115 protein-coding genes and 4 tRNA genes (2 of these 119 running past the window's edge) are annotated in these 110,915 nt (G+C 66.2%); 77 read left to right on the plus strand and 42 right to left on the minus strand.

The window, feature by feature from the left end:
• The 8 genes from ACKN61_RS07580 to ACKN61_RS07615 all read left to right on the plus strand — a co-directional run.
• Positions 1-790, plus strand: partial view of a TonB-dependent receptor domain-containing protein gene (locus tag ACKN61_RS07580; protein ID WP_408953775.1) — the 3' end only. 2,162 nt of this gene lie to the left of the window's left edge; 790 of the gene's 2,952 nt are visible here — the last part of the coding sequence; its start codon lies off the left edge, out of view; the stop codon is at positions 788-790.
• A 215-nt stretch (positions 791-1,005) separates the two neighbouring features.
• The gene (locus tag ACKN61_RS07585) at positions 1,006-1,605 is read left to right on the plus strand and encodes a TetR/AcrR family transcriptional regulator (RefSeq protein WP_408952968.1); all 600 of its coding nucleotides are present in this window, start codon (positions 1,006-1,008) and stop codon (positions 1,603-1,605) included.
• Positions 1,606-1,663: 58 nt separating this feature from the next.
• The gene (locus ACKN61_RS07590) at positions 1,664-2,503 is read left to right on the plus strand and encodes an N-acyl homoserine lactonase family protein (RefSeq protein ID WP_408952969.1); all 840 of its coding nucleotides are present in this window, start codon (positions 1,664-1,666) and stop codon (positions 2,501-2,503) included.
• Between the two features lie 668 nt (positions 2,504-3,171).
• Positions 3,172-4,224 (plus strand): dTDP-glucose 4,6-dehydratase, encoded by a 1,053-nt coding sequence (rfbB, locus tag ACKN61_RS07595; protein ID WP_408952970.1) that lies wholly within the window; start codon positions 3,172-3,174, stop codon positions 4,222-4,224.
• A 25-nt stretch (positions 4,225-4,249) separates the two neighbouring features.
• Positions 4,250-5,134, plus strand: a complete 885-nt coding sequence (rfbA, locus tag ACKN61_RS07600; RefSeq protein ID WP_408952971.1) for a glucose-1-phosphate thymidylyltransferase RfbA — start codon at positions 4,250-4,252, stop codon at positions 5,132-5,134.
• Between the two features lie 8 nt (positions 5,135-5,142).
• On the plus strand, positions 5,143-5,700 hold the full coding sequence (gene rfbC / locus ACKN61_RS07605; protein WP_408952972.1) for a dTDP-4-dehydrorhamnose 3,5-epimerase: 558 nt from the start codon (positions 5,143-5,145) through the stop codon (positions 5,698-5,700).
• Positions 5,697-6,590 (plus strand): dTDP-4-dehydrorhamnose reductase, encoded by an 894-nt coding sequence (gene rfbD / locus ACKN61_RS07610; protein WP_408952973.1) that lies wholly within the window; start codon positions 5,697-5,699, stop codon positions 6,588-6,590. Before rfbC ends, rfbD begins: the two co-directional genes overlap by 4 nt.
• A 365-nt stretch (positions 6,591-6,955) precedes the next feature.
• Complete coding sequence (locus tag ACKN61_RS07615) at positions 6,956-9,004, plus strand: alpha/beta hydrolase family protein (protein ID WP_408952974.1); 2,049 nt, start codon at positions 6,956-6,958, stop codon at positions 9,002-9,004.
• A 91-nt stretch (positions 9,005-9,095) separates the two neighbouring features.
• On the opposite strand, the gene ACKN61_RS07620 is transcribed toward ACKN61_RS07615, so the two are convergent.
• Positions 9,096-10,871, minus strand: coding sequence for a peptide MFS transporter (locus ACKN61_RS07620; protein ID WP_408952975.1), 1,776 nt, complete (start codon positions 10,869-10,871; stop codon positions 9,096-9,098).
• A gap of 500 nt (positions 10,872-11,371) precedes the next feature.
• On the opposite strand from ACKN61_RS07620, the gene ACKN61_RS07625 reads away from it, so the two are divergent.
• The 3 genes from ACKN61_RS07625 (at position 11,372) to ACKN61_RS07635 (ending at position 17,402) form a co-directional block, all read left to right on the plus strand.
• The gene (locus ACKN61_RS07625; protein ID WP_031374008.1) at positions 11,372-13,312 is read left to right on the plus strand and encodes an OPT family oligopeptide transporter; all 1,941 of its coding nucleotides are present in this window, start codon (positions 11,372-11,374) and stop codon (positions 13,310-13,312) included.
• A 106-nt stretch (positions 13,313-13,418) separates the two neighbouring features.
• Positions 13,419-15,506 (plus strand): prolyl oligopeptidase family serine peptidase, encoded by a 2,088-nt coding sequence (locus ACKN61_RS07630; protein ID WP_408952976.1) that lies wholly within the window; start codon positions 13,419-13,421, stop codon positions 15,504-15,506.
• A 636-nt stretch (positions 15,507-16,142) separates the two neighbouring features.
• Entirely contained in the window at positions 16,143-17,402 is a 1,260-nt protein-coding gene (locus tag ACKN61_RS07635) for a DUF819 domain-containing protein (protein ID WP_408952977.1), read from the plus strand.
• 797 nt (positions 17,403-18,199) lie between these two features.
• Here ACKN61_RS07635 and ACKN61_RS07640 read toward each other — a convergent pair.
• From ACKN61_RS07640 to ACKN61_RS07685, 10 genes are all read right to left on the minus strand, one after another.
• Positions 18,200-18,421 carry a YbdD/YjiX family protein gene (locus tag ACKN61_RS07640; RefSeq protein ID WP_031374011.1) on the minus strand — a complete coding sequence of 74 codons (222 nt, stop codon included), beginning with the start codon at positions 18,419-18,421 and terminating at the stop codon, positions 18,200-18,202.
• Positions 18,421-20,493 (minus strand): carbon starvation CstA family protein, encoded by a 2,073-nt coding sequence (locus tag ACKN61_RS07645; RefSeq protein WP_408952978.1) that lies wholly within the window; start codon positions 20,491-20,493, stop codon positions 18,421-18,423. The genes ACKN61_RS07640 and ACKN61_RS07645 overlap by 1 nt, the downstream gene beginning before the upstream one ends.
• A gap of 700 nt (positions 20,494-21,193) precedes the next feature.
• Positions 21,194-22,186: a magnesium/cobalt transporter CorA gene (gene corA / locus ACKN61_RS07650; protein ID WP_408952979.1), complete on the minus strand. Its 993-nt coding sequence runs from the start codon at positions 22,184-22,186 to the stop codon at positions 21,194-21,196.
• Between the two features lie 40 nt (positions 22,187-22,226).
• Positions 22,227-23,480 (minus strand): DUF4105 domain-containing protein, encoded by a 1,254-nt coding sequence (locus ACKN61_RS07655; protein ID WP_408952980.1) that lies wholly within the window; start codon positions 23,478-23,480, stop codon positions 22,227-22,229.
• Between the two features lie 285 nt (positions 23,481-23,765).
• Positions 23,766-24,635, minus strand: coding sequence for an HlyC/CorC family transporter (locus ACKN61_RS07660; protein WP_031374015.1), 870 nt, complete (start codon positions 24,633-24,635; stop codon positions 23,766-23,768).
• 219 nt (positions 24,636-24,854) lie between these two features.
• Entirely contained in the window at positions 24,855-25,388 is a 534-nt protein-coding gene (locus ACKN61_RS07665) for a GspH/FimT family pseudopilin (RefSeq protein ID WP_408952981.1), read from the minus strand.
• A gap of 302 nt (positions 25,389-25,690) precedes the next feature.
• Positions 25,691-26,173: an rRNA maturation RNase YbeY gene (gene ybeY / locus ACKN61_RS07670; RefSeq protein ID WP_408952982.1), complete on the minus strand. Its 483-nt coding sequence runs from the start codon at positions 26,171-26,173 to the stop codon at positions 25,691-25,693.
• A 136-nt stretch (positions 26,174-26,309) separates the two neighbouring features.
• A complete protein-coding gene (locus ACKN61_RS07675; RefSeq protein ID WP_031374018.1) occupies positions 26,310-27,296 on the minus strand; it encodes a PhoH family protein in 987 nt (328 codons plus the stop codon).
• A gap of 299 nt (positions 27,297-27,595) precedes the next feature.
• The gene (locus ACKN61_RS07680) at positions 27,596-27,829 is read right to left on the minus strand and encodes a hypothetical protein (RefSeq protein WP_408952983.1); all 234 of its coding nucleotides are present in this window, start codon (positions 27,827-27,829) and stop codon (positions 27,596-27,598) included.
• A 41-nt stretch (positions 27,830-27,870) separates the two neighbouring features.
• The gene (locus ACKN61_RS07685) at positions 27,871-28,539 is read right to left on the minus strand and encodes a phosphatase PAP2 family protein (RefSeq protein WP_408952984.1); all 669 of its coding nucleotides are present in this window, start codon (positions 28,537-28,539) and stop codon (positions 27,871-27,873) included.
• Between the two features lie 333 nt (positions 28,540-28,872).
• On the opposite strand from ACKN61_RS07685, the gene ACKN61_RS07690 reads away from it, so the two are divergent.
• Both ACKN61_RS07690 and ACKN61_RS07695 read left to right on the plus strand, forming a co-directional pair.
• The gene (locus tag ACKN61_RS07690) at positions 28,873-29,889 is read left to right on the plus strand and encodes an NAD-dependent epimerase/dehydratase family protein (protein ID WP_408952985.1); all 1,017 of its coding nucleotides are present in this window, start codon (positions 28,873-28,875) and stop codon (positions 29,887-29,889) included.
• On the plus strand, positions 29,886-30,776 hold the full coding sequence (locus tag ACKN61_RS07695; RefSeq protein WP_408952986.1) for an MBL fold metallo-hydrolase: 891 nt from the start codon (positions 29,886-29,888) through the stop codon (positions 30,774-30,776). Before ACKN61_RS07690 ends, ACKN61_RS07695 begins: the two co-directional genes overlap by 4 nt.
• Here ACKN61_RS07695 and ACKN61_RS07700 read toward each other — a convergent pair.
• Positions 30,728-31,093, minus strand: coding sequence for a hypothetical protein (locus tag ACKN61_RS07700; protein WP_408952987.1), 366 nt, complete (start codon positions 31,091-31,093; stop codon positions 30,728-30,730). The genes ACKN61_RS07695 and ACKN61_RS07700 overlap by 49 nt on opposite strands.
• A gap of 637 nt (positions 31,094-31,730) precedes the next feature.
• Between ACKN61_RS07700 and ACKN61_RS07705 the strand changes: the two genes are divergently transcribed.
• From ACKN61_RS07705 to ACKN61_RS07735, 7 genes are all read left to right on the plus strand, one after another.
• On the plus strand, positions 31,731-32,477 hold the full coding sequence (locus tag ACKN61_RS07705) for a TetR/AcrR family transcriptional regulator (protein ID WP_408952988.1): 747 nt from the start codon (positions 31,731-31,733) through the stop codon (positions 32,475-32,477).
• Positions 32,478-32,493: 16 nt separating this feature from the next.
• Positions 32,494-33,471 (plus strand): HlyD family secretion protein, encoded by a 978-nt coding sequence (locus tag ACKN61_RS07710; protein WP_408952989.1) that lies wholly within the window; start codon positions 32,494-32,496, stop codon positions 33,469-33,471.
• Between the two features lie 74 nt (positions 33,472-33,545).
• The gene (locus ACKN61_RS07715) at positions 33,546-34,469 is read left to right on the plus strand and encodes an ABC transporter ATP-binding protein (RefSeq protein ID WP_408953776.1); all 924 of its coding nucleotides are present in this window, start codon (positions 33,546-33,548) and stop codon (positions 34,467-34,469) included.
• Positions 34,466-35,554 carry an ABC transporter permease gene (locus tag ACKN61_RS07720; RefSeq protein WP_408952990.1) on the plus strand — a complete coding sequence of 363 codons (1,089 nt, stop codon included), beginning with the start codon at positions 34,466-34,468 and terminating at the stop codon, positions 35,552-35,554. The genes ACKN61_RS07715 and ACKN61_RS07720 overlap by 4 nt, the downstream gene beginning before the upstream one ends.
• A gap of 1,302 nt (positions 35,555-36,856) precedes the next feature.
• Positions 36,857-38,401, plus strand: coding sequence for an amidohydrolase (locus ACKN61_RS07725; protein WP_408952991.1), 1,545 nt, complete (start codon positions 36,857-36,859; stop codon positions 38,399-38,401).
• A 233-nt stretch (positions 38,402-38,634) separates the two neighbouring features.
• Positions 38,635-40,461 carry a DUF1800 family protein gene (locus ACKN61_RS07730; RefSeq protein ID WP_408952992.1) on the plus strand — a complete coding sequence of 609 codons (1,827 nt, stop codon included), beginning with the start codon at positions 38,635-38,637 and terminating at the stop codon, positions 40,459-40,461.
• 23 nt (positions 40,462-40,484) lie between these two features.
• Positions 40,485-41,879: a DUF1501 domain-containing protein gene (locus ACKN61_RS07735; protein WP_408952993.1), complete on the plus strand. Its 1,395-nt coding sequence runs from the start codon at positions 40,485-40,487 to the stop codon at positions 41,877-41,879.
• 413 nt (positions 41,880-42,292) lie between these two features.
• Here the strand turns inward: ACKN61_RS07735 and ACKN61_RS07740 are convergent, their stop codons facing one another.
• Positions 42,293-42,787: a GNAT family N-acetyltransferase gene (locus ACKN61_RS07740; RefSeq protein ID WP_036147865.1), complete on the minus strand. Its 495-nt coding sequence runs from the start codon at positions 42,785-42,787 to the stop codon at positions 42,293-42,295.
• A gap of 19 nt (positions 42,788-42,806) precedes the next feature.
• Positions 42,807-44,270 carry a tRNA (N6-isopentenyl adenosine(37)-C2)-methylthiotransferase MiaB gene (gene miaB / locus ACKN61_RS07745; protein ID WP_408952994.1) on the minus strand — a complete coding sequence of 488 codons (1,464 nt, stop codon included), beginning with the start codon at positions 44,268-44,270 and terminating at the stop codon, positions 42,807-42,809.
• Positions 44,271-44,426: 156 nt separating this feature from the next.
• Between miaB and ACKN61_RS07750 the strand changes: the two genes are divergently transcribed.
• The 6 genes from ACKN61_RS07750 (at position 44,427) to ACKN61_RS07775 (ending at position 49,935) form a co-directional block, all read left to right on the plus strand.
• Complete coding sequence (locus tag ACKN61_RS07750) at positions 44,427-45,467, plus strand: lytic transglycosylase domain-containing protein (RefSeq protein WP_408952995.1); 1,041 nt, start codon at positions 44,427-44,429, stop codon at positions 45,465-45,467.
• A gap of 385 nt (positions 45,468-45,852) precedes the next feature.
• The gene (petA, locus tag ACKN61_RS07755; protein WP_408952996.1) at positions 45,853-46,473 is read left to right on the plus strand and encodes a ubiquinol-cytochrome c reductase iron-sulfur subunit; all 621 of its coding nucleotides are present in this window, start codon (positions 45,853-45,855) and stop codon (positions 46,471-46,473) included.
• Positions 46,474-46,476: 3 nt separating this feature from the next.
• A complete protein-coding gene (locus ACKN61_RS07760) occupies positions 46,477-47,736 on the plus strand; it encodes a cytochrome bc complex cytochrome b subunit (protein WP_408952997.1) in 1,260 nt (419 codons plus the stop codon).
• A 37-nt stretch (positions 47,737-47,773) separates the two neighbouring features.
• The gene (locus ACKN61_RS07765; RefSeq protein ID WP_408952998.1) at positions 47,774-48,517 is read left to right on the plus strand and encodes a cytochrome c1; all 744 of its coding nucleotides are present in this window, start codon (positions 47,774-47,776) and stop codon (positions 48,515-48,517) included.
• A gap of 174 nt (positions 48,518-48,691) precedes the next feature.
• The gene (locus ACKN61_RS07770) at positions 48,692-49,327 is read left to right on the plus strand and encodes a glutathione S-transferase N-terminal domain-containing protein (protein WP_031370409.1); all 636 of its coding nucleotides are present in this window, start codon (positions 48,692-48,694) and stop codon (positions 49,325-49,327) included.
• Between the two features lie 116 nt (positions 49,328-49,443).
• Positions 49,444-49,935 carry a ClpXP protease specificity-enhancing factor gene (locus ACKN61_RS07775; protein WP_057917353.1) on the plus strand — a complete coding sequence of 164 codons (492 nt, stop codon included), beginning with the start codon at positions 49,444-49,446 and terminating at the stop codon, positions 49,933-49,935.
• A 284-nt stretch (positions 49,936-50,219) separates the two neighbouring features.
• On the opposite strand, the gene ACKN61_RS07780 is transcribed toward ACKN61_RS07775, so the two are convergent.
• The 3 genes from ACKN61_RS07780 to ACKN61_RS07790 are packed head-to-tail and all read right to left on the minus strand — an operon-like array spanning position 50,220 to position 51,728.
• Positions 50,220-50,543 carry a DUF3301 domain-containing protein gene (locus ACKN61_RS07780; protein WP_408952999.1) on the minus strand — a complete coding sequence of 108 codons (324 nt, stop codon included), beginning with the start codon at positions 50,541-50,543 and terminating at the stop codon, positions 50,220-50,222.
• 40 nt (positions 50,544-50,583) lie between these two features.
• Positions 50,584-51,462 (minus strand): carboxylating nicotinate-nucleotide diphosphorylase, encoded by an 879-nt coding sequence (gene nadC, locus ACKN61_RS07785; RefSeq protein ID WP_408953000.1) that lies wholly within the window; start codon positions 51,460-51,462, stop codon positions 50,584-50,586.
• Positions 51,459-51,728, minus strand: coding sequence for a Trm112 family protein (locus ACKN61_RS07790; RefSeq protein WP_223621228.1), 270 nt, complete (start codon positions 51,726-51,728; stop codon positions 51,459-51,461). The genes nadC and ACKN61_RS07790 overlap by 4 nt, the downstream gene beginning before the upstream one ends.
• Positions 51,729-51,792: 64 nt before the next feature.
• Here ACKN61_RS07790 and purE point away from each other — a divergent pair, with 64 nt between their 5' ends.
• Together purE and ACKN61_RS07800 are read left to right on the plus strand one after the other, a co-directional pair.
• Complete coding sequence (gene purE / locus ACKN61_RS07795) at positions 51,793-52,311, plus strand: 5-(carboxyamino)imidazole ribonucleotide mutase (protein ID WP_223621227.1); 519 nt, start codon at positions 51,793-51,795, stop codon at positions 52,309-52,311.
• Complete coding sequence (locus tag ACKN61_RS07800) at positions 52,308-53,447, plus strand: 5-(carboxyamino)imidazole ribonucleotide synthase (protein WP_408953001.1); 1,140 nt, start codon at positions 52,308-52,310, stop codon at positions 53,445-53,447. Before purE ends, ACKN61_RS07800 begins: the two co-directional genes overlap by 4 nt.
• 126 nt (positions 53,448-53,573) lie before the next feature.
• Here the strand turns inward: ACKN61_RS07800 and ACKN61_RS07805 are convergent, their stop codons facing one another.
• A complete protein-coding gene (locus ACKN61_RS07805) occupies positions 53,574-54,152 on the minus strand; it encodes a superoxide dismutase (protein ID WP_057917359.1) in 579 nt (192 codons plus the stop codon).
• A 191-nt stretch (positions 54,153-54,343) separates the two neighbouring features.
• On the opposite strand from ACKN61_RS07805, the gene grxD reads away from it, so the two are divergent.
• The 6 genes from grxD (at position 54,344) to ACKN61_RS07835 (ending at position 61,372) form a co-directional block, all read left to right on the plus strand.
• The gene (gene grxD / locus ACKN61_RS07810) at positions 54,344-54,664 is read left to right on the plus strand and encodes a Grx4 family monothiol glutaredoxin (RefSeq protein ID WP_031370401.1); all 321 of its coding nucleotides are present in this window, start codon (positions 54,344-54,346) and stop codon (positions 54,662-54,664) included.
• Positions 54,661-55,410, plus strand: coding sequence for an SDR family NAD(P)-dependent oxidoreductase (locus tag ACKN61_RS07815; RefSeq protein WP_408953002.1), 750 nt, complete (start codon positions 54,661-54,663; stop codon positions 55,408-55,410). Before grxD ends, ACKN61_RS07815 begins: the two co-directional genes overlap by 4 nt.
• A 30-nt stretch (positions 55,411-55,440) precedes the next feature.
• On the plus strand, positions 55,441-56,037 hold the full coding sequence (locus tag ACKN61_RS07820) for a YhgN family NAAT transporter (protein ID WP_408953003.1): 597 nt from the start codon (positions 55,441-55,443) through the stop codon (positions 56,035-56,037).
• Positions 56,038-56,418: 381 nt separating this feature from the next.
• Positions 56,419-59,649 carry a TonB-dependent receptor domain-containing protein gene (locus ACKN61_RS07825; RefSeq protein WP_408953004.1) on the plus strand — a complete coding sequence of 1,077 codons (3,231 nt, stop codon included), beginning with the start codon at positions 56,419-56,421 and terminating at the stop codon, positions 59,647-59,649.
• A gap of 204 nt (positions 59,650-59,853) precedes the next feature.
• A complete protein-coding gene (gene ppnN, locus ACKN61_RS07830) occupies positions 59,854-61,236 on the plus strand; it encodes a nucleotide 5'-monophosphate nucleosidase PpnN (protein WP_031370397.1) in 1,383 nt (460 codons plus the stop codon).
• 59 nt (positions 61,237-61,295) lie between these two features.
• Positions 61,296-61,372: transfer RNA gene (locus ACKN61_RS07835), tRNA-Asn, on the plus strand.
• A 67-nt stretch (positions 61,373-61,439) separates the two neighbouring features.
• On the opposite strand, the gene ACKN61_RS07840 is transcribed toward ACKN61_RS07835, so the two are convergent.
• The 22 genes from ACKN61_RS07840 to ACKN61_RS07945 form a co-directional block, all read right to left on the minus strand.
• Positions 61,440-62,390 (minus strand): hypothetical protein, encoded by a 951-nt coding sequence (locus ACKN61_RS07840; protein WP_408953005.1) that lies wholly within the window; start codon positions 62,388-62,390, stop codon positions 61,440-61,442.
• A gap of 25 nt (positions 62,391-62,415) precedes the next feature.
• Positions 62,416-62,643: a DUF4224 domain-containing protein gene (locus tag ACKN61_RS07845; protein ID WP_408953006.1), complete on the minus strand. Its 228-nt coding sequence runs from the start codon at positions 62,641-62,643 to the stop codon at positions 62,416-62,418.
• Complete coding sequence (locus ACKN61_RS07850) at positions 62,615-62,926, minus strand: hypothetical protein (protein WP_408953007.1); 312 nt, start codon at positions 62,924-62,926, stop codon at positions 62,615-62,617. The genes ACKN61_RS07845 and ACKN61_RS07850 overlap by 29 nt, the downstream gene beginning before the upstream one ends.
• Positions 62,926-63,360 carry a hypothetical protein gene (locus ACKN61_RS07855; RefSeq protein ID WP_408953008.1) on the minus strand — a complete coding sequence of 145 codons (435 nt, stop codon included), beginning with the start codon at positions 63,358-63,360 and terminating at the stop codon, positions 62,926-62,928. Before ACKN61_RS07855 ends, ACKN61_RS07850 begins: the two co-directional genes overlap by 1 nt.
• A 3-nt stretch (positions 63,361-63,363) precedes the next feature.
• The gene (locus ACKN61_RS07860) at positions 63,364-64,323 is read right to left on the minus strand and encodes a hypothetical protein (RefSeq protein ID WP_408953009.1); all 960 of its coding nucleotides are present in this window, start codon (positions 64,321-64,323) and stop codon (positions 63,364-63,366) included.
• A gap of 27 nt (positions 64,324-64,350) precedes the next feature.
• On the minus strand, positions 64,351-64,668 hold the full coding sequence (locus ACKN61_RS07865) for a winged helix-turn-helix domain-containing protein (protein WP_408953010.1): 318 nt from the start codon (positions 64,666-64,668) through the stop codon (positions 64,351-64,353).
• 107 nt (positions 64,669-64,775) lie between these two features.
• A complete protein-coding gene (locus tag ACKN61_RS07870) occupies positions 64,776-65,192 on the minus strand; it encodes a Gp49 family protein (protein WP_408953011.1) in 417 nt (138 codons plus the stop codon).
• A gap of 58 nt (positions 65,193-65,250) precedes the next feature.
• On the minus strand, positions 65,251-66,108 hold the full coding sequence (locus ACKN61_RS07875) for an SPFH domain-containing protein (RefSeq protein WP_408953012.1): 858 nt from the start codon (positions 66,106-66,108) through the stop codon (positions 65,251-65,253).
• Positions 66,105-66,305, minus strand: a complete 201-nt coding sequence (locus ACKN61_RS07880; RefSeq protein WP_408953013.1) for a hypothetical protein — start codon at positions 66,303-66,305, stop codon at positions 66,105-66,107. Before ACKN61_RS07880 ends, ACKN61_RS07875 begins: the two co-directional genes overlap by 4 nt.
• Positions 66,306-66,308: 3 nt before the next feature.
• A complete protein-coding gene (locus ACKN61_RS07885) occupies positions 66,309-66,962 on the minus strand; it encodes a hypothetical protein (protein WP_408953014.1) in 654 nt (217 codons plus the stop codon).
• An 84-nt stretch (positions 66,963-67,046) separates the two neighbouring features.
• A complete protein-coding gene (locus ACKN61_RS07890) occupies positions 67,047-68,012 on the minus strand; it encodes a recombinase RecT (RefSeq protein WP_408953015.1) in 966 nt (321 codons plus the stop codon).
• A gap of 15 nt (positions 68,013-68,027) precedes the next feature.
• The gene (locus ACKN61_RS07895) at positions 68,028-68,996 is read right to left on the minus strand and encodes a YqaJ viral recombinase family protein (protein ID WP_408953016.1); all 969 of its coding nucleotides are present in this window, start codon (positions 68,994-68,996) and stop codon (positions 68,028-68,030) included.
• Positions 68,993-69,226, minus strand: a complete 234-nt coding sequence (locus ACKN61_RS07900; protein WP_408953017.1) for a hypothetical protein — start codon at positions 69,224-69,226, stop codon at positions 68,993-68,995. Before ACKN61_RS07900 ends, ACKN61_RS07895 begins: the two co-directional genes overlap by 4 nt.
• Positions 69,227-69,263: 37 nt before the next feature.
• On the minus strand, positions 69,264-69,947 hold the full coding sequence (locus tag ACKN61_RS07905; RefSeq protein ID WP_408953018.1) for a hypothetical protein: 684 nt from the start codon (positions 69,945-69,947) through the stop codon (positions 69,264-69,266).
• Positions 69,944-70,180: a hypothetical protein gene (locus ACKN61_RS07910; RefSeq protein WP_408953019.1), complete on the minus strand. Its 237-nt coding sequence runs from the start codon at positions 70,178-70,180 to the stop codon at positions 69,944-69,946. Before ACKN61_RS07910 ends, ACKN61_RS07905 begins: the two co-directional genes overlap by 4 nt.
• A complete protein-coding gene (locus ACKN61_RS07915; RefSeq protein ID WP_408953020.1) occupies positions 70,167-70,433 on the minus strand; it encodes a hypothetical protein in 267 nt (88 codons plus the stop codon). The genes ACKN61_RS07910 and ACKN61_RS07915 overlap by 14 nt, the downstream gene beginning before the upstream one ends.
• Complete coding sequence (locus ACKN61_RS07920; protein WP_408953021.1) at positions 70,430-70,882, minus strand: hypothetical protein; 453 nt, start codon at positions 70,880-70,882, stop codon at positions 70,430-70,432. Before ACKN61_RS07920 ends, ACKN61_RS07915 begins: the two co-directional genes overlap by 4 nt.
• Positions 70,879-71,196, minus strand: coding sequence for a hypothetical protein (locus ACKN61_RS07925; protein WP_408953022.1), 318 nt, complete (start codon positions 71,194-71,196; stop codon positions 70,879-70,881). The genes ACKN61_RS07920 and ACKN61_RS07925 overlap by 4 nt, the downstream gene beginning before the upstream one ends.
• Entirely contained in the window at positions 71,193-71,522 is a 330-nt protein-coding gene (locus ACKN61_RS07930) for a hypothetical protein (protein WP_408953023.1), read from the minus strand. The genes ACKN61_RS07925 and ACKN61_RS07930 overlap by 4 nt, the downstream gene beginning before the upstream one ends.
• A 70-nt stretch (positions 71,523-71,592) precedes the next feature.
• Positions 71,593-71,787: a hypothetical protein gene (locus ACKN61_RS07935; RefSeq protein WP_408953024.1), complete on the minus strand. Its 195-nt coding sequence runs from the start codon at positions 71,785-71,787 to the stop codon at positions 71,593-71,595.
• Positions 71,784-72,143 (minus strand): hypothetical protein, encoded by a 360-nt coding sequence (locus ACKN61_RS07940; RefSeq protein WP_408953025.1) that lies wholly within the window; start codon positions 72,141-72,143, stop codon positions 71,784-71,786. Before ACKN61_RS07940 ends, ACKN61_RS07935 begins: the two co-directional genes overlap by 4 nt.
• Before the next feature lie 192 nt (positions 72,144-72,335).
• A complete protein-coding gene (locus ACKN61_RS07945; protein ID WP_408953026.1) occupies positions 72,336-72,668 on the minus strand; it encodes a helix-turn-helix domain-containing protein in 333 nt (110 codons plus the stop codon).
• Positions 72,669-72,772: 104 nt separating this feature from the next.
• Here ACKN61_RS07945 and ACKN61_RS07950 point away from each other — a divergent pair, with 104 nt between their 5' ends.
• From ACKN61_RS07950 to ACKN61_RS08095, 30 genes are all read left to right on the plus strand, one after another.
• Positions 72,773-72,991 (plus strand): hypothetical protein, encoded by a 219-nt coding sequence (locus tag ACKN61_RS07950; protein WP_408953027.1) that lies wholly within the window; start codon positions 72,773-72,775, stop codon positions 72,989-72,991.
• Positions 72,992-73,311: 320 nt separating this feature from the next.
• Positions 73,312-73,728, plus strand: coding sequence for a hypothetical protein (locus ACKN61_RS07955; protein WP_408953028.1), 417 nt, complete (start codon positions 73,312-73,314; stop codon positions 73,726-73,728).
• Complete coding sequence (locus tag ACKN61_RS07960) at positions 73,725-74,393, plus strand: DNA methyltransferase (RefSeq protein ID WP_408953029.1); 669 nt, start codon at positions 73,725-73,727, stop codon at positions 74,391-74,393. The genes ACKN61_RS07955 and ACKN61_RS07960 overlap by 4 nt, the downstream gene beginning before the upstream one ends.
• Positions 74,390-75,253 carry a YdaU family protein gene (locus ACKN61_RS07965; protein WP_408953030.1) on the plus strand — a complete coding sequence of 288 codons (864 nt, stop codon included), beginning with the start codon at positions 74,390-74,392 and terminating at the stop codon, positions 75,251-75,253. The genes ACKN61_RS07960 and ACKN61_RS07965 overlap by 4 nt, the downstream gene beginning before the upstream one ends.
• Before the next feature lie 28 nt (positions 75,254-75,281).
• Entirely contained in the window at positions 75,282-75,812 is a 531-nt protein-coding gene (locus ACKN61_RS07970) for a hypothetical protein (protein ID WP_408953031.1), read from the plus strand.
• Positions 75,809-76,126, plus strand: coding sequence for a hypothetical protein (locus ACKN61_RS07975; protein ID WP_408953032.1), 318 nt, complete (start codon positions 75,809-75,811; stop codon positions 76,124-76,126). The genes ACKN61_RS07970 and ACKN61_RS07975 overlap by 4 nt, the downstream gene beginning before the upstream one ends.
• A complete protein-coding gene (locus ACKN61_RS07980) occupies positions 76,123-76,488 on the plus strand; it encodes a hypothetical protein (protein ID WP_408953033.1) in 366 nt (121 codons plus the stop codon). The genes ACKN61_RS07975 and ACKN61_RS07980 overlap by 4 nt, the downstream gene beginning before the upstream one ends.
• Positions 76,485-76,865 (plus strand): hypothetical protein, encoded by a 381-nt coding sequence (locus ACKN61_RS07985; protein WP_408953034.1) that lies wholly within the window; start codon positions 76,485-76,487, stop codon positions 76,863-76,865. The genes ACKN61_RS07980 and ACKN61_RS07985 overlap by 4 nt, the downstream gene beginning before the upstream one ends.
• A complete protein-coding gene (locus ACKN61_RS07990) occupies positions 76,862-77,383 on the plus strand; it encodes a hypothetical protein (RefSeq protein WP_408953035.1) in 522 nt (173 codons plus the stop codon). Before ACKN61_RS07985 ends, ACKN61_RS07990 begins: the two co-directional genes overlap by 4 nt.
• A gap of 82 nt (positions 77,384-77,465) precedes the next feature.
• Positions 77,466-77,540 (plus strand) — tRNA-Ile (locus ACKN61_RS07995).
• Positions 77,541-77,546: 6 nt separating this feature from the next.
• Positions 77,547-77,621: transfer RNA gene (locus ACKN61_RS08000), tRNA-Asp, on the plus strand.
• Between the two features lie 226 nt (positions 77,622-77,847).
• On the plus strand, positions 77,848-78,483 hold the full coding sequence (locus tag ACKN61_RS08005) for a glycoside hydrolase family 19 protein (protein WP_408953036.1): 636 nt from the start codon (positions 77,848-77,850) through the stop codon (positions 78,481-78,483).
• The gene (locus ACKN61_RS08010) at positions 78,480-78,854 is read left to right on the plus strand and encodes a hypothetical protein (protein ID WP_408953037.1); all 375 of its coding nucleotides are present in this window, start codon (positions 78,480-78,482) and stop codon (positions 78,852-78,854) included. The genes ACKN61_RS08005 and ACKN61_RS08010 overlap by 4 nt, the downstream gene beginning before the upstream one ends.
• Positions 78,851-79,216, plus strand: coding sequence for a hypothetical protein (locus ACKN61_RS08015; RefSeq protein ID WP_408953038.1), 366 nt, complete (start codon positions 78,851-78,853; stop codon positions 79,214-79,216). Before ACKN61_RS08010 ends, ACKN61_RS08015 begins: the two co-directional genes overlap by 4 nt.
• Positions 79,209-79,406 carry a hypothetical protein gene (locus tag ACKN61_RS08020; protein WP_408953039.1) on the plus strand — a complete coding sequence of 66 codons (198 nt, stop codon included), beginning with the start codon at positions 79,209-79,211 and terminating at the stop codon, positions 79,404-79,406. Before ACKN61_RS08015 ends, ACKN61_RS08020 begins: the two co-directional genes overlap by 8 nt.
• Entirely contained in the window at positions 79,406-79,807 is a 402-nt protein-coding gene (locus tag ACKN61_RS08025) for a hypothetical protein (protein WP_408953040.1), read from the plus strand. Before ACKN61_RS08020 ends, ACKN61_RS08025 begins: the two co-directional genes overlap by 1 nt.
• Positions 79,808-79,809: 2 nt before the next feature.
• Complete coding sequence (locus tag ACKN61_RS08030) at positions 79,810-80,166, plus strand: hypothetical protein (protein ID WP_408953041.1); 357 nt, start codon at positions 79,810-79,812, stop codon at positions 80,164-80,166.
• On the plus strand, positions 80,166-80,594 hold the full coding sequence (locus ACKN61_RS08035) for a hypothetical protein (RefSeq protein ID WP_408953042.1): 429 nt from the start codon (positions 80,166-80,168) through the stop codon (positions 80,592-80,594). Before ACKN61_RS08030 ends, ACKN61_RS08035 begins: the two co-directional genes overlap by 1 nt.
• Positions 80,569-82,014: a phage terminase large subunit gene (locus ACKN61_RS08040; RefSeq protein WP_408953043.1), complete on the plus strand. Its 1,446-nt coding sequence runs from the start codon at positions 80,569-80,571 to the stop codon at positions 82,012-82,014. Before ACKN61_RS08035 ends, ACKN61_RS08040 begins: the two co-directional genes overlap by 26 nt.
• Complete coding sequence (locus tag ACKN61_RS08045; RefSeq protein WP_408953044.1) at positions 82,011-83,951, plus strand: hypothetical protein; 1,941 nt, start codon at positions 82,011-82,013, stop codon at positions 83,949-83,951. Before ACKN61_RS08040 ends, ACKN61_RS08045 begins: the two co-directional genes overlap by 4 nt.
• A 67-nt stretch (positions 83,952-84,018) precedes the next feature.
• On the plus strand, positions 84,019-84,858 hold the full coding sequence (locus tag ACKN61_RS08050) for a hypothetical protein (protein ID WP_408953045.1): 840 nt from the start codon (positions 84,019-84,021) through the stop codon (positions 84,856-84,858).
• 12 nt (positions 84,859-84,870) lie between these two features.
• Positions 84,871-85,959: a DUF4043 family protein gene (locus ACKN61_RS08055; RefSeq protein WP_408953046.1), complete on the plus strand. Its 1,089-nt coding sequence runs from the start codon at positions 84,871-84,873 to the stop codon at positions 85,957-85,959.
• 62 nt (positions 85,960-86,021) lie between these two features.
• The gene (locus ACKN61_RS08060) at positions 86,022-86,402 is read left to right on the plus strand and encodes a hypothetical protein (protein WP_408953047.1); all 381 of its coding nucleotides are present in this window, start codon (positions 86,022-86,024) and stop codon (positions 86,400-86,402) included.
• Positions 86,389-86,748, plus strand: coding sequence for a hypothetical protein (locus ACKN61_RS08065; RefSeq protein ID WP_408953048.1), 360 nt, complete (start codon positions 86,389-86,391; stop codon positions 86,746-86,748). Before ACKN61_RS08060 ends, ACKN61_RS08065 begins: the two co-directional genes overlap by 14 nt.
• Complete coding sequence (locus tag ACKN61_RS08070; protein ID WP_408953049.1) at positions 86,748-88,151, plus strand: packaged DNA stabilization protein; 1,404 nt, start codon at positions 86,748-86,750, stop codon at positions 88,149-88,151. The genes ACKN61_RS08065 and ACKN61_RS08070 overlap by 1 nt, the downstream gene beginning before the upstream one ends.
• The gene (locus tag ACKN61_RS08075) at positions 88,148-88,696 is read left to right on the plus strand and encodes a DUF6445 family protein (protein ID WP_408953050.1); all 549 of its coding nucleotides are present in this window, start codon (positions 88,148-88,150) and stop codon (positions 88,694-88,696) included. The genes ACKN61_RS08070 and ACKN61_RS08075 overlap by 4 nt, the downstream gene beginning before the upstream one ends.
• Positions 88,696-89,139, plus strand: coding sequence for an N-acetyltransferase family protein (locus ACKN61_RS08080; protein WP_408953051.1), 444 nt, complete (start codon positions 88,696-88,698; stop codon positions 89,137-89,139). The genes ACKN61_RS08075 and ACKN61_RS08080 overlap by 1 nt, the downstream gene beginning before the upstream one ends.
• 1 nt (position 89,140) lies before the next feature.
• Complete coding sequence (locus tag ACKN61_RS08085; RefSeq protein ID WP_408953052.1) at positions 89,141-89,836, plus strand: hypothetical protein; 696 nt, start codon at positions 89,141-89,143, stop codon at positions 89,834-89,836.
• Positions 89,837-89,840: 4 nt separating this feature from the next.
• Positions 89,841-91,574, plus strand: a complete 1,734-nt coding sequence (locus ACKN61_RS08090; RefSeq protein WP_408953053.1) for a transglycosylase SLT domain-containing protein — start codon at positions 89,841-89,843, stop codon at positions 91,572-91,574.
• Entirely contained in the window at positions 91,574-93,979 is a 2,406-nt protein-coding gene (locus ACKN61_RS08095; RefSeq protein WP_408953054.1) for a hypothetical protein, read from the plus strand. Before ACKN61_RS08090 ends, ACKN61_RS08095 begins: the two co-directional genes overlap by 1 nt.
• Here the strand turns inward: ACKN61_RS08095 and ACKN61_RS08100 are convergent.
• On the minus strand, positions 93,920-94,111 hold the full coding sequence (locus tag ACKN61_RS08100; protein WP_408953055.1) for a hypothetical protein: 192 nt from the start codon (positions 94,109-94,111) through the stop codon (positions 93,920-93,922). The two genes, ACKN61_RS08095 and ACKN61_RS08100, sit on opposite strands and share 60 nt — an antisense overlap.
• Before the next feature lie 45 nt (positions 94,112-94,156).
• Between ACKN61_RS08100 and ACKN61_RS08105 the strand changes: the two genes are divergently transcribed.
• The 13 genes from ACKN61_RS08105 (at position 94,157) to ACKN61_RS08165 (ending at position 109,888) form a co-directional block, all read left to right on the plus strand.
• Complete coding sequence (locus ACKN61_RS08105; RefSeq protein ID WP_408953056.1) at positions 94,157-94,996, plus strand: hypothetical protein; 840 nt, start codon at positions 94,157-94,159, stop codon at positions 94,994-94,996.
• On the plus strand, positions 94,996-95,652 hold the full coding sequence (locus ACKN61_RS08110) for a hypothetical protein (RefSeq protein WP_408953057.1): 657 nt from the start codon (positions 94,996-94,998) through the stop codon (positions 95,650-95,652). Before ACKN61_RS08105 ends, ACKN61_RS08110 begins: the two co-directional genes overlap by 1 nt.
• Complete coding sequence (locus ACKN61_RS08115) at positions 95,649-97,187, plus strand: hypothetical protein (RefSeq protein ID WP_408953058.1); 1,539 nt, start codon at positions 95,649-95,651, stop codon at positions 97,185-97,187. Before ACKN61_RS08110 ends, ACKN61_RS08115 begins: the two co-directional genes overlap by 4 nt.
• A 43-nt stretch (positions 97,188-97,230) precedes the next feature.
• Positions 97,231-97,581, plus strand: a complete 351-nt coding sequence (locus ACKN61_RS08120; RefSeq protein WP_408953059.1) for a hypothetical protein — start codon at positions 97,231-97,233, stop codon at positions 97,579-97,581.
• Between the two features lie 741 nt (positions 97,582-98,322).
• Positions 98,323-98,856: a GspH/FimT family pseudopilin gene (locus tag ACKN61_RS08125; protein ID WP_408953060.1), complete on the plus strand. Its 534-nt coding sequence runs from the start codon at positions 98,323-98,325 to the stop codon at positions 98,854-98,856.
• A gap of 29 nt (positions 98,857-98,885) precedes the next feature.
• Entirely contained in the window at positions 98,886-99,335 is a 450-nt protein-coding gene (gene pilV / locus ACKN61_RS08130; RefSeq protein ID WP_408953061.1) for a type IV pilus modification protein PilV, read from the plus strand.
• The gene (locus tag ACKN61_RS08135; protein WP_408953062.1) at positions 99,332-100,561 is read left to right on the plus strand and encodes a PilW family protein; all 1,230 of its coding nucleotides are present in this window, start codon (positions 99,332-99,334) and stop codon (positions 100,559-100,561) included. The genes pilV and ACKN61_RS08135 overlap by 4 nt, the downstream gene beginning before the upstream one ends.
• Before the next feature lie 8 nt (positions 100,562-100,569).
• Positions 100,570-101,082, plus strand: a complete 513-nt coding sequence (locus ACKN61_RS08140) for a PilX N-terminal domain-containing pilus assembly protein (protein WP_408953063.1) — start codon at positions 100,570-100,572, stop codon at positions 101,080-101,082.
• A gap of 10 nt (positions 101,083-101,092) precedes the next feature.
• Entirely contained in the window at positions 101,093-104,905 is a 3,813-nt protein-coding gene (locus ACKN61_RS08145; protein ID WP_408953064.1) for a pilus assembly protein, read from the plus strand.
• A 12-nt stretch (positions 104,906-104,917) separates the two neighbouring features.
• Positions 104,918-105,367 carry a type IV pilin protein gene (locus ACKN61_RS08150; RefSeq protein WP_408953065.1) on the plus strand — a complete coding sequence of 150 codons (450 nt, stop codon included), beginning with the start codon at positions 104,918-104,920 and terminating at the stop codon, positions 105,365-105,367.
• A gap of 133 nt (positions 105,368-105,500) precedes the next feature.
• On the plus strand, positions 105,501-107,531 hold the full coding sequence (gene uvrB / locus ACKN61_RS08155) for an excinuclease ABC subunit UvrB (protein ID WP_408953066.1): 2,031 nt from the start codon (positions 105,501-105,503) through the stop codon (positions 107,529-107,531).
• A 110-nt stretch (positions 107,532-107,641) separates the two neighbouring features.
• Positions 107,642-107,716, plus strand: a tRNA-Val gene (locus tag ACKN61_RS08160).
• Between the two features lie 210 nt (positions 107,717-107,926).
• The gene (locus ACKN61_RS08165; RefSeq protein WP_408953067.1) at positions 107,927-109,888 is read left to right on the plus strand and encodes an acyltransferase family protein; all 1,962 of its coding nucleotides are present in this window, start codon (positions 107,927-107,929) and stop codon (positions 109,886-109,888) included.
• A 58-nt stretch (positions 109,889-109,946) separates the two neighbouring features.
• On the opposite strand, the gene ACKN61_RS08170 is transcribed toward ACKN61_RS08165, so the two are convergent.
• Positions 109,947-110,915, minus strand: the end of a protein-coding gene (locus ACKN61_RS08170; protein ID WP_408953068.1) for an FG-GAP repeat domain-containing protein. 1,305 nt of this gene lie beyond the right edge of the window; 969 of the gene's 2,274 nt are visible here — the last part of the coding sequence; its start codon lies beyond the right edge, outside the window; the stop codon is at positions 109,947-109,949.

Consider the following 110,915-nt stretch of genomic DNA (forward strand, 5'->3'; position numbering starts at 1 on the left):
CGACTGGTTGTCGGTGTCGGCCGATTACTGGTTCATCTATCGCCGCAACGAGATCGCCGCACCGGACTTCAGCAAGGAACAGGACATCGTGTCGATGGCCCGTTCGCCGATCACCGATTCCGACCGCGCCGCGCAGGCGGCGTTGGCGGCGATGTGCGCCGACCCGGCCAGCGGCGTGAGCTGTCCGGGCACCTTGCCGGGCTATAGCGCCGGCAATGTGGCCAGCGTCGTCGGCCAGTACAAGAACCGCGGCCGCACCCTGGTCGACGGCTTCGACATCGATGCCCGCAGCCGCTTCTCGCTGGGCGAGTGGGGCAGCCTGAACGTCGGCGTGGCCGCCACCATCGCGCGCCGCAAGGAGGCCTACCTCGACGACGAAAACGGCTGGTACTACGGCAACACCGTGGGCTATCACAGCAATCCGCGTTTGCGCGCCACCATCAACGCCGATTGGAACTACCGCCAGTTCACCACCAGCTTCTTCGTCAACTACGTCGGCCACACCAAGTGGGCCTGGGACCGCGTCGATGCCGAGGACAACAACCCGGAAACCTGCACCGCCGGGTTCCTGCCGGTGCCGGAAGCGCAATGCGACGGCGTGCCGTCCTGGTGGACGGCCAACCTGAGCCTGGCCTGGCGTCCGACCGAGAAGCTCAACGTCGGTTTCACCGTCAAGAACCTGTTCGACCGCCAGCCGTTCTACGACCCGAACAGTTTCCTCGGCGACTCCAGCGACTACGCCACCATCCTCGGCCGCAGCTACAGCGTCACCGTGGGCTACAAGTTCTGACCAATCGGATCGCGCCGGCAGTGCCGGCGCTATCTCGCCGCCCGCGGCGATGCGAAGGCAGGGGCTTCGGCCCCTGCCTTTTTGTTTCTCTGGGATTTCGGTTGCGAGCCATGCGCCCGATCGCTTTTCGGCGACGACGTCGCTGCGCCGTCGCCTGCAACGGCCGATCCGCTGGTCTCGCTTGACATAGACAGACCTGTCTGTATGCTTCGCCCATGGCCTCCGATGCACCCACACCTGCTCCTCCGCGCGAACGCATCCTGGCGGTCGCCTCGCAGCTGTTCTATGCGCAGGGCATCCGTGCGGTCGGCATCGATACGATCATCGACCGGTCGGGCGTCGCCAAGGCCAGTTTCTACAAGCACTTCCCATCCAAGAACGATCTGGTCGCCGAAGTCCTGACCCAGCTCGGCATCGCCTGGCGGCAATGGTTGGCCGATGCGGTCGACCGTTTGTCCGACGACCCCGGTATGCGCCCACTGGCAGTGTTCGACGCCCTGAGCGAGCGCTTGAACAGCAGCGGGTTTCGCGGTTGCATCTTCATCAACTCGATCGTCGAGCTGGCCGATCGCGACCACGCCGGCCATGCGGTCGCCAACGACCACAAGCAACAGGTCACCGCCTACCTCGAACGCCTGCTCGTAGACGCGCAGATACGCCCGGCCGGCGATCTGGCGAGCCAACTGATGATGCTTATCGACGGCGCGATCGTCACCGCGCTGCGTACCGGCTCCGCGGCGGCGTCCTCGTCCGCGAAAGAAATCGCGCGGATGCTGATCGAACGGCGTCCGGCCAAACGACGCCGAGACGCCTGACGCGTAAGCGCCGGTTTCACCGCATTACCCCACCTGTCGCCTCATTCGGATCAAGGTCATGACCTCGTTGTTGAAGCGCTTTGTGTTGCCGATCGTATTGTCCGGTGTGTTCTCGCAGGCCTCGGCGGCCGAGCCGGCCATCAAGCTTTACGCCATGGATTGCGGCCGCGCGCAGTTCGCCGACCTCGCGCCGTTCGCCGATACCGGAGAGTACGACGGCCACCCCGGTACCCTGATGACGCCGTGTTTTCTGATTCGCCACCCGCAAGGCGACCTGCTTTGGGAAGGGGGCCTGGGCGATCGTTACGCCGAACCCCAGGGCGGGACTCAGCTTCCGCTTTACCGCGCCATCGTCGATACCCCGGTTGCGGCTCAGCTCGCGCAGTTGGGGTTGAGTTTCGACGACCTCGACTACTTCGCTTTCTCGCACGGCCATGGCGACCATCTCGGCAACGCGAATGCGCTGAAGCGGGCGACCTGGATCGTGAACCGCAAAGAGCTGGAGTGGATCCAGTCCATTCCGGCGCCGCCGCGCACCAATTCCAAATTGATCGAAACCCAGGCGCAGGCCGCGACGGTGCTTATCGATGGCGATCACGACGTGTTCGGCGACGGCAGCGTGCGCATCCTCAACGCGCCCGGCCATACGCCCGGGCACCAGGTGCTGCTGCTTCGGCTGCCGCGTTCGGGCCAGGTCCTGCTGACCGGCGATCTGTATCACTCGCACGAGAATCGCGCCGAGAAACGCATGCCGGTGTTCAACGTGAGCCGGAGCGAGACCTTGGCCTCGATGGACCGCATCGAGCGCATCGTGAAAAACCAGCGGGCCCGCGTGGTGATCCAGCATTCGATGGACGATTTCAAGGCGCTGCCGGGGTTCCCGGCCTATCTGGACTAGGCCAGACGCGTCTCGAACGCCCAAGGCGGGAAGCGCGCTTCCTGCTTTTCTTACCGGACCTGCAGTGCGGCAAGACGGAGCGCTTGCCCTCGGATCCGACGCGGTCCCTGCCGGTGGCCGGTCGGACGATCGATGATCTGCCAACGATCTGGCGATTGCCGAACCCCTGCGCGATCAGGCCGATGTCGGGCGGACAGGCTCGAAACTGAATGCATGGCTTGTTTCGCATTGGGGCTCGTCGAAAAAATTGGGTGGCGTCGGGCAGGGGGGCTGCGATTCCTGGGCCGGCAGCCGTCCGGTTGGAGGCGGTGCGGCGAGCCAACCGGAGGCAGGCGGCCTGATTGGGCAAAGCGGTCGCCATTGGCGGCTGAAGATCTGCCGGAACAGGGCATGGCTGAGGGAGGCCCGGCTGAAGAGGCTGCTTCGGTGGGGTGCGCAAGCGGTCGGACATCACGCTCGGACCGTGCCGACGGCCGCGATAGGAACCTGTCACCTTACTTAAGCACGGTTGCGTCGAACGCTGGTCAACCCGTATAGCCTTTACAATCGCGTACTTGTCGATCTGGCTTCACTATTTCGCCCGTGCCGGCCCGCCGTTGCGGCGCGGCAAGGCGCAAACGGCATATGGCCGGTTCGATCCCGTCGATCTGTAGTAAGGAGTGTCCTGAGTGCCTACTTGGCTTGTGACCGGCGGCGCCGGATTCATTGGCGGCAACTTCGTTCTCGATGCGGTCCGCAAAGGGATCAAAGTCGTCAATCTGGACGCTCTCACCTATGCGGGCAATCTCGACACGCTGAGCAGCCTGGACGGCGACCCGAACCACGTGTTCGTCCAGGGCGATATCGGCGATGCGGCTTTGCTCAAGCGCCTGCTGACCGAGCATCGTCCGCAGGCGGTGGTCAATTTCGCCGCCGAAAGCCATGTCGACCGCTCGATCGAAGGTCCGGCAGCGTTCGTGCAGACCAACGTCGTCGGCACCCTGAGCCTGCTCGAGCAGGTGCGCGACTACTGGAAACAGCTCGATGCGCCGGCGCGCGACGCGTTCCGTTTCCTGCACGTGTCGACCGACGAGGTCTACGGCAGTCTCGGCGACACCGGCAAGTTCACCGAAACCACGCCGTATGCGCCGAACTCGCCGTACTCGGCCTCCAAGGCCGCTTCAGATCACCTGGTGCGAGCGTTCCACCACACCTACGGCCTGCCGGTGCTGACCACGAATTGCTCGAACAACTACGGGCCGTTCCAGTTCCCCGAGAAGCTTATCCCCTTGGTCATCGCCAAGGCGCTGGCCGGCGAGCCGCTGCCGGTTTACGGCGACGGCCTCAACGTCCGCGACTGGTTGTTCGTCGGCGATCACTGCGCGGCGATTGCGCGCGTGCTGGAAGCAGGGCGCATCGGTGAAACCTACAACGTCGGCGGCGACGCGGAACGCGCCAACATCGTCGTGGTCAAGACCATCTGTGCGCTGCTCGACGAGCGTCGCCCGCTCGCCGACGGCCGTGCCCGCGAGTCGTTGATCGCCTATGTCGCAGACCGCCCCGGCCACGATCGTCGTTATGCGATCGACGCCGACAAGCTCAAGCGAGAGCTCGGCTGGGCGCCCACGGTCACTTTTGAAGAGGGGATCGCCCGTACGGTCGACTGGTACCTCGACAATCAGGCCTGGGTGCGGCGCGTGCTCGACGGCAGCTATCGACTGGAACGCATCGGCCAGGCCTGAAGCCGCCGCTCAAGGGGAAATACGCATGAACCGTAAGGGCATCATCCTCGCCGGCGGCTCGGGTACGCGGCTGTATCCGATCACTCAGGCCATCAGCAAGCAACTGTTGCCGGTCTACGACAAGCCGATGATCTATTACCCGCTCAGCGTGCTGATGCTGGCGGGCATCCGCGAAGTGCTGGTGATCAACACCCCGCACGAGCAGATCCTGTTCAAGAACCTGCTCGGCGACGGCTCGCAATGGGGCATGCGCATCGAGTACGCCGAGCAGCCGAGTCCGGACGGACTGGCGCAGGCCTATCTGATCGGGCGCGACTTCGTCGCCGGCCAGCCGAGCTGCCTGGTGCTCGGCGACAACATCTTCCACGGCCCCGGCCTCACCGCGATTCTCAAGCGCGCTCATCAACGCCAAGAGGGCGCGACCGTGTTCGGTTATTGGGTCAGCGACCCGGAACGTTACGGCGTGGCCGAGTTCGACAGCGAAGGCAAGGTGATCGGCCTGGAAGAGAAGCCGCTCAAGCCGCGTTCGCGCTATGCGGTCACCGGCCTGTATTTCTACGATGGCCGCGCCAGCGATTTCGCTTCCGAGCTCAAGCCGTCGGCACGAGGCGAACTGGAAATCACCGATCTCAATCGACGTTACCTCGACGAAGGCAGTCTGCACCTGGAACAGCTCGGTCGCGGCTACGCCTGGCTCGATACCGGTACGCATCAGTCCTTGCTCGAAGCTTCGAACTTCATCGAAACCATCGAGGCCCGCCAGGGCTTGCGCATCTGTTGTCCGGAAGAAATCGCCTGGAGCAACGGCTGGATCGATGCCGCACAACTGATCGAACTGGCCAAGCCGCTGGTCAAGAACGGTTACGGCCAGTATCTGCTGAGCCTGTCCGAACGCGGTTTCGTGCCTTAAGGAACGCAATGAAAGTCATCGAAACCGATCTGCCCGGCTGCCTCGTCGTCGAACCGCGGGTGTTCGCCGATTCGCGCGGCTTCTTCTACGAATCGTTCAACCACGACAAGCTCGCCGAGCACGGCATGGCGCCGCAGTTCGTGCAAGGCAATGTTTCCTCCTCGTCGCGCGGGGTGCTGCGCGGCCTGCATTACCAATGGCCGAAGCCGCAAGGCAAGTACGTCTCGGTGATCGAAGGCGAGGTCTGGGACGTGGCAGTGGATATCCGCCGAGGCTCGCCGCACTACGGGCGTTGGACCGCGGTCGTGCTGAGCGCCGAGAACAAGCGCCATTTCTGGATCCCTGAAGGGTTCGCGCACGGTTTCGCCGTGCTCAGCGAGCGCGCGATCTTCAGCTATCTGTGCACCAATACGTATGACGCCAGCGCCGATGCGAGCCTGCGTTGGGACGATCCGGACCTGGCCATCGATTGGCCGGTCAGCGATCCGTCGCTGTCGCCCAAGGACGCTGCCGCGCCCTTGCTCAAGGACGTGGCCGAAGACCGCCTGCCGGTGTACGCACCATGAGGCTGCTCTTGCTCGGCGGCGATGGCCAGGTCGGCCATGAACTGCGTCGCAGTCTGGCCCCGCTCGGTGAGTTGACGGTCACCACCCTCAGCGGTCGGCTCATCGACGGCAGCGCCTGCGAGACCCTCGATCTGGCCCAGGCCGATGCGATCGAACCCCTGCTGCGCCGCGTGCGTCCCGACCGGGTCGTCAACGCCACCGCCTATACCGCGGTGGATCGCGCCGAAAGCGAGCGCGAGCTGGCGTTCGCGGTCAATGCGCAGGCCCCGGCGCGGCTGGCCGAGCTCTGCGCGGCCGACGGCATCGCTCTGATCCATTACTCCACCGACTACGTCTTCGACGGTAACGGCACGCGCCCCTATCTCGAAAGCGACCCGACCGGCCCGCTCAGCGTCTACGGCGAGAGCAAGCTGGCCGGCGAGGAAGCGATCCGCGCCAGCGGCGCGGCTCATCTGATCCTGCGCACGGCCTGGGTCTATGCGACTCACGGCCACAACTTCATGCGCACCATGCTGCGCCTGGGGGCCGAACGCGACGAGCTGCGCGTGGTCGCCGACCAGCACGGCTCGCCGACACCGGCGTGGCTGCTCGCCGATGCCGCAGCGGCGGCGTTGCGCCAGGGCATCGTCGAGCCGGGCGTGCGCCATATCGTGGCCGGCGGGCAGACCAGCTGGTACGGTTTCGCCGAAGCGATCTTCGAAGAAGCGCTGCTTCGTGGTTTGATCGAACGCCGCCCGCAGGTGCTGCCGATCACCACCGCCGATTACCCGACGCCCGCGCGGCGGCCGAACTATTCGGTGCTCGACACCAGCCGTCTGCAGGCCGAGTACGGCCTGTCGATTCCGCAGTGGCGCGACGCGCTCAGAACCACGCTCGACGCCACCGCCTGAGCCCGCGCGTCCGCGGCATCGCCACGCTTCCGTGGGCCGCGCGGCACACTGTGGCGGCCAATTGTGTGAGCGCCGTCGGCCTTCTATGATCGCTGCGTCGCGGACGCGACGGGCCGACGTTTCGCTGCGGGGATGGGCGAGGGCGGACCGGCAGGCCGGCTGAAGCCGGCCTGCGAAGACGTAGGGAGTGCGCGTTTTGCGAGCGTTCCTCCATGACGGCAGTCCGCGCCGACCGGCGGCGGATGCCTCCGGCTTTCGAGGGAGCCGTTCTCGAGGGAAACGTTTTCGAGGGAAACGTTCTCGACGGGACCGTTCTCGACGGGACCGTTCTCGACGGAACCATTCATGGACTACAGGGGATCGCAATGAAGCATTGGGGAAGCGCGCTGTTGCTGGCGGGGCTGCTGGCTGCGCCGATCGTGGGCGTCGGTGCCGCCGAAAGCGCGGCGAGCGCGGGTGCTGCCGCTCAAGGAGCGGCCGTTCAAGGCGTCGATGTAGAAGCGTTCGTCAAACCGGATACCTTCACCGACGTCAAACTGTCGCCGACCGGCGAGTTCTACGCCGCCTCGGTGCCGATGGAGGACGAGACCGCGCTGGTGATCTTCACCCGCGCCGATATGAAACGCACCGGTACCTTCCGGGTCGGCAAGAACAACCACGTCGACGATTTCTGGTGGGTCAGCCCGACCCGCGTGTTGATCGGCATGGCCCAGAAGTTGGGCTCGCGCGACGCGCCGATCCCCACCGGCGAACTGTTCGCGATCAATGCCAACGGCACCGGAGCCGACGTGCTGATCGGCTACCGCGTGCAGAGCCGCGGCGCCGGCACGCGCATCCAGCCGAAGAAGGTCGAGGACGTCGCCGGCTTCCTGGTCGACGATCTGCCGGCCGACGACAAGGGCGTGGTGATCTCGGTGCAGCAGTTCAGCGCCGACGCCTATACGCGCGCCGAACGCCTGGACACGATCACCGGCCAGCGCAACCGGCTTGCCATCGCGCCGGTACGCAATGCCCGCTACATGACCGACAACGCCGGCGTGGTCCGTTTCGCGCTCGGCTTCGGCACCGATCTGCGACGCAAGCTGTTCTACCGCGCAGATGAAAAAGCAGAGTGGGTTTTGCTGGGCTCGGATACCCAGGACGAGGTCATGGATCACCCGATCGGCTTCTCTGCCGACGACAGCGTGGCGTATTTCCAGAGCGAACAGACGCAAGGGCCGGACGCGATCGTTGCCTACGACCTCGCCACCCGCACCCGCAAGGAGGTCCTGCGCGACAAGACCGCCGATCCGGACCGCATCATCTACCGCAACAACACCCGCATCCCGGTCGGCGTGTTCTTCGCCGACGGCAAGCCGCGCACGGTGTTCTTCGACAACGCCTCGCCGGAAGCGCGCCAGTACCGCAGCCTGGAGGCGGCATTCCCCGGCGATGCGGTGCGCATCACCTCGCAGAGCGCCGACGGCCAACTGGCCCTGGTCCAGGTCTGGAACGATCGAAGCCCCGGCGATCTGTTCTTGTTCGATAAGGCCAACAAGCACGCCGCACACGTCCTGAGCCGCCGTTCCTGGTTCGACCCGGCCAAGCGCGCGCCGGTGCGCGCGATCAACCTGCGCGCACGCGACGGCCTGCCCTTGTCGGGCCTGTTGACCACGCCGAAGGACAGCAGCGGCAAGTCCCTGCCGCTGGTAGTGATGCCGCACGGTGGCCCGTTCGGCATCCAGGATGCCTGGCGTTTCGACGACGACTCGCAGTTGCTCGCCGATGCCGGCTATGCGGTGCTGCAGTTGAACTATCGCGGCTCCGGCGGCTACGGCCGCGCCTTCCTCGAAGCCGGCAAGCGCGAGTGGGGCGGCAAGATGCAGGACGACGTCACCGACGCGACGCGTTGGGCGATCGAGCAGGGCATCGCCGACCCCTCGCGTATCTGCCTGTACGGCGCGAGCTACGGTGCCTACGCCTCGCTGATGGGCGTGGCGAAGGAGCCGGCGTTGTATCGCTGCGCCGCCGGTTATGTCGGCGTGTACGACTTGCCGATGATGCACACCACCGGCGACATCCAGCGCCGCGGTTCCGGCGAGGCTTATCTGCGCAGCTGGCTGGGCTCGCCGGAAGCGCTCGACAAGGTGTCGCCGACGCGTTTGGCCGACCGCATCAAGGTGCCGGTGTTCCTCGCCGCCGGCGGCGAAGACGAGCGTGCGCCGATCGTGCACAGCGAAAAGATGGAGAAGGCCTTGCGCCAGGCCGGCGTGCCGGTCGAGACGCTGTACTACAAGACCGAAGGCCATGGTTTCTACCGCGAAGAACACCAGCGCGAGTACTACACGCGCCTGCTGGCGTTCCTGTCGAAGTCGCTGGGCGGCCGCCTCGCGGCGGCGCCGAAAGTCGACGCGGCGTCGACCGGCAAGAAGTAAGTCGAGCAACGCCTTGCCGCTGTACGGGTGAACGAAAACGGCGCCGGAAGGCGCCGTTTTCGTTGGCGAAGCCGGGTGAAACGCAGGGTGCTTACTTCACCCCGTGCATCCAGCGCCGCAACAGCGGCGACAGCAACAGGAACAGCACGCCCGAGCCGATGCCGAGCCACATCAGCATCGAGAACAGTTCGGCGTAGTTGGCCGAAGCCGAGGCCATGTCGATCGCGCCGCCTTCCGGGATCTCGACCGAGGCGATCTTGGCGAACTGTGCGGCCAGCACTTCCGAGAACGCGGTGGCCAACCAGAATGCGCCCATCATCAGCCCGACCACGCGCGCCACCGAGAGCTGGGTCACCGCCGACAGGCCGATCGGCGACAGGCACATCTCGCCGACTTCGAGGATGAAATACGCCGCGACCAAGTACCACACGCTGGCCATCTCGCCGCCGCCCGACACTTTCGCCGCGGCCATCAACGGCAGGAACGACAGGCCGGCGAAGATCAGGCCGAGGGCCATGGTCACCGGCTTGCTCGGGTGGTGGCCGCGCCGCGCCAGCCACGGCCACAGCCACGAGAACAGCGGCGCCAGCACCACGATGAAGAAGGCGCCCAGATAGGTCAGCGAGCCGGCGGTCTGCGGCACCAGCACCACGTCGTGCGCGGTCGCCAGCGCCAGGCCGAGCGCGAGCAGGCCGACCAGGAGCTTGGCCAGTCCGTCGCGGCCACGGTCGCTGGCGACCAGCGCGGCGACCATCAGCGGCGGGCTAAGTGCCATCGAGAATGCCGACCAGGGCAGGGTCGGCGCGTACCCGCCGACGGCGAGGCCGAACATGTCCTTGGTCATCAGGCGGTCGTTGAAGGTCACCCAGGAGCCGTAGGTCTGCTCGTACAGGGTGAAGAAGATCAGCACCGCGAAGATCAGCACCACCAGCGCCAGCATCTGTTGGCGCTCGATGGCGCTGCACTGGCGGGCGATGAAGCCGAAGAACCAGACCAGGAACACCAGCAGGGTCGCCAGCATGATCGTCAGCGCCGCGGTGAAGCTGAGGCTGCCGAGGGTCAGGGTGATCTTCGAGGCGACCTGGATCGTGCCCCACATCACCAACACGCCGAGGGCGGTGCCGAGATAAATCCACACTTCGCGCGAGAACGGGCCGACGCGCTCGCGCAGGCGCGAGGGATCGCCGGGTTCGGCGTGACCGCGCAGATAGCGCTGGCCCCACAGGAACATCAACAGCCCGGCGACCATGCCGACGCCAGCGGCGCCGAAGCCGTATTTCCAGCCATAGGTCTCGCCGAGGAAGGCGCAGATCAGCGCCGAGAACAGCGCGCCGACGTTGATGCCGGCATAGAACAGGGTGAACCCCGAATCGCGGCGCGGATCGTTGAGCTCGTAGAGTTTGCCGACGATGGTCGAGATGTTCGGTTTGAGAAAACCGACGCCGCTGATGATCAGCGCGAGCGACAAATAGAACACCTGCAAGGCGGTCTCGTCGCGCACCGCCACGCCGTTCACCATCTTGGCGGCGTGGCCCTCGTAGGCCATGCCCAGGTGGCCGAGCACCAGCAGCACGCCGCCGAGCACGACCGCCTTGCGCATGCCGAGATAGCGGTCGGCGAGCAGGCCGCCGATCACCGGCACCGCGTACACCAGGCCGCCGTAGGCGCCGATCAGGTCGTAGCCGGCGTCGTCGCCGAACAGGTGGTACTTCAGCAGATACAGCAACAGCAGCGCCTTCATTCCGTAAAACGAGAAGCGCTCCCACATTTCGGTGAAGAAGCAGACGTACAGGCCCTTGGGATGGCCGAGGAAGTCGTCGTTGCGCGGTGCGACCGGCGCCGGGTTCGAAATACTGCTTGCGGGCACGAGCGGATTCCCTACGGTCCAGGAGCGGGCCGGGAGGCGGGAGTATAGGGCGGGGCGGGCGGCCGAGGCCCCGGGCGGGGCGTGAAGGGGAGGCGGCGCGGGAAAGGGGCTCATTGGGGGCCGCTGCCCTCATCCGGCCCTGCCGGCCACCTTCTCCTGTGAACGGGAGGAGGGTCTTGCTTCGATGGAATCCGCTGGCTCTCGCTTGCGGCGACCGCGGGAGTGCAAGGCGGCGGGGGAGGGCCGCTCGCTCGTGTGCGTGGCCACCAGCGAGTCCTTGTCCCGACCATCCAACCCCTTTCCCCGCAGAAACCCGGGAAATTCTGCCCTCGTCGCGCTCGGTCGCCGCTTTTGCCCAATCCCGCTTTTTGCCGCACTGCACTTTTACAGGGGCCGGCGGCGGATGCGATCATCGGCGGATTGCGTGGCGCCCGGTCCTTGCCGGCCGGCTCCGCACATACGCTGCCGCACTTGAACGATCACCCGCGATGGAGACGCCGATGGCCTCGTCCGCTACGCCCCAATTAACCTTCCGAGCCGTCCTGCTATCCGTCTTCCTGGCGGTGATCCTGGCAGCAGCCAATGCCTACCTGGGCCTGTTCGCCGGCCTGACCATCGCCACCGCGATCCCCGCCGCCGTCATCTCGATGGGCGTGTTGCGCCTGCTCGGCGGCGGCACGATCCTGGAGAACAACATCGTCCAGACCGGCGCCTCGGCCGGTTCCTCGATCGCCGCCGGCGTGATCTTCACCATCCCGGCGCTGGTGATCCTGGGCTACTGGCAGGACTTCCGTTATTCCTGGGTGCTGGCGATCGCCGGCCTCGGCGGCCTGCTCGGCGTGCTGTTCTCGGTGCCGCTGCGCCGCTCGATGATCGTCGAAGACCCGCTGCCGTTCCCGGAAGGCAAGGCCGCGGCCGAAGTGCTCAAGGCCGGCGAAAACCCGGGCCCGGGCCTGAAGATCCTGGCCCTGGCCGGCGGCATCGGCGCGCTGGTCAAGGTCGCCGCCGAAAGCGGCATGCGCCTGATCCCGGACAACGCCATCGTCTCCGGCTGGATGGGCAAGTACCTGGGCTTCATGGGCACCAACCTGTCGCCGGCGCTGCTCGGCGTGGGCTACATCGTCGGCCTCAATGTCGGCATCGTGGTGGTGTCCGGCAGCATCCTGTCGTGGCAGTTCGCGATTCCGATTTACCACATGTTTTTCCTGGGCTCCGACCCGGAACTGGCCGCGCGCATCGCCGACGGCAGCGCCGAGCAGATCGGCCGCGCCATCTGGTCGGCCAAGGTGCGCTACCTCGGCGTCGGCACCATGCTGATCGGCGGCGTGTGGACCTTGTTCTCGCTGCGCAAGTCGCTGATGTCGGGCGTCAAGAGCGGCCTGGCCGCGGCGCGCAAGGGCAGCGGCGGCGTGGTCGCCGAGACCGACCGCGACCTGCCGATGAAGTGGATGCTGATCGCCCTGGTGGCGTTCGTGATGCCGCTGCTGCTGCTGTACCAGGCCATCGTCGGCAACTGGTTCGTCAGCGTGCCGATGACCATCATCATGATCGTCGCCGGCTTCCTGTTCGTATCGGTGTCGGCCTACCTGGCCGGCCTGATCGGCTCGTCCAACAACCCGGTCTCGGGCATCACCATCTCGACCATCCTGTTCGCCTCGGCGGTGCTGGTGCTGATGCTCGGCCGCGACTCGCCGATCGGCGCCGTCGCCGCGATCATGATCGGCGCGGTGGTGTGTTGCGCAGCGGCGGTCGGCGGCGACAACCTGCAGGACCTCAAGGCCGGCTACATCGTCGGCGCGACGCCGTGGAAACAGCAGTTGATGCTCGGCATCGGCACGTTCTCGTGCGCGCTGATCATGGCACCGGTGCTGAACCTGCTTGCCGCCGCTTACGGCATCGGTGCGCCGACCGCGGAGCATCCCAACTCGCTCGCCGCACCGCAGGCCACCTTGATGGCTTCGGTCGCCAAGGGCATGTTCGGCGGCGAACTGCCGTGGACGATGATCGGCATCGGCGCCGCCATCGGCGCGCTCATCATCGCCTTCGACGAATGGCTGAAGTCGCGCAAGGCCAAGTTCCGCGTGCCGGTGCTGGCCGCGGCGATCGGCATCTACCTGCCGCTGGAACTGATGGTGCCGATCTTCCTCGGCGGCCTGCTCTCGCACATCGTCGGCCGTCGCCGCGGTCTGACCGCGAACAGCGACGAAGCCGAGGTCGACCGCGTGCACCGTCCCGGCACCTTGTTCGCCGCCGGCCTGATCACCGGCGAGGCGCTGATGGGCATCGCCATCGCGTTCCCGATCGTGATCAGCAAGCGCGCCGACGTACTGGCCCTGCCGGAACGCTTCCACTTCGGCGCCGGCATCGGTCTGCTGGTGCTGGCGGTGGTGGTGTGGCTGTTCTACCGCAGCAGCCGCAACGCGCCGGTGCCGCAAGCCTGATCCGATTCGACGGCCCGGCGCTCCGCCGGGCCGTTCGTCTTCAATCCCTCGCCGATCGCTGCGCATCCGCTCGATCGGCCGATCCGTTAACGCAAGAGGTTTCGCCATGACGCCACGCCACGCACTCCTGCCGATGGCCCTGCTGCTGGCCTGCGCATCCGCGCCGGCTTTCTCGCTCACGCCGCCGCTGCCGCGCGGCCTGGAAGTCCGCGATCTGGCGACGATGGACCGCGTGTCCTCGCCGACCCTGTCGGCCAACGGCCGTCTGTTGGTGTTCGCCCAGCGCAGCGTCGACTTCGCCGCCAACAAGTCCTCGACCTCGCTGTGGATCGAAGACCTGTTCGCACGCGATGCGGCGCCGCCGAAGCGGCTGACCCCGGAAGGCTGGAACGTCAACTCGCCGTCGTTTTCGCCGGACGGCAAGCTGGTGTATTTCCTCAGCGCCAAGAGCGGCAGCAACCAGTTGTATTCGATCGACTGGGCCGGCCGCGGCGCGCCCAGGCAGCTGACCGCGTTCGACGGCGACGTCGGCGGTTACCAGATCTCGCCCGACGGCAAGCGCGTGGCGTTCAACGCCGAAACCTATGCCGAGTGCGCGGCCGACCTGGCCTGCACCAAGAAGAAGCTCGACGCGGCCGAGAAGAACAAGGCCAGCGGCATGGTCTTCGACCGCATGTTCATCCGCCACTGGGATGCCTGGAACGATGGCCGCCTCAATCGCTTGTTCGTGACCGAACTGCCGGCCGCCGGCAAGACCGTCGCCACCGCCAAGCTGGTTGGCGCCGACGTAATCGGCGACGTGCCCTCGCGTCCGTTCGGCGACAGCAGCGAATACACCTGGTCGCCCGACGGTCAGTCGCTGGTGTTCAGCGCGCGCAAGGCCGACGCCAAGGAACCGTGGTCGACCAATTTCGATCTTTACCTCGTCGCCGCCGACGGCAGCGGCGCGGCCAAGAACCTGACCGCGTCCAACCCCGCCTGGGACACCGGCGCGGTGTTCGCCGCCGACGGCAAGACGCTCTATTACCGTGCGATGAAGCGTCCGGGCTTCGAGGCCGACCGCTTCGGCCTGTTCGCGCTCGACCTGGCCAGCGGCAAGGCGCGCGAGATCGCGCCGGACTGGGACCGTTCGGCCGAGAACATCGTGCTGTCGGCTGATGGCAAGACTATCTATACCCTGGCCCAGGATGTCGGCCAGTTGCCCCTGTTCGGCGTCGACATCGCCAGCGGCAAGCCGACCCGCCTGATCGGCGACGGCAGCCTCGGCTCGCCGCAGCTCGCCGGCAAGACCTTCGCCTTCACCCGCAACAGCCTCAAGAGCGGCGACCAGATCTTCGTCGGCGGTCTCGACGGCGCACCCGAGCGCGCGATCACCCCGAGCGCGAGCCAACGTCTGCCGGGCGTGCGTTTCGGCGAGTACGAGCAGTTCGACTTCAAGGGCTGGAACGGCGACACCGTGCACGGCTATGTGGTCAAGCCGTGGAACTACCAGGAGGGCCAGAAGTATCCGGTAGCGTTCCTGATCCACGGCGGCCCGCAGGGCAGCTTCGGCGACGGCTGGAGCTATCGCTGGAACCCGCAGACCTATGCGGGCCAGGGCTATGCGGTGGTGATGATCGATTTCCACGGTTCCACCGGTTACGGCCAGGCCTTCACCGATGCGATCAGCGAGCATTGGGGCGACCGCCCGCTCGAAGACCTGCAGAAGGGTTGGGCGGCGGCGCAGAAGAAATACGGCTTCCTCAACGGCGACAAGGCTTGCGCGCTCGGCGCCTCGTACGGCGGCTTCATGGTCAACTGGATCGCCGGCAACTGGCAGCAGCCGTGGAAGTGCCTGGTCAGCCACGACGGCGTGTTCGATCAGCGCATGATGGGTTACGCGACCGAAGAGCTGTGGTTCACCGAGTGGGAGCAGGGCGGCACGCCGTACGACGTGCCGAAGAACTACGAGAAGTTCAATCCGGTCAACCACGTCAAGGACTGGAAGGTACCGATGCTGGTGATCCACGGCCAGCTCGACTATCGCATCCCGGTCGAGCAGGGCATCGGCGTGTTCACCGCGCTGCAGCGCCAGGGCATCGAGTCGAAGTTCCTGTACTTCCCGAACGAGAACCACTGGGTGCTCAAGCCGCAGAACAGCGTGCAGTGGCACGACACCGTCAACGGCTGGCTGAAGCAGCATATCGGCGAGTAAACGCCGCTCCGAATGCCTAGGCATCAGTGCCCCTTTGGGAAAAAGGGGCTGGGGGATTGGCTCCTCGCTCTCAGAGCGAAGCAAATCCCCCGCGCGCCGATCGCCGAATCGGCATCGAACAACGCAACGCGCAGCCCCCTTTGTCAAAGGGGGCGATGTTTTTCGTCGCCTGCAGGCCGGAGGCTCGGCGATGATGCGGTCGTGGTCGCAGCAATAGCAGTGACAGCCCGGCAGCCCCGGCAACGGCAACCCCAGCAGCGACGGCCCCAGCAGCAACAGCCTCAGCAGCAACAGCCCCAGCAACTCCAGCAGCAACAGCCCGAACAGCAACAGCAGCCCGAGCAGCAACAGCTACTTTGCCTTAGCTGTTCCCCCCTTTGGAAAAGGGGGGCAGGGGGGATTTGCCGTTCCGACACCCAAGGCGAATCCCGCCCGCCGACTCGCGCCCGGGCTTCTTTATCGCAGCGCTGAGCGGCTCTCCTGGATGGCGTTTCTTCCAGGCGAGCGGTGACAACCGCGGCCCCTCTCCACGCGCAAGCCCGCTGTCATCCCGCACCGGCGGCCCTTGCTCCGATCCCGCATCCGAAGTAAAAGCGAGGACGCTTTACCGCTCGCTCATCCCTGGGGAACACCGGCATGCCAGAAACCGCCCGCACGGCGCTCATCAGCAACGACATCGTCGTCCTCGGCCTGATTGCGGCGACGCTCGGGCTGGTGTTCTGGACGTCCTCGCGCGAGACCGGGTTGTGGAAGAAGTTCTACACCTACGTGCCGGCCCTGCTGTTGTGCTACTTCATTCCTGGCATCTACAACACCATCGGCCTGGTCGACGGCGCGAATACCAAGCTCTACAACCCGGTCGCCAGCCGCGTGCTGCTGCCGGCGGCGTTGGTGCTGCTGACCCTCACCATCGACCTCAAAGGCGTGTTGAAGCTCGGGCCGAAGTTGCTGGTGATGTATGCGGTCTCGTCGCTCAGCGTGATGATCGGCGCGATCGCGGCCTTCCTGCTGATGCGCGCGGCCCATCCGGAAACCGTGGCCGGCGATACCTGGGGCGGCATGGCCGCGCTGGCGGGCAGTTGGATCGGCGGCGGCGCCAACATGCTGGCGATGAAGGAGATCTTCCAGGTCGACGCGACCACCTTCGGCCAGTTCGCGGTGGTCGACGTCGGCGTCGGCTATGTCTGGATGGCGGTGCTGATCTTCCTGGCCAGCCGTGCCCAGGCCATCGATGCGCGCAGCGGCGCCGATACCCGCGGGATCGAGGAGCTCAAGCAGCGCATCGAACAGTTCCAGGCCCAGCATCAACGCGTCGCCAGCCTCAGCGACCTGGCGATGATCATCGGCATCGCCTTCGGCGTGGTCGGGCTCGCGCACGCCATCGCGACGCCGCTGTCGGGCTGGTTCGCGGCCAACGTGTCCTGGGCCAAGACGGTCAGCCTGCACGAGCCCTTCTTCTGGGTCGTCGCGATTTCCACCTTCGCCGGGCTGGCGCTGAGCTTCACCCGCGCGCGCACGCTGGAAGGCGCGGGCGCCTCGAAGGTCGGCAGCCTGCTGTTGTATTTCCTGATCGCCTGCATCGGCCTGCAGATGGACATCCTGGCGCTGCTCGACCGGCCCTGGCTGTTCGCGCTGGGCCTGATCTGGATCTCGATCCACATCGTGCTGCTGTGGACGGTCGGGCGCCTGTTGCGCGTGCCGTTCTTCTATTTCGCGATCGGCTCGCAAAGCAACATCGGCGGCCCGGCTTCGGCACCGGTCGTCGCCTCGGCCTTCCATCCCTCGCTGGCACCGGTCGGCGCCCTGCTGGGCACCCTGGGCTACGCGACCGGCACCGGCCTGGGCTACATCGTCGGCATCACCCTGCGTTCGCTGGCGGGTGCAGCGCCGGCTTGAGGCGAGGGTGGCCGCAACGCCGGCAACCGCCACCGTTGCCGTTGCCGTGAAGATTTTGCTGTGGCCGTGGCCGTGGCCGTGGCCGTGGCTGTTGCTGTGCGTAGCCGCGCACTAGCGAAGGCAATAGAAGACCCGGAGGGCGGCGCGCAGGGATGCGCGCCGTTTTTCATCGGGACAGGGATGTCCCGTATGAAAAAGCCCCGCGTATGCACCGCTCGCGCGGGCTTGTGATTCAAAGCAAAAGCATTTTTCTTTGGTGACTTTCTTTTGTTGCTTTAGACAAAAGAAAGTTACCCGCCGCTTTAGTGGCGGAAGCTTTTAGCGTTTGATCTTGCTGGTATGAAAGCCATAAGCAAGTGCAAAGCTTCCGTCCGCTACGCGGCCGGGTTACTTTCTTTTGCTAAGCCCAAAAGTCCGTCTGGATTCCCTTCGGTCAAAGGTAACCAAAGAAAAGGGCTCTCCTTGCAAGGGCACAGGCCACGAGTGCGATGCTGTCGCCGGGATTTTTCGATAGGACATCCTTGTCCTATCGAAAAACGGCGCACGTCCTGTGCGCCGCCCTCTGGGTCTACTGTTGACGGGAAAAGCAAGAGCCGCAGCCGCAGCCGCAGCCAAAGCCCATGAATACAGGCGGAGACAGCGAAAGATCTGTACCGGCCAGATAAGGGGTTGCAGTTTGCGATCGCAGAAAGTCCCTGTGACGAGGCGCCTGCTCTGCCTGCGAAGCGCCAGCTGCCATGCAGTGCCCCCCAAAGAAAAGGCCGCCCGAAGGCGGCCTTTCGTCTAGCGGAACCCCATCAACAACACCCGAACCGCCCACCCCCGTAACGCGCCTGCTGGCGCTCGCGGAAGAAGGTCGCGTAGTCCGGGATCGGCCGCTCGGGATGCTTCTCCATCAGGTGGCGGACATAGTTGTCGTAGTCCGGCACCCCGCAGCACAGCCGCGCGGTCTGCACCAGGCGATGCCAGGTGCGCTTGTAGAGCTGGTACTGGCTGGCGGGAACGAGCGCGGTGCCCATCACACGTTCGCCATTTCGTGCGGCTTCAAGGCCAGGTACGGGGATTCGCGGTCGCTGCGCTCGGGGTTCGCGCGCGCCTTGGCGATCGCGCGTACCGAATACACCAGTACGCTGAACACCACGAACAGGAACAAGCCGGTCAACACCGTGTTGACGTAGCTGTTGAGCATGATCTGCTGCATCTGCTCGATGCTCTTCGCCGGAGCGACCACTTCGCCCTTGGCGATCGCGGCCTGGTACTTGTGCGCCTGGGCGAGGAAACCGACCGCGGGGTTGTCGTCGAAGATCTTGATCAGGCCGGCCGCACTGGTGCAGATCAGCAGCCAGACCGTCGGCACGATCGTCACCCAGGCATAGCGATCGCGCTTCATCTTGAACAGGACCACCGTGCACAGCATCAGCGCGATGCCGGCGAGCATCTGGTTGGCGATGCCGAACAGCGGCCACAAGGTGTTGATGCCGCCGAGCGGATCGACCACGCCCTGATAGAGGAAATACCCCCACAAGGCGACGCAGCCGCCGGTCGCGAGCAGGTTCGGGCCCCAGGCTTCGGTGCGGCGCAACGCCGGTACGAAGCTGCCGAGCAGATCCTGCAGCATGAAGCGTCCGGCGCGGGTGCCGGCATCGACCGCGGTGAGGATAAACAAGGCCTCGAACAGGATCGCGAAGTGATACCAGAACGCCATCGTGTTCTCGCCCGGCAACACGTTGTGGAGGATCTGGGCGATGCCGACCGCGAGTGTGGGCGCGCCGCCGGCGCGGGCGAGGATCGTGTTCTCGCCGATGTCCTTGGCGGTGGTCTGCAGCATCTCCGGGGTGACCGAGAAGCCCCAGCTCGAGATCGTCGCCGACACCGCGTGCACGTCGCTGCCGACCAGGGCCGCGGGGCTGTTCATGGCGAAGTACACGCCCGGTTCGATCACCGAAGCCGCGACCAGGGCCATGATCGCGACGAAGGATTCCATCAGCATGCCGCCGTAGCCGATGTAGCGCATATGCGATTCATTGGCGAGCAGCTTGGGCGTGGTGCCCGAGGAGATCAGCGCATGGAAGCCCGACACCGCGCCGCAGGCGATGGTGATGAACAGGAACGGGAACAGGCCGCCTTTCCAGACCGGGCCGGTGCCGTCGGTGAACTGTGTCAGCGCCGGCATGCGCAGGTCGGGCATCACGATGACGATGCCGATCGCCAGCGCGATGATGGTGCCGATCTTGAGGAAGGTGGAGAGGTAGTCGCGCGGCGCCAGCACCAACCACACCGGCAACACCGCGGCGACGAAGCCGTAGCCGATCAGCATCCAGGTGATCTGGGTGCCGGTGAAGGTGAAGGCCGGGCCCCACACCGGATCGGCGGCGACCTTGCCGCCGTACCAGATCGCCGCGAGCAGCAGAATCAGGCCGACCACCGAGATTTCGCCGATCTTGCCCGGGCGGATGTAGCGCATGTACACGCCCATCATCACTGCGATGGGCAGCGTCGCCATGACCGTGAACATGCCCCAGGGGCTTTCCGCGAGCGCCTTGACCACGATCATCGCCAGCACCGCGAGGATGATGATCATGATCAGGAAGGCGCCGAACAGGGCGATGGTGCCGGGGATGCGGCCCATCTCCTCGCGCACCAGGTCGCCGAGCGAGCGGCCGTTGCGGCGGCTGGACACGAACAGGACCATGAAGTCCTGCACCGCGCCGGCCAGCACGACGCCGACGATCAGCCACAGCAACCCGGGCAGGTAGCCCATCTGCGCGGCGAGTACCGGGCCGACCAGCGGACCGGCGCCGGCGATGGCGGCGAAATGGTGGCCGAACAACACGTGCTTGTTGGTCGGGACGTAGTCGAGCCCGTCGTTGTTGATGATCGCGGGCGTGGCCCGGGTCGGGTCGAGCCGCATCACCTTCTCGGCGATGAACAGGGAGTAGTACCGGTAGGCGACCAGATAGATCGATACCGCCGCGACCACGATCCACAAGGCATTGATGTGTTCGCCGCGCCGCAGCGCGATGGTGCCGAGGCAGAACGCCCCGAGGACTGCGAGGGCCGCCCAGCCCAGTTTGCCGAGACCACCTTTCATGACGACCCTCCCAGATTGAACTCAGGCAGCGTCGCCCCTGGGTCGGCGCGGGTCAATGCGCAGTGCCGCAATAGCGGCTGATACTTTGGTCTTAGGGTCGCGGTTCGGGCGGCTGGGAATGCGGATTCCGGCGTTTGGGGAAGTGGCTGCGCGGCGAGCGATCTCGGTGCGGTGGTGGTGCGGTAGAGCAAATCCCCCGGCGCCGCCGGTCCGGTCGGAGCTCGGAGCGCCGCAGGCGCCAGCCCCCTTTGTCAAAGGGGGCGAGTTGTCGATGGCCGACGCGGTGATCTGGTCAAGGCAGCATCGTGGCTGTCGGTGTCGGTGTCGGTGTCGCTGTCGCTGTTGAGTCGATGCCGATGCTGCGATTGCCGTCGCTATCACGCTGCCAATAGCGCTGCTGCGATTTTGGCGCGACGGTGGTGCTGGGGTGGCGAAAATCCCCGACGCCGCCGGTCCGGTCGGAGCTCGGAGCGCCGCAGGCGCCGGCCCCCTTTGTCAAAGGGGGCGAGTTGTCGATGGCCGACGCGGTGATCTGGTCAAGGCAGCATCGACCTTGTCGGTGTCGGTGTCGGTGTTGGTGCCGGTGTCGGCGCCGACGCCGGTGTCGACGCCGGTGTCGCTGCTGAGTGGATATCGCTGCCGCTTTTGCTGTGCCCCCCTTTGAAAAAGGGGGGCAGGGGGGGATTTGCTCTTGACGCCCCTACAACCACTTCGCCCGCTTGAAGCCGATGTACAGCACCAGGCAGATCGCGATCACCGCGCCGATCAATACCGCATAGCTCCATTGCCCGGGCAGCTCGGGCATGTGCACGAAGTTCATGCCGTACCAGCTCGCGATCAGGGTCGGGGCGGCGAGCAGGGCGGCCCAGGCGCCGAGGCGCTTGACCACTTCGCCCTGGCGCACGGTCACCAGCGACAGGTTGACGCTGACCGCGGCAGTCAACATTTCGCGCAAGGTGTCGGTGGTCTCGTTGATGCGCACGGCGTGGTCGAGCACGTCGCGGAAATACAATTGGATCTCTTCGTCGATCAGGCCGCCGCGCGAACGCGCGAGCTGGCCCAGGATATCCTGCAAGGGCGACACCGCCATGCGCAGGCGGGTCAGTTCGCGCTTGAGGTCGTACAGCTCCTGCACGGTCTCTTTGCGGAAATCCTCGGCGAAGATGTCCTTCTCGAGCTCGTTGAGCTCCTGGGTAAAGCCTTCGACGATCGGCATGAAGTTGTCGACGACGCTGTCGAACACCGCGTACAACGCCGCGCCCGGGCCGTGTTCCAGCAGGTCCGGTTCGCGTTCGATGCGGGCGCGGGCGCCCTTGTAGCTGATCGAGGCGCCGTGGCGCACCGTCACCAGATAACGCGGGCCGACGAACATGTGCGTCTCGCCGAAGCGGATGCGGTTGTCGATCTTCTGCGCGGTGTGGATGGCGATGAACAGCGAGTTGCCGTAGGACTCGATCTTCGGCCGCTGATGGGCGTTGTGCGCGTCCTCGACGGCGAGGTCGTGCAGGCAGAACTCTTCCTGCAGTTTGTCGAGGATGCTTTCGTCGGGCTCGTACAGGCCGACCCAGACGAAGCTGCCGTCGTCGACGGCCAGCACGTCGCTGATGGCGTCCAGGCCGATGTCGCGGCGGGTGCCGTCGCGGCTGTAGGTCGCGCAGTTGATGACGCATTGGGGCAGGGTGGGATCGCTCATGGCCCGAATCCTGCCCGCGCGCGACGGCTGCGGCAAGCCGTCATGCCAGGCGCAAGCGTGCGGCCTTGCGGAACCCGGCCCACAGCCCGACCTGGATCGGCAGCCACAGCGCGATCCAGTGGGCGTTGCGTTGCGGATACACCGGCAGCCAGTACAGGAACAAGGCCGCCAGCGCGCACAGCGCGACCAGGCCGGTCAGCCAGACGAACACCGGGCCGGTCTCGCGGCCGCGCAGCGCGCGCCAGCCGCCGAACCACAGCAGCAGGCACAGCGGGTTGAACAGCAACAGGTTGCGGTTGGCCCAGATGTAGTTGTGGCCGGTGTCGACCCAGGCGTACAGCAGGACCGCGCCGACCAGGCCGAGCACCGCCCACAGCGGCAAGGCCGCGACCGCGAGCACGCGCGGGCTGCGCTCGCCGATCCAGGCCAGCGCCGCGGCGATCGCCAGGCCGGCCAGGGCCCAGGGCCACCACGGCAGCGGCTGGTCCTTGGGCTCGGGCGAGATCTTGTGCGGCAGCAGCGGCCGCTCTTCCTGGACCAGGGGCTGGCCTTGCAGGTTCTTGACCTCGCGCAGCGCCGCCGCGAGCCGGCTCGGGACGTAGGACTCGGCCCACACCGGCACCGGTTTGTCGGTTTCCGGGCCCATCATCACGTCGAGCACCAGCCACATCCACGGTTCCGGCGCCGACAAGCGCAACGCTTCGCTGCGGAAGCTGCTGCCGTGCGAGCGGCCTTCGGTCTGGCGGCGCAGTTCGCCGCCGAGCACTTTGTCGATGGCGTCGCGCACGCGCGTGGCGCAGTTGTCGTCGAAGTATTGGTAACGGTAGTAGGCGTTCTCGGGCAGCGCGTTGACGCGCAGCGCCTCGGCCAGCTCGCGCGCCTGCTTCGGAGTAAGGTTCAGCCACTGCACCGATACGCCGCGGCCTTCCTGTGCGTACTGCGCCATGTCGTCGTCGAACGGCAGGGCCAACAGGCGATAGCGCATGTCGTTGCGGATGAAGCGCGGGACGAAGTCCGATTCGGTCGGATCGAAGTAGCCGAAGTTGTACGAGATCGCCCGGCCGCTGGCCGGGTCGAGGACGACCAGCGCGTCATGGCCGAAGCGCGACCAGAACTCTTCGCCGGGCTGCATCGTGACCATGCCGACGCGCGGCGTGGCGGTGGTCGTTGCGGTGGTGTCGGCGGGCTGCGGCGCGGCCGGCAGCGTGCCGGTCGGTGCGGCGAAGGCGATGCTGTGGAGCAGGAGCAGGCTGGCGAGGGCGAACGACCGGACGAATCGAAAAGTGGAGGTCACAGGCGACAGGGTCCGGCGGGGCGAATGGCGGCCATTGTAAACAGCCACGGCGACAGGGGTCGCGCGGAGCTCTAACCGATGAGCCGCTCCGCAGTCAGGCGGGCGGCTGTGGATCGGTGCCGGGCTCCGGATGACTGCAACGCCCCCGGCCGGCCATTCCGCCGGTGCGGTGCGGGGGGCGTAGCGGCTCAGGGGCCCGTGGCGGCCCGGACAGGCCGCCTCTTCGAGGGCGCGTTGTTGTTCCCCGTGTTCGGCGCACGAACTGGCCGTGCGCCGCTCAGGCAGTCACAGGCTGCCGAGCACGCCGACGTGGAAGGCGTGCACGCGCCGCGCATCGGCGCTGGCCACGCGGAACACGAAACGGTCGAGGGTGAGTTCTTCGCCGGCCTCGGGCAGGTGCCCGATCGCCGCGGTGACCAGACCGCCGATGGTGTCGTACTCGTCGTCGTCGAAATCGGCGCCGAAGCGTTCGTTGAAGTCGTCGATCGGGGTCAGCGCATCGACCACGTACTGGCCGTCGGCCTGGGCCGCGATCAGGGCGTTCGGGTCTTCGGCATCGTCGTGCTCGTCGTCGATCTCGCCGACGATCTGTTCCAGCACGTCCTCGATGGTCAACAGGCCGGCGACGCCGCCGTGTTCGTCGATCACGATGGCCATGTGGTTGCGCGATTGGCGGAACTCGCGCAACAGCACGTCCAGGCGTTTGGATTCGGGAATCAACACCGCCGGACGCAGCAACTCGTGGATCGTGCCGGGGCCGTTGTCGGCGACCACGCCGCGCAACAAGTCTTTCGCCAGCAGGATGCCGAGGATCTCGTCCTTGTCTTCGCCGTGCACGGGGAAGCGCGAGTGGCCGGACTCGACCACCATCTTCATCAGGTCGAGGAACTTCGCCTCGGCCGGCAGCGCGATCATCTGCGAGCGCGGGATCATCACGTCGCCGACGGTGAGGTCGGAGACCGCGATGGCGCCTTCCATCATGTGCAGGGTGTCGGCGGCGATCAGGCCGTCGGATTGCGCATCGCGCAGCAACTCGACCAGATCTTCGCGGGAGCTGGGTTCGCCCGACAGCGCGGAACTGATGCGGTCGAGCCAGGAACGCCGTTTCTCGGGGATTTCCGGCGCGTGGGTGCTACTACTGTCGTCCTCGGACATTCGACTCTTGAACTGTGGCCCTCGGGGGGAGGGCTGTGCCGCAAGTCTAACCCGGAAGGTCGGCATGGGGCGGTCAAGGCGTCGTTCGGCCCCTGGTAGCGGGCTGCCGGTCGCGCTTTGTAGCAATCCTGCAACAGGGGCGGCGACCGCCGCGAATGCGCGCGAGATGGCCGCCGTTCGGCGCCGAAGCCGGCTTTGCGCGGGCTCCGGCGTGGCCGCTCAGCCGTCCCGGCAACTGCGTACCTGGGCGGTGGACGCCTGCCCCAGGTGGAAGCGGCCGGCATTGGACAGCACGACCGTCCCGGCCGGATCGGCCTGCGCCGAGCACAGGGTGAAGGTCAGGTTGGTGCCGGCGATGTCGCCGTCGGGTTGGAACACGATGCGCGTGCGGCCCAAGGTGCTGTGCAGGCGGATGTCGCCGCCGAGCGCCGGCCGGCGTTGGATCAGGGTGTCGCGGGCGGTGAATTTGCGGTCGCCGTCGACATCGGCGAACACCAGCCAGCCGCGGCTCCAATCCGGGCGCCCGCTGCAACCGCCCTGGGCCGGTGCGGGGCACATCACGGTCGCGCTGCCGGCCGCCACCGCGAGGCGATTGGCGACCAGGAAACTGTCGACCAGGGCCATGCGGGTGTGGCCGATGCGCACTCGCGCGACCGCGTTGAGCAAGGCCGGCATCGCCACGCCGATCAACAAGAACACGATGGCCAAGGCGGCCACCACTTCCAGCAACGAGATTCCTTTCATCCGACGCATACCAGGCTCCTTCCTGCGATGTGGGCAGTCTGGGTCAAGGCGCGAGGACGGCGCATAGGAAATGCGCCCGCGCCGGAGTGGGGATTCGTCGGTGAAGAAGCTAGGACGCGATCGGGCGCGGCACGCCCGCATCTGGGCGAGTCGGAGGATACCGATCCGGTTTTGCGGCGTTTCCTCGCGGCGATGCGTGTGTCGCCGGCGTGGTGTCGGAATCGGCCGACAGCGGCCCGGGGACTATGCCGACACGGGCGGAAGCTCAGTCCGAACTCGCACCGTCGCGTCGCGCCGTGCAGTTCGCAGCGTCAGTCTTCGGTGTACGGGTCGGCAATGCCGAGGCTGGCGAGGATCTCGCGTTCGAGTTGTTCCATGCACTCGGCTTCGCGTTCGTCCTCGTGGTCCCAACCCAGCAGGTGCAAGGTGCCGTGCACGGTCAAATGGGCGTAGTGATCGTTGAGCGCTTTCTTCTGTTCGCGGGCTTCGCGTGCGACGACCGGCGCGCAGATCACCAGATCGCCGAGCAGCGGCAGGCGCACGCCTTCGGGCAGGCCCTCGGGCATGTCGGCCGGGAAACTCAACACGTTGGTGGCGTAGTCGCGGCCGCGGTAATGGCGGTTGAGCGAGCGGCCTTCCTTGTTGTCGACCACCCGGATCGCCAGGTCAGCCTCGCGGATGCGGCCTTCCAGCGCCGCGGCGACCCATTTACGGAAGCTGTTCGCCGCCGGCAGGCCCTTGCGCGGCACGCCGTAGTTGATCGAGACATCGAGACGGATCGGACCTTTGGTCATTGCGGCGATTCACTGTTCGGCGGTTCGTGGTTTGCAACCTGCGCTTCGCGGCGGCTGGTCGATAGCGCAGGCCGAAGCGCGGTCCTGCGATAGCGCGATCCTCCGATCGCGTGGGCGCGGCCGGGGCCGCGCCGGCTCAAACGCCCGGCCCGGTCTCCACGTCCTTGGCGTCGCGCGCGTCGTAGGCGCTGACGATGCGCGCGACCAGCGGGTGACGGACCACGTCCTTGGCCTCGAAGAAAGTGAAGCTGATGCCGTTGACGTTGCGCAACACGTCGAGCGCGTCGCGCAGGCCCGACTTCTGGTGCTTGGGCAGATCGATCTGGGTCAGGTCGCCGGTGACCACCGCGGTGCTGCCGTAGCCGATGCGGGTCAGGAACATCTTCATCTGTTCGATGGTGGTGTTCTGGGCTTCGTCGAGGATCACATAGGCATCGTTGAGCGTGCGGCCGCGCATGTACGCCAGCGGCGCGATCTCGATCACGTTGCGTTCGAGCAGCTTGACCACTTTCTCCACGCCGAGCATTTCGTACAGCGCGTCGTACAGCGGGCGCAGATAGGGGTCGACCTTCTGGGTGAGATCGCCGGGCAGGAAGCCGAGCTTCTCGCCGGCCTCGACCGCCGGGCGCACCAGGATCAGGCGCTGCACGCGTGTCTCGTTAAGCGCTTCGACCGCGCTGGCGACGGCCAGGAAGGTCTTGCCGGTGCCGGCCGGGCCGATGCCGAAGTTGATGTCGTGAGTGGCGATCGCGTGCAGGTACTTGGCTTGATTGGCGCCGCGGCCGCGAATAGTGCCGCGCTTGACCCGGATCGCGACTTCCTGCGGTTCGATGTCGTCGGCTACGACCTGGTCGGCGCCGGTTTCGGTCAGGGCCAGGTGAATCGCGGCTTCGTCGAGGGTTTCCGCGGCGGAGTCCTTCCACAGATTACGCAACAAGCGTTCGGTCTGGCCGACCGCCGCGGCCGGGCCGTCGATGCGGAACACATTGCCGCGGTTGGCGATCTCGACGCCCAGGCGCAGTTCGATCATGCGCAGATGGCCGTTGAAGGGCCCGCTCAGATTCGCCAGGCGTTCGCTGTCGACGGGGTCGAGGGTGAATTCGGAAACGGTGCGTGCGGACATAGAGGAAGCGTAGGCAGTTCGCGTGATGATGACGCGTCGAGGCCTTACAGCTTGCGCCTGTCGGGGCGTTTTCGCAAAGCCGCGGGGGTGGCTCGAGGGCGGCCCGGATGAACGCAGCCGCCGCTGCGCCGGCCTTGCGCGGCCGGCGATGCGAGCGGCGAAATTCGCCGGCGGCGGCCTCGCATGGGGTCGTTGCTGTGGGCCCAGCGTGCGGCCGCAGCGATGCTCGCTCGGCCGTGCCGGATCTGCGTGCCGAATCAACCGGTTCGGGTCGGCCGGTTCGGATCGGCCCGTCCGGTTCAATCGCGCGGCAGGCTGCCTTCGCGCCAGGCCCGCCAGACGCGCAGCGCGCCCATCAGGGTCAGCAGGATCGAGCCGATCAACCACAGCAGGGTGATCGCGTCGGCGTCGAACACGCCGCTGCGGTAGGCGCGCATCAGCGAGCGCACCAGGCCGAGCACGCCGAGGCCGAGGAACCAGAAGCCGACCGCGCCGCGCGAGATCAGGCCGGGCTTGGGTTGGGGATCGGGCATATCGTGTCCTCGTGAATGCGAAAGATGCAGCCGCCGCGGGGTTACTGCGGCTGCAACAGCGGGGCCGCACCAGGACGCCACAAGGGTACGCCGGCCAGCAAGAGACCGATGGTCGCGGTGACGAGGCCGCCGGCGATGTCCCAGGCGTAATGCTGGCCGGTGCTGATCACGCTCGGTGCGAGCGCGATCAGCGTCAGCCAGATCCACGGCCGTGCCCGCGGGTATTGCAGGCCCGCGCCGACTGCGACCACGGCCGGGATGGTGATGTGCCCGGACGGGAAGCAGTTGTTGACGTCGTCGAGCGCATACAGGCAGTGCCAGGCGAATGCGGTGAACGGGTCCATCCCTTCGGGCAGGCCCGAGCGCAGCATCCGCGTCGGCCAGGCCAGCCAGATCGCGGCATTGAACGACATCGCGATGGCGTACGCACGCAGGGTCGCGAGCAGCAGGCTGCGCTCGCGGATCGACAGCAACAGCGCCGGGCCGGTGAACAGCAGCAGCCAGTACGGCCAGATCGTCCAGGCCTGCCAGCCGATCCACTCGTCGATGAAGGTCAGCGGCAACAGCCGCGGTTCGCGCAGCGGATAGGTGTTGATGGCGAGGTAGAACACGGTGGCGATGGTCATGGTCGCCAGGACCATGGCGATGCGTCGCGGCAAGGGCACCTCGGTCGAGGTCGCGGCGGTCGTGTCGATGGAGGCGGCAGTCATGCGGACGGGGTCATCGGTGTGGAGGCTCGCGCTGAAGTCATCGTTGCGCTCGCGGCGGATGGGCATGGGCGGATATCCGTCCATGTGGCTGCGGTGTGCAGGATCGTCGATACCGGGCCCGGATGGCCAGTAGCTCGGCCAGGGGCCGTGCCGTCGCGGTGTCGGCGGCTCGGCCGGGCCGGTCCGTCCTATCGGAGAACCGGGCCCAGGGCCCATACTGAGATGGATTCGTAGCCGCGATACGACCGAATGCCATGACGACGGAGCTATGACGACGAAGCCAGACGCAGCGCGATCGCAGCGCTCGTGGACAGTTCGCATGGGCAGGGACGCATGACGACGCAACGCATCGTGGTCACCGGCGCGACCGGTTTCGTCGGCGGCGCGCTCGCCCGCCATCTGGTCGCGACGCGCCCCTGGACCCAGGTCGTCGGCCTCGGTCGCGACCCCGCGCGCGGCCGCGCGCTGCAGGCGCAGGGCATCGAGTTCGTCGCCACCGACCTCGCCGACGAGGCCGCGGTGCATCGCGCCTTGCGCGGCGCCGACATCGTCGTGCACTCGGCGGCCTTGTCGAGCCCGTGGGGACGGCGCGCCGATTTCGTCGCCGCCAACATCGACGCCACCGATCACGTCGTCGCGGCCTGCATCGCCCGCCAGGTGCGGCGGCTCGTGCATATCTCCACGCCCGGCATCTATCACGATGGCCGCCCGCATCTGGACATCCGCGAAGACCATCCCTTGCCGACGCGGGCGGTCAACGACTACGTCGCGACCAAGCTGATCGCCGAGCGGCGGGTGTTCGAGCGTTGCGCGGCCGGCGGCGTGTCCGCGCTGGCCTTGCGGCCGCGGGCGATCTTCGGCCCTGGCGACACTGCGATCCTGCCGCGCCTGGCGCAGGCGCTGCGCAGCGGCCGGTTGCGCCGGATCGGCCATGAGGACTGCCGAGTGGATCTGACGTACATCGACAACGTCGTCGACGCGATCGTGTCGGCGATCGATGCTTCCTGGCGATTGAGCGGCCGCGTCTACAACATCAGCAACGGCGAACCGGTCGCGATCTGGGGCGTCATCGACCGGCTCGCCGACGCTTTGTCGTTGCCGCGGCCCACGCGGCGCATGTCCAAGCCGTTGGCGCTTGCCGTGGCGAGCGGCGTGGAAGCCTGGTATCGCCGCTTCAGTCCCGATCGCGAGCCGCCGCTGCTGCGTTACGGCATCGAATTGCTCAGTGTCGACATGACCCTCGACATCGGCCGCGCCCGCAGCGAGCTGGGCTATCGGCCAAGGGTGACGATGGACGACGCGCTGGCGAAAACCCTCGGCGAACTTGCGCGTGCGCAGGCGCGACGGTGAGCGGCGAGGTCATGCTGACGCTTGGCGTGTCCGGGCACAGCTGCGCCGACCCGCGTCATCTCGGTCTCGACGCCGGTGCGGCGATGAGTTTTCCGGCCGGCTGGGCCTTGATCGAGCACCCGGTGCAGGGCGCGGTCCTGTTCGACTGCGGCTATGGCCCGCAGGCGCGCCTGGCGATGCGGCTCGGCCTGCGTTGGCTTTATCGTCGCGTCATTCACGCTTGCTCCGCGCCGCATACCGACGCAGCGGCCTTGCTACAGCGGCGTGGGCTGGCTTGCGATGAAGTGCGCATGGTCGTGCTCAGTCATTTCCATCCCGATCACATAGGCGGGCTCGGCCAGTTCCCACAGGCGCGCTTCGTCGCTCATGCCGATGCCTGGCGGCAAGTCGAGGGCTCGGGCTGGTTCGGCCTGCTGCATGCGCAGATCTGGAAGGAACTGCTGCCGGCGGATTTCGTCGCGCGCCTGCAGTTGCTCGACGAACGCGGCCGGCGCGGGCTCGACGGCGACTTGGCGACGCTCGGCGGAGAAGGTTGGGACCTGTTCGGCGACGGCAGCCTGTTCGCGTTGCCCTTGCCGGGGCATGCGCGCGGCCAGATCGGCTTGGCGCTGCGTACCCATGACGGCGAGCGTGCGATCCTCGCCGCCGATGCGTTCTGGCGCCGCGAGCAACTCGATCTTGGCCTGGATTTGCCGTGGCTGACGCGGCTGGTGGCGATGGACGACGCGAGCGCCTACCGCGACACCTTGCGGAGGCTGACGCGCTTCCGCGATACCCATCCCAGGGCCTGGCTGATCCCGGCGCATTGCGCGCAGACGCTGGCGGAGTGGCGGCGGCGTCATCCGTCGGCGGTGTTGGAGGCGGAGGCGGGCGAGCAGGGCGGTTGAGGCTCGCATCTTGTGGGTCGCGTTGCGGGGCTGCGCTTGCATCGCGAGTTCGGAATTGCGCCAAGCTCGCCGTTGCCGTTGCCGTTGCCGTTGCCGTAGCCGTAGCCGTAGCCGTAGCCGTTGCCGTAGCCGTTGCCGTTGCCGTTGCCGTAGCAGTGGCTATTGCTGTGCGCAGCTTCGCACTCGCGAAGGCAATCGAAGACCCGAAGGGCGGCCTGCATGGATGCAGGCCGTTTTTCATCGGGACAGGGATGTCCCGTATGAAAAAGCCCTGCGTCGGCATCGCTCGTGCGGGCTTGTGATTCAAAGAAAAGCATTTTTCTTTGGTTACTTTCTTTTGTTGCTTTAGACAAAAGAAAGTTACCCGCCGCTTTAGTGGCGGAAGCTTTTATCGTTTGGTCTTGCTTCCATTAAAGCCACAGGCAAGTGCGAAGTACCCCTGTAGGAGCGACGTAAGTTGCGACCACGCTCTGCCGGCCTCCGGCACAACCCTTCAAGAAAGAGCAGAGCTTCCGTCCGCTACGCGGTCGGGTTACTTTCTTTTGCTAAGCCCAAAAGAAATGTAACCAAAGAAAAGGGCTCTCCTTGCAAGGGCACAGGCCACGAGTGCGATGCCCGCGCCGGGATTTTCCGATAAGACGTCCCTGTCTTATCGGAAAACGCCGCACGTCCTGTGCGGCGCCCTCCGGGTCTCCACTTGACCGGCAAAGCAGCAAAGCAGATCAAAATCACGGCAACGGCAACGGCAACGGCAACGGCAACGGCAAAAGCTCTGCTCCCGCGCAGCGGTGCCGAAGATCCAGCCCTGCGGCAAAGCCTTCGCTGCGAGCACGTAACGTCGGTCAGTCGCGGCTCGCGCCGCCCCCCTGAATAGGCGACGCCATGGCGGTCAGACGACGACCGTCGGTCGGCTCGGACTTGCGAACTAATTAATTGTTGAATTAAATATGGCGCATGGAAACTGCACCCCCCACCAAGCCGTCAGCCAAACGCGTGGCCAAAGCTGCCGCGAAGCCCGCCCCGGCCAAGCCTGCCGCCAAGCGGCGCTCTGCCGGCCGCCCTGCCGCGAACAAGCGCGCACCGGGCCGGCCGGCCGCCGCCGACAACCCCGATCTGCGCGCGCGCCTGCTCGACGCGGCGATCGTCTGCTACGCCCGCCAGGGCATCGCCGCAACCTCGCTGCGCGCCATCGCCAGCGAGGCCGGGGTCAATCCGGCCCTGCTGCATTACTACTTCGGCGACAAGGGGCAATTGCAGGAGGCGGTGAGCAACGAGCGCCTGCTGCCGGTGTTCCTGAGCCTGCGCGACAACCTGACCCGCGAGCCCGGCGACGTGATGGACCTGATCGCCGGTTTCGTCCATGGCATCGGCCAAGTCATCGCCGCGCATCCGTGGCTGCCGTCGCTGTGGGTGCGCGAAGTGCTGTGCGAGGGCGGGGCGCTGCGCGAGAGCCTGCTGCTGCAAAAGATCGGCCCGCTGGTGCCGCAGATGATGGCGCGGCGTTTCGCCGAGGCGCAGCAGCGCGGGCAGATCAATGCCGACCTGGACCCGCGCCTGCTGATGGTGAGCCTGGTCGGGCTGACCCTGTTCCCGGCCGCGAGCGCACCGATCTGGCGGCGTTTGTTCGACGCCGACGATCTCGATCTCGACACCCAGCGCCGTCATGCGCTGGCCTTGCTCGACCGCGGCCTCACTCCCTGATTGCGAGAACCCTGCGATGGATACGATCAAGCACGCACTCAGGCCGCACGCAGGTCCATTCGCGCTCGCTCTGCTGTGCATCGCCCTGGCGGCCTGCAAGGAAGAGCCGGCGCAGGCGCTCGGCACCCTGGAGTGGGACCGGGTGTCTTTGCCGGCACCTGCGGCAGAGAAAGTCGTGCGCATCGACGTGCGCGAAGGCCAGCGGGTCAAGGCCGGTACGCGCGTGTTGCAACTCGAACTCGACCGCGGCCGTTCGCAGTTGAGCGCGGCGCAGGCGCAGGCGCGGCAATCGGCCGATGCGCTGGCGGAGCTCGAAGCCGGCCCGCGCAGCGAAACCATCGCCCAGGCGCGCGCCACCCTCGCCGCCGCCCAGGCCCAGGCCGCCGATGCGGCCGCGTACTACGCCCGCGTGCAGCCGCTCGGCCGCCAGCGCCTGATCGCCGCGGCCGACGTCGATCGCGCGCGCGCCGCGGCCGGCAATGCGCAGGCGCAGGTGCGCGCCGCGCAGGCCGCCTTGCTGGAACTCGAACACGGCACCCGCCGCGAACGCATCGCCCAAGGCCAGGCCGCATTGGCCGCGGCGCAGGCGCAGGCCGAAGTGCAGACGGTCAATGTCGGCAAGCTCGACGTGGTCGCGCCGCGCGACGGCGTCATCGACAGCCTGCCGTACAAGCTCGGCGATCAGGCCCCGGTGGGTTCGCCGTTGGCGGTGATGCTGGTCGGCGAGCGGCCGTATGCGCGCATCTACGTGCCCGAACCGATCCGTCAGGACGTGCGGGTGGGGCAGAGCGCACGCGTCTTCATCGACGGCCGCGAACAAAAATGGAACGGCCGCGTGCGGATGATCCGCAGCGAACCGAGCTTCACCCCGTATTACGCCCTCACCGGCGAGGACGCGGCCCGTTTGAGTTATCTGGCCGAAGTCGAGGTCATCGACACCAAGGCCGCGCAATTGCCGGCCGGGTTGCCGGTGCGGGTCGAGTTCGGGCCATGAGCGATGACTTGCCCGCCGCTGCGATGACGGCCACGCCGCCCGGCGGCGACCCCGCCGTCATCAAGGCACGCGGCATGAGCAAGCACTTCGGCCAGTTGCGCGCGGTCGACCGCGTCGACCTGACCGTGCCGCGCGCCTGCGTCTATGGCTTCCTCGGTCCGAACGGCTCGGGCAAGTCGACCACGATCCGGATGCTGTGCGGCCTGCTCACGCCGACCGCGGGCGATATCGAAGTGCTGGGCCTGAAGATCCCGCAACAGGCCGAAGCGCTGCGCCGGCGCATCGGCTACATGACCCAGAAGTTCTCTCTGTTCGAGGACCTCAGCGTACGCGAGAACCTGGAGTTCCTCGCCGCCGTGCAGGACATTCCCAAGGCGCCGGCGCGCCGGCGTGTCGACGAGTTGATCGAGCAATACCATTTCGGCGATCGCCAGAAACAACTCGCCGGCACCATGAGCGGCGGCCAGAAACAGCGCCTGGCCCTGGCCGGTGCGGTGATCCACGAACCCGAGCTGTTGTTCCTAGATGAGCCGACCAGCGCGGTCGACCCCGAGTCGCGCCGCGATTTCTGGGAGAAGTTGTTCGAGCTGGCCGACGCCGGCACGACCTTGCTGGTGTCCACGCACTACATGGACGAGGCCGAACGTTGCCACCGCCTGGCGATTCTCGACCGCGGCGTGCTGGTCGCCGACGGCACCCCGGCGGAACTGACCGGTGCGCTCGCCGGGCGCGCGGTCGAGGTGCGCGCGGCGCAGCCGCGCAAGGCCCAGCGCGTGCTGGTGGAGGTGCCCGGCGTGCTCAGCGTGGCTCAGATCGGCAACAGCCTGCGGGTGCTGCTGGAACGCGCCGACCGCGCCGAGCACGGTCTCGCCGAGGCCTTGCGCGCGGCCGGGCTCGACGCCGAGGTCGACCAGGCCGCGGCCAATCTCGAAGACGTGTTCGTCGCCGCCACGCGCGGCCGCGAAACCGCGCCGGCGGCCGAGGAGCACGCGTCATGAAACTGCGCCGGCTGTGGGCGATCGTGCTCAAGGAAATCCGCCAGCTGCGTCGCGACCGCATCACCCTGGCGATGATCGTGGTGATTCCAGTCGGCCAATTGGTGCTGTTCGGTTATGCGATCAACATGAACCCGCGCGGGCTCAACGCCGCCATCGCCGACCAATCGCAGACCGCCGCTTCGCGCGCGCTGGTCATGGACATGGTCGCTACCGGTGTAATCGAGCCGGTCGCCGATGCCGACACGCCGCAGCAATTGATGGAGATGCTGCGGCGCGGCCAGGTCAGCGTGGGGGTCAGCATTCCCGCCGATTTCGAGCGCCGCCGCATCGACGGCCGCGAAGCGGTGCAGGTGCTGGTCGATGGCAGCGACACCGTGGTGCAGAGCGCGGCGGTGCAACTGGCGCAGATGCCGATCGACAGCACGGTGGCGGCGCCGCGCAAGGTCGCGCCGATCAGCGTGGTCGCGTTCTACAACCCGGAGCGGCGCTCGCCGGTGAACATCGTGCCCGGCCTGATCGGGGTGATCCTGACCATGACCATGGTGATGTTCACCTCGGTGGCGATCGTGCGCGAACGCGAGCGCGGCAACATGGAACTGTTGATCACCACGCCGGTCAGCCGCACCGAGCTGATGATCGGCAAGGTCCTGCCATACGCGGTGATCGGCCTGGTCCAGACCACGGTGGTGATCCTGCTGGGCCTGTGGCTGTTCGACGTGCCGATCAAGGGCAGCGCGCTGGACGTCTATCTCGCCGCGATCCTGTTGATTCTGGCCAACCTGACCCTGGGCCTGATGATCTCGACCAAGGCCGGTTCGCAGTTCCAGGCCATGCAGATGACCGTGTTCATCCTGCTGCCGTCGATCCTGCTGTCGGGCTTCATGTTTCCGTACGCGGGCATGCCGAAGGTCGCGCAATGGTTGGCCGAGGTGCTGCCGATGACGCATTTCCTGCGCCTGATCCGTGGGGTGATGCTGCGGGGCGCGAGTCTGTGGGAGCTGTGGCAGGACGTGTTGTATCTGTCGGTCTTCATCGTGGTGATGATGACGGCGGCGGTGGCGAGATTTAGCAAGCGGCTCGACTGAGGGGGTACACGTTGGCTTGGATGCCTTCGTGCTGCCCAATCCAGTCCAGCCGAACCGGCCGCAGAGCCGCGATCGTGTCGTCTCATTCCCGTGGCGGCGGCTCGACCTCTGTAGGAGCGGCGTGAGCCGCGACCAAGGGACGCGCAGAGGTCGCATAGCTGTCGTCACTGTAAGAAGCCTTGAGCTGTCGCAGGATAGGAGCGGCGTCCTACTGGATTTCCTTCGGTCATAAGCTGCGACTGCGAATCTGGCTGCCGGCGCTGGGTGGTCGTGGCTGCGTGGTCGCGGCTTGCGCCGCTCCTACCCCTTGTACTCTGATAGCTGCAGGATTGCTGTTGCTGTTGCTGTTGCTGTTGCTGTTGCTGTGCGTCGCCTAGCACTAGCGATGGCAATGGAAGACCCGAAGGGCGGCGCGCAGGGATGCGCGCCGTTTTTCATCGGGACAGGGATGTCCCGTATGAAAAATCCCTGCGGAGGCACCGCTCGTGCGGGCCTGTGATTCAAAGAAAAGCATTTTTCTTTGGTTACCTTTCTTTTGTTGCTTATGACAAAAGAAAGTAACCCGCCGCTTTAGTGGCGGAAGCTCTTAGCGTTTGATCTAGATCTTGATCCTGATTGATGAGTGCGCCGCAAGAGCATCGCAGCGCGGTCGCGGCTTGCGCCGCTCCTACCCTGACGGGCTGCGGCCGCCATCGGCGCGAGATTGATGCGTTGCGGTCGCGGCTTACGCCCCTCCTACAGTGGAAGAGTTCACGATGCTTCCTTCTTCGAGCAAAAGCAAAGCTTCCGTCCGCTAAAGCGGCCGGGTTACTTTCTTTTGCTGGCCCAAAAGAAAGGTAACCAAAGAAAAGGGCTTTCCTTGACGAAGCTCCCCTGCGAGTACGCAGCTTGCGCCGGGATTTTTCGATAAGACGTCCCTGTCTTATCGAAAAACGGCGCACGTCCTGTGCGCCGCCCTCCGGGTCTCCATCTGTCTCGCGAGGTAGCTACTGCGCCAAGCTTTCACGGCAACGGCAACGGCAACGGCAACGGCAAGGCCATACGGCGGCCGGCGCTAGGGGGGCCGTTGGCCCAGGGACCGTCCGCTAAACCGTGACTTGGGCTCAGGCCCTTGCGCCAGGTGCCCGGTTTCTCGCACATTCGCCGCTTCGGTCCGAATCGGGGGTTGCGATGCGCCTTCTGCGATATTTGATTCCGAGCCTATGCGCGGTCCTAGCGCTGCCGGCGGCCGCAGCCGAGGTCAGCGTCCTCACCGCAGCGCGCATTCATACGCTAGATCCTACGCAGCCGCGCGCCGAGGCGATGGCCTACGACGGGCAGGGCAAGATCCTCGCCGTCGGCGGCCGCGCCGAGTTGCTGCGACGGTATCCGCGGGCGCAACGGGTCGACGCCGGCGAGGCGACGGTGATTCCGGGGCTGATCGACTCGCACGCCCACATGCTCGAGCTCGGCTTGAACAAGCTCGGCGCCGACTTGGTCGGCACCCGCAGCAAGCAGGAGGTGCTGCAACGCCTGCGCGATCACGCCAAGCGATTGACGCCCGGGCAATGGCTGATCGGCGCCGGCTGGGACCAAAACGACTGGCCGGATGCGCATTTCCCGAGCGCGGCCGATCTCGATGCCGAGTTTCCCGATCGCCCGGTCTGGTTGCAGCGCATCGACGGCCATGCCGGCTGGGGCAACAGCGCGGCGATGCGGGCGATCGCGCGCGATCTGTCCGGCGACTGGCAACCCGACGGCGGCAAGATCCTGCGCGACGCGCAGGGCCGGCCGAACGGCATCTTCATCGACGATGCGATGGCCTTGGTCGAGTCGTCGCGGCCGCCGTTCGACGCGGCCACGGCCGAGCGCGCCCTGGTCCTGGCGATGCAGGAGGCGGTGTCCCATGGCCTGACCGGCGTCCACGACGCCGGCGTCAATCTCGAACAACTGCGCGGCTACCAGAGCCTGGCCGAACGCGGCGCGTTGCCGCTGCGCATCACCGCCTTCGCTGCCGGCGACGGCGACGCCCTCGAACATCTGTGCAGCGATGGGCTGTACCGGCATCCGGGCGGCCGCCTGCGCATGCGCGGGGTCAAGCTCTATGCCGACGGCGCGCTCGGCAGCCGCGGCGCGGCGATGCTCGAGGATTACAGCGACGATGCCGGCAACCGCGGTCTGTTGCGGATGACGCCGCCGGCGATGGCGAAGGCGATGGCGAAGGCCAAGCGCTGCGGCGTGCAGGTCGCGACCCATGGCATCGGCGACCGCGGCAATCGCCAGGTGCTGGACTTGTATGAGCAGGCCTTGGGCCGCGACGCCCAGGGCAGCGACCACCGCTGGCGTATCGAGCATGCGCAGATTCTCGCGCCGCAGGACCTGCCGCGCTTGGCCGTGCTGCAGGTGATCGCGGCGATGCAGCCGACCCACGCCACCAGCGACATGCCCTGGGCCGAAGACCGCATCGGTCCGCAGCGCATCGCCGGCGCTTATGCCTGGCGGCAGTTGCGCGACAGCGGCGCGCGTCTGGCCCTGGGCTCCGATTTTCCGGTCGAAGCGGTCGATCCTCGCCTGGGCCTGTACGCCGCGACCACCCGCAGCGATGGCGCCGGCCTGCCGCTCGGCGGCTGGCACCCGCAAGAAAAACTGACCGCGTTCGAGGCCTTGCGCGGCTTCACCCTCGATGCCGCCTATGCCGGCTTCGCCGAAGCCGAAGTCGGCAGCCTCGCGGTCGGCAAGCGCGCCGATTTCGTCGTGCTCAAGCAGGATCCGCTCGCGATCGATCCGCGTGAGTTGCGTACGCTGACGGTGCTGGCGACCCATGTCGACGGCAAGCCGGTATGGCGCGCCGAGCGGTCCGCGCCGTGACGGTTTCCCGTTGCCGCTGCGAGTGCGCGCTGAGGGCTTGGTTGCACTGCCGTCCGCGTGCGGCTCCGCGCCGCGATCACGCAATGCAGATAACGATTGTAGCGGACTCGTAATTTCGTGATTGTCAATCCGGATTTCGCCGCGATTCCAATTGAAAACGGGCTGTCAATCAAACTTTATCGCCTGCGCCGACCCTAGCATCGCTCCCGAATAGCCAGCCTCGGGGGCCTGCAATGAAATCGACACTTCTGCGCGCAGCGCGGATGGGCGCATCGTCGCGCCTGTTGCTAGCGTTGGGAATCTTGATCGCCCTGCGCGGCGTCTCGCCGACGCCCGACTACGGCGGGCCGTATCCCGGCGCCCCGGATCCGCTGCTGCTGCGGGCCGATCGCGGCGCGATCGGCGCCGCACCCGCGGCGCGGTTCGCCGACATTCCCGCCACCGACGGCGAAGCCGCGCGCTTCCTCGCCCAAGCCACGTTCGGGCCGACCCGCGAAGACATCGACCGTCTCAAGCAGATCGGTTACACCGCCTGGATCAACGAGCAGATCGGGTTCCCAGTGTCTTCGCAACTGACGTTCCTCAAGAACGCCCGCGTACGCAGGCCCGACGACTTCAGCCGCGATTGGCGCCTGGATGCATGGTTCGTCAACGCCGTAGGCGGCAAAGACCCGATCAAGCCGACCCTGATCGTGCACCGTGACCAACTGCGCCAGCGGGTGGCGTTCGCGCTCAGCCAGATCATGGTGGTGTCGGATGCGACCTCCGATCCGCTCTACCACGCGTCGTACGGGATGAGCCACTACTACGACACCTTGGCCCGCGATGCGTTCGGCAACTACCGCACCTTGCTCGAGGACGTGACGCTGCATCCGGTGATGGGCATCTATCTGTCGATGCTGCAGAACCGCAAGCCCGATCCGGTCAACAACATCCGTCCCGACGAGAACTTCGCGCGCGAAGTGATGCAGCTGTTCAGCGTCGGTCTGGTCCAGCTCAAGCAGGACGGAACGCCGCTGCTCGACGCAGCGCAGAATCCGATCCCGACGTATGGCCAGGACACCGTCAGGGGTTTCGCCCACGTGTTCACCGGCTGGACCTTCAAGGGCTGTCAGGCCGAAGGCTCGTTCGATTGCTATTTCTACGAGGTCGACGCGCCGGCCTGGGTGGCGCCGATGGAAAACCATGCGGCGTATCACGCCTCGGCGCAAGACAAGCAGTTGCTGCTGTATCCGGGCGTGAGTCTGCCGGGCGGCAAGCTCGCCGCCGGCGGCAGCGGCCGCGACGATCTGAGTGCGGCGCTGGACAATATCTTCAACCATCCCAACGTCGGGCCGTTCATCGGCAAGCAGTTGATTCAGCGGCTGGTGACCAGCAATCCCAGCCCGGGCTATGTCGGCCGCGTAGCGGCGGCGTTCGACAACAACGGCCAGGGCGTGCGCGGCGATTTGCGCGCGGTGGTCAGCGCGATCCTGCTCGATCCCGAAGCGCGCGATCCGGCCGCGCAGCCGGCGCATTTCGGCAAGGTGCGCGAGCCGATCCTGCGCCTGACCCATCTGTGGCGCGCGCTCAAGGGCAAGTCCAAGAGTGGGCACACCGAAGAGTTCTGGAGCGTCGACAACTATCTAGGCCAAGTGCCGATGTATGCGCCGTCGGTGTTCAACTTCTTCAGCCCGCGCTACAGCCCCAACGGCGAGCCGCAGAGCCTGGGGCTGGTGGCGCCGGAATTGCAATTGGCGACCGACTACATGATGCCGGCCAACGAAAGCTATCTGATGAGGAAGATCTTCGAGGCCTATATCGGCAATCCGGAAGGCATCGGCAACGACGAGGTGGCGATCGACCTCAGCGCGGAGATCGCGCTGGCGAACAACATTCCCGCGTTGATCGCGCGTTACGACGCGTTGTTCCTGTCCGGGCAGATGACCGAGCAGATGAAGCAAGTGCTGACCGAGCGGCTGAGCGGCATGCCGGCCAATACCACCGCGGCCAAGCGCTTGCGGGTGCAGGAGGCGCTGTACGTGATCGTCAATTCGCCCGATTACATCGTGCAGAAGTAAGCAGGAATACGGAGAGAGCATCCATGAAACGTCGGCAATTCCTGACCAACACCATCTGCGCCGCGCTCGGCGGCGCCGGCCTGTATTCCGCGCTCGGCAACCTGCGTCTGGCGCAGGCGGCCGCCAACGCCTATGGGCCGTCGCGCTTCGACGATTACAAGGCCCTGGTCTGCGTGTTCTTATTCGGCGGCAACGATTCGTTGAACATGATCGTGCCGCGCGACGACGGTCATTACCAGCAGTACCGGACCGCGCGCGCTACCCTGGCGCTCGAACAGAACCGACTGTTGCCCTTGGTCGCGCAGACCGGCGGCGGCGCTTCGGACGGCGCCGAGTACGGTTTGCAGGCCTGCACCACCGATGATGACCTGGTCGGCATGGGCGGCCTGCAAGGCTTGTTCAACAGCGGGCAGGCGGCGGTGCTAGGCAATGTCGGCACCCTGATCCGGCCGACCAGCAAGGCCGAATACCTCAATCAATCCGTGCAATTGCCGCCGCAGTTGTTCTCGCACAACGACCAGCAACAGTACTGGCAGGTCTCGCGTACGGGCGAGGGCCGCGGCTACGGTTGGGCCGGGCATATCGCCGACCTGCTGCGCGACGCCAATCCCGACGCCTTCATTCCGATGTCGGTGTCGTTGAACTTCGAAAGCATCCTGCAGCGCGCGAGCCAATCCAGCCAGTACGTGATCGGCAACGACGGTCCGCGCCAGTTCAGCCGGTTCGAGTGGGACGAAGACAGCCGCCGGGCCTTTCTGCAGTTGATGGCGCCTGGCGCGCAGTCGCACGTGTTCGGGCGCAGTTACGCCGACTCGTTCCGCCGCGCGAGGGAGAACGCCTCGGCGGTGGCGATGGCGCTGGAGGCCTCCGCGCCGTTGCAGACCGCATTTCCCGAGTCCGACCTGGGCAACCAGTTGCGGATGGTGGCGCGGCTGATCAAGGTGCGCGAGGTGCTGGGGCTGAAGCGGCAGGTGTTTTTCGTGTCGATGAGCGGATTCGACCACCACGACAGCTTGCTCGGCGATCAACCGGGCTTGCTGGCGCGGCTGTCGCAGGCGATGACCGCTTTCCACGCGGCCACCGGCGAACTCGGCGTAGCCGACAAGGTCACCGCGTTCACCGCTTCGGATTTCGGCCGCACCTTGTCGTCCAACGGCGACGGCTCCGATCACGGCTGGGGCGGTCATCACTTCATCGTCGGCGGCGCGGTGCGCGGCGGGCGATTCTTCGGCGCCATGCCGACCCTGGTCAACGGCGGCGACGACGACGCCGGCTGGGGCCAGATCATTCCGACCACCTCGGTGGATCAGTACGGGGCGACCTTGGCGCGGTGGTTCGGGGTGGGCGACAGCGAGTTGGATTTGATCTTCCCGAATTTGGGCAACTTCAATTCGCGCAATCTCGGGTTTATGGCGTAGCTAGCCGGCGCGGCGTGCGCGCAGTCGCACGCCGCCGACCTGTTGCTATGTAATGGCCATAAGCGCCTGCTCGGCTTTGCTGGGGCTGAGCCGAATGTCCGCGGGAGAGAGCTTTCAGCGTTGTTTCGCCATGCCGTTTCCGCGCAGGCGGGCATAGGGAGGCCGGGAGCGTTCTCGCACGAAAGGCCCTGGATTCCCGCCTTCGCGGGAATGACGGTAGGCAGGGGCGCGGCGAGGCGAAGGCAAAGCGCGCGTGGAGGCAGATCAGCGCGGGAAGGGCGCGATATGCGGGACGGCACGATGAGTGAGTGCGCGATCAGAGGGGGCTAAGCAAGGCGCGCGCCGCGCCGGCGCTGCGTCCCGCCGCCCCCTTACGATTCCCAATTCCCAATTCCCGATCCCCGATCCCCGCCTCACAAGGGCCGATACATCACGAACACGTCGACCAGGCCCAGCGAGACGTGGCGGAAGGCGTTGGGCACGCGGCCGACGATCTCGAAGCCGTGCTTGAGCCACAGGTGCACGGCGGCGGCGTTGCTGCTGACCACGTAGTTGAACTGCATCGCCGCGAAACCGGCCTCGCGCGCCTGCTCGAGCGAATGCGCGCACAGCGCCGAGCCGACGCCCTGGCCCCATGCGCGTTCGGCGACCATGTAGCTGGCGTTGGCGACGTGGTCGCCGCGGCCGGACTGGTTCGGGCCGAGCTTGTAGCAGCCCAGGGTCTCGCCGTCGGCTTCGGCGATGAAGGTGCGGTAGGGCGGCGAGGTCCACATCTCCTGGGCGCGCTCCATCGAGAGCTCGGCTGGGTAGTTGTAGCTTTCGCCGCGCGCGAGCACTTCGCGGAAGATCGGCCAGACGCGCTCGAATTCGTCGGCGGCCAGTTCTCGGATGATGAAGTCGCGGTCCATGCGGGCTCCGTTGCGGGGGTCAGGCGGCCGCGCGGCCGTCGTCGACGACGACCCTGCCGCGCAAGGAATTGGCCATGGCCTCGGTGATCAACACGTCGACGAAACCGCCGATCAGGCGGGCCGGCGCGGCGAAGTTCACCGAACGCATGTTCTCGGTCTTGCCGGTCAGTTCGTTCGGATCGCGGCGCGAGGGGCCTTCGACCAGCACGCGCTGGACGCTGCCGACCATGGACTCGGAAATGCGCATGGCGTTGGCGTTGACCGCGGCCTGCAGGCGCGACAGGCGCGCGTGCTTTTCGGCGTCGCCGACGCTGTCTTCGAGATCGGCCGCGGGGGTGCCGGGGCGGCGCGAGTAGATGAAGGAGAAGGACTGGTCGAAGCCGACGTCCTCGATCAGCTTCATGGTTTTCTCGAAGTCGGCCTCGGTCTCGCCGGGGAAACCGACGATGAAGTCCGAGGAGACCGAGATGTCCGGGCGCACCGCGCGCAGCTTGCGGATCTTCTGCTTGAACTCGAGCGCGGTGTAGCCGCGCTTCATCGCCGCCAGGATGCGGTCGCTGCCGGCCTGCACCGGCAGGTGCAGGTAGTTGGCCAGTTGCGGCACGTCGCGATAGGCCTCGATCAGCGAATCGCTGAACTCCAGCGGGTGCGAAGTGGTGAAGCGGATGCGGTCGATGCCGTCGATTTCGGCGATGGTGCGGATCAGCAGGCCGAGGTCGGCGACTTCGGGCTCCGCGCCGTCTTGGCCGGTGCCGTTTTCGCCGGCCTCGCTCTCGCCGGCGATCGGCCCGCGATAGGCGTTGACGTTCTGGCCGAGCAGGTTGATTTCGCGCACGCCCTGGGCGGCCAGTTGCGCCACTTCGACCAGCACGTCCTCGAACGGACGGCTGACTTCTTCGCCGCGGGTATAGGGCACCACGCAGAACGAGCAGTACTTGCTGCAGCCTTCCATGATCGAGACGAAGGCGCTCGGGCCTTCGGCGCGCGGCTCGGGCAGGCGGTCGAACTTCTCGATCTCGGGGAAGCTGATGTCGACCTGGGGCAGGCCGGTCTCGCGCTTGGCGCGGATCATCTCGGGCAGGCGGTGCAGGGTCTGCGGGCCGAACACCAGGTCGACGTAAGGCGCGCGCTTGACGATCGCCGCGCCTTCCTGCGAGGCGACGCAACCGCCGACGCCGATGATGACCGGGCGGCCGCCCTGCTTGTGCTGCTTCCAGCGGCCGAGCCGGCTGAACACCTTTTCCTGGGCCTTCTCGCGGATCGAGCAGGTATTGATCAGGATGACGTCGGCTTCGCTCACGTCCTGGGTCAGTTCGAGGCCGTCGCTGGCGGCGAGCACGTCGGCCATCTTGGCCGAGTCGTACTCGTTCATCTGGCAACCGTGGGTCTCGATGAACAGCTTTTTCGCTCCCGGCGCGCCGGTGGCGGGCGGGGAAGCGGACCCGGCGGCCGGAGCCGTGGGCAGGGGGTGCAGGTCGGTCATGGGTAGTCCGGGTCCGGGAAGGGCGGCGGTTAATCCGCGCCGGAAGGGGCGCCAGTTTAGCCCCAAGCCAGCTCGCGCGGGCCCGAGCCGGGCCGGACGTCACGTTTCTGTATCAAGTACTTGGCAGCGCAGGCGCGGCAGAGGACACTCCCGCCCATGAGGGGGAGCTCGCTGCTGCTGGGGATCGTGTGCCTGCTGGCCATTGCGCCGGCCGTGGCCGGAACCGTTTACCGCTGCGAAAGCGCCTCGGGCGAGCGCAGCTACGTCAGCAAGAAGGTCAAGGGCGCGAGCTGCGTGGTCGCCGGCCAGTACATCAACCGTCCCAACCGCCCGCGCAACCCGACCCCGGTGTCGTACGCGCCGCCGGCGATGGGTTCGGTCGGCTCGGGCAGCGCGACCTCGGCCCCGGCCTCTATCCATAACAACCCCCCGGCCACCTATAGCGGCGCGGCTGCGACCATGGCCGCGGCCGGGCTCAAGCCGGCTGCGTTCGTGCCTGGTCAAGCCGTGCCTGCCCAAGCCGTGCCGGACAAGGCCGCGGCCGGCCAGCCCGGCAGCAACGCGATCGCCCCGGTGGTCGCGGTGCCGGCGACCCCGCGGGCGGCCCCGACCCGGCTGGTCCAGGGGCAGGTCTACTCCTACATCAAGGACGGCGTCCGCCATTACACGAGCAAGCGGCCCAAGGGCCTGGCCAATGTCTCGGCGATGCGGACCATCCGCTACAGCTTCATCGAGAGCTGCTACGCCTGCGCGGCGCGGCCCGGCGTCAACTTCGGCACCCTGCGCTTGAACACCGAGGCGTTCTCGGCCGAGATCGCCGCGGCGGCGCGCCAGCACGGGGTCGAAGAGGCGATCGTGCGCGCGATCATCCACGCCGAATCGGCCTACAACCCCAACGCGATGTCGCGCGTGGGCGCGCAGGGGCTGATGCAGCTGATGCCGGCGACCGCGCGCCGGTTCGGGGTCGGCAACGCCTTCGACGCCGGCCAGAACATCCAGGGTGGCGTGCAGTACCTGGCCTGGTTGCTCAAGCGCTTCAACGGCAACCTGACCCTGGCCGCGGCCGGTTACAACGCCGGCGAGGGCGCGGTCGACAAGTACAAGGGCGTGCCGCCCTACAACGAGACCCAGCGCTACGTACAGCGCGTGGCGGTGCTCGCCGAACGCTACCGCTCGGCATCGACCGTCGCCCGCTGACCAGCGCGCGCCGAGCGTTCGGCGCACCCCAATCTCTTCCCGATTCATCCGTGCCGACGACGGCGGCCTTGCCCTGTTCCGCGTTGGCGCCTATTTCGGCCTGCTTCGGCCGGTGTCGGGCGCAGGGCGGTGCGGAGTCGGAACCGCGCCGATTCCAGGCCTTTTCCCGGCCTGGAGCGCGCCTGCAAGGTCTTGACGCCGGCGTTCGGCGCCTCCGGGCGTGCGCTGATCCTCGTTCCGCGGTCATGGCGGATTGTCGGGCGCTTAACGCTTCCGCTACACTTCCCCGTCTTTTGAGCCGCCAGCCTTCCGCCAGTGGTATGTGGTCGCCTTTGGCGCCAGACGGTGCGGCGTAACTTCGAATTGCAGCTTTGCGGAGTGCCGGATGGCCAACCAAGGGGTCAACGATCCTATCAACACGGGCCGACGTCGGTTCCTGACGGCGACCACAGCAGTGGTCGGTGCCGTGGGCGCCGGCTTTGCCGCGGTGCCTTTCATCAAGTCCTGGAACCCCAGCGCGCGCGCCAAGCTCGCCGGCGCTCCGGTGACTGCCGATATCAGCGCCCTCACCGAAGGCCAGCGCCTGGTCATGGAATGGCGCGGTCAGCCGATCTGGATCGTCAAGCGCTCCAAGGCCATTCTCGACATCCTGCCGACCCTCGACGGGCGTCTGCGCGATCCCAAGTCCGAGAACCCCGACCAGCAGCCGGCCTACGTGCGCGAGAAGAGCCCGGAACTGCGCTCGCTCAAGCCCGAGATCTCGGTGCTCGTGGGCCTGTGCACGCACCTGGGCTGCTCGCCGGAAATGAAGGCCGAGATCCGGCCCGAGGCGTTCGACCCGGAGTGGAAGGGCGGTTACTTCTGCCCCTGCCACAAGTCGCGTTTCGACATGGCCGGTCGCGTGTTCGAGGGCGTGCCGGCCCCGACCAACCTGCTGGTGCCTCCGCACTACTACGAAAACGACAACACCATCGTCATCGGTGTTGATCCGAAGGGAGCGGCGTAAGTCATGTCCAACGTCATTACCCGCACCGCCAACAACGTCTTCGATTGGGTCACCGCTCGCGCGCCCGGCATGATGCCGTTCTATCGCAAGCACATGACCGAGTACTACGCGCCGAAGAACTTCAACCTCTGGTACTACTTCGGCTCGCTCGCGCTGCTGGTGCTGGTCAACCAGATCGTCACCGGCATCTTCCTGACGATGCACTTCAAGCCGTCCGCGGCCGAAGCGTTCTCGTCGGTCGAATACATCATGCGCGACGTGGAGTGGGGCTGGCTGATCCGCTACATGCACAGCACCGGCGCCTCGCTGTTCTTCATCGTCGTCTACCTGCACATGTTCCGCGGCCTGCTGTACGGCTCGTACCAGAAGCCGCGCGAGCTGGTGTGGATCCTCGGCATGCTGATCTATCTGGTGCTGATGGCCGAAGCCTTCATGGGCTACGTGCTGCCGTGGGGCCAGATGTCGTTCTGGGGCGCCAAGGTCATCATCTCGCTGTTCGGCGCGATCCCGGTGATCGGCAACGGCCTGACCGAGTGGATCATGGGCGACTACCTGCCCGGCGACGCCACCCTCAACCGCTTCTTCGCGCTGCACGTGATCGCGCTGCCGCTGGTGCTGTTGCTGCTGGTCGTGCTGCACCTGGGCGCGCTGCACGAAGTGGGTTCCAACAACCCCGACGGCGTCGACATCAAGAAGGGCCCCAAGGGCAACCGCTGGGATGCCAGCAAGCCGCTCGACAGCATCCCGTTCCACCCGTACTACACGGTCAAGGATCTGGTGGGCGTCGGCTTCTTCCTGATCATCGCCGCGTTCATCATCTTCTTCGCCCCGGCGTTCGGCGGCTGGTTCCTCGAGCACGACAACTTCAGCGAAGCCAATCGACTGGTGACGCCGGAGCACATCAAGCCGGTCTGGTACTACACGCCGTACTACGCCATGTTGCGCGTGATCCCGCACAAGCTTTCGGGCGTGCTGGTGATGTTCGGCGCGATCGCGGTGCTGTTCCTGGTGCCGTGGCTGGACCGCAGCAAGGTCAAGTCGGTGCGCTTCCGCGGCTGGATGAGCAAGCTCGCGCTGGGCGTATTGGCGGTCTGCTTCCTGTGGCTCGGCAAGATCGGCGCCGGCCCGGGTACCGACCCGGTCGAGACCATCATCGGCCGCGTGCTGACCTTCCTGTACTTCGCCTTCTTCATCACCATGCCGCTGTGGACCAAGCTCGACAAGACCAAGCCGGTGCCGGAACGGGTGAAGATGCATGACTAACCTGAGCTCGATTGATCACAGCCGGCCCTTCCATAAGATGCGTATCGTGAAGAAGCTCGCCACCTTTGCCGCCGGCCTGCTCGTGTCGGCGACCGCCTTCGCCTCCGGCGGCGGCGACCTGATGCAGTCGGGTACCGACCTCAACGACCGCGCGTCGTTGCAGCGCGGCGCCCAGCTGTACATGAACTACTGCTCGGGCTGTCATTCGCTGAAGTACCTGCGCTACTCGCGCATCGCCGAGGACCTGGGCCTGACCGAAGCGGAGGTCATGAACAACCTCAACTTCACCGGCGCCAAGTTCGGCGAGCAGATCCAGGTCAACATGACCGCCGAACACGCCAACCAGTGGTTCGGCAAGATGCCGCCGGACCTCAGCGTGATCTCGCGCGTGCGCGGCAGCGACTGGATCTACACCTATCTCAACTCGTTCTTCCTCGACGAGAGCCGTCCGCTGGGCTGGAACAACAAGTTGTTCCCGAACGCCTCGATGCCGAACCCGCTGTGGGAACTGCAGGGTCTGCAGCATGCGGAGTACGGCGAACTCGACAAGGCCACCGGCGAGCGTCCGGTGCACGCCCTCAAGATCGCGCAGCCCGGCAAGCTCGACGCCGAAGGCTTCAAGACGGCGGCGCGCGATATCACCACATTCCTCGAGTACGCCGGCGAACCGGCCGCGCTCAAGCGCCAGAGTCTGGGCGTTTGGGTGATCCTGTTCCTGGCGTTGTTCACGTTGATCGCGTATCTGTTGAAGACCGAGTACTGGCGCGACGTGGAACATTGATCCGAGCCCCGCAGGGAGGCCCGCGCCGCTGAGGCGCGGGCTAGCGCACGACGACGGCAGGAGCCGGCGTCGCCGCGCATGGGGTAGGGGGCAGGCTCGAGGCCGTGACGACTTTCCACAGCGGGTGGAGGGCGTCTTGCGACCGGCGGATTCCGGTCGCTGGAGAGGTCGATGATGGCGGCGAGCCCCCGTATGCGTAATGCCCTGACTCTGTTTTCGTCCACCGACTGCGTGCTGTGCCATCGGGTCCGGCTGGTGCTGGCGGCGAAAGGCGTCACCTACGACCTGATACCGGTCGATCCGCAGAATCCGCCCGAAGACCTCGTCGACCTCAACCCGTATCACTCCGTCCCGACCCTGGTCGAGCGCGACCTGGTCCTGTACGCGGCCAGCGTGGTCAGCGAATACCTCGACGAGCGCTATCCGCACCCGCCGCTGATGCCGGTCGACCCGCTGTCGCGGGCGCGCCTGCGCCTGGCGATGCTGCGCCTGGAGCACGACTGGGTGCCGCAGGTCCAGGCCATCCAGATGGGCAACAAGGCCCAGGCCGAAGCCGCGCGTAAGCGCCTGAAGGAACTGCTGACCGCCTCGGTGCCGCTGTTCAAGGCCAGCAAGTTCTTCCTGAACCCCGAAATGAGCCTGGCCGATTGCGCCATGGCGCCGATCATCTGGCGCCTGCCCTCGCTCGACGTGCCCATGCCGAAGGACGGCAAGGCGATCGAGGACTACGGCAACCGCATCTTCCGCAACCCCGGTTTCACCCGCAGCCTGACCGACCAGGAACGCAAGCTGCGCGACATGCCGACCTGAGCTGGGTCGGGCGGCCGGGCCGCGTCCGTGCGGCCGCGCCGGGGGCGCGACGGACGGGGCCGTAATCGCACGGGACGGCCTCGTCGTTCACCTCGTCATGACGCTAAAATGTGCGTATGACCGAAAGCAGTGCTCCGATGACCAGCCACCGCCCCTACCTGTTGCGGGCGCTGTACGAGTGGATCGCCGATAACGGCATGACCCCGCATCTGCTCGTCGACGCCACGCGTCCGTCGGTGCAGGTGCCGGCGCATGCGGTCAAGGACGGCAAGATCGTCCTCAACGTCGCCGCCCGCGCGGTCTCGCATCTGGAAATGGGCAACGACCTGATCCGCTTCAGCGCGCGCTTCGGCGGCGTCAGCCATCCGGTGTCGGTGCCGGTCGGTGCGGTGCTCGCGATCTATGCGCGCGAAACCGGGCAGGGCATGGCCTTGCCGGAAGACGTGGGCATGGAAGAGTCGGCGCTCGACGAAGGTCATGACGAGATCGATTCGGCGCCGCCGATGTTGAGTTCGGTGCCGAACGACCCGGCGCCGGAGGGCGACGACGACGGCGGCCCGCAAACGCCGAGCCCGCGTCGCGGCGGACATCTGCGCATCGTCAAGTAAGCGCTGGTCGGCGTTGTTTCGCCTGCGCTAGCCGCGCCGGATCTTGGTGGCGCGATTTTGGCGGCGCGGTCGCGGCTCGCGCCATTCTTCACCAGGCCTGCGTAACCCTTTGTAGGAGCGGCGTAAGCCGCGACCGCGAAGCTTCGCCTTGCGGTGCTACGTCCTGGCCTGCATCGCGACGGGAGCATCGGTTTGCTGGATGGGTACGCCGGCTATCGCCTCGGCGCGGTCGCGGCTTGCGCCGCTCCTGCCCTTGAAGCCCACGCCGCGTCTTGGCTGCGCCCTCAATGCAACTGCGTCGGCACCCGCGTTACCGGGCCGCTGAAGGCGATCAGCCGTTCGCCGCGCAGGATCAGGCGGCCGACATGCCGGTCTTCGCCGTCGATCGAATAATCGAAGCGGAAGGTGCGCTCGAACCCGAGCCAGCCGCTCTCGTGGCGGATCAGCTTCAGGCCGATCGCGTGCACGCTTTGGTCCAGCCACTGCACGCCGGCCTTGAGGCAGGCGTCGCGCCCGACCGTTTCGGCGCGTTCGGCGGCGGCGCGGCCGGCGCTCCAGAACGAGAACGCGGCGGCGCCGAAGATCATCAACAAGATCAAGGTAGGCATGACAGGGTTCTGGCGACGGTCGGGCGCAAAGCCAAGGGGGTCAGCCCGGCGGCGGCCCGAGTTTCAACGAAAGATCGATGGCGCGCACATGTTTGGTCAGCGCGCCGATGGAAATGCAGTCGACGCCGTCCTCGGCGATCGCGCGCAGGCCGGCCAGATCGACGCCGCCGGAGACTTCCAGCGGGATGCGTCCATCGAACGGAGTGCTGCGGGCGATGCGCACGGCTTCGCGCCGCGTCGGCGCGTCGAAGTCGTCGATCAGGATGCGGTCGCAGCCGGCGCCGAGCGCTTCGCGCAGTTGCTCCAGCGATTCGACTTCGACGATCAGCGGCAGCTGCGGATGCTTGGCGCGGGCATCGGCGATCGCGGCGCTGATCGAGCCGGCCGCGCGGACGTGGTTTTCCTTGAGCATGACCGTGTCGTACAGGCCGATGCGGTGGTTGACCCCGCCGCCGACGCGCACCGCGTATTTCTGCGCCAGGCGCAGGCCGGGCAGGGTCTTGCGGGTGTCGAGGATGCGCGTGCCGGTGCCGCGCACCGCCTCGACGTAGCTCGCGGTGACCGTGGCCGTGCCCGACAGGGTCTGCATGAAATTGAGCGAGGCGCGTTCGGCGCTGACCAGGGCGCGGGCGCGGCCGTGCAGCAGGGCGAGCACGGTGCCTTTGCTCACGCGCTCGCCTTCGGCCACGCGCCAGTCGATGCGCACGTCCGGGTCGAGGGCGCGATGGCAGGCCTCGAACCAGGGGCGGCCGCAGACGACGGCGTCTTCCTTGCACAGCAGATAGGCGCTGTCGGCGATGTCGGGCAGCAGGTCGGCGGTGACGTCTCCGCTGCCGAGATCCTCGGCCAGCGCGTCGGCGACGTCGGCCTCGATCTCGGCGGCCGGCGGAGGGCTGAGGTCGCGGGCGGGCGCGCTCATGCGGCCGGGAAGCCTTCGACCTGGGCCGTGGCGAGGGCGTTTTCGGCGTCGAGCAGCGGAATGCCGTCGTCGACGATGTAGACGATCTTGCGGTCGCGGGTCACCAGGGCCTCGCGCAGGGGCTCGGACTGGGCGTCGCCGCTGCCGCGGACGATGCCGCCGGCGCCGATGGCGGCGTTCAGGGCCTGCAGGCCGCGGCTCTCGAGGGGGAACAGGGGTTGGCGCGTGGAGGGGCAGACGAGCAGGTCGAGCAGTTTGCGATCCATACGGTGCGGTGCCGATACGACGGGACAGGGCGTTAGAATACGTCTTTGCGCCTAGGCACGCCCCATGTCTCCAGCTTCCGCAACGCCCGTCACCCCTCCTGCGCTCGTCGGCATCGTCATGGGCTCGCGCTCTGACTGGGAAACGATGCAGCACGCTGCCGCCAAGCTGGAAGCGCTCGGCGTTCCGCACGAGGTCCGGGTGGTCTCGGCGCACCGCACGCCCGACGTGTTGTTCGAATATGCCGACACGGCGGCGGCGCGCGGTCTGCGCGCGATCATCGCCGGCGCCGGCGGCGCGGCGCATCTGCCGGGCATGCTGGCGGCCAAGACCGCGGTGCCGGTGCTCGGCGTGCCGGTGCAGTCCAAGGCCCTCAACGGCATGGATTCGCTGCTCTCGATCGTGCAGATGCCGGCCGGCATTCCGGTGGCGACCTTCGCCATCGGCAACGCCGGCGCCGCCAATGCGGCCTTGTTCGCCGCGGCGCTGCTGTCGGCGGAGTACCCGGCGATCGGCGCGGCGCTGACCGCGTTCCGCGCCCGTCAGACCGACGAGGTGCTCGCCAACGACGATCCGCGCCAATGACCACCGTCGGTATTCTCGGAGGCGGGCAACTGGCCCGCATGCTCGCGCTTTCCGGCGCGCCCCTGGGGCTGCGTTTCCTGGTGCTCGACAGCGCCGCCGATGCCTGCGCCGGCCAGTTCGCGCCGATGGTGGTCGGCGATTACACCGACCAGGCCGCGCTCGACGAATTCGCTTCGAAGATCGACGTGGCCACGTTCGATTTCGAGAACGTGCCGGCCGAGTCCGCGCATTGGCTGGCCGAACGCCGGCCGGTGTTCCCGAGCCCGCGCGCGCTGGCCGTGGCCCAGGACCGCCTGGCCGAAAAGACCCTGTTCCGCGAGCTCGATATCCCGGTGCCGGATTTCGCCGCGATCGATACCCGCGCCGCGCTCGACGAGGCGATCGCGACCATCGGCACGCCGTGCATCCTCAAAACCCGGCGCCTGGGTTACGACGGCAAGGGCCAGTTCCGGATCAAGACGCCGGCCGATGCCGACGCCGCCTGGGCCGCGCTCGGCCCGCAGGCCGACAAGGTCGGCCTGATCCTCGAAGGTTTCGTGCGTTTCGAGCGCGAGTTGTCGGTGGTCGCGGTGCGCGGCCGCGACGGCGAGTTCCGCGCCTGGCCGATCACCGAAAACTGGCATGTCGACGGCGTGCTGTCGGCCAGCCTGGCGCCGGCGCGCACCGACGAAGCGCTCGCCGCGACCGCGATTTCGTATGCGCGCAAGCTCGCCGAGGCGCTGGATTACGTCGGCGTGTTCGCGCTCGAGTTGTTCTGCCGCGACGGCGTGCTGCTGGCCAACGAACTGGCGCCGCGCGTGCACAACTCCGGGCACTGGACCATCGAAGGCAGCGAGACTTCGCAGTTCCAGAACCATCTGCGCGCCGTGCTCGGCCTGCCCCTGGGCGATACGCGCATGCTCGGCGTGGCCTGCATGCTCAACTGGATCGGCACCATGCCCGAGGCCGGGCCGGTGCTGAGCGAGGCCGGCGGGCATTGGCACGATTACGGCAAGTCTTCGCGCGAGGGCCGCAAGGTCGGCCACGCGACCCTGCGCGCCGACAGCGCCGGCGAGCTCGCCCAGGCCCTGCAGCGGGTCGGTGAGCGTTTGCAGCGACAGGACCAGGTCGCGCCGGTGATCGAGCGGCTGGGGTGATCCCCTTGGCTTGAGCCGGTCCGGCCTGAGCAGGCTAACGAAACCGGCCGGGTTTCCCCGGCCGCAGCGCGTCAACGAAAAACGGCCGGGTTTCCCCGGCCGTTGGTATCGCGATGAGGCTTGCGCTTACTTCAGGTTGGAAGCGACGAAGTCCCAGTTGACCAAGTTCCAGAACGCCTCGACGTACTTCGGGCGGGCGTTGCGGTAGTCGATGTAGTAGGCGTGTTCCCAGACGTCGCAGGTCAGCAGGGCGGTGTCTTCGCCGGTCAGCGGGGTCGCCGCGTTGGGCGTGCTGACCAGGGCGAGCGAGCCGTCCGGACGCTGCACCAGCCAGCCCCAGCCGGAGCCGAAGGTGCCGACGGCGGTCTTGGTGAACTCTTCCTTGAACTTGGCGAAGTCGCCGAAGGCCTTGTTGATCAGCTCGGCCAGCTTGCCGGTCGGCTCGCCGCCCCCCTTGGGGGACAGGCAGTTCCAGTAGAAGGTGTGGTTCCAGATCTGCGCGGCGTTGTTGAACATGCCGCCCTGCGACTTCTTGATGATCTCTTCCAGCGACAGCGCGGCGAACTCGGTGCCCTCGATCATCTTGTTGAGATTGTCGACGTAGGCCTTGTGGTGCTTGCCGTAGTGGAAGTCGATGGTCTCGGCGGAGATGGTGGGCTCGAGCGCGGTGCGGTCGTAGGGCAGGGCGGGCAATTCGATGGCCATTGGCGGGCTCCTTGCAGAATTCGGGGGGCTGGCTAGCAGGGACGCCGCCGGCGGCAGTCCGTTCCGGGCATGAAACCATTCCCGGACGGACGCGTCGGCGGCGCCATGTAGGCTTACAATTCATATTCTATCCCCACGTTTCGTTGCTGAACCGTCAAGGTCGGCAACAAACCATCGCAGGAGCAGTACCCATGTCCGTTATGGAACGGATCCAGGCCGAAGTCGAAGCCCACCCGATCGTGTTGTTCATGAAGGGCACCGCGCAGTTCCCGATGTGCGGTTTCTCCAGCCGTGCCGTGCAGGCGCTCAAGGCCGCCGGCGCGACCACGCTGCATACGGTCAATGTGCTGGAAGACCCGGAAGTGCGCGCGAATCTGCCGCGTTACTCGAACTGGCCGACCTTCCCGCAGCTCTTCATCCACGGCGAGCTGATCGGCGGATGCGACATCACCATGGAGCTGTACGAGTCCGGCGAGCTGGCGCGCATGATCAGCGAGACCCAGGCACAGTGAGTTCGACGGCAGCCACGACGGCGGCGACGCAGCAGGCCCTGGCCGGCCGCGTCGTCCTGGTCACCGGGGCGGCCGGGGGACTCGGCGCAGCCGCGGCCGCGGCCTGCGCGAGCGCCGGTGCGACCCTGGTCCTGCTCGGGCGCAAGCTGCCGAAGTTGAACCGGGTCTACGACACGGTCGCCCAACTCGGCCCGGAGCCGCTGCTGTATCCGCTCGACCTGGAAGGCGCGCAGCCCGACGACTACGCCGAAATGGCCGCGCGTATCGAAAGCGAACTCGGCCGTCTCGATGGCGTGCTGCATTGCGCCGCCGATTTCCCCGGCCTGACGCCGCTGGCGCAGACCGACCCGGCCGCGTTCGCGCGCGCCGTGCACGTCAATCTCACCGCGCCGTGGTGGCTGTCGCAGGCCTGCCTGCCGCTGATGGCCAAGTCGGCCGATGCGGCGCTGGTGTTCGCGCTCGACGACCCGCAGCGCGTCGGCCAGGCCTATTGGGGCGGCTATGGCGCGGCCCAGCACGGCCTGGCGGCACTGGTCGGCATGTTGCACGCCGAACTGGTCAATTCGAGCATCCGCGTAGCCGGCCTGCGTCCCGGACCGATGCGCACCGGCCTGCGTTCGCGCGCCTATGTCGAAGACAGCGACCGCAGCGCCCGCGATCCCGCGGCCTATGCCTCGGCCTGCGTGACCTTGCTGGCGCCCGAAGGCGCCGTGCATCGCGGCCAGGTCTGGGCGCCGACCCCATGACGGTCAACCGCCCATGACGGCCATCTGCCCATGACGATTGCCTCGGCCGCGCTGCTGCTGTTCATCATTCTCGACCCGCTCGGGAACATTCCGGTGTTCCTGAGTCTGCTGCGTGGCTTGCCGCCCAAGCGCCAGCGGATCGTGCTCGCGCGCGAGCTGCTGATCGCGCTCGGCGTGCTGATGCTGTTCCTGTGGGGCGGCAAGTACGCCCTGGAGCTGATGCATCTGCGCCAGGAATCGGTTTCGATCGCCGGCGGCATCGTCCTGTTCCTGATCGGCATCCGCATGATCTTCCCGCCGCCGGAAGGGCTGATGGGCGAGCTGCCCGATGGCGAGCCCTTCATCGTGCCGATGGCGATCCCGCTGGTGGCCGGCCCCTCGGGCATGGCCGCGGTCATGCTGATGGGCAGCAACGACCCCTCGCGCCTGACCGACTGGAGCCTGGCCCTGCTGATCGCCTGGGGCGCGACCGCGGCGATCCTGTTCTCGGCCACCTTGTTGTACAAGCTGCTCGGCCGCCGCGCCCTGATCGCGATCGAGCGACTGATGGGCATGCTGCTGGTGGCGATCTCGGTGCAGATGGTCCTCGACGGCCTGGGCACCTACCTGCAGATCTCGCCGCCCTGACCGGGGTGGCCGGAGCGGCCCGATCCTGGCCGGCCCGGCTGATCCGGCTGGACTGATCCAGTTGGACTGATCTGCCGGACTGATCTGCCGGACTGGTCCGATCCGATGGTTCCCGAGCCACCGCTGCCCGGGGAGGGCGGGGCGCGCTTATACCGCTTTGCCGGGTGTGCCGGTTCTGCTGTGCGGGCGGTCACCGTGTGACAAGCCATGAACGGCGTCACGTCTCTGTCACACCTCCCCCCTAGCCTGTTAAACTGCTGTTAACCCAGCGGCCACGCGCCGTCCGGGTAGGGGCTAGCCAATCCAACTTAGAGCACGGCAGCGGCGCAGAGCCGCGCCTGCCCAACTCCGCCACGCATTCCACATCCCGAGGTCACCGTAATGACTCATCCGAACCGCGTCCGGTTGTCCAAGCTCACGCTTGGCCTGCTTGCCGTTCTCGCCACTGCGCCGGTCTTCGCGCAGAGCACTTCCGCAGGCCTCGCCGGCCGCGTCCTCGGCGCCGACGGCCAGCCGGTCGCGGGTGCCGAAGTCACCATCACCCACTCCGAGTCGGGCACGGTCAGCCGCGCCACGACCGGCGCCGACGGTCGCTACAACGCGCGCGGTCTGCGCGTCGGCGGTCCGTACACGGTCGTCATCAACAAGGAAGGCTCCGGCACCGCCAGCCAGGACGGCGTGTTCCTGAACCTGGACAAGGTCAACGAAGTCGACGTCGCACTGAACAACCAGGTCACCACCCTGGATGCCGTGCAGGCCGTCGCCGCCCTCGGTTCGGAAGTGTTCTCGTCCAACAAGATGGGCGCCGGCTCGATCCTCACCCGCGATCAGCTGGAGTCGATGCCGACCATCAACCGCAACCTGCAGGACTTCGTCCGCCTCGACCCGCGCGTCGTCGTCACCGACAAATCGCGCAACGAGATCTCGGTTGGCGGCCAGAACCCGCGCTACAACGTGATCCGCGTCGACGGCATCAGCACCAACGACTCCTTCGGCCTCGGCGGCAACGGCCTGCCGACCCCGCGCCAGCCGTTCTCGATGGACGTGATCGACGAAGTGGCGGTCGACGTGGCCAACTACGACGTGACCATCTCCGGCGGCACCGGCGGCGTGATCAACGCCGTCACCAAGTCGGGCACCAACGAATTCCATGGCTCGGTCTACGGCGTTTACCGCGACAACGACTGGTCGGGCAAGAACCAGAACGACGTGCGTCCGCAGTTGTTCGACAGCGAAAGCACCTTCGGCGCCACCTTCGGCGGCCCGCTGGTCAAGGACAAGCTGTTCTTCTTCGCCAACTACGAGAAGTACACCGGCAAGGAAGTGTTCACCGGCAACTCCAGCTTCGGTCCTGCGGGCTCGGGCGCCAACAACATCGTCAACATCACCCAGGCGCAGATCGACGAGGTGATTTCGGTCTCGAAGAGCGTGTACGGCTTCGACCCGGGCAGCCTGGCATTGCCGGCGCTGGACACCGACACCGAAGAGTACGGCATCAAGTTCGACTGGAACATCAGCGACAAGCACCGCGCCAACTTCCGCTACGCCAAGAGCGAGCAGAGCACCGCGTTCCTGCAGGGCTTCGGCACCAACTCGCTGGCGCTGAACTCGTATCACTACGTCAACGACTTCGAGTTCAAGACCTACACCGCGCAGCTGTTCAGCGACTGGACCGACGTCTTCTCGACCGAAGCCAAGGTCTCGTACCGCGACTATTCGGCCGTGCGCAGCCCGCGCTTCGACCTGCCGGCGGTCGCCGTGCGTTTCGGCAGCAACACGCTGAACCTGGGCACCGAAGAGAACACCCACGTCAACGTCCTCGAGACCAAGACCTGGAATGGTTTCTTCGCCGGTAACCTGTTCCTCGGCGACCACACCGTGAAGTTCGGCGCCGACTACGAGTCGAACGAGGTCTACAACCTGTTCGGCCGCCGCGTGAACGGCGTCTACACCTTCAACAGCGTCGCCGACTACCGTGCCGGCCGTTCCAGCCGCTACCAGCTGTTCTACCCGCGCGGCGGCGACCTCGACAACATGGCCGCGACCTTCACCCAGAAGAACGTCGGCGTGTTCCTGCAGGACACCTGGGCGGTCAACGACAAGTTGAGCCTGACCTTCGGCCTGCGCTACGACCGCGCCATCGTCGACGACCGCCCGGTCTTCAACCCGGCGGCCTCGGCGTTGTTCGGCACCCGCAACGACAACAACATCGACGGCACCGACCTGATCGCGCCGCGCTTCGGCTTCAACTACACCTTCGACAGCGAGCGTCCGACCCAGCTGCGCGGCGGCATCGGCCTGTTCCGCGGCGGCACCCCGACCGTGTGGCTGGCCAACCCGTACTCGAACAACGGCGTGTCGTACACCGACTACGTGTTCACCAACGGCATCAACGGCTTCAGCGCCAACCCGGACGCCCAGCTGGCCCTGGTCAACGCCGCCGGCGGCGCCGCCGGTGCGACCCAGTCGGTCGACTTCATCGAAAAGGACATGAGCCTGCCGTCGGTGTGGAAGGCCAACCTGGCGTTCGATACCGAACTGCCGTGGTACGGCATCGTCGCCGCCGCCGAAGCGGTGGTGACCTCGGTCAACGACGCGCTGTACTACCAGCAGCTCAACCTGGGTGGCGTCACCAAGATCGGCCAGGACGGCCGCAACATCTATTGGGACCCGAACGGCCTGGCTGCGGCCAGCTGGAACGCCGACGGCACCGCCTGCCTGCGCGAAACCGGCCTGAACGGTTCGGCCTGCACCAACAGCCGCACCAATGCCCGCGCCCTGCGCGCGACCGCGTATAACGACGCGATCATCGCCCGCCAGACCGGCAAGGGCGAAAGCCAGCAGTTCACCCTGTCGTTGAACAAGCCGTTCAACAACAGCGACTGGAGCTGGAGCGTCGCCTACACCTACACCCATGCCGACGAAGTCAGCCCGCTGACCAGCTCGACCTCGAGCTCGCAGCTCGGCAACGTCGCCGTGTTCCAGGCCAACGAAGAAGTCAGCGCGCGTTCCAGCTACGAAGTCCGCGACCGCTTCACCGCTTCGCTGAACTGGAAGCACGCCTTCTTCGGCGACAACAACACCATCGTCTCGCTGTTCTACGAAGGCCGTTCGGGCCGTCCGTACAGCTATGCGTTCGACAACGATGCCAACGGCGACGGCCGCTTCAACGACCTGATGTACATCCCGAAGGGCCCGGGCGACGTGCTGTTCCGCAATGCCGCCGAAGAAGCCGCGTTCTGGCAGTTCTACAACAGCGACGAGTACCTGCGCAGCCACGGCGGCCAGGTCGCCCAGCGCAACGCAGTGCGCGGCAAGTGGGTCAACCAGTTCGACCTGCACATCGCCCAGGAATTCCCGGGCTTCTGGGAAGGCCACAAGGCCGAGCTCGCGCTCGACATCCTCAACGTCGGCAACCTGTTGAACAAGGACTGGGGACAGGTCGAAGAGGTCGCGTTCCCGGGCATGCGCGGTATCGTCGATTACGGCGGTATCGACCCGGCGACGGGTAAGTACATCTACCGCTTCACCAAGCCCGATCCGGAACAGATCTACGACGAGAAGGGCATCTCGCGCTGGGCGGCTCAGCTGAGCTTCCACTATCGCTTCTGATTCTTGCGGTATCTGGCGACAACGGAAACGGCCGGGGGCGACCCCGGCCGTTTCCTTTTTATGGGGCCGCAGCATTCGCGGCCGGACAGGGTGGGGCGGCACGGCCGCGGACCGGTCCGGCGGACGGGGGCGGCTGCCGCAGCCCGACCCCGAACTGCTAGAGTCCTTTCCCACTAATCGATGAAAAAAGCAGAGAAAAACGCAATGACCGCAACCCCCATAGCGGCCGTCCTGCCGACGGTCAACGCCCGCATCTATCCCAAGGGCGGGCTCGATGTCCTGTCCCGCGACGAGGTCGCGCGCCTGCGCGACGCCTCCACCGGCATGCACGACCTGCTGCGCCGTTGCGCCCTGGCGGTGCTGACCAGCGGCAGCGCCTCCGACGATCCGCGCGCCGCGCGTGAGCTGTATCCCGATTTCGATATCGAAGTGCACCAACAGGACCGCGGCGTGCGCATCGACCTGCGCCATGCCCCGGCGATGGCCTTCGTCGACGGCGAGATCATCCGCGGCGTCGCCGAATTGCTGTTCGCCGTGGTCCGCGACCTGGCCTATACTGCCATGGAGCTCGACAAGGGCGGCGGCCGCGATCTCGACAGCAGCGACGGCCTCACCGATTCGGTGTTCGGCCTGTTGCGCAACGCGCGCATCCTGCACCCGGCCGACCCGAACCTGGTCGTGTGCTGGGGCGGCCACTCGATCTCGCGCGACGAGTACATTTACACCAAGCAGGTCGGCTACGAGCTCGGCCTGCGCGGCCTGGACATCTGCACCGGCTGCGGCCCGGGCGCGATGAAGGGGCCGATGAAGGGCGCGACCATCGCCCACGCCAAGCAGCGCAAGCGCCGCGTGCGTTACATCGGCATCACCGAGCCGGGCATCATCGCCGCCGAGTCGCCGAACCCGATCGTCAACCACCTGGTGATCATGCCGGACATCGAGAAGCGCCTGGAGGCCTTCGTCCGCATGGGCCACGGCATCATCGTGTTCCCGGGCGGCGTCGGCACGGCCGAGGAAATCCTGTACCTGCTGGGCATCCTGCTGCGCGAGGAAAACGCCGAGCTGCCGTTCCCGCTGATCCTGACCGGCCCGACCGCCTCGGCCCCGTATTTCGAGCAGATCGACCGTTTCCTGCGCCTGACCCTGGGCGAGGCGGCGACCTCGCGCTACGAGATCATCGTCGGCGACCCCGAGCGCGTGGCCAAGCGCATGGCCGCCGGCATCCGCCGGGTCCGCGAAAACCGCATCGAGCACAAGGATTCGTTCTTCTTCAACTGGTCGATCGACATCCCGCTGACCTTCCAGAAGCCGTTCATTCCGACCCACGAGGCGATGGCGGCGCTGGACCTGCACCACGGCCGCAAGCCGCACGAACTGGCGGCCGACCTGCGCCGGGCGTTTTCGGGCATCGTCGCCGGTAACGTCAAGGAGGACGGCATGCGCCGGATCGAGGAATTCGGCCCGTTCGAGATCCACGGCGACCACGACATGATGCAGTCGCTGGATGCCTTGCTGCGGGCCTTCGTCGAGCAGCGCCGGATGAAGATCGCCGGCGAATACCGTCCCTGCTACCGCGTCGTGACCTGAGTTAATTTCGCCCCGAAGTGTTGACGAAGGGCGGGGCATTGAGCATCATATGCAGCCCCGCCCGAATAGCTCAGCCGGTTAGAGCACTTGACTGTTAATCAGGGGGTCGTTGGTTCGAGTCCAACTTCGGGCGCCATAATTTAAGAGGCCGCGAGCAATCGCGGCCTTTTTCTTTCTTCAAGAAAAGCGGCGATCTTCAAGAATTAGCGCGCCGGCTGCGCCTTTTTCGGCTTCGCCCGGTAGTGCCGGCGCGTCACTTTCGTGTCCTTGTGGGTCAGCAGGTCGGCGGCCTCTTGGTCGGTTTCCTTGTCCGACCCCGCCTTGCGCCGCAGATCGTTCAGGCGCACGTTCTTGACGCTCGTCTTATTCCGGGCGGTCCGCCATAGGGACCGAAGCCCCGACGTCGTGTAGGGGCCTGGGCCGCGCTTGGCGTGCTTCCCCTTCGGCATGCTCTCGAACAGGAAGATCCGGCCCGCCCGGGTCCAGAGCCGGTTAGCCTCGGCGACACAGGCCCGCAGCTCGTCCGACCACTCGATAGTTACCGGCGCGTCGGTTTTGTTGGTTACCGCCCGGATCCCCTCAGCCGTGATGTCAGCGAGCTTGACCTTTACGACGTCGCTTTGTCGTAACCCGGTCAGATACGAGAAATTCAAGATGCACGACAGCTTCGCCGAAGCCGCATTGAGCAGGACCGCGAGCTCGCCGTCTTCGATGTAGCGTTGGCGCGGCGATTCGTCGTTGCGGTATTCGAGGCCCTTGGTCGGGTCATCGCCTTTGAACGCGCCGATGCGGCGCGCGTGCGTAAACGTCGCGGAGAGAAGCGAGCGGTCGCGGTTGGCCTGCACGTCGCCGCGCTCGATGAGGTATTGATAGACGTGCTGCGGCTCGATGTCGGCGAGCTCCAGATGCCCGAAAACCGGGATCAGGTTCTTCGAGCTGTTCTTGTAGCCTTCGAGCGTCGCAGGCTTGATCGGCTTCCGCCGCGTGGTAGCCCATTCGATGTAATGCGCAATGGCGTGCTGCACCGTGCGCACTTCCGGCTTCGCGCCGACGATCCCCGCATACTTCACCAGCGCCGGGCCGAATTCCCGCCCGAGCCTCACCCATTTGTCCTTGCCGCGCGCGTACCAATACGTACCCGAGATCAGTTGCATTCCCACCGGCAAGTGCAAATTCTTTTTACGCCGCCTTCCCACGCAGTGCGCTCCAGTTCGGTTGCGGCTTCGCCGCCGTTCTTCTTGTCGTTCCCGCCAGCACCGCGGCGCGCTCTACGAGCGGCCGGCCGGCGCCGTTGGGCCTGAACTTGATTCCCATCGCGGCGAGCTTCCGACATTGCGCCTTCCAGCTATTCGGCTTCAGGCCGGTGAGCTCGCCGACTTCATCGGGCGTTAGCCACGTCTCGCTCATCGCTTGCACCTCTCGCATAGCGTGCCGACGGGTTCTTCGGTGCCTCGTGCCGCGCGAGCGATCCTTCGTTCGCTGCTCGCGCGATGGCTTCCGCGTATTCCCGGTCGAACTGGATCACGCACCCTTCGCGGGTGCTGCATTGGAACCCGTGCTTTCCAATCACGCGGTGAGCCAAGCGGCCATCGCTGTAAGAGGTCTTCCACGAGTCCACGTAGAACGGCCCGACCGCGTTCCACGCGATCAGCCAATTGGTCACCGGATAGCCGTCGCAGGCGTAGGCCATCACGGCACCTCAACGGCGAAACGCTTGCCGCAGTGGGGGCAATCGACGGGCTTGCCGGGGACCACGACGGGCTGTCGCGAAGCCCAGCCATCCGCATCGATCACCAGCGACCACCGATCATCGAAATCCTCGCCCTGCGCGTTCAAGTGGCCGACGAGTCGGAAGTCCGGCCAGCGCTGCCGCATGAGCCGCGTCACGAAGTTGACCGCTTCTTCGAGGCCGTATGTCTTTTCGGTCGAGTCGTCCCAGCGGATGCCGCCGAAGTCTTTGGTCAAAACGAGATCGATGTAGGTACAGCCCGTGCTGCGGTCAACGACCCAATCGGGATGCGTGCGCACGTCCTCGCCGAAGATCTCGTTCAACGCGGCAAGCTGGGGAGCAGTGGGCTCGGTGGCGAACCGCAGTTCGCCGGTGAAGTTGGTGTTGTAGCCCATCGCTCAGCCCTCGCGATTCTGTTCGGCTGCGTCGAGGCGAATCGCCTGCGCGAGCCACAACAGCGCTTGATGGCTGCGCGAGTTGCGGCCGCCGCCGTTCAACGTGCGGCATCGCAACGACGGAATCGGAAACGGTTCACCCTCGGGCCGCTCTTCCCAATCCTGCATCGTCAGATGCACGTCGCCGTCACCGCCGACATACACCTTGACCCACGTTCCACCGTTCCGGCCCTTGTCGTCGCACAACAGCATGTAGTGCTCGCCTTGCTTGAGGCCCGTCGGCCACTGGGGGCGGAACGGATCGAGATCCGCAGCGGCAACGTGACCGCTGGGAATGAGCCATCGCTCGATGAAGCTGTCGCTGTCTTCGGCGTGCGACTCGACCGAGTGCGGCCACGGCGCAGCTACGGCCCTAACGAGCCCCGTGTCATCGACGGCATTGATCTGCTCGGCCGCCTTTTCGGCGTGCGCCTTGCTCGGTGCGGCGTGCACTTCGTCCGGCCCTTGAAGGTGCAGGCACCACAGGGCCGGCGCTTCATCGACCACCACCGTAGGCGCAGGCGCAGCGGACAGAACGCCAAGCTCCTGTAGTTCGATGGTGTCGTACTCGTGATACTTCCCGGTAGATTTAGCTTCGGCGTATTCCGCGGCTCCGATTGCCTGCCAGCGGCTCCATTGACTCGGCTTATTCCACGGCTTGTGCAGCACGCGGACGCGCCACGCTACGGCCGGACCCGCGTCCGCTATTTGCTCAGCGGGAGCGGTGGCGGCCTTCTGTCGCTTCCAGTACATGAGCGCGCTTCCCGGAACCCGGTCGAGGGTCGCCATGCCGAGCACGGTCGAGCCGTCGAGCGGGTTGATGCTGTTGACGGCGCATTCGGGGGTCTTGCAGAGCTCGCCGAACAGCTTGGCGCCGTCGATCTCGTAGATGATCGCGTAAAGGGTGGTGGGCTCGTTGCTCATGGTGTCGGGGATCCTTGAAGGTGAGGGTCAGGCCGCGGCGAGCGCGGTCGCATCGACCGGCCACCACGTCACGGCGGAGCGTCCGGAGACGCGGCAGGTCCGCGCGCGGCCCTTGCGCACAGCGCCGGCGGTGGCGCACTCCGGCAAGCGGCGGGCGAGGGCGTAGCGGTCGAGCTCGCAGAACTGCGCGAGCTCGTTGCTCGTGTAGCCGGGGTGTTGCCGCACGACTTCGGCGGCAAGCTGCTGCTGCGCGTCGCGCGCGCCGCTGGCGGTGATCGCGTCGGCGGCGAGGTGAGAGGTAGCGGGGTCGGTGGCGCGCGCGGCGGGGGTGTGGATTCGTTGCATCTGTGCGGCTCCGGTAGGTGGCCGCCGGCGGTGGATCTGCGTGCTCGGGGGGAGGTAGTCGAGTCGCGATCACACCGCCGGCGGCCGTGCGCTGCGGGGTGTTGCGGTTACGCCTGGTACTCGGGCGCCGCCAGCGCACTCGCGGCTTCGTCCTCGGCTTCGTCGGCCTGATCGGCGAGGAAGTCGCGCAGACGGAAGCCGAGAAGCGGCCAGATCTTTTCGACGGCCTTTTCGCGGGCGATCTTGCGACCGATGTCAGCGTCGAAGTTCTCCGGGCTCGCGCAGGCGCTTTCGCCGGTGACGGTGAAGCCGTTTTCGAGCACGAGGACGCAGATCGTCAGCAGGGGCAGCGAAACGACTGCCTTCTTCGTGTCGCCGAGGTTCACCGCGCCGTCGCTGTAGGCGCCTTCGAGCGCGGAAAAAAAGTGCTCGCTCACGATCTCGGCGGCAACGTCCTGCGTGGTAATGCGGGGCGCGGTGAGGCCCTTCGACTGGATCTCGGTCTCGATGGTCTTGTCGTTCATGACTGCTCCGTAATGGGTACTGCGGGGGATCCGAAACGCGCCTCGCGGCGCGCGCCGGTTACTTGTTGACGTTGATGAAGGGGACGGCGCTGGAGCCGTTGACCTGTGGCAGCTTTCCGTCCCAACGCTGGATCGCTTCGAGCTCCAGCACTCGCGGGTTTTCCGCGATGGCGCGACCCTTGATCGAAATCGCTTCGGCGTCGGCGCGAGCGACTTCGAGCTTTGCCGTCGCCTCGCCGCGCGCGGCCTCGACAGCCTTGTCTGCCTCGGCCTTCGACTGCTCGACCTCGTTCCGGCGCTGTTCCGCCATCTGGGTCGCTTTGATTTTCGCGTTGATCGATTCGGCGACGACGGCCGGCAAGCGGAGCTCGCCGATCCAGTAGATCTTTTCGACGTCGATGCCGATGGCGGCGACCTGCGCGGCGACGTCCTTCTGAACCTTGTCGATCAACGTGGCCTTGCCGCCGCCGTAAACCGACTCGACTCTCATGCTGCTGGCGTTCTTGACCAGCGAGTCGCGGACCATGTTGCGCAAGTAGAGATCGGTGATCTCGTCCACGCCCTTGCGGTACTTCTGGAAGATCACCGCGGCCTTATCGGGCCGGACGTGGTAGCTGATGCCGACGTCGGCCTTTACGGCGAGACCCTCGACGGTCTGGAAGCCGATCTCTTCGTTCGCGCAGTCGCCTTCCTGGCAGTCCTTCGCCCAGGTGTAGTTCTGCGTGTACGTCGGGAAGAGATAGAGCTCTTCGTTCCAGCCGATCCAGTACCGGCCAGGGCCGAGTTGCTCGACGTCCACGCCCTTATTGGTGCCGAGCAGATAAGCCTTGATGCCGACGTTGCCGGCGGGAACCTTGGAGCAGGCCACGAGCGCGCACGCCAGCAGCGCCGCGATCAGGATGCGGGAGATCTTCATTGAGTTTCCTCGGTGGTGGTCTTGCGGTGGATCGCGCGATTCGTCGCGCGATAGGTGATGTAGGCGCTGGCGATCAGCAGCAGCACGCCGCCGGCGACCAGCTCCCAATGCGACGCGGAGATCAGCGCCGGCGCGGCCCAGCCCAGGAGAAACAGCCAGTAAGCGACGGCGCCGATCAGCAGCAATTCGCGGCGCATGGCTTACGCGGCCTCGGCGGCGGTAGCCGGGCAGTTGTCCGCGACCGGGCCGGTGTCGGCTTCGGCGTCCGCCGCGGTGCTCGGCGTCGCCGAATCGGGCACCGATTCCGGTTCCTTGAACCCGGGCAGCGCGCGCTGATCGCGTTCGGCCTTCGGGATCTTGCCGCCCATGTAGCCATCGGATCCGGCGACCACGATCAGCACCGGCTTACCGACGGCATCGAGCAGCGCATGCCGGTTTTCGTCGTGCCGCGCGAGCACGAGCGTCGCTTTGATGCCGTCCTTCGCGGTGATCTGTTCGAGGTTGGCGGTGATGACCTCGCGGCCGTCGGTGGCGATCAGATGCACGGCGCGTTTCACCGCGTCGCCGACCTGCGACGTCACGCGCTTAATCACGTCGTCTTGCTTGAACTCGCTCAGCTTGGCCCAGACGTCGGGCAGCGCCTTTATTTCATCGACGATGACAGTCGTCAGCGTGCCGAGCATCGTGTCGGCGGTGAAGTCGATGATGTCGATGATGTCGGCGACCTGATCGCCGTCGTCGCCTGCTGCGGTGTCGGCTTCAGTCGCGGCGGTGGTTTCGACCTGGGCCTCGCCGGCGCCTTCGACGGTGGTCTCGGGCGTGTCGGTGGCGGTCGTGGTTTCTTCGTTCGACATGGTTCTCTCCGGTGGGAAGGTGACGCCCGGCGCGCGCACGGCGCGGCTCACGGTTGCCGGCGCGCGGCGCCGGGCGTCGGGGGCTTAGGGGATTTCCAGCGCGTCGCGGCGGAGCTCGTAATAGGCCGCTAGCTCGCGCGACTCTTCGGCGGCCATGTCCTGCCCGCGCGACAGGTCGAAAGCGTCGTTCAACGCATCGGTGTCGGTCGCAGACTCCATCGCGGCGCGCGCGGTGACATAGGCGTCGCTGCCACCGCTGCCGGTGTTCCCGGTCAACGTGTCGAGCGCGTTCCCGCCGTCGTCGCCGTCGATGGTGATCGTGTCGCCGTGGACGGTGTAGGTATTGCCGCTGTTATAGGCGGCTTCGGCGGTCATCGCGTTGGTGAGCTCGATCGATTTCGGCATGTACTTGATAACCTGCAACAGCGGAACCTTGCGGGCGTACATTTCCCAGTTGTTATGGGCGTAGTGGCCGGCGCCGACCTTGTTGTTTTTGTTGAAGTGCTTTCGGACGCGCGAGATCGGCCACACCTCGATAACGGGCCACTGGCTGCCGTTGACGCGGCCCACGGCGTAAACGTGCGTTAGCTTCTTCGGGTCGTCCTCGCCGCCCGGGCGGTGGCGCACGAAAGGCGAATCGCCGAGGGCGAACTCGAACTCGTCCCCCTCGAACGCCGCGCCGGTCCAAACCGTCGCGCGACCGGATCGCGAAACGAGATCGACGTAGCCTTGCCACCCCGGCACGAAGGTGCATTTGCCCTTGTAGGGCACGAGATAGCCTTGGCCCGCGACACCAATTTCCAGGCCGAGCTGCGCCGCGGTGATGATCGATGCCGCGATGCTGTTCATGTCGCACTGCTGCAACTGGCGGTTGCCGTTGAACGCGGTCAGCGCGAGCCGAATCATTCGGTCGGGGTTGAGATGCTTCGGAAGCGCGACGGCGAATTGTCCCTTGTATTTTTCGAGGAACTGATTCAACTGCGCGCCGTTGGATGCCTTCGCCGGCGTGCTGCTGCCGGTGGCGGCCGCTCTTAGTGCGTTCTGCGACATAGCGCTGTTACTCCCTTACTTGACGGTGAAGACGCGCGCCGAGCCCTTCCGCGTGAACTCGCGGACAAGCTTCGGGTGTTGCTCTTTGAGCGCGGTTTGATCGAGCCAGCTCGTAGCGCGTTGCTTCCACGTCACGGCGGCCTTTTCATCGACGACGAGCTCGGTCGCGTCGCGCATCGCGAGCTTTACGTCGAACTCCAGCGCCTCGAACTCTCTCTCGCGGGCCTTGATCTCGGATTGGATGGCGCGGAGTCGGAGAACTTGGCGGGTGAGCTCGTTGTCGGCGATCAGCGCCGGGCCCTTGTCGTCGCCCTTATAGAGACGATCCAAGTCGTCGAGATTGAGCGGCGTCGGCGTCGTGTTGGTCAGCACTAGCTGCCAAAACGCGGTTGCGCGCGCCCGCATCGCGGCGATGGTTTCGTCGTCGCGTTCGATGGGATAGGCCCGGATCTCGTCGGCGCCGAAGAGCGGTGCAATCAGGCACCGGCGCCGCTTAGTCACGCCGAGCCCGTGCATGCCTTGCGCGGTGTAGAAGACCGGCGATTCGTCGGTGCCGGCCTCGCCCCACTCGCCGGCCTTGAACGGGTGAACCGTCTTCAGTTCGACGTTGGTGATTTCGTCTTCGTCGTCGAGCACGATCTCGAAGTCGATCTCGGCGGCCAGGAACGGCAATTCGGGATCGATATAGCGGCGATTGCTCGCGACGATCTCGACTTTGTGGCCGCGCTCTTCGAGGTGCTCGACGAGCATTTCGGCGACGACGGATTCCCAGCGGTGGCCGCGGGTCTTCGGCTTCGACGGGCGGTCGTGGTCCGGAAGCAGCGGCCGCGTCTTCAGCTCCCAGAGCTGGAGCGGCGTGCGCCACGGGCTGATGCCGAGGACCGCGGCGATATCGGACCCGCCAATGAAGCGTTGCCGGTCGTGGTCGGCGCCGGCAAGAGCCGGCGCGACCTGAGCGGGCACGGGAAGCGCCACGGCGTTCACTCGGCGCTGTCCTCGCCGTCTTCCTCGCCGGCGGTGATGACCTTGACGCCCTTCGCCAGCGCGGCGACGAGCTGCTCTTGCGACGCGACGCTCGCGCTGTAGCGGTCGCGCACCACGGCGGTGACGGCCTGGGCCTTGGTGCTGGCGCGCACGAGCGACGGGGCGGCGGGCGTGCCGTCGGCGTCGGGCTCGGCGTGCTTGTCGGTGACGGCGTAAATGCGGGTACTCATCGGGTGTTGCTCCTGGGGTGGTGGGTGGGGCGGTGGGTTACTCGAAGCCGGCCGAGCAATCCGAAGACGTCGAGGTGTCGGCGGTCGCCGCGGTGTCCGCTTCGACGCAGCTCGGTTCCGGTTCCGGCACGCCGGCGAGCGGCTCTTGTCGCGGATCGACCGGCCGCGGCACGTAGAGGGCGGCGAGGGTGTCTTCGTCGAGATCCGGGGTTTCGGCGGTGATCGGCTCCAAGCCGAAGCCCTGCGCAGCGGCCGCAGCTTCGACGTGGGCGCCGGCGCTGTGCTGGCGCTGTTCGGCCTCGGCCCTGCGCTGCGCGCCCTGCGCGGTGGCGGGCGGGTTCCAGAACTGGCGCGGATCCGTGTCGCAGTCGGCGAGCTCGATAGCGAGCGAGCTCGGCGAGTCGTCGTCGGTGAGGCGCATGAAGCCCCTGTTGCGCTCCAAGCGGCCGGTGGTGTCGCCGGTGACATAGGCCGCCTGGAAACCGCCGACGGCTTCCGCGGCGGTATGCATCGCCTGTTGAACGATCAGCGCGTCGCGGTGCTGCTCGACAGACGGCAACACCGGCCGCAGCGAGGGCGCTCCGGGCACGCTCGACAGCGCCTCGGCGATGGGCTTGATCTCGGCGAACTCGCTGCAATTGCGCTCGGCGCGGGCGCCGATCTTCGCGAGCAAAGCGTCGGACAGGGTTGCAACGAGGGTGATGCGGATGGTCTGGCTCACGTCGTGGTGCTCCTTCGGGTGGTCGGGAAAGGGGCGACTCGGCCCGCGACCGTGGCCGCGCTTTGCGCGATGTAGGCGTCGCGCTGCGGCAACAGGCCCTTGTCGGGGTCGGTCGATTCGTGGTCGGTGGTGAGGGGCGCGGTGATCGCCGGCGCCGGCGTGACGCCGCGGCGGCCGCGTTCGAGCATCGAGCGCGCGAGTGCGCGGTCGAGGTGGGGGTTACGGGTCGGCACGGCGGGCACCCTCAAGGCAGATGCTGACGAGCCAAGCCGCGCCGCCGGCGAGCGCTGCGCATGCCAACGCGGCCGGCATGCCCTTCGGTGGCGGGGTGATCGGCGGCAGGTAGACCAGCGACACGACACCCCAGGCCAACGCGCCGAGCGCGGCGTAGCAGACCGACATGGCGAGGTAATCGCGCCACGTCATCGGCAGCGCCGCGGAGAGCTCGCGGCCCGGGCGCGGGTTCTGTTCGAGCTGGGCAGTCATGGCGCGCGCTCCAGGCGGTCAAGCACCGTCAGCAGCTCGTCGGCGAAGCGGTTGTCGCCATAGCCGCCCAGGTCGCCATGCACGACGCGATGGCGCAGCGCCGCGGCGGTGGTCTCTTCCGGCGACCACTGTCCTTCGAGGCCGTAGCACGAGCAGTGCGAGCCGTTGACTTCGTAGAGATTGCCGTCGTGGCGGAACAGTACGAACGCATTGCCGGAATAGCACTCGTAGGCGTAGCTCGCGAGCAAGATCTCGACGCCCTTCCAGCGCTTGTTTTCCAACTCGGCGGCGAGCTTGGAGCGTTCTTCGTTCCAGAACTCGACGTTCGCGTAAGGCGCTGATTCCGCCTTGAATTCCGCAGCGCTGATGCACAGCCCCGCAAAGTCGGAAACGAGCTGCTCGAACCCGCTCTTTGCCCAGTCGTGCAGATAGATCGGCGTTGCACTCATCGCGACACCTCGACTTCGCCGTCGGCGTTGGTGGTGAGCAGGGACGGGACCGCGCACCGCGGCCGGAACAGACGCAGCAGGCCGCCGGTCTTGCGGTCGAGGTGGCGTTGAATGCCGCAGACGTCGTGCGCGAAGTTGAAGTCGTCGGCGGCCGCGAGCTTGCGGAGATCGAGCGCGCAGCCGTTGAGGTGCGTCGCGGTCAGATCCATTTCCAGCGACAGGCGGTCGGTCAGCAGCAGGCCGGCGCGCGCGGCGCGGTGGGCGATGTGGTCGATCAGTAGCGCGTCGGCGCGGGTGGCGTTGAAGCGGATCATGCCGCCACCTCGGCAATTGCCTCGTGCGCGACGTCCACGGCCTGAGCCAGTGCGTCGGACAGCTCTTCGAGATCCATCGGATCTGGGCCGCCAGCCCGCAGGGCGCGCGACAGGCCGCTGATCTGGTCGAGGGCCGCGAAGAGCTTCGGCGCCGCTGCCATGAGCCGAGCGTTCGCAAGGGTCTCGTCGGTGTTGTCACCGAGAACAACCGCGATCCGCAACGTCATGTCATCGCCCAGGATCACGACGCAATTGCCGCCGTAATCGCTGTAGTCGCCGTGCTCGCAGGCATGCCACGGTGCTTCCGTGATGTTCGGCGCGCTCATGACTGCCACCCGAAGCGCACGAGTGCGATTGCGGCCGGCGCGAGCGCGTAGCAGATGCAGGCGAGGGCGTTCATGCCGGCACCGCCTGCGACCGCAGCATCACGCGCGCGGACGTCGCGGCGACGATCAGCGCGTCGAGCTGCTCGGCGGTGAGGGTCAGCGACACCGTGGCGTGTGCGGTATCGATCCAGACGCAAGGCTCGTCGTCCTGGCAGCGAACGCGGACATGACGCTCTTCGCCGAAAATGTGGGTGTGAGTGCTCACGCGGCATGCTCCAGCGCCGTCGCCGGCGCGATGTCGTTGGGAAGGGGGGCCGGGGCCATCGCGCGGGCGCGGGCTCGGCGGTAGGAAGCGAGGGCGGTCGGCGCCAGCAGCGCGGCGAGCTCATCGCCAGGGCGGCGGCTCATGCGCAGCGCGGCGCGGCGCTCGGTCTGGAGCACTTCGAGCGGATCGAAGGCGCTGGCGCGGACGTAACCGCGGCCGCCGCAGGTGCAGCAGGTCAAGCGCTCTTCGAGCTGCGGGTCGCGGCTCCAGTGCGTGAGGACGTGGTCACCGGCGCCGCCGCAGTCACCGCAGGCGCGATAGGTGATCCCGGCGGCGGTGTAGCAGCGGTTCGCCATGACCTGATCCCGTTTGGCCAGAAGTGGCCGACGGGTCAATTATGCATAGCGCATAGATTTGAGCAATGCATAGCGCATAGGAATCTATGCGTAACGCGCAGATTTCCGACGAACGGCACTTATCCACAGGCACAAAAAAAGCCCCGCTCATGGCGGGGCGTGCTCGGTGACTTTTGCTGCTACAGGATGGAATTAAGGGCGCGGTTTCATGCTGCGCACGAGCGCAAGAACTGCCTCGCGTTGCACTGCCGTTAGATCACGCATTTCCCGAACGACCGATGCGTCGATGGGATCCTCGGCTATCTCTACTTCGTCGCCAGTTAGGGAATTCAGGTCCGTTTGCAGCACCACACATAAGGCTTTCAGGTGCTCCATGCTTCTTACTCCGCGATTGCCGTTGAACCATCCGGCGACCGTGGAGTAGCCGACGTCGTGCCCCAGCTTGTTTAGCTGGACGTGGACGTCTGCGACTGACATGCCTAATTCTTCTCGCCGGGCGGTGAGATTTTCAGATAGTCGGCTCATAGGCTGAGACCTTCGGACCAGCCCGGAGCGTACGGTTACCGCTTGCATAGGGTGTATGCGTTATGCATACTCGCCGCCAATGCGTAACGCATAGCGGAGCCCCAATGGACGCGCGCAAATACTGGGAAACCTACGTCGAGCGCCACGATGGCGCGGCCGGCGTAGCGGCCCACCTCTCGATCCCCTACAGCACCATCGCCGGAATCTGCAACGGCAGCCGCGGAATTGGTCGCCGGCTGGCCGAGCGCATGGCCGAGAGCGATCCGCTCTTGGACGCGAAGGTGCTGGTCTGGGTGCAGCCGCTTCGGAAGCAGGCCGCGTGACGTGGCCGCCGGGGCGCGCGAACCGTTCCGCGTCGTCTCGTGCGAGACCGGCGTCGCTTGGACGATCACCGGCATAGCACGCAGCTCAACGCCGCATCGCGTCTGGGTCGAGCTCGAACACACCGTTTCCCCGCCGATGGCGGTCGCCGAGCTCTTCGCTCGGCTTGCGATTCCCTTCGATGCATCGGCCGGGGAGGGCTGCGCACCGTGATCGCGCTCGCTCCCCGGCCTTCCTTCCTTTCGATCTAACACGGGCTCGGTCCTTCTGGGCTGGGCCTGCATTTCGCCTCGAAACCGACCACCAACGGAATTCAATTCACATGGCCGCCGTTGCAACTGACCTCAATTTGCGAATCCGTCGGCCGATTCGGTCGATCCCCGAGACCGATTTCCACAAGCTCAACACCGAAGCCGCGGCGGTGCGTTACGCCTGCGAAAACAGCGGGCTTCAAGACAAGTCCATCGCCATCGAGATCGGCACCGATGCCGGCACGCTGTCGAAAGCGAAAGCAGGGCAAGCCCGGCTCAACGAAGGCAACCTCGATGCGCTGATGGATGCGACGGGTAGCGAAGCACCGCTCTTTGCGTGGCTGCTGCGCCGCGGTTACGACCCCCGCAGCCTTCGCCGCATCGAGACGGACGTCGAGCGCGAGAACCGCGAGCTGCGCGAGCGTGTCGCCGCGTTGGAGCATGAGCGCGAGATCGAGAAGCGCCTGATTCGGGAGCTGCGAGCATGAGCCGAACGGAAGTGATCGGCAATGCAACGCTCCACCTCGGAGACTGCCGCGAAATCTTGCCGGCGCTGCAAAAGATGGGCGCGCTCATCACCGATCCGCCCTACGGAATTCTCAACCTCGCTGGCGAAGGGTCTACGCCGGCGGTGCGGAAGTCGCCGCGGCAGCAGGGCTCCGGCGCGTTGAAAAACCGCATCCTTAACCGAAGCGATGTTCGGTGGGACGTGGCCCCGGACGTCGACACGCTCGCGCTGCTGATGGCTGCCGCGCCCGTGCAAATAATCTGGGGCGGTAACTACTTCCCCTTGCCGCCGACGCGCGCGGTGCTGGTCTGGGACAAAGAGCAGCCCTGGGAAAACTTTTCGCAGGTCGAGCTTGCTTGGACGAACCTCGGTCGCCCCGCGGCGATCTTCCGTGAGAGCGCAACGCGGGGGACGCCCGGCAAGGAACACCCTACGCAGAAGCCGCTTTCGCTGATGCGCTGGTGCGTGGCGCTGGCGAAAGGAAGCGACTCGATCCTCGACCCCTACATGGGTAGCGGAACGACCGGAGTCGCCGCGGTAGAGGCCGGCCGGAAGTTCGTCGGCTGCGAGGTGGACCCCGCCTACTTCGATATCGCTTGTCGTCGCATCGATGACGCGCAAAGGCAGGGGCGGCTAATCGCGTGAACTATTACCCGCGCTATCCCGCGCACTACATGGCGAAGACGCTGCATCTGACGATGGAGCAGGACGGCGCCTACACGCGGCTCATGGATTGGTGCTACGCCAACGAGCGGCCGATCCCGCACGCCTCGCGCTACGCCATCGCACGCGCCTCGAAGGCCAGCGAGCGGGCCGCGGTCGATGCCGTGCTCGCCGAGTTCTTCAACGACGCCGCCGACGGCTGGACGAACGACCGGATCGAGAAAGAGATCCGCAAGGCCGCCCCGAAGATCGAGGCCGCGAAAGAGAACGGGCGGAAGGGCGGGCGACCCCGAAAGGAAAAACCCACCGGGTTTATTTCAGATAACCCACTGGGTTTTGAAAACGTAACCCAAACGGAACCCAGCGAAAACCCAGGGCGAAAGCTCCCCAATCCCCAATCCCCAGAAGAAGCAATAAACCTCTCTTCGGATAGCACGCAGGGCAGCGACGCCCGGCTCGCCGGGGCGACCGACGCGGGCCGCGCGTGCCTGCTGATGCGCCAAGCCGGTTGTGCTCGCACCAATCCCGGTCACGAAGCGCTGCGCCAGGCGCTCGCCCTTGGCGTCACCCCGGAAACCCTCGGCCACACCGCCGCCGAAGCCGTCGAGCTCGGCAAGTCCAATCCCTTCGCCTGGGCGATCAGCGCCGCCGTCAGCCGGCACCAGCAGGCCGCCCAGCAACCCACCGGAGCACCCTATGCAGCACGCATCCCAACTGGCCGCGCAAGCCTTGTCGAACGCGTCCGCCAGCACGAAGCCGACGGCAATGCCCGCGACGGCTACGGCCACGCCGCCGAGCCGGACGACGACGCGATCCCCGGCGAAGCCTTCCGGGTCCGTTGACCCCGTAACCCGTCGCCTCTGGCTCCGCATGGCGGAGATCTACGGGCACAAGTGGACGTCGGCCAACGGCGAGACCCCGGAGAAGGGCAGCGGCGAGACCTGGGCGAAGGCCCTGGCCGCGCTCACTGTCGAGCAGATCGCGCAGGGCATCGAAGCCAGCGTCGCCACCGGCGATCCGTGGCCGCCGACACTGCCCGAGTTTCGGATGCGGTGCTTCGGAATCCCGAGCTTCGCCATGGTGAACGACGAGATCCTCAGCAGCGCGCACGCCGACCGCTCGCCGTTCGCCCGGTTCGTTTGGCAGCACATCGACGGGTGGCGGCACCGCGGCGCTACCGAGCGCAAGGCGGAGCAGATGCGGCGACTCGCCTACGACGCTGCGGTCGCCAAGGTCATCGCCGGCCATCCGCTGCCGGAGCCCGTCGCCGGCGAGCTCGAGCTCGACAAGGTTAAGAAGCCCCGGAACCTGCCCCTATCCCGCGAGGAACGGGTCGAGCGTATGCGGCAAGTCTTGGGCCCCGACTTCAATCCCGACGCCGCCGGCAGGGTGACGCCGTGAGCGCCGGTGACGTCCACGCCTTCCGCGCCTGCGGTTGCAGCGACCAAGAGATCGCGGCTTTTGCCGGCTCGCCCGGCGCTTCCTGGGGCTACTCGCCCGAGGTTCCGACCAAGCCCGGGCTGTATCTCGTCGGAACCTTCAGCCCGACCCCGCGGCCGCTGCTGCTGCATTGGAGCCGGGATAACCGCGACTGGCGCCACGGCGTTCGCCTTGAGCGGGTCGATGCCTTTTACGGTCCGATCGATCTGTCGCCCCTGCATCCGCCGGCATCGCCCGCGCGCGCGCGCGACCCCAACGGGAGCAAGACCCGATGAGCAACTATCCCGACCCGAACCGCTACTCGCTTTTCTGGCCCGAGCGCGCGGCCGAGCTCACCCGCGCGGTGCCGAGGGTTCAGGTGGATGCGGCCGACGCCGCGCTGATGCAAGCGCTGCACGACCCCGAGAATCAGCCCTCGCAGTGGGGGACGGTGCCGGTTGCGATGGCTAAGGCTTCGCGCCGCGAGCGCATCGCCACCGCAGCATTGCAGGCCATGGAGCTACCGGACGGCGGCAAATACTCGGCGCATCACTGGAATATGGGGATTCCGCAGAGCGAGGCCGCACTTGCGGCGAAACTGGCCGTGGTCTACGCCGACGCCCTGATCGCCGAGTTGGACAAGGGGCCGCGGCGATGAGCCGTGCCGTCCGCATGGCAATCCTTCCCCTGCGCATCGTGTCGGTCTCGAACCTGCGCGAGTGCTGGCGGGCGAGGGCGCGACGGACAAAGGCGCATCGCGCCGCGGCCGCGGCGATAGGCCCGCTGCCGGCGCTGCCGGTCGTGGTTTCGTTATCGCGCATCGCGCCGCGGCAGCTCGACGACGACAACTTACGCACGGCGTTTAAGGCGCTGCGCGACGGCATCGCCGCGCGTTACGGAATCCCCGACAACGACAAGCGGATCCGTTGGGAATACGACCAAGAGCGCGGCAAGCCGAAGGAATACGGCGCGCGCGTGACGATTTGTGAAGTAGGCACGCCCGACATGTTCGAGGCGTCAAAGGGGAAGCGATGACGGAAACCGAGTTTGAAAATCTGCTTCGCGTGTGGGGCTACGCCTTCGGGCCGCACCGCGCGCAATTCACCGACCCGGCGCTCACCGGCTACGGCGATTCGCCGCTGTCGCGTATCGGGCAAACCCACATCATCCGGCGAACGACGACGATGGATCGCGGCGGCACGGACCGGCGCATGGCGATGGGCGCCGCGGCCGGGCTGCTCGCCGACGACGGCAGCACGCGGCCGGTGCCGCGCTGGGCCGCTGATCGGGTCGCCTTCAGCGAGACCCGCACGTCGCGGGCAAAGCTGCTCACGCTGGGCGATCAGGATTTCGCGCCCGAGGTCTTGCAGGTCGAGCGGGCGGCGAAGTCGCTACAGCGCTCCGACGACCTGCTCGGGCGCGTGCTGCGCGCGGAATACTGCACGCTTGGGAGCCAGGGCCAGAAGGGGCGGCGGTTCGAGCTGAGCCGGAACGCCTACCGGGAGAGGGTCGCCGAGGCCCGCGGATGGATGCGCCGGGAGCTTGCCGCTTGACAGTAGGACGCTGACGTGCAGAATTCTGCCATCGTCAAGAATTCCCCCCGCGGCTCGCCCTCACCGGCGGGCCGTTCGTTTTTGCGGCGTAGCTCAATGGCAGAGCAGCGGGCTCATAACCCGCCCGGTGTAGGTTCAAGTCCTGCCGCCGCGACCATTCTCCGGTGCCGTGGTTCAACGGCGAGAATCCCCGCCTGTCCAGCGGGGGATAAGGGTTCGATTCCCTTCGGCACCGCCACATTCGCCCCGCTTACCTCTCTCTCTCTCCGAAGGTACGGCCGGGAAGGGGCGCATTGACGGCCGGGAAAGACCGGCACATGACCGCTTGACAGGTGTCCGCGCCGCGCTTGCGCGGTGTTCGGGTTCGAGTCCCGACGGGTGTGCCCGGTTCGAGTCCGGGGGCGGTTAAACCTATCCCCAAGCCCTGCGAGCAATCGCGGGGCTTTCGCGTTTCTGGAGCTCCGATGTTCTCGATCACTCCCGACTTGCTGGTCTCGGCCGTCGGCTGCACGCGCACGCTCGGCACCACCTGGGCCAAGCACGTTGCCGAAGCCTGTCGGCTGGCCGAAGTCTCGACGCCGGCGCGGCTCGCGTTCTTCCTGGCGCAGATCGGCCACGAGTCGATGGGCCTCTCGCGCACGGTCGAGAACCTCAACTACTCGGCCGAAGGGCTGCTCGCGACGTGGCCGAAGCGCTTCAGCGCGGCGACCGCGGCGCAGCTCGCGCGCAAGCCGCAGTTGATCGCCGAACACGTCTACGGCGGCCGCCTCGGCAACCGCGAAGCCGGCGACGGCTGGCGCTACCGCGGCCGCGGCCTGATCCAGAACACCGGCCGCGCCAACTACGAAGCCGTCCGCGATGCGCTGCGCGCCGTAGTGCAGCCGTGCCCGGACTTCGTGAAGGATCCCGACGCGCTGGCCGAGCCGCGCTACGCCGCGCTCGCCGCGGGTAGCTACTGGAAGGCGCACAACCTCAACGAGCTGGCCGATAAGGGCGATTTCGACGCATCGACACGCCGGATCAACGGCGGAATGACCGGCGCCGCCGACCGCCGCGAGCGTTACGACCGAGCCAAGCAAGCGCTGAGGGCGATGCGATGAGCGCCGATACCGTGAAGGCCGTCGCCGGCATCGACTGGGCCGCCGTAGGCGCGTCGGTCGCCGCGGTCGGCGCCGTCGCCGGCGGGATCTGGGCGGCTTGGCAGAACAAGCTGAAGACCGCGGCGCAGACCCGGGCCGAGGTGGCGGAGTCGAATGCGTCCACCGCAGTCGCAGACGCGCAGCAGACGGTTTACAACCTGCTGAAAGAGCGCGTGACCACGCTCGAAAACGACATGCGGACGGTGCGGCAAGAGCTGGCCGAGGAACGCAGCCATTCGCGCAAGCTGGTCGAGCACATTTGGACGCTCGAAGGGCTGATGCGGGAAGCCGGCATGACGCCGCCGCCCTTCAACCCGGGCAGCAACGCATGATCAGGCTGTCACTTACCGGTTATCTCATCCTCGCGATGATCGCCTCGGCCGGCGTAAACGTCTTCCTCGGCTATCGATTGGCCGGAGCGTCGCAGCGCTGCCGCGCCAACATGGAAGAGGCCGCAAAGATCGCCATCCAGGACGAGCGCAAGCGCGCGGCGAAGGACGAAGCCACGGCGACCGAGATCGCCGACCACACGAAGAACGAAGCCCGCGATGCGGTCGCGGCCAGCCAAGGAAACACCAATGACCGCGAAGGCGCGATTCGTACTGTGGTTGTGCATGGCGATTGCCGTATGCCTGCCGGGCTGCCAAGCCTTCAGCCGGCTATCGACGAAGCTAACGCCGCCGCGCGTGACTGACTGCATCGAGGATCCGGTCGGCGTGTACCCGAACGAGCCCGCCGAACCGGCGGCGCTCACCGACCGCTACGTCGTCGAGCTGCGGGCCTGGGCGAATCGTGTGCTCGGCATCGCAACGGCAGATCGCATCAACTGGCGCGCGGAACGGCGCTGCATTCGCCGCTTGAAGGCTGAAGGATTGGTGCGCTGATGGCCTGGAAGAACGCTTTCGCGATTGGCGCCTGCACGGTCGAGGTGTGGTCGAACGCCATCACCGGCGATTTCCATCTGATTCCGCCGGGCGAGTACGGCGAGTACGGAATTTCCGTCGAAGTTTCGACCGCTGGTGTCGTCACCATGACCGCGCCGAACATCGGTGGTTCCGGGTTCAATTACGAGGTCCGCATCGTTCCGTCGTATCCAACGCAGGGGCGGGCGGTTCGTTTGGCGGTTGCTGAAAACCCCGAAGAGTCACCCGATTATCGGTATCCGAACTGGAGCGGCGACCCAGTCGTAATTGATCCCGACGTCGGTTGGGAAACGCCGTTCTTGTTCACGCCTAAAGGACCGTGGATCTGGGCGGGTTATAGATCCGGAAGGACGGGGGTGTAACGATGGCTTTCGTCATGCGTGTTGCCATCGAAATCGACTGGACGTCGATCATCCGGCCGATCCTGCGAACCTTCCGCGGCTATCGCTCCAGCTCCAACCCCTTCGAGACCTGGATCCGCGACGACGCGGGCCCGGTAAACCTCGACGGCGCCGAGCTGCGCGTCCGCGTCTATGCCTACGACCGCAGCCACCACGTCGCCGAAGTCGCCGGCCAGGGCAGCGCCGAAGGGCGCGTCAACTTCACCGTGCCGCGCGCGGCGGCGGACAGCTTGGCCCCGGGCCCGTATCGGCTTGAACTGCTGATGGGCCTTGGCGACGACTCGCAGACCATCCAGGTGGGGCTGCTGGAACTGATCTGATGCCCCCGAGCCTCTACGACGAAACCATTGCCGCGCAGATCATCGAGCGGCTATGCAACGGCGAGACGCTCGTCGATATCTGCAAGACCGACGGCTTCCCCGCGGTTCGCACCGTTAGCGATTGGTGCAAGAACCACAAGGAATTTAAGGAAGATTTCGATTTCGCTCGCGAGATCGGATACGACGTGATCGCGTCCGACTGCATCCGCATCGCGGACGACGGAACGCAAGATTTCGTGATCGGTGAAAAGGGTCCGGCGTTCAACGCCGAGCATGTGCAACGCAGCAAGCTCCGCGTCGAGACGCGGCTAAAGCTGCTCGCGAAGTGGAGCAAGCGCTACAGCGAGCGGCAAACGCTGGAGCACACAGGCGAAGGTGGCGGCCCGGTCCGGGCGGTGGTCAATGTCCGCATTGGAAGTAGCGATTGACCTAGCCCTTCACCCGAAGCAGGGCGAAGCGTTTCTCACCAAAGCCACCGAGGTTCTATACGGCGGCGCCGCCGGCGGCGGCAAGAGCCACCTGATGCGAACGGCCGCGATTGCGTGGTGCGCGAGCATCAACGGATTGCAGGTCTATCTGTTCCGCCGCGTTCGCGACGATCTCGTCAAAAACCACATGGAAGGCCCGAAAGGCTTTCGTGCGCTGCTCGCGGAGTGGGAGAAGAACGGCCTTTGCCGCATCGTCGAGGACGAGATTCGATTCTGGAACGGGTCGAAAATCTTCCTTTGCCACTGCAAAGACCCAAAGGACGTTTACAAGTATCAGGGTGCAGAAATGCACGTCCTGATGATCGACGAAGCCACGCACTTCACCGAAGCGATGTATCGCTTCCTTCGTAACCGCGTGCGAATGGTCGGCATCAAGTTGCCCGACGAGTATGTCGGCATGTTTCCGCGCGTGTTGCTCGGCGCCAATCCCGGCAACGTGGGTCACGCCTGGGTGAAGGCGATGTTCGTGGACTTCGCGGCTCCGATGGAGCTGCGGCAGGCCGCGAACGACGACGGCGGCATGTTGCGCCAGTACATCCCGGCGCGGCTGCACGACAACCCGAGCATGACCCGGGACGATCCCGGCTACGAAGCTCGCTTGTCGGGCCTCGGGTCGCCGGCGCTGGTGCGCGCTATGCGCGATGGCGATTGGGATGTCATCGACGGCGCCTTCTTCCCCGAGATCAGCCGGGCGAAGCATGGCGTTAAGCCGTTCGAGCTGCCGAAGCATTGGTCGCGGTTCCGTTCGTTCGACTGGGGCAGCGCGAAGCCGTTCTCGGTTGGGTGGTGGGCGGTTGTTGGCGAGGATCACACCTTGCCCGACGGTCGGGTCATGCCGCGTGGTGCGCTGCTGCGCTATCGCGAATGGTACGGCGCGAGCGCTCCCGATGTCGGGCTCAAGCTGACCGCCGGCGCGGTGGGGCAGGGCATCAAAGAGCGCGAGGCGAAGGACACCATCGCCTACGGCGTGGCCGACCCGTCGATCTGGAAAGTCGATGGCGGTCCCAGCATCGCCGAACGAATGCTCGGCGCCGGCGCGACGTTCCGCGCCGCCGATAACAAGCGCGTTGCGGGCTGGGATCAGATGCGCGACCGGCTCACCGGCGAAGAAGGCCGCCCGATGCTCTACGTCTTCGATACCTGCATGGATTGGTTCCGAACAATCCCGATCCTGCAACACGACAAGACGAGCCCCGAAGACCTCAACACCAGCATGGAAGACCACGCGGCGGATGAAACCCGCTACGCGTGTATGAGCCGTCCGTGGGAGCCGACCGACCGCAGCGAGGCGAAGCGGCAGGCCGACGACTACGACAGCGACGACGAAGACGACGACGAAGGCAACTGGAAGACGCGATGAACGAGATTCAAGCCAACACCAGCGCCGCCACCGCCGCAGACGTCGAGCCCGAGTTCGATCACGGCACGCTGTTGCTTCAGTTCGAGGAAGCGTTCGACGAGACGCGCGAAGAGCGCGAGCTCGCCGAGCGTGACCGCGACTACTACGACAACGATCAGTTGACCGAGGAAGAGCTCGCCGCGCTGGCGAAGCGCGGACAGCCGGCCGTGGTGTCGAATCGCATCGGCCCGAAGATCGACGCGCTGCTCGGGCACGAGAAGCGGATGCGGACCGATCCGAAGGCGTATGCGCGCACGCCCAAGCACGAGGCCGACGCCGAGTCGGTCACGGACTCGGTGCGGTTCGTCTGCGATCAGAGCAAGTTCAGCTCGATCCGTTCCGAAGTCGCCGAGAACGTCTTCATCGAGGGCAGCGGCGCCGCGACGGTTACGGTCCGCGTGCGCCAGACCGCCAAGGGCCCCGACTTCGATGTCGTCATCACCTTGGTGCCCTGGGACCGCTTCTACCGCGACCCGCGCAGCCGGAAGCGTGATTTCGGCGACGCGACGTTTATGGGCGTCGTGCTGTGGATGGACGAAAGCATCGCCCTGCACAAGTACAAGGGCGCCGAAGACGTCATCGCCGGGTGCTACGACGATCAGGCCAGCGTCGGCGACACCTTCGACGACCGGCCGTCGATCTCCTGGGCGGATCGCTCGCGGAAGCGGATCCGCATCCTGCAACACCGCTGGCTGCATAAGGGCGTGTGGCACACCGCAACGCTTTGCCGCGGCGGTTTTCTGCGAAAGCCGCAGGTCTCGCCCTACGTCAACGAGCACGGCGAGCCGCAATGCGACATCGTTGCGACGTCGGCCTACATCAACCGGAAGAATCAACGCTATGGCGTTGCGCGGCGCCATATCAGCCCGCAAGACGAGATCAACAAGCGCCGCTCGAAGGCGCTGCACCAGCTCAACAGCCGGACCGTCGTCGCCGAGAAGGGCGCGGTCAAGGACGTGGCTCAGGCCCGCCGCGAGGTGGCAAAGCCGGACGGCTACGTCGAAGTCAACGGTCAGATGCGTTTCGACATCGAGTCGTCGGCCGATCTCGTAACCGGCCAGCTCGAACTGCTGCGCGAATCGAAGGCGGAGATCGACGCCAGTGGCGTTAATCCGGCGTTGGAAGGTGACGCCCGCGCGCCTTCGGGCCGCGCCCAGGAAATGCAGACGATGGCCGGCCTCGCGGAAATGGCGAAGCCGTTCGAGGCGATCAAAGATTGGAGTTGGGAGATCTACCGACAGGCGTGGTATCGCATCCGCCAGTTCTGGACGGAAGAGCGGTGGATCCGCGTCACCGATAGCGAAGAGAGCGTGCGGTGGGTGGCTTTGAACAAGCCCATTACGCTGCTGGAGCAGTTGCAGCAGCGAGCGGAGCAGGGCGAGCAGATCCCGCAGTTCGATCCCAACGATCCGCGCTTGCAAGAAGTCGTCGGCGTGCAAAACCAGCTCTCCGAGCTCGATGTCGATCTGAAGCTCGAAGACGGGCCGGACTCGGTGACGATCCAAGGCGAGCAGTTCGAGGAACTGGTCAAGCTCAAGACCGCCGACCCGACGTCGATCCCGACGCGCGCGATCATCGAAGCTTCGAGCCTGCGGAACAAGAAACAGATTCTCGATTCGCTCGATTCCGGTGGCGTGCCGCCGGCGGTGCAGCAGCAAATGCAGGAACAGCAGGCCCAGCTATCGGAGCTGATGGACAAGCTGAAGCAGCTCGAATCCGGTCGCGAGATCGAGATCGCGAAGCTGCGAATCGATGCTTACAAGGCGATGACGGATCGCCTCAAGCTCGGCATGACCGCCGCGCTTCCGCCAGATGAGCCACCCCAGGACCAACGCCCGCAACTACAGCCGCCGCAAGGCGGTTTTTTTATGGGCGACGGTCCGATGACGCCGCAGTAACGGCACCGGACGCGCACGGTTTGGCGCGATACGCGACGACGGCGAGCGGTCGATGAGGAATGCAGCAATGGGCGACAACGAACGCGATTTTCTGGACGAAATGGATCTCGCTAACCCGGCCGGCGAGCCGAATGCAGCGGGATCCGAAACGGTCGAAGCCAAGGGCGAAGGTAGCGGCGAAGGCGAAGGCAGCGACGACAAGGGCACCAATCCGCCCGAAGCGCCGCCGCAACAGCCCGCGCAGCAACCGACGCCCGAGGCGGGGGCGCCGACGGCCCCGCACGCGCCGGATGGTTTCGTTCCTCTTGCCGCCTTGAAGGCGGAACGGGAAAAGCGACAGAACTACGAAACGGAAATTTCGACGCTGCGTAAGCAGCTCGAAGAACGGCCCGCATCCGCTGCGGCGCCGGCACCGCAAGCCGACACGGCTCGCGCGCCGGCGCCGCCCGCGGATTTCTGGATGGACCCGACCGGGTTTGTCACCTCGGCCGTGCAGCAGGTCAGCGCGGAGTCGCGGAATCAGCTCTATGCCGCGCTCGAAGACCACGCCCGCACGGTGCATACGGACTTCGACGACGTGATGAAGGTCGTCGAGACCGAGGCGAAGAAGCATCCCGCCATCGCGGCGGAGATTCTCGCCTCGCCGAACCCGGCGCTCGCCGCGTACAAGCGCGGCAAAGAGCTGATGCAGGTGCAGACCGTTCTGAGCGATCCGGACGGCTATCGCGCCAAGGTCGAGGCCGAAGTCCGCGCGAAGTTGGAGGCCGAAGCGAAGGCCAAAACCGACAGCGAGGCCAAGCGCAAGCAAGTCGCCGATTCCATTCCCCCCGATCTCACCGACAGCCCGAGCGGCGGCGGCAAGCCCGCCGGCGCGAGCGGGGACGTTTTTCACAAGCTCTTCGACTAAGGATCACCCGCAATGACCGACACCATCGTCAGTCCGAAGGTTCGTGCCAAGCAATGGGACGACACCCTCTTCCGCGAATACGTTCGCGCCAACCGCTTCAAGCGCTACATGGGTAGCAACGAAAACGCCATCTTTCAGGTCAAGAAGGATCTGACCAAAAAGAAGGGCGACGCGATTGTCATCACCCTGGTGGGCGCGCTCAGCTCCGCCGGCGGCCCGAACAACGGTTCGACCACCCTGGTCGGCAACGAAAAGGCCCTGCCGAACGAAGGCCACGAGATCAAGGTCGGCGTCGTGCGCGATGCCACCGTCGTCAACGTCGAGGAAGAGCAGGCGTCGCCTATCGATATCCGGGACGCGGGTCGTGTCGCGCTGAAGGATCTCGCGATGAACTACCTGCGCGACGCGATCATCACCGCCCTCGGCTCGATCAACGGTGTTGCTTACGGCACCGCGTCGGCCGCGCAGCGCAATGCCTGGAACACGGCCAACGCCGACCGCGTGCTGTACGGCGCCGAGGCTGCCAATCGCGTCGCCGGCGATCACGCCGCTTCGTTGCTCGCAATCCCGGCGGGCCAGAAGCTCACCCGCGCCGTGGTTTCCAAGCTGAAGCGCATCGCGCAGAAGGCGAAGGCCGCAAACGGTAGCGGTATTCGCCCGTACCGCTACGGCGAGGACGAAGAGACCTTCGTCATCTTCGCTGGCACCGAGCCCTACCGCGACTTGAAGACGGATCTCGAAACCGTCCACAAGGACGCCCGGGCCCGCTCGGAGAACAACCCGCTCTTCACCGGCACCACCTCGCTTTACTGGGATGGCGTCGTGATCCGCGAGATCCCCGAGATCGAGTCGCTCGGTGCCGTCGGCGCCGCCGGCGCCTTCGTCGCTCCGATCTACCTGTGCGGCTCCCAGGCCCTCGGCATCGCCTGGGCGAAGACCCTGAAGACCACCATCCGCAAGGAAGACGACTACGAGTTCAAGAAGGGCGTGGGCTTCATGGAGATCCGCGGCATCAACAAGATCCAGTGGATGCAGGGCGAGCCCGAGGCGAAGGACTGGGCCGTCGTGACCTGCTTCATCGCGGCCGAGCCGGACGTCTAAGCCGCAACAACGGCAGTCCTTGAGGGCGGCTTCGGCCGCCCTCTTTTTCTTTGGAGATCCCCATGTCGAACAACAAGAACGCGGCGTCGAAGCCCAGCGAGCCGCAGACGCCCGCCAAGGCCGACGCGCCGCCGACCGCGCCGACGTCTCAGCCGGAGCCGGCTGCGGCCACCGTAGCGCCGGAGAATGCGCCCCAGGCCGCGCCGAGCCCCGAGCCGAGCCATCCGGCCGATGTCGTGGCAGCCGCCACCCACGCGGCGCCGCCGACCGCGCCGAAGGTGGAAGCGCCCTATTTGGTCGCCTACGTCGGCGACGTGGCCGAGGTCACCCACCGCGGCTATCACTTCCCGCGCAACACCGCGATTCCGGTGTCGGTCGAGGTTTGGGCCAAGCTGGAGAGTCATCCGTCGTTCCGCGTGAGCCGCGGCGATGGCGACGTATAACCGCGAGCAGCTCCGCCGCCGCGTGTTGTCCCGGCTCGGCGTGCTCGATCCCGTGCAGGGGCCGAGCCCAGAAGACGCCGCAACGGTCGATGAGTCGATTCAGACCATGCTCGAAGACCGTTACGCCGAGGGCGAGATCCCCTTCGACGTCGAGACCGATCAGATCCCGGGCCCGTACTACGAAGCGCTCTCGAAGCTGATCGCCTTCGATCTCGCCGAAGACTTCGGCGTCATCGGCGAGCGCCTGGTCAAGCTCGACGCCGGCGATAAGGCCGGCCGTCGCCGCCTCAAGGAACTGGCCGCGCCGCCCTACGTCGGCGGCATCGTCAAGACGGAGTATTTCTGATGGATTGGCAGCCGGTGAACATCGTCGGCGGCGACTATTCCGACGACGCGTTGCCGTGGACCGCGCAGGCCACGGTGAACTATCTCATCGTGCCTGCGGAGCGCGAGGGCACGATGTCGCCGGCGAAGCTTCGCGGTGCGCCGGGTTTGGTGCGGTTCGCAGAGAGCCAAGCGAAGCCGGTGCGCGGCGCCTACAACGCCGAAGGGCTGTTCTTGATCGTGGTCGGTCGCACGTTGTACCGCGTCAACAAGAACGGCACCACCACCGCAATCGGCACGATCCCTGGCGTCGGTCGCGTATCGATCGCGCACAACAAGCACGGCGCCGGCAACGAGATCGCCATCGCCAACGGTCAATCGGGCTATGTCTACGACACCACCGTCGGCGCGCTGAGTCAGATCACCGACGAAGGATTCCCCGGCTCGCCCGTATTCGAGTTCGTTGCCGGCTACATGGCCGGCGTGGATCCGTTCGGCCGGTTTTGGTTTATCAGCGAGCTCGGGCAGGCGCGGCAATACAACACGCTTGACCGATCCGACGCCGAGTCGGAACCCGACAAGATCGTCACGCTGATCCGTGTCGGCGAAGAGATTCTAGTTTTCGGCGAGCGCACCGGCGAGTTCTTCCGCAACACCGGGCAGGCCACCGGCACGTTTCAGCGCGTCAACGGCGTGTCGATGTCCATCGGGTGTGCATCGCGGTTCTCGCTCGCGCGCCTCGATAACTCGATCTTCTGGCTCGGCAACGACGGCAAGTTCTACCGCCTCGAAGGCAATACCCCGGTGCGGATCAGCACCGCGGCGCAAGAGAAGTCGATCTCGGGCCTCGATTGGTCGAAGGTGTTTTGCACGACCTTCGAGGATCAAGGTCACGCTGTCGTTTACTTCACTTTCCCCGACGGCTACACCTGGGGCTATGACGCTCTCTCCCGCGACTGGCACCGGCGCGAATCGCACGGCTTGAAGCGTTGGCGCGTCAACACGCTGACGAAGTGGGCGGGCGCGTGGTACGCCGGCGACTTCTCGAACGGCCGCCTCTATCGGCTCGATTGGGACGAGCTGCACGAGGACGGGCAGCCGTTGGTGTCCCGACGCCGCGGCGGCGTCACCTATGCCGGCGGCAACGTGATCGGCTTCGGTGCGGTCCGGCTTGAGTTCGACGTCGGTCGAATCCCTGTCGGCGTCACGGATCACTTTTGCAGTCTCCGCTACAGCGACGACGGCGGGCACAACTGGAGCAAGAGCCGAGTGCTTTCGCTCGGTCGCACCGGTCAGTTCCGCCGCAAGGTCATCGCTCGCCGGCTCGGCCGGTCGGCGCATCGGATCTGGGAAGTCGAGGTCAGCAGTCCCGGCCGCCGCGACCTGCTCGCCGCGGCTTGGAATACAGAGGCCACAGCGGCGTGAAGATCATCGACGACTTTCTACCCGATGCCGATGCGGTGCGCGCCCTGGCGCTACGTGCGCAGTTCGAGGATTGGCCGGCGCCCGACGGCGAGGTCTACAAGCGGATCTGTCGCACCGAGATCCCGGGGCTCGTGGACGCCCTGGAACGCGCGGTCGGCCCGATCAGCATGCTCGGGATGGGCTATCGCTTGAACTTCAGCGGTGAGCTTCCGAACGCGGCGATTCACAGCGATCTCGGCTGGGGAACGCATGCGTTGGTGCTGTACCTCTGCGACGGCGAAGGCGGAACCGCGTTTTGGCGGCACAAGGCTACGGGCGCGCATCGGATTGATCCCGGGGACGTACCGCTATGGCATGCCGTGCATGAGGACTGGAATCGCCCCGAAGCCTGGGACATGCACGCCCTCGCCGAGCTCAAATTCAACCGCGCCGTGATCTACGAAAGCGCGCTCTTTCACAGCCGCTACCCGTTCGCCGCATTCGGTGACGGGCCCGGCGACGGCCGCCTGATCGCCGTCGCGTTCTTCAATCTCCGGAGCGCCTAATGCAAGTTCGACACGCAACGCCGGCCGACACGCCGGCGCTCTTGGCTATGGGCGCGAAGTTCTACGCCACGACGAGTTACAACGATTTCGCGCAGTACGACGAGCGAACCGTCGATGGCCTGATTGATCTCATGCGCGACGGCGTTCTACTCGTTGCAGAGATCGACGGCGTTGCCGTCGGCGTCGTTGGCCTGATGGTTGCGCCTTTCATTTTCAACGACGCGCATCGCATTGCTTGCGAAGTCATCTGGTGGGTTGACCCGGGCGCGCAAGGTGCCGGCGCCGGAAAGGCGCTGTTATTCGCCATCGAGCCGGTTTGCCGCGCTCGTGGACTGTCGGCGATTCAGATGGTTCACCTCAGCAACAGCCCGCCGCAGGCCGCAGCGCTTTACGAGCGCATGGGCTATTGGCACACCGAGTCCTCTTACACGAAGGTGCTCTAACATGGCCGCAACGACTCTCACCGTCGCAGCGACGGCATACGCTGCGAAAAAGCAGGGCGACGCCGCGAAGAGCGCCGGCAAGTCCGGCCAGCAGGCGGCGCAACTCGGAATCGACGAGCAGCGCGCCGCGCGCGAACAATTTCAGACCAACATCGCGCCATACCTGGGCGCGGGGTCGAGCGCTCTTTCCCGCCTCGAAGCGCTGAATAACGGCGATTTCTCCAGCTTCAAGCAATCGCCCGACTATCAGTTCGCTTTCGATCAGGGCATGAAGGGCCTGGATCGAAGCGCCGCCGCGAACGGCGGGCTTTATTCCGGCGGTGCTGATGCCGACCGCATCGCTTTCGGCCAGGGCCTCGCGACGCAGAACTACAGCAACTTCTACAACCGGCTCGCCGACATCGCGCGCATGGGTCAGTCCTCGGCGGTCGGTGCCGGCCAGCTCGGCCAGGGCAGCGCAAGCGCTATCGGCAACCTCGCCGGCGCTGGTGCCGCGGCCGCCGGTGCTGGCGCGATTGGCTCGGCGAATGCGCAGTCGAACGGCCTCGCCGGCTTGGCAGGCATCGCCGGTCAGTACGCCGGCAATCTCGGCAACCGACAGTCGTCCTATGGCGGCAACATCGGCCCCGTGACGCGCCAGCCGATCAACATGCCGACGGCTTCCGTCGAAGTCCCGCGTTACCGTTACGGAGCCTGATGCAATGGCGCAACTCATCTATCCCGATATCGGCGCCAGCTTCCGCGAGGGGCAGGCGTTCGGCACGCAGCAACGCCAGATGCGCGAAGGCGAGGAACGCCGCAGCGCGTTGAGCAATCTCGCGGCCGAGTCCTACACCGCCGCCCCTCAGGCGCGCACCTCGATCCTCGCGCGCATGGCGGCACTGAGCCCGGAAGCGGCGCAGCAGCAGAGCGAACAGTTCGAGTCCGGCGACGACCGCCGCAATAAGCAGCTCGTCAACATGGCGAAGCTGCTCACCGCGGCGCCGGAATCGCAGAAGGATTCGATCTATCAGCAGATGCGCCCGGCGCTGGGCCAGCTCGGGCTGCAAACGGTGCCCGACGCCTATTCGCCGGAAGTCGGCGAGATCGCGACGAAGCTGGTCCGCGCCTGGGGGCCCAGCTCGCTGCAAGAGAGCTTCACTCTCTCGCCGGGTTCCGGCCGCTACGACGCTCAGGGCAAGCTGCTCGTGCAGCAGCCGTTTTCGCCGGATAAGCCGCAGCTCGAAGTGGACGTCAACGGTCAGCCGTGGTTTCTCGCGCCGGGCAAGGCTCCGATTTCGGCACTCGGTGGCGGCCCGGCTCCTGCCGGCGGCGAAGCGGCTGGCGGTGGCGGCTTCGGAATTGCCGAGACCGACAACTATGTCCGCAGCATCCTCGGCAAAGTCGGATCGATCGATCCGAACGCGCCGCCGGAGCAACTCGCTCAGGTGCTACTGCCGCACCTGATCCAGCAAGAGAGCGCCGGCAATCCGAACGCGGTCTCGCCCAAGGGCGCGCGCGGGCTCGCGCAGGTCATGCCGGCCACCGGCCAGGATCCGGGCTTCGGTGTGACGGCGCTGCGCGACAACTCGCCGGAAGAGAACGTTCGCTTCGGCCGCGACTATCTGACCGCGATGCTGCGGCGTTATCCCGGTCGCCCGGATCTCGCGCTCGCTGCCTACAACGCCGGCCCGGGCGTCGCAGATCGATTCGCCCAGCCGCAGGCCAGCGCCGGCGGTGCTTCGTTGCAGTTCCCGACCAAGGGCAACGCCACCACGGCCGACAAGGCCGCGAACTGGCAGATCATCCAAGGCAACGACGGCCAGTTCTACCGCGCCAACAAGTTGACCAACGAGGTCGATTCGCTCGGCGTCACGGGCAACAACGCGGCGCGGATCCAGAAGATGGAAACCGAGCGACTGGAGAAGGTGCAGGGCATCCAAGGTTCGATCACGCAGACGCAGACCGCCCTGGATTCCATCGACACGCTCTTGAAGGCGCCGGGCCTCGATGCCGCGGTCGGCATGGGCTCGATGTTCCCCACCGCGCCGGGTTCCGACGCGGCGAACTTCGAGGCGCAGCTCGACACCTTCAAGGCGCAGACCTTCGTGCCGATGGTGTCGCAGTTGAAGGGCATGGGCGCCTTGTCGGACGCCGAGGGCAAGAAGCTCTCCGAAGCCGTCGGCGCGCTCAACATCAAGATGAGCGACTCGGCCTTCCGCGCCAGCCTGAGCAGCGTCAAAGCCCTGCTCGAAACGGCGAAGGCGAACGCCTATCGGAAGATCACCGACATCAACGAGACCGCGCGCAGCCATTACAGCGCGAATCCCTCGCCGCAAGGCGGCGGCAAGCCGTCCGGCGGGTACAGCGTCGGCCAAGTCATCAACGCCAACGGCAAGCGCTACCGGGTGACCGGTGGCGATCCCAACGATCCCGATATCGAGGAAGTTCCCTGATGCCGAAGCTCTCCGAAGTGCTGGGCCAGCAGCAGGCGCCGCCGGCCCAGGCCGCGGCGCCCACCGCGGCACCGCCGCGGCTGCGCTTGTCGCAGGTCATGCCGGAAGCGGCCGCGCCGCGCGCCGATTTCAGCGACGTCAGCGTCACCGTTTCGCCTACCGGTCAGGCCGGCGCACCGGCGCCGAAGCAACGCACCGCCGCGCAGGCCGCTGCGCGCAGCGTCCTCGGGCTCGGTACGCGCAACGTGGTCGAAGGCGCGGCGGATCTGCTCGGGATCTTCTACGACCCCATCGCCGACGCCGTGAACTGGGTCGGCGAGAAGGGTCCGACGACTTCGAGCCTCATCACCGGCCAGCCCGAGCGCTATTTCCCCCGCCAGCACCGCGCCCGGGAAATGTCCGACATGCTGCTCGACGGCCTGGGCGTGCCGAAGCCGGAGAACGCGGAAGAGCGTGTCGCCGGCGATATCGGCCGCGGCCTCACCGGCACGGCCCTGACGATGGGCGCCGGCGGCTTGATTCAGGGCGCGCGCGGCACGGCCGCGGCGGCGAGCAATCCCTCGATTCTGAGCCGGCTCGGTGACCTGCTTACCGCGCAGCCGGTGCAGCAGACCATTGCGTCGGCCACCGGTGCAGGCGCGGCTGGCATCGCGCGCGAGAATGGCGTCGGTCCCGGCGGGCAGGCGCTTGCCGGCTTCCTGGGTGCGTTGACGCCGCAGGGGTTGGCCGCGGCCGGTGCCGCGGGCCTTCGAGGACTCGTTCGCGGCGGCTCCGGCACCGGCATGCAGCAGGTCATTGACGACTTTGCCGCCATCGGCGCGACACCCTCGGTTGGGCAGGCTGCTGGTAATCGCACGATCCAGGGTGCGGAAAACATCCTCGCGGATATGCCGACAAGCGCGGGTGTCGTGACCACCTTCAGCGAGGGCCAAGGCGACAAGATCGCCACCGGCTTGCAGCGCGTCGCCGACAACCTGAGCAAGAGCGCAGACAGCACGTCCGCAGGTAAGGCCATTCAACGCGGAATCGAGGGTGAAGGTGGGTTCAAGGAACGGACCAAGGCGGTTCAGGCGCAGCTCTACGATGCACTCGACGCCCAGATCGACCCTGCAACCCGCGTCGGCGTAGAGACCACGGCGAAGGCTCTCCCGGAAATCAATCCCGCGATTCCCGGCGCGCCGAACCTGTCCCCGCTGTTCCAGAACGCGCGGATCCGCGGTATCGAAGGTGCGCTCGAACGCGACGCATGGGGAGCCGACGCCGTAGGCACTCGGCCGGGCATGCCGGATGTGGTGAAGGAAGCCGGCGACACCCTGAAGGCCCAGTCGGACGATATCGCGCGAATCAACGCCGAAACCGCGGCCGAGATCGAGCGCAAGAACGTGTTGCGCACTTCGCTCGGTCAAAAGCCCATCGAGTTCGTTCCCTATCCGGAGATGGGAAAGCCGGAAATCGACGGCGAGATCAAGGCGCTGTTGACGGGCAAGGCCGACGGGCGGTTGCCCTATCAGGCGTTGAAAAAGCTCCGCACGCTGGTCGGCCAGGAGATCGAGAACGCGGGGCTACTTTCCGACGTGCCGCGAAGCAAGTGGCGCGCGCTCTACGGCGCGCTTTCGCAGGATATGCGTGCAGCGGCCGAAGCAGCAGGCCCGAAGGCTGTGGCCGCATGGACGCGAGCCAACAACTACACCTCGGCGATGTTGAACCGCATGGACGCAATCGCCCACGTCGTTGATAAGAACGGCGGTCCCGAGAAGGTGTTCGAGGCCGCTATCAGCGGCACGCGCGAGGGTGCCACGACGCTACGCCAGGTCATGCAGTCGTTGCCCGCGGAAGGGCAGCGAGCGGTCACGGCCGCCGTGATCAGGCGCATGGGGCGGGCCGTCGCGAATCAGCAAGACGTCGGCGGCGAGATTTTTAGCGCGCGAACGTTCATGACCAATTGGAACCGGCTTAGCCCAGAGGCTCAGGCGACGCTGTTTGGGCGCTACGGGAAGGAGTTCAGCGCGAACATGGATCGCATCGCGCGCGTCGCCGACAACATCAAGAAAGGAGCGAACGTATACGCCAATCCATCCGGCACCGCGAACCGCGCGGCGGCACTGACTTACGGCGGCGCGTTGGTTGCGTCGATGTTTGATCCGTCGTTCGCCACGACCGGAAGCCTTGCGCTGGGCGGCGTCGGCGCGAACGTAGTCTCGCGATGGCTGACGAACCCCAGTGCGGTTCGTTGGCTGGCTCGGACGACTGCGCTACCCCGCGCGGGTGTGTTGCAGGCGGGGATTCAAATGCAGAAGGAAGGCAGGGCCAACGGGGACGAAGATCTTGTCGTTCTCGGCAAGCAGTTAGAAAACCCGGAACAGCTTCAGCGCGGCAACGGCGAGACCGCCGACGGTAGCAACTAAAGCGAGCACGGCGCCGAGCGCGAGCCAGCCGTCTTTCCAAGAGCCCGGATTGGCCTTCTCCCACTGCTCGCGCTTGAGCTTGGCCCAAGCCTTCTGCGGGTCGTAGCCCGAACCCTTCCATTTGTCGTTCATCGCAGCCCCGCCCCTGGCGGGGCTTTTTTTTGGAGTTTGCCACCGATGGCAAGTTTTCGGATTCTGAACCCGTTTCAGGTCTTTCTCAACGCGGACGCCACCGCCCCGGCCAAGTTCGGCCGGTTCGAGTTCTTCGAGGCCGGAACCACCGACCCGAAGTCGGTTTTCGGCGACCCGGCCCTCACCATCGATAACGGGAGCGAGGTCACACTCGGCGCCGACGGCCGCCTGACCGTCGAGACCTGGGGCAGCGGTGCCTACCGGGTCCGCCAGTACGACGCGAACGGCTCGCTCGTGCAGGAAGCCGACAACGTGCGCGGCGACGGCGGCGCCGGCGCCACCCTGCCGCCGATGGAAGCCGGCGCGTTCATTACGACGGACGGCGCTCAATGGCTGATGGACTTCATCAGCCAGCTGCCCGACATGAGCGGGCAGGGCGGGAAGGCGTTGTTCACCGATGGCGCTAACGCGATCTGGCAAACGCTCAACATTCCGCCGCCGGTCGCGCCGGATATCGTCATCACGAGCACCGGCGCATGGGGTGCGCCCGGGGCTGTGCGCAGCCTTCGAGTCGGTATCGCCAGCAGCCCGACGAAGGTGCTGTTGCAAGCCGGCACCGGGCAGGCACCGGCGTCCGGCCAGCGGCAAAGCAACGTGTCGGTGAATTATCCGGTTGGATTCGCCGAACTGTGGTGGGCGGGTTTGACGGTCACGAGCGCCGCGCTCACGTCGTCCGGAATCATCGCGGTCCATGCGTTGCCAACTGCGAATGAAGCCGGATTCGCGGCGCAGTTCGACAGCAACGATTTCGGCAACAACAACGGGCGGTTCATTAACCCGATTCCGTTCCGCTGGCTCGCTGTTGGCTTGGTCACGGTGGCGTAATGGCGACGCAGCTCCCCAAGATCACTGAGGGCGTGATCGAGTTGCCGAACCGAGCGTTCGGCCGCTGCACGCCGGCGTTTTATCGCTTCTTGCTCGATATCTACGAGAAGCAGGCGAGCGGCGACGTGCAAGAGCAGATCCGCGCAATCGCGCTCGCGCTGGGGTCGCCGGACGGGAGCGTCGCCAATATCCCCGATCTTTCCTTCGATGCGTTCGTTCCCAAGACGACGCGCGTCGAAGGGGCGAATTCGATTTACACGCAAGGCACGCTCGAAGGCGGTTACGTATCGATCGAGCTCGAAAACGACGAGTTCGCGCCGCTTCCGACGAGCTACTACGGCACCGATGCGCTCGGCGGCAAGGGCTGGCATGCAGTGTTCGACGCGCTCGCCGAAGGCGTCGGCATCGTGCTATCGGCCGACGAGTTCGGCGTCGTCACCCTCGCTTTGGCTGAGGTGCCGAACGGTGGCGCCGGCGTGTTGCAGAAGATGGAGCGCGACGCCTACGGCCGCGTCACCGACACGAGCAACGCCACGACCGACGATCTCGAAGAGGGTGCGGCGAACCTCTACTTCACCGACGAGCGTGCCGTCGATGCGCTGGAAAACACCGGCCCGGATTACCTGCAATTGCTGCTGGATCAATACGACCCGTGAACCTCTCTCTCGCTTTTACTCAGATCGGCCAATGGCTCGCCGCGCACGCGCTGCGCCTGCTGCCCGGCGGCGGCACCGCCGGCCAAGTGCTTCGCAAGATTGACGGCGCCGACTACAACGCCGAATGGGCTGCGCCCGACGCCGGCGGCGCGCAGACCATTCAGGCGAAGGCGCTGTCGGACATCGCGGCGGGCACGCTGGTGCGCTTGACCGTCGAGCTCGGCGATCCCGCGACTTGCGCCCGCACAAACGCGCCAGACCCCGGCGGTCGAACCATCGGCGTCGGGGTACTGGCCGCGGCGGCCACAACCGGAAACCCGGTGACGGTGAAGCTTGGCGTCATCTACGAAGATCTCGGCAACACCTTCTTCGCCGGCTATCCGGTCTACATGCGCGCCGACAACACCCTCACGGTGAGCCCGGTCGGGACGACGCCCGGTGTCGGCGTGGCCTTGACCGAGACGTCGGTTCTGTTGACCAACGACGTACAGCGGCCCGGAACAGTCGATTTCAACGCCTTCAACGCTGACGGATCGGTTACGCCGGCGCCTGAAGCAGCGATCTACTTCGTATACGCCGACAGCACGAACGCGCTGCGCCGCATCGGTGCCGGCATTTATCAGCTCTCGCGGCCGACTGAGCTGGTACTCACCGCCGGCAGCGCAGCGGGTGGCTACGGGATCCCGATGTTCTCCGACGCGTCGGTCGTGCTGTGGGATTCGGCCGACTCGACGATGATCGAAAGCTCGGCGTTCGCTGCGAACAAGCCGTTGCTGATCGTGCAGCTCGGCGCCGGGCAAGTGAAGATCGACGGCTTCAGCACCCGCTGCAAGGGGCTGCCGATCACCGAGACCGCGAACGCGGCGATCACCGTCACCCCGACGCAGTACGGCGCCAACATCGTCACCGGCGACTTGGCTGCGGCCGACAGTGGCGGCCCGTATTACACCGGCTTGCATGAGAATTCGGTTTCGTCCTTCCCGTTCTACGGCGGCATCGTGGACAGCGGCGGCATCACCGCCGGCGGCTCGGAGATCCTGGCCGCGCGCACGCGCGACGCGATACCGGTCGTGCGGACATATGTCGAGTTTTCGGCGCTGCTAGGTGGTGGTGGCTCGTTCGGGTTCGCGAAGGGGGCATTCTTCGGCGGCGAGCTCGGCACCACCGCGGACAGCATCGCCTTGCGGGTCTCGGCAGATCTCGCCGATCTGGAAGCTCGCCACAACGGCGCCGTGCTGGCAACGATTCCCGGCGCGGGTCCGCTCGGCTCCGGCGTGACCCGTTACGGCGTGCTCATCGACCGCAGCACCGGCGAGTTCTGGATCCGGGCCGCGAGCGGCTGGCTCGGCCCGGATCCGGCGACCGACCCCGGCTTGCCGTACTTCCCCGGCGGCGACGGCGGCACGAGCTGGTTTGCGCTGGAAGCGCGGCCGGCCGGTGGCGAACAGCGCTTGTTCTTCCTGCCCGCGTCGCTGACCTGGGCCGCAGAGGCGACCGCAGCGGGCGCGGTGCAGCTTGGATCCCGCGCGCCCTGAGCGCCGTCGCAGCTCGCGGGATCGGCGCCGCTACCATGCCGGCATGCCCGGGCCTGCCGCGAACCTGATCCCCCCTGATGTCGCCGACTTGCCGGCGCTGCCGCCGCGCTTCTACTGGGCGCTTCCCGCGCCGAAGCGGCGCCGGCACTCGATGCCCGAGCCGCGGCATGTTGTCGTCGATGAGGGGCTCGGCCCGGCCGTGGCGTCGGTAGTGCCCGGCTACCACCATGCGCGCGCCTTGATTGGCCTGCACCGTCCCGTGCATGCCGACCAGCACCGACGGGAGTTCGAGGGCGAGAACGCTCGGGAGACGGCTTTGCGGTTCGTGGTGCGCTGGGTCGAACTGCGCGCCGCGACCATCCTCGCCGAGTACGCCGAACGGCACTATCGGTAGGGCGCAAAACGGGTCAAGAATCCGGCGCCAGATCCAGTTAAATCAGTGACTTGCGCGGCTGCCGGAGCTGTTTTACTTGAAGCGTGCCTAAGCCGATTCCTTATATATATGAGCGGGTTAGCTCTTTTGAGCCCGAAGACTGTTAATCAGGGGGTCGTTGGTTCGAGTCCAACTTCGGGCGCCAAATACCGGAAGGCCTCGCAGAAATGCGAGGCCTTTTTTGTTGGCTCGCTTCCTGTGCGGTTTTCCAGGAAAGCCCGGCGTTCAGCGGGCCTGCCGACGAATGCACCGAAGCTCGGCTCGCAAGTCGTCTTGCGACGATCGCCTTGGAATGGGCGCAGGTTTGACGCGCATCTAAGCAGGCCGTGGTTGGCGGCGTGCAGTGTCGCTTCGTCCGTGAACCGATTCGCTCGGCAAACCGCGCGGTAACCCGGAAGAAGTCGCCGACCGTTCCGGGTGCCGGTTGCCCGCAGAGATGAGGCGAGGTTCGCCGTGTCGGCCGACCCCCTACGGACCCGGCCGCCACACTCTCTCAAAGCGCTGGCCGGGCCGCCCGGACCGGCCGGATTTCGCGCATCGGCTGCCGGGAAGCCGCTTGCGGCGTGACGCAAGTCGGGATATTTCCAGCCCCGAAACCACTGGCCAACCCAGCCCGACCGCTCGTCGGTAGTGTGCCATTTCGGGTCAGGAGCCGCTGTTAGCATCCCTCATGTCCTCTGGGGAAGAGAACCGCTCATGCCAATGCGTCGGGCTGCCGGCTTCACACTGATCGAGCTCATGGTCACGATCGGGATCGCTGCGATCCTGCTGGCCCTGGCGTTGCCTACGTTTACCGAATCGATTCGCTCCAACCGCGTGTCGACGGCGACCAACCAGATGCTGGCGACGATCAACCTCGCCCGCGCGGAGGCGGTGCGCAGCAAGAGCCAATCCTGGGTTTGCCCGAGCAACCCGGACAGGACCGATTGCGGCATCAGCTGGGCCGAGGGCATGTTGGTGTGGACCGACGAGGACGGCAATGGCGCGCGGACCACGACGGAAATCAAGCGTGTGATCGAGCCTCAGGAAGGAATTGCTCTCGCCATGGGCGTGATCAGTGCGATCGGTTTCGACGAACGCGGGCGTGCCGTCGAAAAGACCGCCACTGGCGTGGTCGTTTCCAATTTCAATTTCAGCATGCAGGCGGCTATGTGCAAGCCTGGCGCCGGCAACGTCCGTGCGTTCGACATCAACCGTATCGGCCGCGTCAGCGTGACCAAGGGGAACTGCCCATGAGCCGTCGACTTTCGCCCAGCATTCCCTCCATGAGGACGCAACGCGGCCTCAGTCTGATCGAGGTGCTGATGGCCGTGCTCGTACTGGGGCTGGGCCTGCTCGGCCTGGCGATGCTGCAGACGACCAACCTGCGCCTGTCGCAGAGCGCCAACCAGCGCACCATCGCCACCAATCTCTCCAGCGATCTGCTCGACGACATCCGTTCGAACCGCCTGCTGGCGGCCAAATACAGCGGGACCTACCTCGCTTCGTCGGCGACCGCGAACGCGAGTTGCGCCAAAATCAATAAGGTCACGCCGGACGACCGCAAGGCGGCCTTCACTTGCCGGATGCGCGAGGCCTTGGGCGAGAGCGGCAAGGCGGTCGTTGAAGTCAAGCCCGACAAGACCGTCAGCATCTTAATAACTTGGGACGACGACAAGCGTTGGAGAGGCATCAGCGGCACTGGAACCGAATTCCTGATGGAGAGCGCACTGTGAGCCGTCGACTGCAATTGGGTTTGTCGCTGATCGAGCTGATGGTGGCTTTGCTGTTGAGCGGCCTGTTGATACTGGGTCTGGTAGAGATCTTCTCGGCCTCTCGCGCCTCGTATCAGATGGCGCAAGGCCTGGCCCGTGCCCAGGAAAGCTCGCGCTTCGCGATCGATGCTTTGCAGCGCGATGCGCGCATGAGCGGCCATTTCGGTTGCGTATCCGACCAGGCGCATTTCTATGCCGGCAACGGCATGTTCGGGGAATTGTTCCTCAGCGATCGCAGCAACTACACGACGGTCCCCGCCGATCGTCTGCCGCTGCGCTTCGATTACTCGGTACGTGGGTACGAGGCCGCCAATAGTGGGCCCGCGGATACCTTGAACCTGTCGGCCAACCCGGTCGAAGGCAACGCCGGTGATTGGGTGCCTGCGGTGGAGGGTCCGTTCTTTACCGCGTTGAACCCGAGGCCGATCCGCGGCAGCGACATCCTGGTGCTGCGTTTCTTGTCGCCCGAGAGCGCCGAGGTCACCGGTTTCACCACCGGCAATCCGGCGACCATTCGAGTCAATTCGTCCCAGTGGGGCGTGCTGACCCGGGCGGTCGAGAACCCCGGATTGTTCGGCATCGCCGACTGCCGCTCGGTAGTGCTGTTCCAGGCCAATGCGCTTGCCGACGTTACCGGCGCCAAGGTCGTTACCGTGGGCAGCAGCGGCGTCAATCAAATCAGTTTTGACGGGTCCGATACGTTCGCCTCCGGCCAGGCGCGTCTGTATCGCGCCGAGACGCTCGTCTACTACATCGGCCTGAAGGACCGGGGCGGTGGCGTCAAGGAGCCGACCCTGTTCCGGGCGCGCTTCAACGCGGCCCCCGGAACCGCGGCGGTGTCGCTGGTCGGCGGTACCGCGGAAGAAATCGTCGAAAGCGTCGAGAACATGCAGTTGCTGTTTGCGCAGGATACGGTCACCGATCCTGCTCAGCCCCCGACCGGCGTCATCGACGGCGTGCGCACCGCGGCGGGACTCTTGCCGGCTAGCGACAGCAGCGGCGGTTGGCAGCGCGTCGGCGGCATGCAGGTCGGCCTGTTGATCCGCAGCACCGATCCGGCCTCGGCGCAGCAACGCACGACCGCGCCGCGTTCGCTCGGCACCCAGTTGACGTTGCCGAACGATCAGCGCTATCGCTCCGTGTACGAAACCAATATCGCCTTGCGCAACCGGCTGTACGGAAATTGAGGCCTGCCATGAATACGATCCGTACTCGACCGTTCACTTCCCCCCGCGCTCAACGGGGCGCGGTGCTGTACGTCGCCCTGATCATGCTGATCCTGCTCGCGCTGCTCGGCATCACCGCGATGCAGGTCACCGGGCTCCAGGAGCGCATGACGGCCAGTTACCGTTCGACCAATATGGCGTTCCAGAACGCCGAAGGGCGTGCGCGCGGCAAGGAGAGCGATCTGCAGCGCCAAGTGCAGAGCGGCGGCACCGAATCCATCGCCTTGGATGAATCGGTATGCACCGCCGGGTTCGACCCCTCGGCCTGGGCGGAGACGCTCAAGTACGCCAACCCGCTGCCGGCCAAGCTCAGCTATACCCGCCGCATCGACGAATGCGTATCCGGCGGCACCGGCATCGGCATGGGCACCTCGCCGATCAGCGAGAACACCAATCTGATTTTCCAAGTCACGGCCTACGCCGTGGATCGCGGCGCTAATCCGGGTTCGGACGCCGTCATCGACACCATTTTCGTGCCCTGAGGGTAACGCCATGACTTCCCCGCGCGTATACATCGCCGTTCCGCTCGTGCTGGCGCTTGCCGGCGGCGGCTACTGGCTCTACAACGCCAACGCCATCCAGGCCGGCGGCTCGCTGGCCCAGGTGCCGTTGAACTCCAGTGTCACCGTGCCGCCTGCATTCGTCATGGCGGTCGACAATTCCGGTTCGATGACCTTTCAGACCCTGTTTCCGGGACAGGATGGCGCAGCTTTCTGGGACTACGGTTCCAGGGCCACCAACGGCTACTTCACCGGCACCGGCGCCAGTGCGCGTCTGCGCGTGGCCAACGAGATCGAATACGCCAACGGTCAGCCGACCAACGGCGACATGAACGGGTACCACCACACCATTCCGTCCCGAGGGTATCGCATCGACGGTAATCGCCGGGCGATCGCGCCGATCGACAATTTCGGCTTCGCCCGTTCGCCGGACCTCAACCCGGCTTACTTCAATCCCCTGGTGACTTACTCGCCGTGGAAGCGGCCCAATGCTTCCAACGAGATCGTCGATTATCCGCAGGCGAGCGTCACGGCGACCCGGGTCGATCCCGGCGACGACTCTCGTACCATCAGTCTGGCATCCAACTGGCGTTCCAACGCTACCCGCGAAGAGCATTTCCTGGTTCCGCAGGGTGCGATCCTGCCGCAAGGAACCGTGTATCAGACTTACGACGACGGCGGCTGCGGCGGACTGAGCGGCGGCGGTTGGAATACGCTGGGTTCCGCCCGGACCCTGACCACGGCCTGCGAGGTGGCGATCGAGTACTACCCCGCGACGGTCTATCTCAAATCTGCTACCGCGGGCGCCGCATGGGGCTACACCGCCACGCCGACCACGGCGACGAATGCCTGCGGTAACGGTTGCGATCTGTACAAGTACGAAATCAAGTCGGCCAACTTCGCCGCAGGCGCGTACGCGCCGGCGATTCAGAACTTCGCCAACTGGTTCAGTTTCTACGGCAATCGCAACCGCGCGATGAAAGCCGCGCTGACCTTGTCGCTGGAACGCACCGAGAAGATGCGCGTCGGCATGTTCACGATCAATCCGACCAGCTACACCGACGTCGTGATGCGCGATATGTCGGTGGCTGCCGACAAGGCGGCGCTCTACAACGAGAAACTGCTGGCCCTGAACGCATCTGGCGGTACGCCCAACCGTTTCGCCGTCGAGCACATCGGCAAGCAGTTCATGCGCACGGATGCGGGTGCGCCGGTTAAGTTTGCCTGCCAGATCAATGCCGGCATGCTGTTCACCGACGGCTACAGCAACGGCGGGGGCCCCACCGTGGGCTCGCACGACTCGGATATGCCTCCGCCGCTGGCCGACCAGCATCCCAATACGCTCGCCGACACCGCCGCGCAGTATTACAAGGCCACGCTGCGCAGCGACCTGGGCCTGGGCAAGGTGCCGGTGCCGGAGGCCTGCAAGACCACGCCGAACGATCCCAAGCTGGATTGCCGCGCCGATCCGCATATGAATTTCTACGGCGTGACTCTGGGCGCGCGCGGTGACATCTACGGCGTTACCTACAATCCGGTCACCAATACGCCGGATCCTTACACGCCGGCCGGCTATCCGGCTTGGCGCGCTTTCCAGAACGATGCGCCCAGCACGGTCGACGAAATCTGGCACGCGACCATGAACGCACGCGGCAAGTACATCAACGCCTCGACGCCGGCGGACATCACCTCGGCGATGCGCGAAATCCTGGCTTCGGTCGGCGGCGGCGCAACTCCGTCCGGCACGATCGGCCTCAGCGGCGCGCGTCTCGGAACCAACACGCTTTCGGTCGAGCCCACCTACGAGTCGGCGAACAACGGAACCGATTGGTTCAGCCGTCTCACGGCCTATACGGCGCAGAACAACCCCGTCACCGGCACGATCACCTTCACCACCAAATGGGAAGCTTCGGCCAACCTGGTCGGTGCGGCCGGCCGCACGATCTCGTTCGGCGCCACCGGCGGCGGCGCCGTCAAGCCGACGGTCGTGGATTTCACCACCACCGCATTGGGTGCAAACGACGCGGCCGTGCTGACTGCGTTGTGCAGCGATGCATTGCAGAACTGCGCAGGCAAGTTCAACCGCATCACCGGCGGCGTGACCGGAGCCGAGGCCGTGGCCTACCTGCGCGGCGACAAAACGCACGATGGCGGCAAGCTGCGCAAGCGTACGACCCTGCTCGGCGACATCGTCAACTCGACCCCGGTCATCTCCTCGCTGGGCGACGACTATGGCTATCGCGGATTGCGCAGCGCCGATGGTTCCACCGGCGACGTACTGAACTACAACAACTATCTGACCAGCAAGCGCACCAGTGCGCGCAAGCCTTTCGTCTACGTCGGCGCGAACGACGGCATGTTCCATGCCTTCGACGGCACCGATGGCAGGGAGGCATTCGCTTACATCCCGGCGACTGCGGTCGGGCATATGGGAAATCTGTTGTTCCCGTACAACGCCGCGGATCGTAACGACCAGGTATTCCAGCACCGTTATTACGTCGACGGCCTGGTCACCGTGTCCGACGCGCACGACGGCAGTGCCTGGAAGACCGTGGTCGCCGCCAGCGTAGGCGCCGGTGGGCGTGGCGTTTTCGCGCTCGATGTGACCAACCAGAACGCGCTTGACGTGCTCTGGGAGGTTAACGACAAGGTCAGCGACGCCAACGGCGGCAAAGACATCGGCAGCGTGCTCGGCAAGATCGCGATCGTTCCGGTCAAGGAGGCTGGCGGTGCGATCAAGTGGAAGGCGATCTTCGGCAACGGCTACGACAGCGTCAACGGCAAAGCCGTGTTGTTCCTGGTCGACATCGCCGACGGCAAGGTGACCCGGATCACGGCCACCGAAACCAGCGGCACCCTGCCGACTCGCACCAAGAACGGTCTGGGCAACGTGGTCGTGATCGACCGCTACCAGGGCACCAGTGCGGTCCAGGTTCGCGACGGCTTTGCCGATACGGTGTATGCCGGCGATCTCAACGGTGCGATCTGGAAATTCGACCTGCGCGACAATTCGGTCGCTCTTGGCGGCAATCCGCTGTTCATCGCCCGCTACAAGGACGATTACAACCTGCGCCAGCCGATCCTCGGCGGCCTTGAGGTGACCACGGTCGGCAACGATGTGATGGTCCTGTTCGGTACCGGCAGCTTCTCGTTCGTCGACGATCCCAGCGACAAGGCGATGCAGAGTGTCTACGGCATCATCGATCGCAATGCGGTCGTTACCGGGCGCAGCGAACTGCAGGCGCAGTTCATCAATCAAGAGGCCGATACCACCGGCGCGATGCTGCGCTATGTGACCGGTAGTCGTCTGGATGCCACCAAGAAGGGTTGGTACATCAATCTCGGCGTGGACACGGGCGCCAGCGGCAATCCGGTCGCGACCGGCGAACGCTTCATCGGCAATCCGCGTCTGCAGAACGGCATCCTGTTCTTCCCGACCTACGACCCGAACAGCACCGACGGTTGTTCGACCGACGGCAACAACTGGCTGTACGGCCTGGATGCACTCAGCGGCGCGGGCGGCTTGTCCAATGCGCGCATCGGCTCGGCAACCGGCAACCGCTTCGGCGACAAGGTCGGCGCGGTCAAGCTGAAGGGCCAGGCGAGCGGCAAGGGCTCGGCGCCGGTCAAGGACATCGCCGTGGTGGCCACGCCGAAGACCGACATCCTGCCCGTCACCGCGACCGAGGAAGAGATCGCCAAGGCGGTCGCGGCCAAGTGCTCGGTGATGGTGCAGACTTCGGGCTCGCAGCCGATCTATCTGCCCAGGCCGTGCGGACGCCAGTCCTGGCGCCAGATCCGATAAAGGGGAACGGACATGAAGCAGCAGTTTGCAAAAGCGGCGACGCGCCTTCAGCGGGGTTTCACTCTGATGGAGCTGATGGTCGTAGTGGCCATCGTCGGCATCCTGGTCGGCATTGCGGTGCCGACCTACCACGACAGCGTGCGCAAGAGCCGTCGGGGCCAAGCCAAAGCGGACCTGGCCGAAGCCGCTCAGGCGATGGAACGCTACTACACCATGCAAAACACGTACGTCGGAGCGAATTTGGCCTCGATCGGCGCACCGACCAAGTCTCCGAAAGACGGAGACGCCCAGTACACGATCTCGTTGAACGGGGCGCCTACCGCCAGCGCATTCAGCTTGCAGGCGGTGCCGAACGCCAGCACCGGCCAGAACAAGGACAAGTGCGGCACGCTCGGCATTACCAACACCGGGGCGAAAACACCGAGCGACGCCTCGCTGAAGGAATGTTGGAACCTGAACTGATCTTCGGCCACATGTAGTTCGTGCGCCCGTAGAAGGCCCGCTCCCGGAGCGGGCCTTCGCCGTTGAGGGCCCGTTCGCACTCGCTGCGACCGACTTAGCTAAACTGGACGACTCGCAACGCTCGGGTCGCACGATGGACGACAGTCAGCAGTCCCCCGGTTTCCAACTGGTCGCGCCTTATTCGCCCGCGGGCGATCAGCCGCAGGCCATCGAGCGCCTGATCCAGGGGTTCGACAACGGCCTGGCCCAGCAGACCCTGCTCGGCGTGACCGGTTCGGGCAAGACCTATACGGTCGCCAACGTGATCCAGGCGGTGCAGAAGCCGACCCTGGTCATGGCCCCGAACAAGACCCTCGCCGCGCAGCTGTACGGCGAATTCAAGGCATTCTTCCCGCATAACGCGGTCGAGTACTTCGTCAGTTATTACGACTATTACCAGCCCGAGGCCTACGTGCCCTCGAGCGACACCTTCATCGAGAAGGACAGCTCGGTCAACGAGCACATCGAGCAGATGCGCCTGTCGGCGACCAAGGCCCTGCTCGAGCGCCGCGACGCGATCATCGTCTGCACGGTGTCGGCGATCTACGGCCTCGGCGACCCGAACGAATACTTCCGCATGGTCCTGCACATGGTCCGTGGCGAGCGTATCGACCAGCGCGAGCTGATCCGCCGCCTGACCGAAATGCAGTACACCCGTAACGACACCGAGCTGCGCCGTGCGACCTACCGCGTGCGCGGCGAGGTCATCGACGTGCACCCGGCCGAAAGCGACTCGGAGGCCCTGCGCGTCGAGCTGTTCGACGGCGAGATCGAGAACCTGACCCTGTTCGATCCGCTGACCGGCGAAACCTTGAGCAAGGTCCCGCGTTACACGATCTATCCCGGCTCGCATTACGTGACGACGCGGCGCACGGTGCTCGACGCGATCGAAACGATCAAGGACGAGCTGCGCGAACGCCTGGAGCTGCTCTACGCCCAGAACCGGCTGGTCGAAGCCCAGCGCCTGGCCCAGCGCACCCAGTTCGACCTGGAGATGCTCGCCGAGGTCGGCTATTGCAACGGCATCGAGAACTACTCGCGGCACTTGAGCGGGCACATGCCCGGCGAACCGCCTCCGTGTCTGTTCGATTATCTGCCGCCGGACGCCCTGCTGGTCATCGACGAATCCCACGTGACCATTCCGCAGATCGGCGCCATGTACAAAGGCGACCGCTCGCGCAAGGAAACCCTGGTCGAGTTCGGTTTCCGCCTGCCGTCGGCGCTCGACAACCGGCCCTTGAAGTTCGAAGAGTGGGAGGGCCGTTCGCCGCGTTCGATTTTCGTCTCGGCGACGCCGGGGCCGTACGAACTGCGCAAGTCGGAAGGGCAGGTGACCGAACTGGTCGTGCGCCCGACCGGCCTGATCGACCCCGAGGTCGAGATCCGCCCGGTCGCGACCCAGGTCGACGACGTGCTCGGCGAGATCCGCGAGCGCGTCGCCATGGGCGACCGCGTGTTGATCACGACCCTGACCAAGCGCATGTCGGAAAACCTCACCGAGTATCTCGCCGAGCACGGGGTCAAGGTGCGCTACCTGCATTCGGATATCGACACCGTCGAGCGCGTCGAGATCATCCGCGACCTGCGTCTGGGCAAGTTCGACGTGCTGGTCGGCATCAACCTGCTGCGCGAGGGCCTGGACATGCCCGAGGTATCGCTGGTGGCGATCCTCGACGCCGACAAGGAGGGCTTCCTGCGTTCGGCCGGCTCGTTGATCCAGACCATCGGCCGCGCCGCGCGCAACCTGCGCGGCAAGGCGATCCTGTACGCCGATCGCGTCACCAATTCGATGCAGAAGGCGATCGAGGAGACCGACCGCCGCCGCCACAAGCAGGTCGAATACAACACCGAGCACGGCATCACCCCCAAGTCGGTCAGCAAGACCATCGTCGACGTCATGGAAGGCGCGCGCGTCGATCCGGACGGCCTCAAAGCCCGCGGCAAGGGGCGCAAGGTCGCCGACGAGGCCGCCGACTACGCCGCGCTCAGCCCGTCCCAGTTCGCCGCCCGGATCAAGGCCCTGGAGCAGCAGATGTACCAGCACGCCCGCGACCTGGAGTTCGAGGAGGCCGCGGCGGTGCGCGACCAACTGCGCCGGCTCAAGGACGCGGGGTTCGCGGCCTGAGGGAGGCCTGCTCGGCCGAAAAGAAAAACGGTTGCTCGCCGCCGCTAGCTGGGCTACACTGCGCGCCCCTCGCCGGGGAGTTTGCAGCAGGTTTCAGGCAAGACGGCGACGGGCGGTTAGCTCAGCGGTAGAGCACTACCTTGACATGGTAGGGGTCACAGGTTCGAACCCTGTACCGCCCACCAATTCGGTGACGAAAGGCCCGGCGCAAGCCGGGCCTTTCTGTTTTTGGCAAGGCCGGACACGCGGCGATAGGATGTGCGGCGCCACGCGTTGCCGCGTGGCTCATGGGGAAGCGGGCCAGCCTGTCTGGCCGTACGGCAATCGCGAAACTCGAGAGCTCCGACGCGGTCCGGAGGGGGGCTGGCCATGGCGAATTCGACGAACAGATGGGTATGAGAGCGGATCATCGTCCGGGTCCGGGCGCGCTGGTTTATCGTCCGGAAATCGATGGCCTGCGCGCCATCGCGGTGATCGGCGTAGTGCTCTATCACGCCGGAGTGCCGCTGCTCGACAACGGTTTCGTCGGGGTCGATATCTTTTTCGCTATATCGGGTTATCTGATCACCCGCCTGTTGCTGCGCGAATGGGGCGAGCGGAAGCGCCTAAACTTTCTCGAGTTCTATGCGCGCAGAGTGCGTCGGCTGCTGCCGGCGTTGATTGCCGTATGCATCGCGACGGTCGTCGCGACGGCGCTGTATGTGCCGTCTCCGGACGACCAGCGCACGGTCGCGCAATCGGGCGCGGCCAGCTTGCTCTTCGTCGGAAATTTCTTCTTCCAGTCGCGAACCGGCGGCTACTTCGACGCCGACTCCGGCGCCATGCCTTTGCTGCATCTGTGGTCGCTGGGCGTAGAGGAGCAGTTCTATCTGCTTTGGCCCCTGCTGATGCTCGGCCTGCTGCGGTTGCGGCGGCCGTGGATGATCGGACTGACGTTGTGCCTGGCGGCGGCCTCCTTGGTCGCGGCCGAGCGCCTCATCGGTGCCGGCAACGACGCGGCCTTCTATCAGATGCCGACCCGATTCTGGGAGTTGGCGGCCGGCGGCCTGGTCGCGATGTCGCCGATGCGAGCGGGCAGGGGAGCGCTGCTTGCCTGTTATGCCGGCGTGGCTCTAGCGATGAGCTCGTTATTCGTTCCGTTTCTACCGGGACATTTCCCTGGGCTCGGCGCGCTGCCGGCCGTCGCTGGCGCAGTCCTGGTTCTGTGGAGCATCCATGTCGATGGCCGTTTAGGAGGCGCGGGTGCCTTGTTGCGCGCACGCCCGATGGTATTCGTCGGCTTGATCTCGTACTCGCTGTATCTGTGGCATTGGCCGCTATTGGCGATCGCCAAGGCCGGAAGCATCGAGGCGTCGTCGCCCGAGCTGAAGGCGGGGCTGGTCTTCGCAGCCATCGTCTTGGCCTGGCTCAGTTATCGCTGGATCGAACGGCCGTTTCGCGGCATGGTCGGCGCCGGCCCGGTCCGGACGGCCAGTGCGGGGGCTGCGGTATCGGCCGCACTCGCCATGGGCCTATTAGGGTTCGTCGGCTATATCGACAACGGCAAGGGCGCCGGCGCGCGCGCGTCGCGCGACCGCCCCGAAAACATGGCGGCTTGCCATGCCAGCAGTTCGTCGCCGGTGCCGGCGGTTCCCGATCCGGCGTGCGCCTCGTCCGACGAGACCATCGATACGGTGATATGGGGCGACTCGCATGCCTTGGCGTGGCAACCGTTCGCCTGGGAGATCGCCGATCGCGCCGCCATCAACATCACTCGCGATTCCTGCGGCCCGGCATTGGGGTTCGCCGGCGTCAAGGGATACGAATCGAAGGCGCCGGCTTGCGAGGCCTCGAATCGGATGGCGCTGGCCTATCTCGGGCGACTGAAGCCGCGCACGCTGATCGTCGCCGCGCGGTGGTCGTCGTTCCTCGGCGATGCGCGCGCAGCGGAATTCGAGGACGCGTTCATGACGACCATGGCGACAGCGAGCGGGCTGGCCGAGCGGGTATTGATCGTGGGCCCGACGCCCGAACTCGCCGCGCGCGCGCAACAATGCATCGACCTCGGCAAACTGCAATCCTGCGCAGAATCCAGGACGCACTATTTGGCGCGTACCGAGCGGTCGCGCAGATTGCTGAATACCGTGGCGGCGGCCTATCCGAACGTGCGGGTAATCGACCCGGAGGCGTATTTCTGCAGCGGAGATTCCTGCGGCGTCCTGCGCGAGGGGTTCTCGCTGTATTGGGACGACGACCATGTCTCCTCGACGGCGGCGAGGAGCTTTGCCCGGCAATGGCTGCAATCGAAACCTGACGAAGCTCGGGCGAACGCCGCCGACGCCGGCAACCGAAACTCGCCTTCGGACGACGCTCGTTGACGCGACAGCGCGGCTCTTGGGCCGCGACGGAATCGCGGCCCAAGAGGCTGAGTCAGGATCAGAGTTGCAAGACCCAGCCGCTGGGGTAGGCCGGCATGGCTTGGGCGCCGAAGCTGCGGTCTTGCGCGGGCCAGAGTTGCATCTGGCTGCCGTCGCTCCAGAGCACGTCGTCGCGGCCGTCGCCGTTGTAGTCGGCGATGTCGAGCACGTCCCAGCTTGCGCCCTGGCGGTAGGAAATGCCGGAGGTGCGGCGGCTGCCGTCCATGATCCAGCGCGCGAAATGTTCGCTTCGGGGCAGGCGCCAGAACAGCTCGGAGCGGCCGTCGCCGTTGCTGTCGCCGCTGCCGGCCAAGGTCCAGCCGGTTGGGTAAGCGCCGATCACGGCGTCGACGAATCCGGCGCCGCTGCGGCCGGACCAAAGTCGCAGGGTTCTCGTGTCGCTGATCAGCAGGTCGGTGCGGCCGTCGCCGTTCAAGTCGCCGGTGCCGGCTACCTGCCAGGTCCACGACAACGCCGAGGCATGACCGCGCTTGATCGTGGCTCCGTCCATGTACCAAAGGGACACGACGCTGTCCGGGCCATCTCGCCAGACCAGATCGGCCTTGCCGTCGCCATCGAAGTCGCCGTGGGCGACCAGGCGATACCCGATCGGGTAATTTTTCATCGGCAGACCGATATAGCCGCCTGCGCCGTTGCTGCGCCACATCTGCATCGACTGCCCATCGCTCCAGACCATTTCGCTGCGGCCGTCGCCGTCGAAGTCGTCCGTTGCGAGCACCCGCCAGGGGCGGGCGACCGTATACGAGGTTCCGCTCAGGCGCGCGCCGTCTTCCATCGTCCAGGTCGCCAGATAGCCGGCACTGTAGTGCCAGATCATGTCGTTGTCGCCGTCGCCGTCGAGGTCCTGCGGCGGGATCGGCAAGCGTCGTGGCTTGCAGTTCCGGCCGTGGTTCACGACCGAGGCGGTGCCGGTGGCGTAGACCACATCGGTGCAGCCGTCGCCGTTGAGATCGCCGGAGGCGATACC

Source organism: Lysobacter sp. Hz25 (assembly GCF_046097045.1).
GTDB classification, from domain to species: domain Bacteria; phylum Pseudomonadota; class Gammaproteobacteria; order Xanthomonadales; family Xanthomonadaceae; genus Lysobacter; species Lysobacter antibioticus_B.

Bases quoted from the DNA above. Each gene is read 5' to 3' on its own strand.
- ACKN61_RS07760 (WP_408952997.1), top strand. From the start codon at position 46,477: ATGTCCAACGTCATTACCCGCACCGCCAACAACGTCTTCGATTGGGTC.
- ACKN61_RS08095 (WP_408953054.1), top strand. From the start codon at position 91,574: ATGCCGAAGCTCTCCGAAGTGCTGGGCCAGCAGCAGGCGCCGCCGGCC.
- ACKN61_RS07925 (WP_408953022.1), bottom strand. From the start codon at position 71,196: ATGATCCGCTTCAACGCCACCCGCGCCGACGCGCTACTGATCGACCAC.
- ACKN61_RS07640 (WP_031374011.1), bottom strand. From the start codon at position 18,421: ATGGGCACCGCGCTCGTTCCCGCCAGCCAGTACCAGCTCTACAAGCGC.
- ACKN61_RS07705 (WP_408952988.1), top strand. From the start codon at position 31,731: ATGGAAACTGCACCCCCCACCAAGCCGTCAGCCAAACGCGTGGCCAAA.
- ACKN61_RS07690 (WP_408952985.1), top strand. From the start codon at position 28,873: ATGACGACGCAACGCATCGTGGTCACCGGCGCGACCGGTTTCGTCGGC.
- ACKN61_RS07585 (WP_408952968.1), top strand. From the start codon at position 1,006: ATGGCCTCCGATGCACCCACACCTGCTCCTCCGCGCGAACGCATCCTG.
- ACKN61_RS07615 (WP_408952974.1), top strand. From the start codon at position 6,956: ATGAAGCATTGGGGAAGCGCGCTGTTGCTGGCGGGGCTGCTGGCTGCG.
- ACKN61_RS08080 (WP_408953051.1), top strand. From the start codon at position 88,696: ATGCAAGTTCGACACGCAACGCCGGCCGACACGCCGGCGCTCTTGGCT.
- ppnN (WP_031370397.1), top strand. From the start codon at position 59,854: ATGACCGCAACCCCCATAGCGGCCGTCCTGCCGACGGTCAACGCCCGC.
- ACKN61_RS08025 (WP_408953040.1), top strand. From the start codon at position 79,406: ATGGCCTGGAAGAACGCTTTCGCGATTGGCGCCTGCACGGTCGAGGTG.
- rfbD (WP_408952973.1), top strand. From the start codon at position 5,697: ATGAGGCTGCTCTTGCTCGGCGGCGATGGCCAGGTCGGCCATGAACTG.
- ACKN61_RS07890 (WP_408953015.1), bottom strand. From the start codon at position 68,012: ATGTCGCAGAACGCACTAAGAGCGGCCGCCACCGGCAGCAGCACGCCG.
- ACKN61_RS07805 (WP_057917359.1), bottom strand. From the start codon at position 54,152: ATGGCCATCGAATTGCCCGCCCTGCCCTACGACCGCACCGCGCTCGAG.
- ACKN61_RS07710 (WP_408952989.1), top strand. From the start codon at position 32,494: ATGGATACGATCAAGCACGCACTCAGGCCGCACGCAGGTCCATTCGCG.
- ACKN61_RS07660 (WP_031374015.1), bottom strand. From the start codon at position 24,635: ATGTCCGAGGACGACAGTAGTAGCACCCACGCGCCGGAAATCCCCGAG.
- ACKN61_RS07840 (WP_408953005.1), bottom strand. From the start codon at position 62,390: ATGCAACTGATCTCGGGTACGTATTGGTACGCGCGCGGCAAGGACAAA.
- ACKN61_RS07645 (WP_408952978.1), bottom strand. From the start codon at position 20,493: ATGAAAGGTGGTCTCGGCAAACTGGGCTGGGCGGCCCTCGCAGTCCTC.
- ACKN61_RS08100 (WP_408953055.1), bottom strand. From the start codon at position 94,111: ATGAACGACAAATGGAAGGGTTCGGGCTACGACCCGCAGAAGGCTTGG.
- ACKN61_RS07740 (WP_036147865.1), bottom strand. From the start codon at position 42,787: ATGGACCGCGACTTCATCATCCGAGAACTGGCCGCCGACGAATTCGAG.
- ACKN61_RS07800 (WP_408953001.1), top strand. From the start codon at position 52,308: ATGACCACCGTCGGTATTCTCGGAGGCGGGCAACTGGCCCGCATGCTC.
- ACKN61_RS08070 (WP_408953049.1), top strand. From the start codon at position 86,748: ATGGATTGGCAGCCGGTGAACATCGTCGGCGGCGACTATTCCGACGAC.
- ACKN61_RS08030 (WP_408953041.1), top strand. From the start codon at position 79,810: ATGGCTTTCGTCATGCGTGTTGCCATCGAAATCGACTGGACGTCGATC.
- ACKN61_RS07875 (WP_408953012.1), bottom strand. From the start codon at position 66,108: ATGAAGATCTCCCGCATCCTGATCGCGGCGCTGCTGGCGTGCGCGCTC.
- ACKN61_RS07780 (WP_408952999.1), bottom strand. From the start codon at position 50,543: ATGCCTACCTTGATCTTGTTGATGATCTTCGGCGCCGCCGCGTTCTCG.
- uvrB (WP_408953066.1), top strand. From the start codon at position 105,501: ATGGACGACAGTCAGCAGTCCCCCGGTTTCCAACTGGTCGCGCCTTAT.
- ACKN61_RS07860 (WP_408953009.1), bottom strand. From the start codon at position 64,323: ATGAGCAACGAGCCCACCACCCTTTACGCGATCATCTACGAGATCGAC.
- ACKN61_RS07845 (WP_408953006.1), bottom strand. From the start codon at position 62,643: ATGAGCGAGACGTGGCTAACGCCCGATGAAGTCGGCGAGCTCACCGGC.
- ACKN61_RS07970 (WP_408953031.1), top strand. From the start codon at position 75,282: ATGGCGGAGATCTACGGGCACAAGTGGACGTCGGCCAACGGCGAGACC.
- ACKN61_RS07945 (WP_408953026.1), bottom strand. From the start codon at position 72,668: ATGAGCCGACTATCTGAAAATCTCACCGCCCGGCGAGAAGAATTAGGC.
- ACKN61_RS08120 (WP_408953059.1), top strand. From the start codon at position 97,231: ATGCCCGGGCCTGCCGCGAACCTGATCCCCCCTGATGTCGCCGACTTG.
- ACKN61_RS07625 (WP_031374008.1), top strand. From the start codon at position 11,372: ATGGCCTCGTCCGCTACGCCCCAATTAACCTTCCGAGCCGTCCTGCTA.
- ACKN61_RS07765 (WP_408952998.1), top strand. From the start codon at position 47,774: ATGCGTATCGTGAAGAAGCTCGCCACCTTTGCCGCCGGCCTGCTCGTG.
- ACKN61_RS07940 (WP_408953025.1), bottom strand. From the start codon at position 72,143: ATGGCGAACCGCTGCTACACCGCCGCCGGGATCACCTATCGCGCCTGC.
- ACKN61_RS08050 (WP_408953045.1), top strand. From the start codon at position 84,019: ATGGGCGACAACGAACGCGATTTTCTGGACGAAATGGATCTCGCTAAC.
- ACKN61_RS07750 (WP_408952995.1), top strand. From the start codon at position 44,427: ATGAGGGGGAGCTCGCTGCTGCTGGGGATCGTGTGCCTGCTGGCCATT.
- ACKN61_RS08035 (WP_408953042.1), top strand. From the start codon at position 80,166: ATGCCCCCGAGCCTCTACGACGAAACCATTGCCGCGCAGATCATCGAG.
- ACKN61_RS08085 (WP_408953052.1), top strand. From the start codon at position 89,141: ATGGCCGCAACGACTCTCACCGTCGCAGCGACGGCATACGCTGCGAAA.
- ACKN61_RS08040 (WP_408953043.1), top strand. From the start codon at position 80,569: ATGTCCGCATTGGAAGTAGCGATTGACCTAGCCCTTCACCCGAAGCAG.
- ybeY (WP_408952982.1), bottom strand. From the start codon at position 26,173: ATGACCAAAGGTCCGATCCGTCTCGATGTCTCGATCAACTACGGCGTG.
- ACKN61_RS07930 (WP_408953023.1), bottom strand. From the start codon at position 71,522: ATGAGCGCGCCGAACATCACGGAAGCACCGTGGCATGCCTGCGAGCAC.
- ACKN61_RS08060 (WP_408953047.1), top strand. From the start codon at position 86,022: ATGTCGAACAACAAGAACGCGGCGTCGAAGCCCAGCGAGCCGCAGACG.
- ACKN61_RS07855 (WP_408953008.1), bottom strand. From the start codon at position 63,360: ATGGGCTACAACACCAACTTCACCGGCGAACTGCGGTTCGCCACCGAG.
- ACKN61_RS07715 (WP_408953776.1), top strand. From the start codon at position 33,546: ATGAGCAAGCACTTCGGCCAGTTGCGCGCGGTCGACCGCGTCGACCTG.
- ACKN61_RS07915 (WP_408953020.1), bottom strand. From the start codon at position 70,433: ATGACTGCCCAGCTCGAACAGAACCCGCGCCCGGGCCGCGAGCTCTCC.
- ACKN61_RS07590 (WP_408952969.1), top strand. From the start codon at position 1,664: ATGACCTCGTTGTTGAAGCGCTTTGTGTTGCCGATCGTATTGTCCGGT.
- ACKN61_RS07685 (WP_408952984.1), bottom strand. From the start codon at position 28,539: ATGACTGCCGCCTCCATCGACACGACCGCCGCGACCTCGACCGAGGTG.
- ACKN61_RS07630 (WP_408952976.1), top strand. From the start codon at position 13,419: ATGACGCCACGCCACGCACTCCTGCCGATGGCCCTGCTGCTGGCCTGC.
- ACKN61_RS07675 (WP_031374018.1), bottom strand. From the start codon at position 27,296: ATGTCCGCACGCACCGTTTCCGAATTCACCCTCGACCCCGTCGACAGC.
- purE (WP_223621227.1), top strand. From the start codon at position 51,793: ATGTCTCCAGCTTCCGCAACGCCCGTCACCCCTCCTGCGCTCGTCGGC.
- ACKN61_RS07790 (WP_223621228.1), bottom strand. From the start codon at position 51,728: ATGGATCGCAAACTGCTCGACCTGCTCGTCTGCCCCTCCACGCGCCAA.
- ACKN61_RS07825 (WP_408953004.1), top strand. From the start codon at position 56,419: ATGACTCATCCGAACCGCGTCCGGTTGTCCAAGCTCACGCTTGGCCTG.
- ACKN61_RS07955 (WP_408953028.1), top strand. From the start codon at position 73,312: ATGGCCGCCGTTGCAACTGACCTCAATTTGCGAATCCGTCGGCCGATT.
- nadC (WP_408953000.1), bottom strand. From the start codon at position 51,462: ATGAGCGCGCCCGCCCGCGACCTCAGCCCTCCGCCGGCCGCCGAGATC.
- corA (WP_408952979.1), bottom strand. From the start codon at position 22,186: ATGAGCGATCCCACCCTGCCCCAATGCGTCATCAACTGCGCGACCTAC.
- ACKN61_RS08010 (WP_408953037.1), top strand. From the start codon at position 78,480: ATGAGCGCCGATACCGTGAAGGCCGTCGCCGGCATCGACTGGGCCGCC.
- ACKN61_RS07680 (WP_408952983.1), bottom strand. From the start codon at position 27,829: ATGCCCGATCCCCAACCCAAGCCCGGCCTGATCTCGCGCGGCGCGGTC.
- ACKN61_RS07725 (WP_408952991.1), top strand. From the start codon at position 36,857: ATGGCCTACGACGGGCAGGGCAAGATCCTCGCCGTCGGCGGCCGCGCC.
- grxD (WP_031370401.1), top strand. From the start codon at position 54,344: ATGTCCGTTATGGAACGGATCCAGGCCGAAGTCGAAGCCCACCCGATC.
- ACKN61_RS07990 (WP_408953035.1), top strand. From the start codon at position 76,862: ATGACGGAAACCGAGTTTGAAAATCTGCTTCGCGTGTGGGGCTACGCC.
- ACKN61_RS07900 (WP_408953017.1), bottom strand. From the start codon at position 69,226: ATGAGTACCCGCATTTACGCCGTCACCGACAAGCACGCCGAGCCCGAC.
- ACKN61_RS07950 (WP_408953027.1), top strand. From the start codon at position 72,773: ATGGACGCGCGCAAATACTGGGAAACCTACGTCGAGCGCCACGATGGC.
- ACKN61_RS08105 (WP_408953056.1), top strand. From the start codon at position 94,157: ATGGCAAGTTTTCGGATTCTGAACCCGTTTCAGGTCTTTCTCAACGCG.
- ACKN61_RS08150 (WP_408953065.1), top strand. From the start codon at position 104,918: ATGAAGCAGCAGTTTGCAAAAGCGGCGACGCGCCTTCAGCGGGGTTTC.
- ACKN61_RS07885 (WP_408953014.1), bottom strand. From the start codon at position 66,962: ATGTCGAACGAAGAAACCACGACCGCCACCGACACGCCCGAGACCACC.
- ACKN61_RS08065 (WP_408953048.1), top strand. From the start codon at position 86,389: ATGGCGACGTATAACCGCGAGCAGCTCCGCCGCCGCGTGTTGTCCCGG.
- ACKN61_RS08015 (WP_408953038.1), top strand. From the start codon at position 78,851: ATGATCAGGCTGTCACTTACCGGTTATCTCATCCTCGCGATGATCGCC.
- ACKN61_RS07850 (WP_408953007.1), bottom strand. From the start codon at position 62,926: ATGGCCTACGCCTGCGACGGCTATCCGGTGACCAATTGGCTGATCGCG.
- ACKN61_RS07735 (WP_408952993.1), top strand. From the start codon at position 40,485: ATGAAACGTCGGCAATTCCTGACCAACACCATCTGCGCCGCGCTCGGC.
- ACKN61_RS08090 (WP_408953053.1), top strand. From the start codon at position 89,841: ATGGCGCAACTCATCTATCCCGATATCGGCGCCAGCTTCCGCGAGGGG.
- ACKN61_RS08165 (WP_408953067.1), top strand. From the start codon at position 107,927: ATGAGAGCGGATCATCGTCCGGGTCCGGGCGCGCTGGTTTATCGTCCG.
- ACKN61_RS07700 (WP_408952987.1), bottom strand. From the start codon at position 31,093: ATGCTTTTCTTTGAATCACAAGCCCGCACGAGCGATGCCGACGCAGGG.
- ACKN61_RS08045 (WP_408953044.1), top strand. From the start codon at position 82,011: ATGAACGAGATTCAAGCCAACACCAGCGCCGCCACCGCCGCAGACGTC.
- ACKN61_RS07870 (WP_408953011.1), bottom strand. From the start codon at position 65,192: ATGAACGACAAGACCATCGAGACCGAGATCCAGTCGAAGGGCCTCACC.
- ACKN61_RS08125 (WP_408953060.1), top strand. From the start codon at position 98,323: ATGCGTCGGGCTGCCGGCTTCACACTGATCGAGCTCATGGTCACGATC.
- ACKN61_RS08005 (WP_408953036.1), top strand. From the start codon at position 77,848: ATGTTCTCGATCACTCCCGACTTGCTGGTCTCGGCCGTCGGCTGCACG.
- rfbA (WP_408952971.1), top strand. From the start codon at position 4,250: ATGAACCGTAAGGGCATCATCCTCGCCGGCGGCTCGGGTACGCGGCTG.
- ACKN61_RS07720 (WP_408952990.1), top strand. From the start codon at position 34,466: ATGAAACTGCGCCGGCTGTGGGCGATCGTGCTCAAGGAAATCCGCCAG.
- ACKN61_RS08055 (WP_408953046.1), top strand. From the start codon at position 84,871: ATGACCGACACCATCGTCAGTCCGAAGGTTCGTGCCAAGCAATGGGAC.
- ACKN61_RS07920 (WP_408953021.1), bottom strand. From the start codon at position 70,882: ATGAGTGCAACGCCGATCTATCTGCACGACTGGGCAAAGAGCGGGTTC.
- miaB (WP_408952994.1), bottom strand. From the start codon at position 44,270: ATGACCGACCTGCACCCCCTGCCCACGGCTCCGGCCGCCGGGTCCGCT.
- ACKN61_RS07665 (WP_408952981.1), bottom strand. From the start codon at position 25,388: ATGCGTCGGATGAAAGGAATCTCGTTGCTGGAAGTGGTGGCCGCCTTG.
- ACKN61_RS07880 (WP_408953013.1), bottom strand. From the start codon at position 66,305: ATGCGCCGCGAATTGCTGCTGATCGGCGCCGTCGCTTACTGGCTGTTT.
- ACKN61_RS07985 (WP_408953034.1), top strand. From the start codon at position 76,485: ATGAGCCGTGCCGTCCGCATGGCAATCCTTCCCCTGCGCATCGTGTCG.
- petA (WP_408952996.1), top strand. From the start codon at position 45,853: ATGGCCAACCAAGGGGTCAACGATCCTATCAACACGGGCCGACGTCGG.
- rfbC (WP_408952972.1), top strand. From the start codon at position 5,143: ATGAAAGTCATCGAAACCGATCTGCCCGGCTGCCTCGTCGTCGAACCG.
- ACKN61_RS07730 (WP_408952992.1), top strand. From the start codon at position 38,635: ATGAAATCGACACTTCTGCGCGCAGCGCGGATGGGCGCATCGTCGCGC.
- ACKN61_RS08110 (WP_408953057.1), top strand. From the start codon at position 94,996: ATGGCGACGCAGCTCCCCAAGATCACTGAGGGCGTGATCGAGTTGCCG.
- ACKN61_RS07770 (WP_031370409.1), top strand. From the start codon at position 48,692: ATGGCGGCGAGCCCCCGTATGCGTAATGCCCTGACTCTGTTTTCGTCC.
- ACKN61_RS07865 (WP_408953010.1), bottom strand. From the start codon at position 64,668: ATGCAACGAATCCACACCCCCGCCGCGCGCGCCACCGACCCCGCTACC.
- ACKN61_RS07960 (WP_408953029.1), top strand. From the start codon at position 73,725: ATGAGCCGAACGGAAGTGATCGGCAATGCAACGCTCCACCTCGGAGAC.
- ACKN61_RS07775 (WP_057917353.1), top strand. From the start codon at position 49,444: ATGACCGAAAGCAGTGCTCCGATGACCAGCCACCGCCCCTACCTGTTG.
- ACKN61_RS08145 (WP_408953064.1), top strand. From the start codon at position 101,093: ATGACTTCCCCGCGCGTATACATCGCCGTTCCGCTCGTGCTGGCGCTT.
- ACKN61_RS07635 (WP_408952977.1), top strand. From the start codon at position 16,143: ATGCCAGAAACCGCCCGCACGGCGCTCATCAGCAACGACATCGTCGTC.
- pilV (WP_408953061.1), top strand. From the start codon at position 98,886: ATGAGGACGCAACGCGGCCTCAGTCTGATCGAGGTGCTGATGGCCGTG.
- ACKN61_RS07820 (WP_408953003.1), top strand. From the start codon at position 55,441: ATGACGATTGCCTCGGCCGCGCTGCTGCTGTTCATCATTCTCGACCCG.
- ACKN61_RS08140 (WP_408953063.1), top strand. From the start codon at position 100,570: ATGAATACGATCCGTACTCGACCGTTCACTTCCCCCCGCGCTCAACGG.
- ACKN61_RS07980 (WP_408953033.1), top strand. From the start codon at position 76,123: ATGAGCAACTATCCCGACCCGAACCGCTACTCGCTTTTCTGGCCCGAG.